General features: G+C 45.0%; 110 protein-coding genes and 19 tRNA genes (1 of these 129 only partly in view). 60 read left to right on the forward strand and 69 right to left on the reverse strand.

What is annotated here, in order from left to right; translation table 11 throughout:
- The 10 genes from Q8N16_03495 to Q8N16_03540 form a co-directional block, all read right to left on the reverse strand.
- The coding region (locus tag Q8N16_03495; GenBank protein ID MDP3093803.1) for an HD domain-containing protein at positions 1–411 on the reverse strand (411 nt) is incomplete at its 3' end.
- A gap of 2 nt (positions 412–413) precedes the next feature.
- Positions 414–980, reverse strand: coding sequence for a hypothetical protein (locus Q8N16_03500; protein MDP3093804.1), 567 nt, complete (start codon positions 978–980; stop codon positions 414–416).
- Between the two features lie 75 nt (positions 981–1,055).
- The gene (locus Q8N16_03505) at positions 1,056–1,529 is read right to left on the reverse strand and encodes a GreA/GreB family elongation factor (GenBank protein MDP3093805.1); all 474 of its coding nucleotides are present in this window, start codon (positions 1,527–1,529) and stop codon (positions 1,056–1,058) included.
- Positions 1,530–1,944: 415 nt separating this feature from the next.
- Complete coding sequence (locus tag Q8N16_03510; GenBank protein ID MDP3093806.1) at positions 1,945–2,136, reverse strand: hypothetical protein; 192 nt, start codon at positions 2,134–2,136, stop codon at positions 1,945–1,947.
- Between the two features lie 438 nt (positions 2,137–2,574).
- On the reverse strand, positions 2,575–3,852 hold the full coding sequence (locus Q8N16_03515; GenBank protein ID MDP3093807.1) for an endonuclease Q family protein: 1,278 nt from the start codon (positions 3,850–3,852) through the stop codon (positions 2,575–2,577).
- 106 nt (positions 3,853–3,958) lie between these two features.
- Positions 3,959–4,294, reverse strand: coding sequence for a hypothetical protein (locus Q8N16_03520; protein MDP3093808.1), 336 nt, complete (start codon positions 4,292–4,294; stop codon positions 3,959–3,961).
- Between the two features lie 18 nt (positions 4,295–4,312).
- The gene (locus tag Q8N16_03525; protein ID MDP3093809.1) at positions 4,313–4,588 is read right to left on the reverse strand and encodes a hypothetical protein; all 276 of its coding nucleotides are present in this window, start codon (positions 4,586–4,588) and stop codon (positions 4,313–4,315) included.
- A gap of 51 nt (positions 4,589–4,639) precedes the next feature.
- Positions 4,640–5,329, reverse strand: a complete 690-nt coding sequence (locus tag Q8N16_03530) for a TIGR00730 family Rossman fold protein (GenBank protein MDP3093810.1) — start codon at positions 5,327–5,329, stop codon at positions 4,640–4,642.
- Between the two features lie 444 nt (positions 5,330–5,773).
- Positions 5,774–5,846, reverse strand: a tRNA-Arg gene (locus Q8N16_03535).
- 16 nt (positions 5,847–5,862) lie between these two features.
- Entirely contained in the window at positions 5,863–6,552 is a 690-nt protein-coding gene (locus Q8N16_03540; GenBank protein ID MDP3093811.1) for a methyltransferase domain-containing protein, read from the reverse strand.
- Here Q8N16_03540 and Q8N16_03545 point away from each other — a divergent pair.
- Positions 6,551–8,242, forward strand: a complete 1,692-nt coding sequence (locus Q8N16_03545) for a tRNA uridine(34) 5-carboxymethylaminomethyl modification radical SAM/GNAT enzyme Elp3 (GenBank protein MDP3093812.1) — start codon at positions 6,551–6,553, stop codon at positions 8,240–8,242. The genes Q8N16_03540 and Q8N16_03545 overlap by 2 nt on opposite strands.
- Here the strand turns inward: Q8N16_03545 and Q8N16_03550 are convergent.
- From Q8N16_03550 to Q8N16_03580, 7 genes are all read right to left on the reverse strand, one after another.
- Positions 8,225–8,860, reverse strand: a complete 636-nt coding sequence (locus tag Q8N16_03550; protein ID MDP3093813.1) for a M50 family metallopeptidase — start codon at positions 8,858–8,860, stop codon at positions 8,225–8,227. The two genes, Q8N16_03545 and Q8N16_03550, sit on opposite strands and share 18 nt — an antisense overlap.
- A gap of 149 nt (positions 8,861–9,009) precedes the next feature.
- A complete protein-coding gene (locus tag Q8N16_03555; protein MDP3093814.1) occupies positions 9,010–10,368 on the reverse strand; it encodes a L,D-transpeptidase family protein in 1,359 nt (452 codons plus the stop codon).
- A 74-nt stretch (positions 10,369–10,442) separates the two neighbouring features.
- Positions 10,443–11,393 carry an NGG1p interacting factor NIF3 gene (locus Q8N16_03560; GenBank protein MDP3093815.1) on the reverse strand — a complete coding sequence of 317 codons (951 nt, stop codon included), beginning with the start codon at positions 11,391–11,393 and terminating at the stop codon, positions 10,443–10,445.
- A complete protein-coding gene (locus tag Q8N16_03565) occupies positions 11,390–11,539 on the reverse strand; it encodes a hypothetical protein (protein MDP3093816.1) in 150 nt (49 codons plus the stop codon). Before Q8N16_03565 ends, Q8N16_03560 begins: the two co-directional genes overlap by 4 nt.
- A gap of 37 nt (positions 11,540–11,576) precedes the next feature.
- Positions 11,577–13,025, reverse strand: a complete 1,449-nt coding sequence (locus Q8N16_03570; GenBank protein MDP3093817.1) for an RtcB family protein — start codon at positions 13,023–13,025, stop codon at positions 11,577–11,579.
- Positions 13,026–13,035: 10 nt separating this feature from the next.
- Complete coding sequence (locus tag Q8N16_03575; GenBank protein MDP3093818.1) at positions 13,036–13,461, reverse strand: hypothetical protein; 426 nt, start codon at positions 13,459–13,461, stop codon at positions 13,036–13,038.
- 21 nt (positions 13,462–13,482) lie between these two features.
- Complete coding sequence (locus Q8N16_03580) at positions 13,483–15,297, reverse strand: archease (protein ID MDP3093819.1); 1,815 nt, start codon at positions 15,295–15,297, stop codon at positions 13,483–13,485.
- 378 nt (positions 15,298–15,675) lie between these two features.
- Here Q8N16_03580 and uvrB point away from each other — a divergent pair, with 378 nt between their 5' ends.
- Together uvrB and rpsT are read left to right on the forward strand one after the other, a co-directional pair.
- Positions 15,676–17,679 (forward strand): excinuclease ABC subunit UvrB, encoded by a 2,004-nt coding sequence (gene uvrB, locus Q8N16_03585; GenBank protein MDP3093820.1) that lies wholly within the window; start codon positions 15,676–15,678, stop codon positions 17,677–17,679.
- 31 nt (positions 17,680–17,710) lie between these two features.
- Positions 17,711–17,983, forward strand: a complete 273-nt coding sequence (gene rpsT / locus Q8N16_03590) for a 30S ribosomal protein S20 (protein MDP3093821.1) — start codon at positions 17,711–17,713, stop codon at positions 17,981–17,983.
- Here the strand turns inward: rpsT and holA are convergent.
- The 7 genes from holA to Q8N16_03625 all read right to left on the reverse strand — a co-directional run bounded on the left by holA (position 17,980) and on the right by Q8N16_03625 (position 24,197).
- Complete coding sequence (gene holA, locus Q8N16_03595; protein ID MDP3093822.1) at positions 17,980–18,909, reverse strand: DNA polymerase III subunit delta; 930 nt, start codon at positions 18,907–18,909, stop codon at positions 17,980–17,982. The two genes, rpsT and holA, sit on opposite strands and share 4 nt — an antisense overlap.
- A gap of 34 nt (positions 18,910–18,943) precedes the next feature.
- Entirely contained in the window at positions 18,944–19,312 is a 369-nt protein-coding gene (locus Q8N16_03600; GenBank protein ID MDP3093823.1) for a response regulator, read from the reverse strand.
- A gap of 68 nt (positions 19,313–19,380) precedes the next feature.
- Positions 19,381–19,749 carry a response regulator gene (locus Q8N16_03605; protein MDP3093824.1) on the reverse strand — a complete coding sequence of 123 codons (369 nt, stop codon included), beginning with the start codon at positions 19,747–19,749 and terminating at the stop codon, positions 19,381–19,383.
- 78 nt (positions 19,750–19,827) lie between these two features.
- Positions 19,828–21,390 (reverse strand): PAS domain-containing sensor histidine kinase, encoded by a 1,563-nt coding sequence (locus Q8N16_03610; GenBank protein MDP3093825.1) that lies wholly within the window; start codon positions 21,388–21,390, stop codon positions 19,828–19,830.
- Positions 21,391–21,529: 139 nt separating this feature from the next.
- Positions 21,530–22,135 carry a hypothetical protein gene (locus tag Q8N16_03615; protein ID MDP3093826.1) on the reverse strand — a complete coding sequence of 202 codons (606 nt, stop codon included), beginning with the start codon at positions 22,133–22,135 and terminating at the stop codon, positions 21,530–21,532.
- Positions 22,136–22,264: 129 nt separating this feature from the next.
- Entirely contained in the window at positions 22,265–23,254 is a 990-nt protein-coding gene (locus Q8N16_03620) for a HAMP domain-containing protein (protein ID MDP3093827.1), read from the reverse strand.
- Between the two features lie 37 nt (positions 23,255–23,291).
- The gene (locus tag Q8N16_03625; protein ID MDP3093828.1) at positions 23,292–24,197 is read right to left on the reverse strand and encodes a 5'-3' exonuclease H3TH domain-containing protein; all 906 of its coding nucleotides are present in this window, start codon (positions 24,195–24,197) and stop codon (positions 23,292–23,294) included.
- A gap of 125 nt (positions 24,198–24,322) precedes the next feature.
- On the opposite strand from Q8N16_03625, the gene Q8N16_03630 reads away from it, so the two are divergent.
- From Q8N16_03630 to Q8N16_03655, 6 genes are all read left to right on the forward strand, one after another.
- Positions 24,323–25,621, forward strand: coding sequence for a GspE/PulE family protein (locus tag Q8N16_03630; GenBank protein ID MDP3093829.1), 1,299 nt, complete (start codon positions 24,323–24,325; stop codon positions 25,619–25,621).
- 203 nt (positions 25,622–25,824) lie between these two features.
- The gene (locus Q8N16_03635; protein MDP3093830.1) at positions 25,825–26,793 is read left to right on the forward strand and encodes a lamin tail domain-containing protein; all 969 of its coding nucleotides are present in this window, start codon (positions 25,825–25,827) and stop codon (positions 26,791–26,793) included.
- Between the two features lie 263 nt (positions 26,794–27,056).
- Positions 27,057–27,794 (forward strand): YebC/PmpR family DNA-binding transcriptional regulator, encoded by a 738-nt coding sequence (locus tag Q8N16_03640; protein ID MDP3093831.1) that lies wholly within the window; start codon positions 27,057–27,059, stop codon positions 27,792–27,794.
- Positions 27,795–27,799: 5 nt separating this feature from the next.
- The gene (gene ruvC / locus Q8N16_03645) at positions 27,800–28,312 is read left to right on the forward strand and encodes a crossover junction endodeoxyribonuclease RuvC (GenBank protein MDP3093832.1); all 513 of its coding nucleotides are present in this window, start codon (positions 27,800–27,802) and stop codon (positions 28,310–28,312) included.
- A gap of 78 nt (positions 28,313–28,390) precedes the next feature.
- On the forward strand, positions 28,391–28,570 hold the full coding sequence (locus tag Q8N16_03650) for a hypothetical protein (GenBank protein ID MDP3093833.1): 180 nt from the start codon (positions 28,391–28,393) through the stop codon (positions 28,568–28,570).
- A gap of 137 nt (positions 28,571–28,707) precedes the next feature.
- Positions 28,708–30,648 carry a PBP1A family penicillin-binding protein gene (locus tag Q8N16_03655; GenBank protein MDP3093834.1) on the forward strand — a complete coding sequence of 647 codons (1,941 nt, stop codon included), beginning with the start codon at positions 28,708–28,710 and terminating at the stop codon, positions 30,646–30,648.
- Here the strand turns inward: Q8N16_03655 and dnaN are convergent.
- Positions 30,637–31,761 carry a DNA polymerase III subunit beta gene (gene dnaN / locus Q8N16_03660; GenBank protein ID MDP3093835.1) on the reverse strand — a complete coding sequence of 375 codons (1,125 nt, stop codon included), beginning with the start codon at positions 31,759–31,761 and terminating at the stop codon, positions 30,637–30,639. The two genes, Q8N16_03655 and dnaN, sit on opposite strands and share 12 nt — an antisense overlap.
- A gap of 241 nt (positions 31,762–32,002) precedes the next feature.
- On the reverse strand, positions 32,003–33,355 hold the full coding sequence (gene dnaA / locus Q8N16_03665; GenBank protein MDP3093836.1) for a chromosomal replication initiator protein DnaA: 1,353 nt from the start codon (positions 33,353–33,355) through the stop codon (positions 32,003–32,005).
- Positions 33,356–33,870: 515 nt separating this feature from the next.
- Here dnaA and rpmH point away from each other — a divergent pair.
- Genes rpmH through Q8N16_03685 form a run of 4 tightly spaced genes read left to right on the forward strand, consistent with a single transcriptional unit; the run spans position 33,871 to position 35,537 of the window.
- Positions 33,871–34,005 carry a 50S ribosomal protein L34 gene (rpmH, locus tag Q8N16_03670; protein MDP3093837.1) on the forward strand — a complete coding sequence of 45 codons (135 nt, stop codon included), beginning with the start codon at positions 33,871–33,873 and terminating at the stop codon, positions 34,003–34,005.
- 2 nt (positions 34,006–34,007) lie between these two features.
- Positions 34,008–34,370 carry a ribonuclease P protein component gene (rnpA, locus tag Q8N16_03675; GenBank protein MDP3093838.1) on the forward strand — a complete coding sequence of 121 codons (363 nt, stop codon included), beginning with the start codon at positions 34,008–34,010 and terminating at the stop codon, positions 34,368–34,370.
- On the forward strand, positions 34,367–35,110 hold the full coding sequence (locus tag Q8N16_03680; GenBank protein MDP3093839.1) for a YidC/Oxa1 family membrane protein insertase: 744 nt from the start codon (positions 34,367–34,369) through the stop codon (positions 35,108–35,110). The genes rnpA and Q8N16_03680 overlap by 4 nt, the downstream gene beginning before the upstream one ends.
- Positions 35,079–35,537, forward strand: coding sequence for a R3H domain-containing nucleic acid-binding protein (locus tag Q8N16_03685; protein MDP3093840.1), 459 nt, complete (start codon positions 35,079–35,081; stop codon positions 35,535–35,537). The genes Q8N16_03680 and Q8N16_03685 overlap by 32 nt, the downstream gene beginning before the upstream one ends.
- On the opposite strand, the gene Q8N16_03690 is transcribed toward Q8N16_03685, so the two are convergent.
- The 12 genes from Q8N16_03690 to rsmA are packed head-to-tail and all read right to left on the reverse strand — an operon-like array spanning position 35,534 to position 49,068.
- The gene (locus Q8N16_03690; GenBank protein MDP3093841.1) at positions 35,534–36,838 is read right to left on the reverse strand and encodes a hypothetical protein; all 1,305 of its coding nucleotides are present in this window, start codon (positions 36,836–36,838) and stop codon (positions 35,534–35,536) included. The two genes, Q8N16_03685 and Q8N16_03690, sit on opposite strands and share 4 nt — an antisense overlap.
- 3 nt (positions 36,839–36,841) lie before the next feature.
- Positions 36,842–37,921: a hypothetical protein gene (locus Q8N16_03695; protein MDP3093842.1), complete on the reverse strand. Its 1,080-nt coding sequence runs from the start codon at positions 37,919–37,921 to the stop codon at positions 36,842–36,844.
- 27 nt (positions 37,922–37,948) lie between these two features.
- Positions 37,949–38,725, reverse strand: a complete 777-nt coding sequence (locus Q8N16_03700) for a M23 family metallopeptidase (protein ID MDP3093843.1) — start codon at positions 38,723–38,725, stop codon at positions 37,949–37,951.
- A 12-nt stretch (positions 38,726–38,737) separates the two neighbouring features.
- Positions 38,738–40,444: a hypothetical protein gene (locus Q8N16_03705; protein MDP3093844.1), complete on the reverse strand. Its 1,707-nt coding sequence runs from the start codon at positions 40,442–40,444 to the stop codon at positions 38,738–38,740.
- A complete protein-coding gene (locus tag Q8N16_03710; GenBank protein MDP3093845.1) occupies positions 40,437–41,234 on the reverse strand; it encodes a hypothetical protein in 798 nt (265 codons plus the stop codon). The genes Q8N16_03705 and Q8N16_03710 overlap by 8 nt, the downstream gene beginning before the upstream one ends.
- A gap of 12 nt (positions 41,235–41,246) precedes the next feature.
- On the reverse strand, positions 41,247–43,034 hold the full coding sequence (locus Q8N16_03715; protein MDP3093846.1) for an ATP-binding protein: 1,788 nt from the start codon (positions 43,032–43,034) through the stop codon (positions 41,247–41,249).
- Positions 43,035–43,080: 46 nt separating this feature from the next.
- The gene (locus Q8N16_03720) at positions 43,081–43,740 is read right to left on the reverse strand and encodes a hypothetical protein (protein MDP3093847.1); all 660 of its coding nucleotides are present in this window, start codon (positions 43,738–43,740) and stop codon (positions 43,081–43,083) included.
- Positions 43,741–43,743: 3 nt separating this feature from the next.
- Entirely contained in the window at positions 43,744–44,169 is a 426-nt protein-coding gene (locus tag Q8N16_03725; protein MDP3093848.1) for a PrgI family protein, read from the reverse strand.
- 25 nt (positions 44,170–44,194) lie between these two features.
- Positions 44,195–44,560 carry a four helix bundle protein gene (locus Q8N16_03730; GenBank protein MDP3093849.1) on the reverse strand — a complete coding sequence of 122 codons (366 nt, stop codon included), beginning with the start codon at positions 44,558–44,560 and terminating at the stop codon, positions 44,195–44,197.
- A gap of 43 nt (positions 44,561–44,603) precedes the next feature.
- Positions 44,604–45,020, reverse strand: coding sequence for a hypothetical protein (locus Q8N16_03735; protein MDP3093850.1), 417 nt, complete (start codon positions 45,018–45,020; stop codon positions 44,604–44,606).
- 43 nt (positions 45,021–45,063) lie between these two features.
- Positions 45,064–47,991 (reverse strand): hypothetical protein, encoded by a 2,928-nt coding sequence (locus Q8N16_03740; GenBank protein ID MDP3093851.1) that lies wholly within the window; start codon positions 47,989–47,991, stop codon positions 45,064–45,066.
- 33 nt (positions 47,992–48,024) lie between these two features.
- A complete protein-coding gene (gene rsmA, locus Q8N16_03745) occupies positions 48,025–49,068 on the reverse strand; it encodes a 16S rRNA (adenine(1518)-N(6)/adenine(1519)-N(6))-dimethyltransferase RsmA (protein MDP3093852.1) in 1,044 nt (347 codons plus the stop codon).
- 116 nt (positions 49,069–49,184) lie between these two features.
- Between rsmA and Q8N16_03750 the strand changes: the two genes are divergently transcribed.
- Positions 49,185–50,210: a LysM peptidoglycan-binding domain-containing protein gene (locus tag Q8N16_03750; protein ID MDP3093853.1), complete on the forward strand. Its 1,026-nt coding sequence runs from the start codon at positions 49,185–49,187 to the stop codon at positions 50,208–50,210.
- 122 nt (positions 50,211–50,332) lie between these two features.
- Here Q8N16_03750 and Q8N16_03755 read toward each other — a convergent pair whose 3' ends face one another.
- Genes Q8N16_03755 through rpsO form a run of 5 tightly spaced genes read right to left on the reverse strand, consistent with a single transcriptional unit; the run spans position 50,333 to position 54,689 of the window.
- Positions 50,333–50,692 carry a TraR/DksA C4-type zinc finger protein gene (locus tag Q8N16_03755; protein ID MDP3093854.1) on the reverse strand — a complete coding sequence of 120 codons (360 nt, stop codon included), beginning with the start codon at positions 50,690–50,692 and terminating at the stop codon, positions 50,333–50,335.
- Positions 50,693–50,704: 12 nt separating this feature from the next.
- Positions 50,705–51,730 carry a hypothetical protein gene (locus tag Q8N16_03760; protein MDP3093855.1) on the reverse strand — a complete coding sequence of 342 codons (1,026 nt, stop codon included), beginning with the start codon at positions 51,728–51,730 and terminating at the stop codon, positions 50,705–50,707.
- Positions 51,690–53,831 carry a polyribonucleotide nucleotidyltransferase gene (locus tag Q8N16_03765; protein MDP3093856.1) on the reverse strand — a complete coding sequence of 714 codons (2,142 nt, stop codon included), beginning with the start codon at positions 53,829–53,831 and terminating at the stop codon, positions 51,690–51,692. The genes Q8N16_03760 and Q8N16_03765 overlap by 41 nt, the downstream gene beginning before the upstream one ends.
- A gap of 38 nt (positions 53,832–53,869) precedes the next feature.
- Positions 53,870–54,472, reverse strand: a complete 603-nt coding sequence (locus Q8N16_03770) for an NYN domain-containing protein (protein MDP3093857.1) — start codon at positions 54,470–54,472, stop codon at positions 53,870–53,872.
- The gene (gene rpsO, locus Q8N16_03775) at positions 54,423–54,689 is read right to left on the reverse strand and encodes a 30S ribosomal protein S15 (protein ID MDP3093858.1); all 267 of its coding nucleotides are present in this window, start codon (positions 54,687–54,689) and stop codon (positions 54,423–54,425) included. Before rpsO ends, Q8N16_03770 begins: the two co-directional genes overlap by 50 nt.
- Positions 54,690–54,886: 197 nt before the next feature.
- Here rpsO and miaB point away from each other — a divergent pair, with 197 nt between their 5' ends.
- Entirely contained in the window at positions 54,887–56,221 is a 1,335-nt protein-coding gene (miaB, locus tag Q8N16_03780) for a tRNA (N6-isopentenyl adenosine(37)-C2)-methylthiotransferase MiaB (GenBank protein ID MDP3093859.1), read from the forward strand.
- A gap of 80 nt (positions 56,222–56,301) precedes the next feature.
- Positions 56,302–56,850: a CRISPR-associated endonuclease Cas2 gene (cas2, locus tag Q8N16_03785; protein MDP3093860.1), complete on the forward strand. Its 549-nt coding sequence runs from the start codon at positions 56,302–56,304 to the stop codon at positions 56,848–56,850.
- Positions 56,851–56,922: 72 nt separating this feature from the next.
- On the opposite strand, the gene Q8N16_03790 is transcribed toward cas2, so the two are convergent.
- The 7 genes from Q8N16_03790 to Q8N16_03820 all read right to left on the reverse strand — a co-directional run bounded on the left by Q8N16_03790 (position 56,923) and on the right by Q8N16_03820 (position 62,309).
- On the reverse strand, positions 56,923–57,627 hold the full coding sequence (locus Q8N16_03790; protein MDP3093861.1) for a hypothetical protein: 705 nt from the start codon (positions 57,625–57,627) through the stop codon (positions 56,923–56,925).
- A gap of 105 nt (positions 57,628–57,732) precedes the next feature.
- Entirely contained in the window at positions 57,733–59,427 is a 1,695-nt protein-coding gene (locus Q8N16_03795; protein MDP3093862.1) for a hypothetical protein, read from the reverse strand.
- Positions 59,428–59,612: 185 nt separating this feature from the next.
- Positions 59,613–60,989, reverse strand: a complete 1,377-nt coding sequence (locus Q8N16_03800) for an aldehyde dehydrogenase family protein (protein ID MDP3093863.1) — start codon at positions 60,987–60,989, stop codon at positions 59,613–59,615.
- Between the two features lie 22 nt (positions 60,990–61,011).
- Positions 61,012–61,086, reverse strand: a tRNA-Lys gene (locus tag Q8N16_03805).
- 73 nt (positions 61,087–61,159) lie between these two features.
- Positions 61,160–61,669, reverse strand: a complete 510-nt coding sequence (locus tag Q8N16_03810; GenBank protein MDP3093864.1) for a YfcE family phosphodiesterase — start codon at positions 61,667–61,669, stop codon at positions 61,160–61,162.
- Between the two features lie 9 nt (positions 61,670–61,678).
- Entirely contained in the window at positions 61,679–62,182 is a 504-nt protein-coding gene (locus Q8N16_03815) for a hypothetical protein (GenBank protein ID MDP3093865.1), read from the reverse strand.
- 55 nt (positions 62,183–62,237) lie between these two features.
- Positions 62,238–62,309: transfer RNA gene (locus tag Q8N16_03820), tRNA-Arg, on the reverse strand.
- A 141-nt stretch (positions 62,310–62,450) separates the two neighbouring features.
- Here Q8N16_03820 and Q8N16_03825 point away from each other — a divergent pair.
- Positions 62,451–63,959: an HDIG domain-containing protein gene (locus tag Q8N16_03825; protein ID MDP3093866.1), complete on the forward strand. Its 1,509-nt coding sequence runs from the start codon at positions 62,451–62,453 to the stop codon at positions 63,957–63,959.
- Between the two features lie 8 nt (positions 63,960–63,967).
- Positions 63,968–64,043: transfer RNA gene (locus Q8N16_03830), tRNA-Pro, on the forward strand.
- Here the strand turns inward: Q8N16_03830 and Q8N16_03835 are convergent.
- Complete coding sequence (locus Q8N16_03835) at positions 64,022–64,948, reverse strand: hypothetical protein (protein MDP3093867.1); 927 nt, start codon at positions 64,946–64,948, stop codon at positions 64,022–64,024. The genes Q8N16_03830 and Q8N16_03835 overlap by 22 nt on opposite strands.
- Before the next feature lie 80 nt (positions 64,949–65,028).
- On the opposite strand from Q8N16_03835, the gene Q8N16_03840 reads away from it, so the two are divergent.
- The 11 genes from Q8N16_03840 to Q8N16_03890 all read left to right on the forward strand — a co-directional run bounded on the left by Q8N16_03840 (position 65,029) and on the right by Q8N16_03890 (position 76,213).
- A complete protein-coding gene (locus Q8N16_03840; protein ID MDP3093868.1) occupies positions 65,029–65,238 on the forward strand; it encodes a helix-turn-helix transcriptional regulator in 210 nt (69 codons plus the stop codon).
- 27 nt (positions 65,239–65,265) lie between these two features.
- Positions 65,266–65,712: a hypothetical protein gene (locus Q8N16_03845; protein ID MDP3093869.1), complete on the forward strand. Its 447-nt coding sequence runs from the start codon at positions 65,266–65,268 to the stop codon at positions 65,710–65,712.
- Between the two features lie 114 nt (positions 65,713–65,826).
- Positions 65,827–65,897, forward strand: a tRNA-Ala gene (locus Q8N16_03850).
- A gap of 252 nt (positions 65,898–66,149) precedes the next feature.
- A complete protein-coding gene (gene uppS, locus Q8N16_03855; protein ID MDP3093870.1) occupies positions 66,150–66,914 on the forward strand; it encodes a polyprenyl diphosphate synthase in 765 nt (254 codons plus the stop codon).
- A gap of 152 nt (positions 66,915–67,066) precedes the next feature.
- Positions 67,067–68,359 (forward strand): transcription termination factor NusA, encoded by a 1,293-nt coding sequence (nusA, locus tag Q8N16_03860; GenBank protein MDP3093871.1) that lies wholly within the window; start codon positions 67,067–67,069, stop codon positions 68,357–68,359.
- Position 68,360: 1 nt separating this feature from the next.
- On the forward strand, positions 68,361–70,394 hold the full coding sequence (locus Q8N16_03865; protein ID MDP3093872.1) for a sodium-translocating pyrophosphatase: 2,034 nt from the start codon (positions 68,361–68,363) through the stop codon (positions 70,392–70,394).
- Between the two features lie 6 nt (positions 70,395–70,400).
- Positions 70,401–72,293, forward strand: a complete 1,893-nt coding sequence (locus tag Q8N16_03870) for a sodium/proton-translocating pyrophosphatase (protein MDP3093873.1) — start codon at positions 70,401–70,403, stop codon at positions 72,291–72,293.
- A gap of 49 nt (positions 72,294–72,342) precedes the next feature.
- On the forward strand, positions 72,343–72,927 hold the full coding sequence (clpP, locus tag Q8N16_03875) for an ATP-dependent Clp endopeptidase proteolytic subunit ClpP (GenBank protein MDP3093874.1): 585 nt from the start codon (positions 72,343–72,345) through the stop codon (positions 72,925–72,927).
- Positions 72,928–72,970: 43 nt separating this feature from the next.
- Positions 72,971–74,500, forward strand: a complete 1,530-nt coding sequence (rny, locus tag Q8N16_03880; GenBank protein ID MDP3093875.1) for a ribonuclease Y — start codon at positions 72,971–72,973, stop codon at positions 74,498–74,500.
- Positions 74,501–75,041: 541 nt separating this feature from the next.
- The gene (locus tag Q8N16_03885; protein ID MDP3093876.1) at positions 75,042–75,923 is read left to right on the forward strand and encodes a hypothetical protein; all 882 of its coding nucleotides are present in this window, start codon (positions 75,042–75,044) and stop codon (positions 75,921–75,923) included.
- A gap of 20 nt (positions 75,924–75,943) precedes the next feature.
- The gene (locus Q8N16_03890; protein ID MDP3093877.1) at positions 75,944–76,213 is read left to right on the forward strand and encodes a hypothetical protein; all 270 of its coding nucleotides are present in this window, start codon (positions 75,944–75,946) and stop codon (positions 76,211–76,213) included.
- 451 nt (positions 76,214–76,664) lie between these two features.
- Here Q8N16_03890 and Q8N16_03895 read toward each other — a convergent pair whose 3' ends face one another.
- The 4 genes from Q8N16_03895 to Q8N16_03910 all read right to left on the reverse strand — a co-directional run bounded on the left by Q8N16_03895 (position 76,665) and on the right by Q8N16_03910 (position 79,443).
- Complete coding sequence (locus Q8N16_03895; GenBank protein ID MDP3093878.1) at positions 76,665–77,444, reverse strand: N-acetylmuramoyl-L-alanine amidase; 780 nt, start codon at positions 77,442–77,444, stop codon at positions 76,665–76,667.
- 275 nt (positions 77,445–77,719) lie between these two features.
- Positions 77,720–78,052 (reverse strand): hypothetical protein, encoded by a 333-nt coding sequence (locus tag Q8N16_03900; GenBank protein ID MDP3093879.1) that lies wholly within the window; start codon positions 78,050–78,052, stop codon positions 77,720–77,722.
- A 4-nt stretch (positions 78,053–78,056) separates the two neighbouring features.
- Positions 78,057–79,259: a phage tail protein gene (locus Q8N16_03905; protein ID MDP3093880.1), complete on the reverse strand. Its 1,203-nt coding sequence runs from the start codon at positions 79,257–79,259 to the stop codon at positions 78,057–78,059.
- A gap of 110 nt (positions 79,260–79,369) precedes the next feature.
- Positions 79,370–79,443: transfer RNA gene (locus Q8N16_03910), tRNA-Gly, on the reverse strand.
- Between the two features lie 162 nt (positions 79,444–79,605).
- Here Q8N16_03910 and Q8N16_03915 point away from each other — a divergent pair.
- The 9 genes from Q8N16_03915 (at position 79,606) to Q8N16_03955 (ending at position 89,451) form a co-directional block, all read left to right on the forward strand.
- Entirely contained in the window at positions 79,606–79,878 is a 273-nt protein-coding gene (locus Q8N16_03915; GenBank protein ID MDP3093881.1) for a metal-sensing transcriptional repressor, read from the forward strand.
- A gap of 18 nt (positions 79,879–79,896) precedes the next feature.
- On the forward strand, positions 79,897–81,624 hold the full coding sequence (locus tag Q8N16_03920; GenBank protein MDP3093882.1) for a sulfite exporter TauE/SafE family protein: 1,728 nt from the start codon (positions 79,897–79,899) through the stop codon (positions 81,622–81,624).
- 42 nt (positions 81,625–81,666) lie between these two features.
- Positions 81,667–82,659, forward strand: coding sequence for a thioredoxin domain-containing protein (locus tag Q8N16_03925; GenBank protein MDP3093883.1), 993 nt, complete (start codon positions 81,667–81,669; stop codon positions 82,657–82,659).
- A gap of 3 nt (positions 82,660–82,662) precedes the next feature.
- Positions 82,663–83,181, forward strand: a complete 519-nt coding sequence (locus Q8N16_03930; protein MDP3093884.1) for a hypothetical protein — start codon at positions 82,663–82,665, stop codon at positions 83,179–83,181.
- A gap of 2 nt (positions 83,182–83,183) precedes the next feature.
- The gene (locus Q8N16_03935) at positions 83,184–83,714 is read left to right on the forward strand and encodes a hypothetical protein (GenBank protein ID MDP3093885.1); all 531 of its coding nucleotides are present in this window, start codon (positions 83,184–83,186) and stop codon (positions 83,712–83,714) included.
- 4 nt (positions 83,715–83,718) lie between these two features.
- Complete coding sequence (locus tag Q8N16_03940; protein MDP3093886.1) at positions 83,719–84,540, forward strand: Fe-S-containing protein; 822 nt, start codon at positions 83,719–83,721, stop codon at positions 84,538–84,540.
- A 25-nt stretch (positions 84,541–84,565) separates the two neighbouring features.
- Positions 84,566–86,803: a heavy metal translocating P-type ATPase gene (locus Q8N16_03945; GenBank protein MDP3093887.1), complete on the forward strand. Its 2,238-nt coding sequence runs from the start codon at positions 84,566–84,568 to the stop codon at positions 86,801–86,803.
- Between the two features lie 84 nt (positions 86,804–86,887).
- Positions 86,888–88,600, forward strand: a complete 1,713-nt coding sequence (locus Q8N16_03950; GenBank protein MDP3093888.1) for a 2-oxoacid:acceptor oxidoreductase subunit alpha — start codon at positions 86,888–86,890, stop codon at positions 88,598–88,600.
- Positions 88,597–89,451 carry a thiamine pyrophosphate-dependent enzyme gene (locus Q8N16_03955; GenBank protein MDP3093889.1) on the forward strand — a complete coding sequence of 285 codons (855 nt, stop codon included), beginning with the start codon at positions 88,597–88,599 and terminating at the stop codon, positions 89,449–89,451. Before Q8N16_03950 ends, Q8N16_03955 begins: the two co-directional genes overlap by 4 nt.
- Before the next feature lie 39 nt (positions 89,452–89,490).
- On the opposite strand, the gene Q8N16_03960 is transcribed toward Q8N16_03955, so the two are convergent.
- The 4 genes from Q8N16_03960 to Q8N16_03975 all read right to left on the reverse strand — a co-directional run bounded on the left by Q8N16_03960 (position 89,491) and on the right by Q8N16_03975 (position 92,652).
- Entirely contained in the window at positions 89,491–90,213 is a 723-nt protein-coding gene (locus Q8N16_03960) for a transposase (protein MDP3093890.1), read from the reverse strand.
- Positions 90,214–90,301: 88 nt separating this feature from the next.
- Positions 90,302–91,363, reverse strand: a complete 1,062-nt coding sequence (locus Q8N16_03965) for a hypothetical protein (protein MDP3093891.1) — start codon at positions 91,361–91,363, stop codon at positions 90,302–90,304.
- Positions 91,364–91,689: 326 nt separating this feature from the next.
- On the reverse strand, positions 91,690–92,334 hold the full coding sequence (locus Q8N16_03970; protein MDP3093892.1) for a hypothetical protein: 645 nt from the start codon (positions 92,332–92,334) through the stop codon (positions 91,690–91,692).
- A gap of 247 nt (positions 92,335–92,581) precedes the next feature.
- Positions 92,582–92,652, reverse strand: a tRNA-Pro gene (locus tag Q8N16_03975).
- Between the two features lie 283 nt (positions 92,653–92,935).
- Here Q8N16_03975 and Q8N16_03980 point away from each other — a divergent pair.
- The 14 genes from Q8N16_03980 to Q8N16_04045 all read left to right on the forward strand — a co-directional run bounded on the left by Q8N16_03980 (position 92,936) and on the right by Q8N16_04045 (position 105,593).
- Positions 92,936–93,883, forward strand: coding sequence for a HAMP domain-containing sensor histidine kinase (locus tag Q8N16_03980; GenBank protein MDP3093893.1), 948 nt, complete (start codon positions 92,936–92,938; stop codon positions 93,881–93,883).
- Positions 93,884–93,923: 40 nt separating this feature from the next.
- Positions 93,924–94,292: a response regulator gene (locus Q8N16_03985; GenBank protein MDP3093894.1), complete on the forward strand. Its 369-nt coding sequence runs from the start codon at positions 93,924–93,926 to the stop codon at positions 94,290–94,292.
- A gap of 3 nt (positions 94,293–94,295) precedes the next feature.
- Positions 94,296–96,041, forward strand: coding sequence for a GspE/PulE family protein (locus tag Q8N16_03990; GenBank protein ID MDP3093895.1), 1,746 nt, complete (start codon positions 94,296–94,298; stop codon positions 96,039–96,041).
- Positions 96,042–96,106: 65 nt separating this feature from the next.
- Positions 96,107–97,318: a type II secretion system F family protein gene (locus tag Q8N16_03995; GenBank protein ID MDP3093896.1), complete on the forward strand. Its 1,212-nt coding sequence runs from the start codon at positions 96,107–96,109 to the stop codon at positions 97,316–97,318.
- A gap of 9 nt (positions 97,319–97,327) precedes the next feature.
- The gene (locus Q8N16_04000) at positions 97,328–98,260 is read left to right on the forward strand and encodes a hypothetical protein (protein ID MDP3093897.1); all 933 of its coding nucleotides are present in this window, start codon (positions 97,328–97,330) and stop codon (positions 98,258–98,260) included.
- A gap of 1 nt (position 98,261) precedes the next feature.
- Entirely contained in the window at positions 98,262–98,765 is a 504-nt protein-coding gene (locus Q8N16_04005; protein MDP3093898.1) for a hypothetical protein, read from the forward strand.
- 215 nt (positions 98,766–98,980) lie between these two features.
- The gene (locus tag Q8N16_04010) at positions 98,981–99,508 is read left to right on the forward strand and encodes a type II secretion system protein (protein MDP3093899.1); all 528 of its coding nucleotides are present in this window, start codon (positions 98,981–98,983) and stop codon (positions 99,506–99,508) included.
- 8 nt (positions 99,509–99,516) lie between these two features.
- Positions 99,517–101,301: a hypothetical protein gene (locus Q8N16_04015; protein MDP3093900.1), complete on the forward strand. Its 1,785-nt coding sequence runs from the start codon at positions 99,517–99,519 to the stop codon at positions 101,299–101,301.
- 10 nt (positions 101,302–101,311) lie between these two features.
- Positions 101,312–102,463 (forward strand): type IV pilus assembly protein PilM, encoded by a 1,152-nt coding sequence (gene pilM / locus Q8N16_04020; protein MDP3093901.1) that lies wholly within the window; start codon positions 101,312–101,314, stop codon positions 102,461–102,463.
- 4 nt (positions 102,464–102,467) lie between these two features.
- Complete coding sequence (locus tag Q8N16_04025; protein ID MDP3093902.1) at positions 102,468–103,004, forward strand: PilN domain-containing protein; 537 nt, start codon at positions 102,468–102,470, stop codon at positions 103,002–103,004.
- Positions 103,001–103,555, forward strand: coding sequence for a hypothetical protein (locus tag Q8N16_04030; GenBank protein ID MDP3093903.1), 555 nt, complete (start codon positions 103,001–103,003; stop codon positions 103,553–103,555). Before Q8N16_04025 ends, Q8N16_04030 begins: the two co-directional genes overlap by 4 nt.
- On the forward strand, positions 103,552–103,872 hold the full coding sequence (locus Q8N16_04035; protein ID MDP3093904.1) for a hypothetical protein: 321 nt from the start codon (positions 103,552–103,554) through the stop codon (positions 103,870–103,872). The genes Q8N16_04030 and Q8N16_04035 overlap by 4 nt, the downstream gene beginning before the upstream one ends.
- Before the next feature lie 186 nt (positions 103,873–104,058).
- Positions 104,059–104,130 (forward strand) — tRNA-Arg (locus Q8N16_04040).
- A 218-nt stretch (positions 104,131–104,348) separates the two neighbouring features.
- The gene (locus tag Q8N16_04045; protein MDP3093905.1) at positions 104,349–105,593 is read left to right on the forward strand and encodes a hypothetical protein; all 1,245 of its coding nucleotides are present in this window, start codon (positions 104,349–104,351) and stop codon (positions 105,591–105,593) included.
- 67 nt (positions 105,594–105,660) lie between these two features.
- Here the strand turns inward: Q8N16_04045 and Q8N16_04050 are convergent, their stop codons facing one another.
- Positions 105,661–106,701 (reverse strand): trypsin-like peptidase domain-containing protein, encoded by a 1,041-nt coding sequence (locus Q8N16_04050; GenBank protein ID MDP3093906.1) that lies wholly within the window; start codon positions 106,699–106,701, stop codon positions 105,661–105,663.
- Positions 106,702–106,775: 74 nt separating this feature from the next.
- On the opposite strand from Q8N16_04050, the gene Q8N16_04055 reads away from it, so the two are divergent.
- From Q8N16_04055 to Q8N16_04090, 8 genes are all read left to right on the forward strand, one after another.
- A tRNA-Arg gene (locus Q8N16_04055) sits at positions 106,776–106,847 on the forward strand.
- An 886-nt stretch (positions 106,848–107,733) separates the two neighbouring features.
- Positions 107,734–107,804, forward strand: a tRNA-Ala gene (locus tag Q8N16_04060).
- A 45-nt stretch (positions 107,805–107,849) separates the two neighbouring features.
- A tRNA-Ser gene (locus Q8N16_04065) sits at positions 107,850–107,931 on the forward strand.
- Positions 107,932–108,014: 83 nt separating this feature from the next.
- On the forward strand, positions 108,015–108,383 hold the full coding sequence (locus Q8N16_04070; protein MDP3093907.1) for a DUF4446 family protein: 369 nt from the start codon (positions 108,015–108,017) through the stop codon (positions 108,381–108,383).
- On the forward strand, positions 108,376–109,881 hold the full coding sequence (gene infB, locus Q8N16_04075) for a translation initiation factor IF-2 (GenBank protein MDP3093908.1): 1,506 nt from the start codon (positions 108,376–108,378) through the stop codon (positions 109,879–109,881). The genes Q8N16_04070 and infB overlap by 8 nt, the downstream gene beginning before the upstream one ends.
- 11 nt (positions 109,882–109,892) lie before the next feature.
- Positions 109,893–110,273 carry a 30S ribosome-binding factor RbfA gene (gene rbfA / locus Q8N16_04080; GenBank protein MDP3093909.1) on the forward strand — a complete coding sequence of 127 codons (381 nt, stop codon included), beginning with the start codon at positions 109,893–109,895 and terminating at the stop codon, positions 110,271–110,273.
- Between the two features lie 66 nt (positions 110,274–110,339).
- Positions 110,340–110,411 (forward strand) — tRNA-Cys (locus Q8N16_04085).
- A gap of 124 nt (positions 110,412–110,535) precedes the next feature.
- Positions 110,536–110,622, forward strand: a tRNA-Leu gene (locus Q8N16_04090).
- Between the two features lie 459 nt (positions 110,623–111,081).
- Here the strand turns inward: Q8N16_04090 and Q8N16_04095 are convergent.
- The 9 genes from Q8N16_04095 to ftsH form a co-directional block, all read right to left on the reverse strand.
- Positions 111,082–111,618: a hypothetical protein gene (locus Q8N16_04095; GenBank protein ID MDP3093910.1), complete on the reverse strand. Its 537-nt coding sequence runs from the start codon at positions 111,616–111,618 to the stop codon at positions 111,082–111,084.
- Between the two features lie 189 nt (positions 111,619–111,807).
- A tRNA-Gly gene (locus tag Q8N16_04100) sits at positions 111,808–111,879 on the reverse strand.
- A 35-nt stretch (positions 111,880–111,914) separates the two neighbouring features.
- Positions 111,915–111,987 (reverse strand) — tRNA-Phe (locus tag Q8N16_04105).
- A 133-nt stretch (positions 111,988–112,120) separates the two neighbouring features.
- Positions 112,121–112,192: transfer RNA gene (locus tag Q8N16_04110), tRNA-Val, on the reverse strand.
- 161 nt (positions 112,193–112,353) lie between these two features.
- A tRNA-Leu gene (locus Q8N16_04115) sits at positions 112,354–112,435 on the reverse strand.
- Between the two features lie 6 nt (positions 112,436–112,441).
- Entirely contained in the window at positions 112,442–112,807 is a 366-nt protein-coding gene (gene rplS, locus Q8N16_04120; protein ID MDP3093911.1) for a 50S ribosomal protein L19, read from the reverse strand.
- A 12-nt stretch (positions 112,808–112,819) separates the two neighbouring features.
- Positions 112,820–112,891 (reverse strand) — tRNA-Val (locus Q8N16_04125).
- Positions 112,892–112,972: 81 nt separating this feature from the next.
- Positions 112,973–113,047: transfer RNA gene (locus tag Q8N16_04130), tRNA-Ile, on the reverse strand.
- A 56-nt stretch (positions 113,048–113,103) separates the two neighbouring features.
- On the reverse strand, positions 113,104–114,072 hold the 3' portion of the coding sequence (gene ftsH / locus Q8N16_04135) for an ATP-dependent zinc metalloprotease FtsH (GenBank protein ID MDP3093912.1). 915 nt of this gene lie beyond the right edge of the window; only the last 969 of its 1,884 coding nucleotides appear in the window; its start codon lies off the right edge, out of view; it ends in the stop codon at positions 113,104–113,106.

A 114,072-nucleotide genomic window follows, 5' to 3' on the forward strand; every position in this document is an offset into this window, starting at 1 on the left:
ACTTACTGCTTCTTTTCTTAGTTCTTGAGGTAAGTTTTGGAATAATTTTCTAAAGACTTCGTATTGTTTCGCATATTTCTTGTTATATCTTCTCTCTTTTCGGGCCTGAAAAAGACGACGCCATCTTTTAACAAATTCTGCTTTTTTCTTCTTATTTTTTGGTAAAAGCCCGGCATAAGGAGTAGCGTCGCCAAGATAAATCTTATAAATGTCATGAATCAGGGTCAGCTTAATTACTTTTTCTACATTAAGATTTTTATTCATTGCCCCAAAGACCCAAGCCATCATTGCCGAACGAAAAGTATGGTCAGTGGCACTGTCAGGATTTTTCACGCCATAGAAAGTTATCCCTTTCCTTTCTACATCCTTTAATTTACTAATTTCTAGAAAAAACTTAAGGATATTTCTCATGGTTAGTTCGAGTTTTTGGAAAAGCTTTCCAAAACTTTTCCCAACTCTTCGGCTTTATTAATATAAGTTACAACTCCTTTAATATCAAACTCAATTTCTGGCGGCAATTTACCGCCCCTCAACAATTCTTTTATTACAACTAACTTTTTCAAATTTCCTCTTTTAAATTGATAATTCCATTTAATGTAGGCTAATTCACTCAAAACCCCTGCGCTCAGTCCCAGGCAAATGCATATATCCGGCAAGGCCACCACATTATAATTTGTCCAAAACCAATTGAGCTCTTTTCTAATTTCATCTGCATATTTTATATATGGGCTGGCATGATCATTTGGCCAAGGTTCGGCCTTTCGGGGCCAAAGAATAACTAATTTTTTACCATTATTCTTTCTATAAGCTCTTGCCACTCCAGCTAACATGCCTTTATCACTATTTACCCATAATTCGCTTCCGCTTTCAGCTAAAATTTTCCCTATATTTTTTGCTTTTCTAACAAAAAAATCTGCTGGCCTCAGAGTAAGTTTGCTTAATTTCTGGAGATTGATTGGTCCGATTATGCCTATTTTCATTTCAATGCCATAAAATTAAAAACCAGGGGCAACCTAGTCTTAATTATACTGGAAATTCTTGAAATTGCGAAAAATTCACAGAGAGGGATATCTAATTTTCACGATTTTATAAGTGACTTTCGCTGGGGAGCCAATTACTACTTCTTCTCCTATCTTATGACCTAAAAGTGCTTTTCCTATTGGAGACTCGTTTGAAACTTTGCCTATATCAGGATTAGTTTCCGAAGTTCCAACAATCGTAAATTCATCGATTTGACCATCGACTTCAACTTGAACTTGAGCTCCCAAATCAATAACGCCTCTCTTTTCTTTTGGCGGCGCTGTTATGGGCTGGACGTTTTTTAAAATGTTTTCAAGCTCGACGATTCTCGTGTCTAACAATTCCAAGTCTTCCTGAAAAGCCAAAAATTCGGGATTAATGTCTTCCGAATGCAAAATCCGCGGCGATTCGCTGCTGATCCTGGAGAGTTTGAGCCTTTTGAGCTCCTGGTACTCATCCTTAATTCTTGCCAGCCCTTCTTTGGTTAGGAAAAACTTCTTGTTCAACATGATTGCCAATGGCATTCTACCCTTATAAAAAAGGTTGTCAACCCCGCACCAACTTTGCTGGATTATTAGATCGCGCAGCGCGGGCAGCGAACCCCGTACAAATCCTTTCAGGATTATACGGGGCAAGTAGCCGCTAAACGAAATTTGGGCGCCTGCCCCGTAGGGTCCCGCTGTAAGCGGGACTCCTTCGGGGAAGCGCTGCGCCCAATTACGGAGGGTTTGCCTATTCGGCAAGCGCACTTCGCAAGATGCTTTTCTGGTAAAGTTGGTGCGGGGTCAATACTTGGCGGTTTTAAAGATTAGGTCATGCTAGAACATAAACAACGGCGAGTCAAGATTCCTGAAATTGGCGGCCGATTATGATAAATATGCCAAAGAGAAAACGGGCCTTTTAAAGCCCGTCTTCTCTTTTAATTTATCTGCCGAATGATTGCCTCTTTTTTGAGTGGCAGTCTCTGCAGAAAATCGGTCGGTCGGGTGATGGCTCAAAGGGAAGCTCGGTGATTTTGCCTCCGCACTCTGAGCAAGTCCAGTCTCCCTGGTACATTTTCCTTTCGAAAGGCTTTCCTTCAAAAGATCTCCCGCCGGGATTGAATTTCTGAAACACGATATTTTTAAACCACGAATATTATCACTAATCTATGCACAGATAAATCCGTGAATAGAATTTGAGACTCTACTTGCGATTTCTTTATGTTGTAAAGCGACCTTTCCGGGTAGTAGAAACTCGGCTAATCTCTGATTTGCCGCAAAGCGGCATGTCGAGTCTTCACTACCTGGTTTGCCTGGAGTCGCTTAACTCGCTTCGTTTTTAGGCTAACGTGATTAAGTTATGATCTCTTTGGCGTTTCTAGCCTATCACAACCGTCTACTTTTGTCAACCCCGCACCAATTTTACTTCTGAATAATTTAGCTCAGTGCGCGCAGCGAATAGCTGCACCCTGAATTGGGGCGAAGCGCTGCGCCCAAGAAACGGGATGTGGCTATTCGCCACTCGCGCTTCGCGTGAAGCGTAAGGCGTAAAATTGGTACGGGGTCAACACCTTCAGAATAAGCTCTTTTGCTTGGAAATTGTTTTTTGCTCCCCCTGGCTGAAGATTCTGACTTTTCCATAGACGCCGTCAAAGCCCGGCTCAAAGATTAGTTTCCCCTGCCTGACCCTGGAAATGCCTTCAACCACTTCGGGTAAAGTGGCTGATGTTAATTCTGACGGATTCGCCTCAACCAAAATTTTAAATTCGCTCCCCAGTTTTTTAATTAAGCTTTGGTACTCTTCTTCTACTTTTTTAGCCCCGGGCAAAACTCCCAAAGCCTCGCCGATGATCTCTTTTAAAGGCACCAGGCTTTTGAAAGGGATGGCCCCTTCCGGAGCAATGCCTTCTGGCCTGTCTGCCAACTGCTCTACTCTGCTCAAAACCCCGATCGTCAAAGGCTTTCCGCACACAGGGCAGGTTCCTCCCGATTTTTTCGTTTCTGCCGGGGAATAAGAAATCCCGCAGGCCCGATGGCCGTCATAATGATATCTTCCCTCTTCGGGAAAGAACTCGATAGTATAGATCAATTTCAAACTTTGGCTTGTCTTTTTGATAGCCTTTATAATCTCCTGATAACTCAAGTCTTCTCCTTCAAAAACGTTGGCTTCCCGGCCGATTCTTCTCAAAGAGTGCGAATCGCTGTTGGAAATCAAAGTGTATTTATCCAGAGAAGAAAGCCTCCAGCACATTTTAGGGTCTGCCGACATCCCGGTTTCCAGGGCAAAAATATATTTTGAATATTCCTCGAAGCATTCCTCAACCGAATCGAATCCAGACTTAGAGCCGAATAAAGCGAACCAGGGAGTAAAAACGTGAGCCGGCACGACAATAGAAGCAGGAGAAGTCTGCAAAACGATTTTTAAAAGCTCCTTGGCATCCAATCCCAGAATCGGCCGGCCGTCAGCTTTGAGGTTTCCAATCCATTCAAGACGGGCATTGATTTTTTCCACGGCCTCAAAAGTAGGAGAAATAATTAGCAGATGGATCCTCCTGACCCGGTTGTTCTTACTGTAAATGCAGCTGATTTCCGCGGTTAAAATAAAACGGGTCTCCTCCCCTGACGCCCCGTTTTTGCCGAGGACCTGTTTTTTGACCTTAAAAAGGCCGGGTTCTGCCGGTTCTAATCCCTCTTTCAATTCCTTGAACCAAATCGGATGAGTAAAGTCTCCCGTTCCCAGAACCTTGATTCCTTTAATCTCCGCGAAGTTAGCAAGATTTCTTAAATTGAGCTCTTTTGAAGTCGCTCGGGAAAACCGGGAATGAATATGAAAGTCGATGATCGTTCTCATTGAAAAGGGTTTGTACTAGTTTTGGACAAAATTCTCGGACAGTTTCGCGAAACACCGGTTTTTAACGCAGAACTGACGCTGAACTAAACGCGGAACTGACGCTGAATTATTTTATCAGTTTAATTCCCAGGCCGGCGATTTGGCTGCCGCCGAGAATTAAAATGCCGGTGAAAATAGACCAGGCAACCAGATTTAGGGTTTTTGGCAGTGAATTGGCAGGAAGAAATTGGCCAAGCTCTGACCCCAAAACCCCGCTCAAATCAATTTCTCCGCCGAAGGCAGAAATCTTTGGGGTTTTGCCGGTTTTGACCGAGTCTAATTTGAAAATCTCCGGCACGGCTGTTTTCCCGGTAAAGATTCCAAATGAGGCGTACAATCCGTAAATAATTATTGCCAAGCCGGCCAAAAGCAAGAGCCAGCCGAAAACCTTCGCTAAGTTCATATGATTAGGCAAACAAATCTATAATTTATATACCTTATAGCCGTCTTTGACTTTCTGATCCACTTTCATGCCAACCGAGTCTCCTTTTTTGGCGACTTCTATTTTCTGGTGTTCGACTTCCATTGACTCGACTTTCTGGGTAAAGTCCACCTCTCCGCCGACAATCCTGATAGTGTCGCCTGTTTTCAGGCTCTCTAGAAGATCGATAACGGCAACGCCGGCCCGATCAAAATAGTGGGTCACTTTGCCGATTAATTCTCCTTCTTGAGGAGTTTCGCATTTGCCGCAGCTCATGTTTAAAAAGTTATGGTTTTTTTAAACGACCTTTCCCCCGTTGAACGGGGATCACACTGATTCGTGGCGCGCAAAACGGGCAGGAATCTTCTTTAAAATCTCGAAAGCCTGTTTTTCGTCGTCAACTACTTTCCAAAAAAAGAATTCTTTTCTGAAAATCGCCCGGTGCCTTTCCATCGGCACTCTTTCCAGCCACTTTTTCAAAGAGTCCCAATAACTCCTGCCGATAAGGACGATTGGGATCTGTTGATAGATTTTCTTGGTGACGACCAGAGTGGCGATCTCAAAAAACTCGTCTAAGGTGCCAAAGCCTCCGGGAAAAAACACATAAGCCTGGGCGGCGTGGGCGAGCATTACCCTTCTGACGAAAAGATAATGAAGGCAAATGCTTTCTTTGACATATCCATTTTTCTGCTCGCTTTTCCCCAACTCTAAATTAATGCCCACGGACCGGCCGCCCGCCTCGGCCGCCCCACGATTGGCCGCTTCCATCGCCCCTGGCCCGCCGCCGGTCAGAACGACGATGTTTTCTTTTGCCAAAAGACGCCCCAGCTTTCTTGCTTGCTCGTACTCCTTTTCTCCTGCCTTATCCAAATGGGAGCCGAAAATGGAAACTACCCGGTCGTCTTCAAACCTGTTAAGAAAGTTAAAGCCCTTCTGGAACTCAGCCATCATTCTTTTGAGGCGTTTTTTGTCTCCGGGATTATAATCGTAAAATGGAAAATCGTTGCGAGGTTTCATATTGATACCCCATTTTACCATAAAAACCATCTGTAAAAAACAAAAATCCCCGTCTAAAAGCCGAGAATCTTTGTTGAGGGGGAAATAGTCTTGATGAATTTGGCACGTCTTTTCTGATCCCGCCGGACATGGCAGGAAAGGTACCTTTAGTCTCCTTCACTAAAACTATTTGTCCTTAGAGAATAGTATCTCGCACCCCCTCAACTTTATCATAAACAAAAGGTAGTTTCTGTCAATAATTACTAACTCTATGCCGCCATAATTGAGCTTGTGTCTCTGGGCTGACTCGTCCGGTCATCCGACCGGACGCCCCGTCGAATGACGGGGCGAACCCACATGTGCCCCTGGGCTGATTCGAACCCCGTATAAATCTTTTCATTCCTGAAGCTTACAGCTTCGCGTCATGATGGCGATTATACGGGGCAGGCAGCCAATTTTGAATGATGCCCTCGAGAGGAATTGAACCTCTATGTCAGGCTCCGGAGGCCTGCACTTTATCCAATTAAGTTACGAGGGCAAAATCTCTCCGTAAATTATTGTTTTTTGGCGATTAAATAAAGATTGGCCATTGATCTGTCTTGCTTCCTAGCAACGCCTGTTTTTATTATCTCAAAACCCGAGCTTTTTACCAGCCGGCTGATTTCTCTTTTGCCGAAAACGTGGTAGTATCTCTGAACTTCGCTCCCCCAGGGAATAAAAATATCTCCCCAGTCAAGGCCCGATCTTTTAATTATCTTCAAAAAACTGTATTTTAAGATTAGGCCGATCCTACCTCTTAAGTCCCAGGCTGTCAGAAAAAGCAGGCCTTCGTCTTTTAAAACTCTTCTCGCTTCTTTTAAAAAAGCTTTCCTGAACTCCAAAGAAGGGATTTCGTGAAGGACGGCGACACTAAAAGTCTTATCAAAAGATTTGTCGGCAAAAGGCAATTTCAGGGCATCGGCAACGAGAAAACTATTATTCGGACAGCGCTTTTTCGCTTCCTCTATCTGGGCAAAAGAGTTATCAATGCCTGTGTAGTCTACTCCTTTACCAGCGTATAGGTCCAGGAGCCGGCCGTTACCGCAGCCAATGTCTAGAATTTTGTTGCCATCTTTGGCAAAGCCCTGAAACACCGTAACCAGTTCGGGCCAAAACCGACTGCGGGTTCGGGAAAAGTCCGGGGCGATCCGGTTAAAATCGTTTTTTGTCTCTTCAAGTATTTGTTTGGCTAATTCTCGTTCCATGGATTTAAAAGAAAGTTTCGTCAAAGACTTGATTAAAAATGAGGTTGTAAAACCAGCGGACTTGGCCTTGCTAAAAAGAAGGTTTGCCAAAAAACACCGCCTCTCCTGCCCGAAAAACTCTGCTCTCCTTAAAACCTATCACGATTTACTCAAACAAAAAAGGGTTAATAAAAACAGCTCTCTGGAACGGCTTTTGTGCACAAGGGAAATGCGTTCGTTATCGGGAATAGTTTCTGTTTCTGTTTTAACCAAGCCCTGGCCTTGCCCTGGACGCTGCCTTTACTGCCCCGACCAAAAAGGCCTGCCAAAAAGCTATCTTCAAGGAGAGCCGGCGGTCATGAGAGCCGTGGCTAACAAATTCGACCCTTATCTTCAGGTTGAAGCAAGGTTAAAATCCCTGGAAGCCACCGGCCATACAACCGCAAAAATAGAATTGATCATTATCGGCGGCACCTGGTCGTTCTTGCCGAAAGAATACCAGGAATGGTTTGTCAAAGAATGCTTTCGCGCCGTAAATAATTACGGCTCAAATCCCAAATCTCCGCCAGAGGCGGACCAGCCGAAGGCTGGCAAAACTTCCACCTTCGCTAAAGTCTTCGACCCTGAGAGCTCAGACCGAAGGGCTTCGGTGGGCAGGCAAAATTTATTCAAAGAACAGCGAAAAAACGAAAACGCCAAGCGCAGGATTATCGGCATCACTGTTGAAACCCGGCCGGATTTCATCGACGGAAAAGAGGTTAAAAGATTGAGGGAATTGGGCGTTACCCGGGTCGAGCTGGGAGTCCAAAGCCTTGACGATAACGTTCTTAAAAAGAATCTCCGGGGCCACAATGTTTCAGAAACCGCTAGGGCGACCAAACTTTTGAAAGACGCCTGTTTTAAAATCTGTTACCATATGATGCCTAATCTTCTGGACTCTGATTTAAAAAAGGATGAAAAGATGTTTGCCGAGTTGTTTAATAACCCTGATTTCCAGCCGGACTTTTTAAAGATTTATCCTTGCGTCGTCGTCAAGCAAGCTCCGCTTTATCGGCTTTGGTTAAAAAAGCGATATAAGCCCTATACCGACCGCCGGTTGGTTGATCTTTTGGTTAAGGTAAAGCAGAAAATTCCCCGCTACTGCCGCATCATCAGAATTTACCGCGACATCCCCTCGCCCCAGATTATCGCCGGCAGCAAAATCTCAAATCTCAGGCAGGTAATCGCTCAAGAATTAAAAAAACAAAGAAAACAATGTTCTTGTATACGCTGCCGCGAAGTCAGGGGAAACTTTTCAATAAAAGACAAGTTAAGGCTTTTCCGCCAGGATTATACGGCTTCCGGCGGCAGAGAAATATTTTTAAGCTACGAGGACAAAAAAAGGCAAAAGCTTTTTGCTCTTTTGCGCCTCCGCCTCAAACTGTGGAAGGTCCGACCTCCCACAATCTTTCCGGCGCTGAAAAACGCGGCCATTATCCGCGAGGTTCACACTTATGGTCGGGCGATCGGCTTTAACGAAAAAACCGCAGCTTCCCCGCAACACCGAAGCTTGGGGAGAAATCTCATTAAAGAGGCGGAAAAAATCAGCCGGGAGCAGGGTTTTAAGAAAATCGCGGTTATTTCGGGAATCGGCGCCAGGAATTATTACCGAAGGCTCGGCTATCGTCTCAAAAACACCTACATGGTAAAAAGCTTAGCGCCTGAGAAGTAATCTTAAAAAGTAAAAAGGGAGGGATATCGTCAAGAAAAAAACTTCAAAACCAACCCCTGCTGACAGAGGCGTCAAAAGATAGCTGCGGAAAAAAATTCCCAGGGCAGGGCCTCCTTTTAGAAACCAGGTTAGGACAAGAGCAAGCAAAAGCGCCAGACTGGCGTTTTTTAAATCCTGAAAAGAAGGAACGAGGCAGATAATAATGGAGATATTAAGATAGGCGAAAAGCCAGAATTTCCAATTTAGCCAGTTTAAAACAAACCATTTTAAAAACCCGGCGCTAGCGACCGGCAAAGGAAATTGAAACAAAGAAGATAAGGCCAGAACGGCAGCTAAGCCGCCGAAAACCGGGGCAAGGGAAACCAAAATTTCCCCCAAAATCGGAAGTTTGGGCTCTTCGTGAGCAACATAACCTCCGCTGGAAGAAAACAAATTAATCTCGCGGATTTTAGCCCCGGCGACCAGGCAAGCCAGGGCGTGAGAAAATTCGTGAACTATCACGCCCGGAACAAGAAAAAATCGGTATTTCCTGCCGGTAAAAATCTTTTGCCAGATTTCGTCCAAAGCGAAGCTCAAGCCGAAAAACAAAACCAATAAAATAAAAAACTTGGTAATCATATTTTAAGGATTCTTCTTTTTTAAATACTCTCTGGAATTTGATTTAAAACGGGATCTCAAGACGGCCTTTTTATAGATAAAGCGATCTGGCGTTCTGAAAGCTGTTTTTCCTTTTTGAGCGCGGTTGGAAGAATAGTTTTTCATTGGAGTTAAGGACGATTAAAATAATTTTCCTTCAGCCAGTCAATAATCGCCAGAGTTTCTTGTTTCAGGTTTTGTTCCCCTTCTTCAAGGCCCGGCGCGCCAAGAATGATAATGACGATTCTCCGTTCAACTTCTCGCTTTGTCAAAAATCGGAAAACGAAAAGGCCGTTATAATCAGACGCCTTAATATAACCTGTTTTTCCGCCGATAAAATCCGGCTCGTCGAAAAACAGATTTTTGTTTTTCAAGCTTAAAAAGCGGTTTTTGCCGAAAATGCGCACTTCTTCTCCCCTGGCGATTCTCCAAAGCAATGGCCAATTATTGGAAACGTAGCGCGCCAGATAAAACAAGTCTTTGGCCGTCGAAACATTACCGGGGTCATAGCCGTGGGGGTCAACGAATCGGCTGTCAGGCATCATGATCCTCGCGGTTTTATCGTTCATCAGCTCCAGCGTCCGGTCAATGCCGAAATACGCCGACAAGACCAGGGCGGCGTCGTTTGAAGATTCAACCAAAAGCGGATAAAAAAGTTCGGCCACTTTAAAGCGGGCGCCCGGCGTCAAGCCAGTGGTCGAGCCGAAAGCGTCGAGCATATGCTTTTTTACCGACAACGACGTGTTGAGAGCGGCGTTTTCCGAAAGAGTCGTCGCGGTTATCAGCTTTGTCAGAGAAGCCACGGGAAGCTTCTCTTCGATATTCTTTTCGGCAAAGACAAAGCCGGAATCAAGGTCAGCGACCAAATAACTTTTAGCCGCAGTTTTGGGCATGGGCGCCGGCTTTTTTCTTGGATAGCGGAAAGTGTCGTTGCTCTTGTCAATCACCAGAACCGGTATTCCTTTGGTGGATTCTTCATAAACCGCTTGGGCATCTGCGTCAGTCATCTGGACACAGCCGCCTGAATTTTCGGAAATAAATTTCTGGCCGTTGGCGTCGTACGGCTCGCCGTGAAGGTAGTATTTACCGTAAAAGTTCACTGCCCATGGCATAAAAACTAAAGCGGTGTTGGAAAAATTACTTTTCGCCTTGAAAATCACCTCGTTTAAGCCGGCGGCCGTGCCGCCCCATTCCATCGGATCTCCCCAACGCAAAATCGGCACAATCTTTTCCGGCATGTCCTTCTTGTAAATAGCAACTTCTTTTTTTTCCAGGTTTACTTCCAACCAATTACTTTTTTCAATCGAAAGTCGGTTTCGGAAAACGCTAAAATCCGGCAAAAATTCAGGCCGCCGGAAAAGCCGGGCGGTGTTGACGAAAGAAGATTCCAGTAAAGAAAATTCCAGATTTAAATCCGCCGCCTGCCATTGCAAAAAACAGGCGCAAACAACTGCCGTGGCAATCAGGATTAAATATGCTTTCTTTCCCATTCATTGATTTTAACAGATATTAAAGAGAAATCGAAAACCCGCTCTCGCGGGCCTAAACTTCTTTTCCAACTGTTCTAAATTCTTGAAACGCGGATCAGCCCCGAACAAGGGATAATCTCGATCCCCCGTTTTTGCAACTGGTCTAAAAAGAGGTTAACTCCTAAAGAGTCTGTGGAAATGTGACCGGCGATGACGACGTTGACGTTGGCGGCTTCGGCTTCTTTCCTGCCCTCTTCGGAAATGTGCATGCCGACAACCGTGCCAATGCCGGCAATAGCCATTTTTTCAAATAGCTTAGGTGAGCCTTCGGTGCCGCCTGCCACTTCGGTCAAGGCGATTTTACCGCATCGGTTTTCGGGGTTGCCGACAAAAATCTTTGGGCCTGCTCCTACTTTGACCGCCTCGCGATATTCTGGAATTTCTTTCAGAAGCTTGAGCAAGTCTTCCAGCCGTTCTAGGCTTTGCGCCTGGGTCTCAATTTTATCTTTAAGAAACTTGGCTGCTAAATTATCACAAACAGTATGCAAGCACATCAGGTTAAAACCCAAGAGCCTGGCTGCGTCCACTACTTGCTGATGATTTATCGGCCCAACTTTTCTGGCTACCTCAGAGATCCTTTCCCGCATCAGTCCCTCGGCCACGTTGATGGGTACGCCGTAAAGGTTTAAAACGTCGCACTGCAGTTCCATGACCTCATGAAGGTCGGCTAAGGCCCTCCCTAAAGGATGATGGCCGATAATAAGATCAATGTTTCCCAGTTCTTTTGCCAGAAGGATCTCAGCCGACTCAATATCAATACCGACCAAAACTCTCTTGACTTCTTTGTCATTGGCAATATGCAAGACCCGGGTGTCCGAATAGGGGTTAGTCAGGGCTTCTTGATCAAACTCTTTTTTCTCCGCTTCAGATAGCTTTTCGAATTTCTCCCTTCCCCGCGAAAGGAGTCTGGCTACGGTTTCTGGGGAGCGAAGATCCGCTCCTTTTCCTATCTCAATCGCCAGATTGTAAATTTCTTTTGTCTTCATGTTTTAATAATAACTTTAGAAACTTTTTGACAGAGCTCGGCGATTAGTTTTTCCTGTTCTTTTAAAATTAAAACCTGCCGGCGGATTCTCGCCTTTTCCCTGCGAATAAACTTCCTGGTTGATTTTGACAGTCTCTTTTTCTCCATTTTTAGTTTTAAGCCCAAAACATAACATCTTAAACTTCTATTCTCCTTTAATTACTGCCAGGGGCACTAGCCTGGCTACCTTTTTTGAGAGGCCGGCCTGATGGACAACCTCGACAATGTCATCTATGTCTTTATAGGCTAAAGGCGCTTCTTCGGCAATACCGCGCAAGCTCTGGCATTTAACAATGATCCCTTTTGAGTTTAATTCCCTGACGACCTGCTCGCCGGTAATAGTTCTCATTGCCTGGTGGCGCGACATGGTTCTGCCCGCCCCGTGATTGGTTGAGAAAAACGATTGCTCTCCTTCAGCTGTGCCAACAAGAATATAAGAGGCAGTGCCCATGGAACCGGGGATCAAGACCGGTTGGCCAACTCCGCGATACCTCTCAGGCACCTCTGGATGGCCCGGTGGAAAAGCACGGGTCGCACCCTTGCGATGAACAATTAACTCCACCTGTTTACCATTCAATTGATGTTCTTCTTTCTTGATAATATTGTGGGCAACGTCATAAAGCTGCTCCAAACTATCTTGGGAATCGTCAAAAACAGTTTTCCAAGCCTTTCTGACAAAGTGAGCGATCATTTGCCTGTTGGCCCAGGCAAAATTGGCGGCTGAAGCCATCGCAGAGAAATACCTCTGCCCGTCTGGAGAACTAAAAGGAACACAAGCGAATTCCCGGTCAGGAACTTTAATTTTGTATTTATTCTCCATCAAAGGAATGAATTCCCGCAAATAGTCAGTGCAAACCTGGTGGCCGAGGCCCCGAGAACCGCAATGAACCATAATGACTATCTGGTCTAAAAACAACCCGAAGGCCTGCGCCGCTTTTTGGTCAAAGATTTCAGCCACTTTTTGAAGTTCCAAAAAATGATTGCCCGACCCGAGGGTGCCAACCTGGTCGCGGCCGCGACTTTTTGCCTGCTGGGAAACGACGTTAGCTTTTGCCCAAGCCAATCTGCCCGAAGCCTCGCAATGCTCTAAGTCCTGGACAACTCCGAAGCCCTTTTCTACCAAATAGTGAGCTCCACCTTCCAAAATGCGGTCTATTTCTGAATTAGAAAGCTTAATTTGCCCGCCTCGACCCAGGCCAGAAGGCACCTGTTTTTGGATTTCTCCAGTCAGTTTGTCTAAATGGGGCTTTATTTCTTTTTCGGCAAGCCGCGATTTTAACAACCTCATTCCGCAATTGATGTCGAAACCGCACGCACCAGGAGAAATAATTCCCTGATCTAAAGACATGGCGCCGACAAACCCGATCGGCACCGAATAGCCTTCATGCATGTCAGGCATTGCCAAGGCGTATCTGACAATCCCTGGCAGAGTCGCCCCATTGACGAGCTGATTCAAAGATTCGTCGCGAAAAACTTCATCGAGGGATTTTTCCGAAATGTAAAAACGGGCTGGTGCCTTCATGTCGTTCCTAAAAGACCGGGGAATTTCCCAGAGAAAATCGGTGATCTTGATTAAATCTCTTCTAGAAAGCATTTCTGATCTTCTAACTAATTATTCCCGTATCAATTTTTTCGACCGTCCCCTTTTTGCATTTGGGACAAATTTGTCCGGCTGATTCTTGAACGGTCTTGATGTTTGCCCTACCACACTGAGGGCACTTTTTTCCTTCTTTAACAATGTCGAGTCGAAATTGATCCAGACAATCAAGGCAAACGCAATTTGAATCAAAGCCGGTGCGAGTGTCAATCAGTTCTTTCTTTTCCGGAGTGATTTTGGCGGACTCGCGCAAAAGCCAGGCAAAAACCTCTCCCGATTCGAGGCCGAGAACTTTAGCGATGGTGAAAGCTTCGGCTGGATGGGGGCAGATTACTTTTTCGCCCTTTTCGTTTTTGACATACATTACCCCTCCCCAGCCTCGCGGAAAGACAAAATCGCACTGGTTGCATTTGAATTCAAAAATCTGTGGCATATTTTTAGCTTAGTTTTTTAATTAAACGTCAAAAAGAACGGTCGCCTCCCAGGAACCTTCTTGATTCTGGTGAATATCTAAACCGTGATAGGTCGCCCCCTTAATTTGTACCCCCATTTGCTTTAGCTTCCTGCCAGATAATTCTCCCTCCAGTCGTTTTTCGGATAACTGAGCCAACTCAACTCCGTCATAAATTTCTTGGTTGGCTTCGCAAAGGCAAATGACTCTGCTCAGGAAATCGACTAGAAGAGTCGCTGAATCAAACGAATCGATTTCTATTTTGCGTTCGACGACTTCACCGTTTTCGTCCGATTGATAATCGGCCGCAGCGAACATTCCCAGCATCGCATTCTGAAAAAGATCTTCTCTGGTTTTCCCGAAAACCCTGATCTTTAAATCCGCTTTATGCTCTAGAATCTCATACTGCTTCTCAACCTCCTCTAATACCACTTTTTGACGGCCGTTCAAAAGTGGTAGCGACGACTCTTGATATTTTTGAAGCTTCCGCATCTCTTCTCTCACTACCTGACGGTCGTCCCAGGTAATTTGTTTGCCATTGGCCAGGCACATTGATGGTTCGCAACCCTTGCCGGTAATTATCACCGTGTCGCCTGGCTGTGCTAAGCCCAAGGCCTTACTTATCGCTTGTCTCCTGTCTAAAATAACCTTTGTATCTTGTATCTGGTATTTAGTATTTTGTATCCCTTTTTTGATATCATCTACAATTTCTTGCGGATTTTCATCGTAGGGGTCTTCGTTGGTCAAAATGATTTGGCCGCAATGTTTGGCGGCGATCTGGCCCAAAACTGGCCTTTTCCATTTATCTCTGCCGCCGCCGCAAGAACCGAGAACGCAGATTAACTTTGTATCTGGTATCTGGTATCTGGTATCTGGTATGCGACGAGAGACAAGAGTTTGGTAAACTTTTTCTAAAGCGACTGGGGTGATGGCATAATCCACAAAAGCCTTAAAGGGCGTGAAAATAACTTCTTCCATTCTTCCCGGAACGCCCTTGAATCCTTCGAGAGCCTTGCGGCAGGCTTCTAAATCTATGCCTTGGGACCTAGCCACGGCGATGGCGGCCAAGGCATTGTAAATATTAAACTCTCCCAGAAGCCCTAAGTTAAATTCTGTATTTCCCGTAAAAAATCTGAGACCATCTATCGTTGCGCAATTTGTCGCTTCAATAAACTTTAAGTTTTCAGTTGTGGTTTTACGCTTTGCGCTTTGCACTTTACGCTCTATACTGTATCCCCACTTCTCCCTCGCTCTGAATCGATTGAAATAATCTATGTTTTCATCATCTAAATTCAAAATGTGGATGCCCCTGCAGGCCTTGAACAGTTTTCCTTTCACTTCCCGGTATTTCTCAAAAGAGCCGTGGCTTTCAATGTGTTCCAAGCTCAGATTGGTGAAAACCACCGCCTCAAAACCGATGAACCTATGCCGGTGCTGTGCAATTCCTTCTGAGGTGATTTCTAAAACCGCGTATTGGCAGCCGGCCTTGACCGCCCTGCTCAAAAACTGCTGGACAAAAAACCGGCCGGGCAAGGTCATGCGTTTGTTATTAACTTCTTCTTTGCCGGCAATGCAAAATCTAATTGAGGACAAAGAGGCGACTTTAAAACCTGCCTCTTCCAGGATTGCCGCCATCATCGCCACTACGGTTGATTTTCCGCTGGTGCCGGTAACGCCGATAGTTTTAATCTTCCTGGAAGAAAACCCGTAAATTAAGGCTGCCAGAAAAGCCAGAAAGAAATGGTAAAAATCCAGCAAAAAGGCCGGTGAAACCTTTTTAAGAAAGCTTTTAAACTGGTAAAATAATGTCGATGTCATTGTTTTATCTATTTTATCTAAAATCCGAACAATTTGCTAATTGATAATTTGAATTAGGCCATGCCCCGTAGGAAATTACCTGCCCGCCGAACAAACCAAAATTTTAGGGCGAGCGGTTTAAGTTAGTTGATAATACGCGGCGCAGATTAAATGTTCTTTAGTCTTATATCGAAATTTTGGATCGGCTTTGGCAGGCGGGAAATATTTTCGTAATCAATAGTTTAACCTTTATTATTCTATTTGCCAAAATTTAAAAGTTTTTAAGGGTTTTCTTGATAAAAACATTTTTTAGAATTATGTTTTATACCCCGTATCCAAAATTAACTAGTAGGGCTAATATGCAACAAATTACTCCTTTTTGGTTAGGCCTTTGAGAATATGAACGTAAAACATAATCATTTCCTACGGGGCGTGAATTTCAAGCTCTCTTCCCCATTCAAGCCCGCCGGCGATCAACCGCAGTCAATAAAGAAATTGGCGGTTAATCTTGAAGCCGGCGCCAAGCACCAGGTGTTTTTGGGAGTTACCGGATCTGGCAAAAGCTATGTGATGGCCAAGGTGATTGAAAACCTTCAGAGGCCGGCTTTGATCATCGAGCCGAATAAAGTTCTGGCAGCCCAGCTCTACCAGGAATTCAAAGAGTTTTTCCCAAAAAGCCCTGTCCACTATTTTGTTTCCTATTACGACTACTACCAGCCCGAATCTTACATTCCCCAGACCGATACCTATATCGAAAAAGACGCCAGCATCAATGAAGAAATTGACCGGCTGCGCCATCAGGCGGTCCAGGACCTGCTTTCTTTTAAGGAAGTTATTGTCGTCGCTTCCGTTTCCTGCATCTACAACTTGGGTTCGCCGGCAACCTACAGCAACATTGTTCTAGAAATAAAACCCGGGCAGGATATTTCCAGAAAAGATTTCTTGAAGCAACTGATTTTTCTGCAGTACCAGCGCAATGACATCGACTTGAAACCGGGCGCTTTCAGAGTCAGGGGAGACATTGTTGAAATTCGTCTGGTAACCGGCAGAGAAACTCTGCGGGCCGAATTCTGGAGAGACGAGATCAACAGCCTCTATGTTTCAAAGGATTCTCTGCTATCGGATTATAAGCCCTTATCCAATAGTTATCTGCTCTACCCCGCTAAGTTCTGGGTAACTCCAGAGTCAAAACTTAAAACCGCTATAGAGAATATTAAACTCGAGCTTGGAGAAAGATTAAAATTCTTGAAGAAGCAAAAGAAACTCCTCGAAGCGGAACGGCTGGATCAGAGAACCAACTTTGACCTCCAGATGATGCTGGAAACCGGCTACTGCCACGGCATTGAAAACTATTCGCGGCACCTTGAGTTCCGGAAACCCGGCCAGGCCCCTTTCAGCCTTTTGGATTATTTCCAGCTGGCCAATCCAAATTTTCTGGTCTTTATCGACGAATCCCACCTGACCTGCTCTCAGATAAAAGCGATGTCGGTCCAGGATCGAGCCAGAAAGAAAATCCTGATCGAGTACGGCTTCAGGCTGCCGTCGGCTGTAGACAACCGCCCCCTGACCTATCAAGAGTTTGAGAACAAAGCCACCCAGATTACTTATGTCTCGGCCACTCCAGGCGACTTGGAAATAGCTAAGTCCGGTAGAAAATATTATGTCGAGCAGCTGATCAGGCCGACCGGGCTTTTAGAGCCGGAAATAGAAATTAGGCCGACGAAAAACCAAATAAAGGATTTAATTGAAGAGATAAGGCGTAGGGTCGATCATAAACAGAGGGCCCTGGTCATCACTCTGACCAAAAGACTGGCCGAAGATCTTAACGATTTTTTCAGAGACCAAGGAATCCGCAGCCACTGGCTTCATTCAGAAACCAAAACTTTGGAAAGGCCAAAAATACTTAAAAATCTGAGGCTGGGAGAAATCGACGTCCTAGTCGGAATCAATCTGTTGAGAGAAGGCTTGGATCTTCCCGAGGTCTCTCTGGTGGCAATCCTAGACGCCGACAAAGAAGGTTTCCTGAGGTCTCAAAACACCCTGATCCAAACCATGGGCAGAGCTTCCCGGAATCTTCAAGGGAAAGTTATCCTCTACGCCGACAAAACCACCAAGTCTATGGGCCTGGCGATCAAAGAGATAAAAAGAAGGAGAAAAATCCAGGCAAAATACAACCTGGAGCACAAGCTGTCGCCGAGAGCAATCTCAAAAGCGGTGCGCGACTGGCCGTTTGCCATCATAGAAGAAAAACAGGTTGAAGCCGAATTTTGGGGCATTTACGACCGGCAGTTACTTGAGAAAGAAATGAAAGAGGCGGCAAACAACCTTGATTTTGAGAGAGCGGCAAAGATCAGAGATATCATCAAGAAACTCCAGAAACCCTTGTCCAAAACCGCCAAATAGATTATTATAGTTCTGAAGCTAAATCCAACTTATGGCTATCACCAAGTCGGCGAAAAAGGCTTTCCGCCAGAGCCAAAGGAGAAGAAGACAAAACCGGATTAACACCGAAAACATCAAGAAACTCGAAAAGAAAATCGAATCGCTTTTGGCTGAGAAAAAAACAACTGAGGCAAAGAGCCTCCTGCCCAAAATTTCAAAAGCTCTGGACAAAGCCGCCAAAAGAGGAGTCATCAAAAAAAATAAGGCCTCGAGGAAAAAATCAAGGATCAGTCAGCTGATAAAGAGATCTGAAGCTAAAACCTAGATCTCGGAAATCAAGAGCTCTAAACCCTGCCGGGGAGAGATTTTCCCGGTTTTTATTTTCAGATCGATTTCTAGAATCTTGGAATAGATTTTCTTTAATCTCGAGAAAGCAAATTTCTGGGCGAGAAAATAGCACTTCCTGGCAACAAAATCATTGAGCCCGGAATTCCTTAAAGGCTTGCCTTTCTCTAAAAGGTCTTTGACTATCAAGAGATTCCGGAATTGGTAATTGATCATCGCCAAAAGATACGCCGGCGAATCCCCTTCGTCAAAATGCTGGCCAGTTAATTCTAGGGCTTTCCGCCGGTCCTGGGTAGCGACGGCGTCGATGGTTTTGAAAATATTGGCCGCGACCTCTGGCGTTGCCAATAGCTCAACGTCTTCTGGCTCAATCTTTTTACCTTTTTTAAAACTGGCTAGTTTTTTCAGCTCGTTCGAAAGCCTCCAAGAATCATTGCTAAAATAAACGACCAGTTTTTCAATGGCTGATGAGCTGATTTCAGCTCCCAGTTTCTCAGCCTCTTTCTTGAGCCATTGTTTTAAAGATTGCCCGTCCAACAGCTTGAACTCCTGGAATTTAGCGGTTTTCGTCAGAAAGCTGAAGAGACTGCCGCGACGGTCTAGATCCCCGGGTTCAAAGAAAACCAAGATGTCGTCGCCTAGATTCCGTTTGTTTTTGATCATGTAGTCCAGAAAATCCTTGCTCAAATCAGAGTTCAAAAAGACGTTCTCTAAGATGAATAGTTTTCTCTCGGCAAACATCGGAACGGTTTCCAGCTTTTCTTTGAAAGCAAGAAATTCGTCTTCCTGGAAATCGCAGTAAAATAAATTGAGTCCGCTGCGGCGGACTTTCCGATACTGGTCAATAATTTCATTGAGCTTTAACCTGGCCCGAAAACTATCTTGGCCGTAAAGAAAAATTATCATCTGTTTTATGAAGTTTTTTGGGGTGCCAAAGGTTCTACTTGAGAATAGCGGTGATCTTTTCAACGATTTCCCCCGGAGCAAAATGAGCCTTGATCAGATAATCGGTCGCTCCGAGCTTTAATCCCCGCTCAATGTCTTCTTTCTGGCCGAGGTTCGAGAGAATTATCACCGGGATCCCGGCCGTCTCTTGATCCTGCCTAATTCTGGTCAGGGCCTCAAAGCCGTCGATGCCGGGAAGGATCAAATCCAATAGAACCAAGTCTGGTTTCTCAGACTTGATGGCCTTGACCCCGCTCTCGCCGTCGGTTGCCTCGGAAATTTGATAACCCTCGTTCGTTAGTTTCCTGATGATTAACTCCCTTAAGAATTTGTCATCCTCGACAATTAGAATCTTTTTAGGCATATTATTTAACTCTTTATTAATTCCACTTTTAAGAATTTTCGACCCCTAACATACGTTCTTATTAAGCTTTACTCCCCGAATAAACTCTTTACTTTTTCAGCCAACTCCTGGGGGTCAAACTCCGTCTTTATCAGCCAGTCTTTAGCTCCCAATTCCTTGATCCGGCTGATCTCCACCGGCTGGCCGGAATTGGAAATGACGATCAGGGGAATCTTTTTTAAATTATCGTCTTTTCGAATCTCTTCCATAACCGAAAACCCGTCCATTTTGGGCATAATTAAATCCAGCAGGACCATGTCCGGCCTTTCTTCTTTCATCTTTTTCAAACCTTCCTCCCCGTCTCTCGCCAGGGAAATCTGGTAGCCACGGGCAACCAGCTTCCTTTGCAGCAGATCCAGCATAATCTCTTCATCCTCTATGATTAAGATCTTTTTCATAAAATTAAAGTGGGGTGATTTCTTATTTAATATGGCTGTTTTAATTATAGCAGAAAACGGGCAAGGATAAAAGCTATTTTATTGTTTAGCCTTGGAATCCGCTTTTGGCAAAGTGAAATAGAAAGTCGTTCCCTTGTTCTGTTTTGAAGTAAAGCCGATTTTCCCGCCGTGGCTCTCGATGATATTCTTTGCCATATAAAGGCCGAGGCCGCTGCCGGCCGGCTCGGTCAGGACGGCTTCGCTGGCGCGGAAGAATTTGGTAAAAACCCTTTTTTGCTCGTTGTCGGCAATGCCAATGCCCGTGTCCTGAACTTCTGTCCTGACTTCGTTGGCCGTTTCTTTCAAGGAAACGGTGACTTTGCCTCCTTTTGGTGTGTATTTAAAAGCGTTGTCTACCAGGTTTTGGACGACCAACTTTAATTTTTCCTCGTCAGCGAAGACCCGAATGGGTTTTTTGGCCGGCTTAAGGAATTCGAGTTTTATCCCTTTATTCCTGAAATCGCTGCCGATGAACTCGATTGTCGACTGGCAAATCTCCACCATATCGGCCAAGACCGGATTGATAACGTACTTGCCCTCTTCAATCCGCGCCAGGTTCAGAAGGTCGTTGATAAGAGTGATCATTCTTTCGTTCGATTGATAGGTTTTCTCGACGATGTCTTTCTGTTCTTTGGAAATCTCCCCGATGTCGCCGTCCAAAAGCATTCTCAAGCTCCACTTTATCGCCGAAAGAGGAGTTCTGAGCTGATGGGCGGCCAGGGAAACGAATTCCGTCTTGAGTCTTTCGATCATCTTTTCCCTGCTGACGTCGTGCAAGACCACCAGATCGCCCAAGTCGCTGGCGCCGCTTTTCATCGGTATCGCTGAAACCTCAAAGATAATCTCTTTTGTGACGGCAAACTCCTTCCTAAAAACTTCCTCGATACTCTCTCCCAGAAAATTGATCAGAGATTTTACTTCCGGAAAACCGGCAATCTCTTTAACCAATTTGCCTATTAATTTTTCTTTACTAATTTTAAAAAAGTCTTCAGCCTTGGGGTTTATCAGTGTCAATCGATGATTCTTATCAAAAAAAAGGAGGCCGTCGCTGAAGTTGGTAATGACCGCCTGGGTCTTATCTTTTTCCTCTTCGGCCCCGCGTCTTGCTTCTTCAGTGTCTTCAAGGATGTTCAAAAGGGCTGCCTGAACTTTTCTTAATTCCTCCTCGGTTTTCTTGATGCCGCTCAAATTAAAAAGCCCTAAAAAGTAGCCTATTGGTCTTGACTGCTCGTCAACACGAACCCTGGTGAAAACTTGAGTGATTATGGCGCTGCCGTCTTTTCTCAATATCGACAGCTCTTTAGCGGCAACCACCCCTTTAGAAAAAGTCTCTTTGGCTAATTTGGCAACCTCTTGTTTATCAAAAATCTTTTCAACCGATTCGCCGATAATCTCTTCGCTGGGAAAACCAGAAACTTTTTCAAAGGCTGGGTTTGTCTCTAAGATTACCCCCAAGGGACTGACAAAACATATGGGCAAGGGGGAAAAATTTAAAAGACCATTGATATAGTCTTCTAAGGACGCTAAGTCCGTCAACAAAAGAGAAATCTTTTTGTCTTTGTCTTCTCCTCTAACCAATCTTCTAAAGTCAAAAGGGTTCATTTTAAATCTTTCTCGCTAAAAGGTTATCTGAGGCCGCCTGATGAATGCTCCGCAACTTGTTGCGGAGATGAAAGGCGACAATAAAAATAATAAATACTTTGCAGAGAAGCTCCCTCGCAGATTGCTGCGATTGGGAGCTTCATTTCCATTTCAAAAAATATTCGTGGTAGTTGTCTCCCTCAAAAGTGCATTTTCTTTCTTCGGCAGTTACTTTTACTTTCATGGTCATCTCTAAAATCTTGGAAAAATAACCTAGAAGATTATAACAGTGGATTTTATGAAGACTAAAATTCTCCAGGCGCAGAATGGCATAGCCCCTATCCATATTAAACTCAATTATTTTCAGGTCGCCGACGCTATAATGCTTCCTCCACATTTTCGGCGCCTCTGCAACTGTCTGCTGCGGGGAAACAAAGTATTTAAGGAAAACTTTCAGGAAAATTGAGAACTTTACCGCCGTCTCGCCAATCTCAATAAAGGTATTTTTATCGTAATTGAAGAGTTCGGCAATCGCTGCCATTGAAAGAGCGTCGAGGCCTATCGGGTAAAAATCCATGGTTTTGATCTCTTCGTACTTCAGGGGGTACCCGAGTTCTGCCATCTTTTCTTCCAATCTTTTTAAACCTTCCCGGCCCTCCCTTTTCAAAATAAACTCCCAGTCAACCTTTAAAGTTACCCCCCTGGCTTCTCCAGGGATATTCATGAACTTTTGAGCTGTTGCTCTAGTTATTTTTTCTCTTTCCATGTTATAACGCAAGGTATATCGGGCATTCTGCCCGCTATTAAAAATTGATGATAATTATCTCCATTAAAAAACACTTTGTCTCCTTAACTTTTTCCAAGGTCAATTCTTGGTTCATTTTCTTCTTGGCAATTAAGCTTTGTCTTGAGAATTATTGTCCCGGCTAGCCTCGAACGGCTGGCCAAGTTCCTCTTCTAATTTCTTAATTTCTTTTTTTAAATCGACCATTTTCAGCTCGCGGTCGACTGCCAAACGGTTAAATCTTTCGAGTTCTTTCATCTTTCCCTGAAGATCTTCTGTCCTGGCTTTTACCTGTTCTTCAAGGCTATTGGCCAAATCCTGAAGCTCCCTGGTCCTAGCCGCTACCCTGACTTCTAAAACCTCTTTCGCCTCTTCCAATTTTTGGCGAGAATCCTTGAGGTCTCCAAGCATTTCGTTAAAAGTTTCCGCCAAATCCCCAATCTCGGTTCTCGGGCTGGTTTTGATCCTGACGTCGAGATTTCCCCGCCTGACGTCCTCGCAACTGGCGGTAATCTCTCTGATCGGATCGACGACGCTTCTCAAAATGACGACCATCGCTCCCGTTCCCAAAAATAAAGCCAGCAGGACCACTAAAAGATACCGCCATAAAAGCCTGCTCATTAAAATCTGAGTCTCTCTGAAAGAAAAGCCGATCCAGATCGCCTGGTTTTCGTAGCTCGGATAGATAAGCGCCTTGATGTCTTCTCCGCGAAGAGTTTCGTCCCTAATCAGACTTTTTTCCGACTTGATGACGTTGGCAATATCTATGTCTTTAAGCTTTTTGCCGATTTCGCCTTCAAGAGTGCTCTGGTGGATTTCTCCTGTGGATTTTACGATTCTGATGAAACGAACGTCTTTGAATTTGGCCAGACCGGCGATCAGTCCTTTTTCCGAATCTTTCAAGAGGGACATGCGGTAAAACCAGGAAGGAGAGCCGACCGTTTCCTTGATCGCCTCGGCCAGCTTTATCTTTTCCTCAATGCCTGCCTTGAAGAGATCTTGCTGATGGCTGGTGATTGAAAAGTAAATCAAAACGCTGGCCACCAGAAAAGAGGTTGCAAAAATGCCGAAGATAATGCTGTACAGAGAGTACTTTCTCATATAGCCCCTAATTATTTATCTTATACCACTCAATTGGCTACGGCAATTTTGACAAAAGGCTGAAAAACTGCAAATCCCGGAAATGCTCTGCAACCTTAAGGCGATCATAATCTTTCCAGCGGCAGGTTCCAAGGTTGAAATCGATTTTAACATTGCAACAGATCTCTGCCAATTTCTTGCTCAAAAAAGCTTGTTCTTTTTGGCTGACGAGTTTTTCGAAAACCGAGGCTTTTATCAACTCCTCGGTTGCTTCCTGCTCTATGAGAGAGTATAGGTTTTCCAAACTCTGAAAACTGGTGAGCAGCTCGGTGGCTGTCTTTTCACCGATCCCAAAAACCCCGGGGATGTTGTCCGAAGGGTCTCCGCGCAGGGCCTTGAAATCAACCAGCTGACCCGGGCTAAGACCCTTATATTTTTCCCGAACTGCTTTTTCGTCATAGAGGGTAGTCTGGCTGATGCCCTTTTTAAGAATCAATGCTCTGACTTTTTCGTCTACGAGCTGAAGGACATCGTTGTCGCTGCTCAAAACAATGGTTTTCAAATCCGGAAACTCTGGGCTGTCTTTGGCAAGGGTGACAATGGTACCGATAATATCGTCGGCCTCAAAACCCTGTTTCTCAAAAATCTGCACCCCAAAAGCTCCGAGAATCTCTTTGATCGTAGGGATTTGCAAGTAAAACTCTTCTGGAGCTCTTTCTCTCTTGGCTTTATAGCCAGGAAAAGCCCGGTGGCGGAAAGTCGGAGCAGCCAAATCAAAGGCAACGGCAACAGAGTCCGGTCTTAACTCCCTCAGAGCCTTAAAGAAGACGGTGAAGAACCCGTAAACGGCGTTGACTAATCTGCCGTCTTTGGTTTTCAGCGGCGGCAAGGCATGATAAGCGCGATGGATTAGCGAGTGGGCGTCGATAACGATTAAAAGCCGGTTTTCGTCTTTTGTCTCCATGAAAAACGTTGACTAATTTGTTAAACCAAGATAGAGTGAGAAAAGTGGTTTCATAAATCGAACTTTACTGCTGTCTCTGAATTAATTCTAGCTTTTATTTAAGATTGAGTCGATATCCGTCAAATATGACTGTTTCCAAAAAAATTACCGACAAAATCGAAATCTCTCGGTCGAATCAATCGGAAAAAATTAAGAACGTTCCTGGATTTTCTAAAATCGTTTCCCAGTATTCGGACAAAAACGTCAGCCAGCTTTTGGAAATAATCTTCATCGGCGCCATTGACCTTGACGCTTCTGATGTTCATTTTGAAGTCGAGGAGAACCAGGTTAAAATCCGCCTGAGAATTGACGGCGTCCTCCAGGATCTCGTTAATATTTCCCTTGATGATTACCGATCTTTAGTCTCCCGCCTGAAGTTGGTTTCCGGAATAAAATTGAATGTCAGCGACCGACCCCAAGATGGCCGGTTTTCTATTGTTGACGCAAATTGCGAGATCGAAGTCAGATCTTCGACTCTGCCGTCTGAATACGGAGAATCAATAGTTTTGAGGGTCTTAAACCCCAAAAGTCTGATTAGTCTTGAACAGCTCGGCCTGAGAAACGACCTCCTGGAAACTTTTCGCCGGGAAATCGCCAGGCCAAACGGAATGATTATTGTCACCGGACCGACGGGATCCGGCAAAACGACGACTCTCTACGCTTTCCTGAAAGAAGTCCAAAATCCGGGCGTCAAGATTATTACCATCGAAGACCCAATCGAGTATCGGCTCGAAGGCATTTCCCAAACCCAAGTCGAGCCGGATAAAGGCTACGACTTTGCCTCGGGGTTAAGAGCTATTGTCAGACAAGATCCTGACATAATCCTGGTCGGCGAGATTAGGGACCTGGAAACTGCCAACATCGCCCTGCAAGCGGCCCTGACCGGACACTTGGTTTTCTCCACTTTGCACGCCAACGACGCCGCCGGAACCGTCGCCAGGCTGATGGATTTAGGGGTCAAGCCGCCTTCGATCGCCTCGGCGATAAACTCGGTGGTCGCCCAGCGATTGGTCAGAAAAGTCTGCCCAAAGTGCAGAGAGCTAAAAGTCATCCCTTCTCAGGTACTTGAGGAAATTGACCTGTCCCTTCAGAATCTTCCGAAAGAAATCAAAATCTCGCCGTTGGCCAAAGAAACAAAAATCCCTTTTGCCAAGGGCTGCGAAGATTGCGGTTTTACCGGTTACCGCGGAAGGTTGGGGGTTTTCGAAACTATGACGATTGACGCGGAAATGGACAGATTTATCCAGACTAAACCGCCGACCAGCAGCGTCAAGAACTTAGCCGTCAAAAAAGGACTGATAACAATGTATCAGGACGGCCTAATCAGGGTTCTCGAAGGATTGACCACGGTTGAAGAAATCAAAAGGGTGGTCGGCGAAGGGTAAAATAAACAAGTTTGATTCTAGCGAAATAAAACCTCCTCGGGCAGGGGCATACCCGGACGCCAGTCACGAGTCTCAAATTTTCCCGAGGAAGATTCCAGGCAGAACCCGGAGTCTCCTTCAAGCAAAATTCTCCCCGGTGAAGGGTGCCCCTACCCGAAAAGGCAATATCCCAGATTATAATAAACTATTAAGGTTTTGTCAAGATGTGGCTCTTCCTGGCAGTCTGTCTTTTTCTGCCCGCCGAAGTTTTAGCTAGTCAGCCTTTGAGCGTTGTTTTTAATGAAATCGCCTGGATGGGCACAACTGCGTCTGCCAATAACGAATGGATAGAGCTTTATAATAATACTAACACAGAAATTAACTTGGCTGGCTGGGGATTATACGAAGAAGGAGAAAAAACCCTAGTTGAACCCCTAATCGGAATAATTGGAGCAAAATCATATTATCTTGTTGAAAGAACAGATGACAATACAGTGCCGGGTATTAAAGCCAGCCAGTCTCCGACCGGCTGGGGCGGATATGGTTTAAATAATAATGGAGAACATCTGCAACTTTTAGACAACAGTTCAAATATAATTGACGAAGTTGATTATAGCGGCGGTTGGTTTACCGGTATCGGGAAACCCGAATATAAAACAATGGAAAGAATTAATTCCTTGGTTGGTGGCAGCGATCCTCAAAACTGGCAGACAAGCCAAAATCCCGGCGGCACACCAAAAGTAAAGAATAGCGAACAGAATCAAGAATTAAAAATTGCAGAAGACGTTTTTCCTCTAACTTCCTTAACTAAATCCGAAAAACCTGCTGTTGACGACAGTCGTCAACGGACCTATCCTTCGGGCATTGTTATCAACGAAATTCTTCCATCCCCCGAAGGCCCGGACGAAACCGAGGAATGGATCGAGATTTTTAATCAAAACTCCTTCCCGGTTGAGCTCTCAGGCTGGCAAATCAATGACTTTTTCGGCAAGACGAAAACGTATTCTTTCCCGCCGGGAACCGTCATCAATCCTCAAAGCTATCTGGTTGTCAAAAGGCCGGATTCCAAGATTATCCTCAACAACCAAGAAGAAAAGATTTTCTTGTCTGCCCCAGACAAACGGATAATCGACACCGTTTACTACAAGAAGGCTGTTCGCGAACAATCTCTGGCGAGATTCTCCAATGACTGATCCTGGACAAAAACGCCGACTCCCGGTAATCTAAATACTCAGGGTAATCAGGAAAACAAACCTCCAGACGTTACTGCGCAAAAAGATTTTGAGAAAACTCTACCGCTGGCGGCGAGCGCCGTTCAGACGAAGACCGAAAACACTGAGAAAAATTATTCTTCGTTTTTGGAAACCGGGGGGCTGGCAATCTTGATCGCCGCCATTTCAGGAATAACGGTTTTAATGTTAAAAAGGTTAATAGAAAAAGATATCTCTTAAATAATATGTCAGGCCACAGCCACGCGAAAACTATAAAGCATGCCAAAAATATTACTGACCAGAAAAGGGGGCAGATTTTCTCAAAAATGGTCCGGCTGATCGCAATCGCCGTCAAGGACGCCGGCCCGAACGCAGAAACCAATTCGAAACTGAAAGCCGCCGTCGAAAGAGCAAAATCCTTAAACGTACCGAATGACAACATTGAACGAGCTATCAAGCAGGCGACCGGAGGCCTGGGAGGGAAAGACTTGAACGAATTCTTGTTCGAGGGCTACGGCCCGGGCGGAATCGCCCTGATAATCGAAGGGATAACCGATAATAAAAACCGCATCTTGGGAGAAATAAAACAAACTTTAACCCAATACGGCGGAAAATTAGCCCAGGAAGGATCAGTTCGCTGGATGTTCGAGAGAAAAGGAGTAATCGCCGTTTCCCTTGAGGACCAACTAGACAACTGGAAGAACAAGGAGTCTCTGGAGCTAAAGGCGATCGAAGCCGGGGCTCAAGACTTTATCTGGCGCCAGGGAGACCTGCTCGAAATCTATGCGTCGGGAGACGGCCTTCAGTCTTTAAAAGAAAATCTTGAAAGGGAGAATATTAAAATAGATTCTGCTTCTGCCGACTGGGTGGCCAAAGACGAGATTCCGACTGACGAACTTTCAGAAAATCAGGCTCTCAAGCTTTTTGACTCTCTTGACGAGAACAGCGACGTCCAGGACGTTTATTCAAATCTTAAAAGCTAATCGAGATGACGATTCTTGGTATTGATCCGGGAACGGCAACTATCGGTTACGGTATTTTAGAAACCAAAGTCTCAAAAGGCCAGAAGTCAAAGATAAGTTGCCTGGGCTTTGGCTTAATCGAAACCTCGCCGACTCAATCTTTTCCGGCGCGCCTCAAGAGAATCAGCCTTGAGCTGGACGCTTTGATCAGAAAACACCGTCCGGGGTTAATCGCTATTGAAAGCGTCTTCTTCTTTAGGAACTTAAAGACCTTTGTTCCCGTCAGCCGAGCCACCGGAGTGATTATTCTTGGAGCGGCAAAGAGAAAAATCCCTTTAGTTGAATTCACTCCCCTGCAGGTGAAAGTCAGAGTGGCCAACGACGGCCGCGCCGAGAAAAAAGAGGTCCAGAACAAAATCAAAAAAATACTTGGCCTGAAAGAGATTCCCAAACCAGACGACATCGCCGACGCCCTGGGAGTCGCCCTTTGCGGCGCCTTTGCCATTTTGAAAAGCGGGGGTATTGACAAGATTTCTTGAAAAACTAAAATTGCTAATAGATATAACAAACATAAAGGTCGGCCGAAAAACCTATCTGTAAGAAACCTATTAAAAATCATGCTTTTGGACAAAGAGATTTCATCCATCCTGAACAATCAGAATGAGTGGGAAGGAGCCATGGATTATGAGGGCGACGAAGAGCCCGCAGAGAAAGAGCCCGCAGAAAAGGAGGAAGAAGAAGAGGAAGAAGAGAAAGAAGAGTCGGATGATTCAGACGTAGAAGAAGAGATCGAGTAGCAATCTTCGTTTAACTAGAATTCCTGCTTAGAAAATGATAAAAGCCCGGCCTGCCGGGTTTTTGTCGTAAAGTTCTCCAATATTGAGTTACGCCGCAAATTAGCTAGAATGGATGCAGACAACTTTTCAAGAGCATTATGGCTGAGAGAAAATTCTACCGCAAAGTCTACGGGAAAACCAGAAAAAGGAAGTGGTTTTTTTCGTTGCTAAAGTTTTTCGCATTGTCTGTGCTGGTTCTTTTTGCCATCGGCCTGATATTTGTCATCAACTATGCCAAGGACCTGCCCCGCCCGGAAAAATTCACCGAAAAAGAAACTTACCAATCGACCAAAATCTATGACAGAAAAGGAGAAATCGTTCTTTACGAAATTTACGGCGAGGAAAAAAGGACAATCGTTCCTTTGGGGCAGATCTCCAGCTATCTTAAAGAGGCAGTCCTGGCTGCCGAAGATGCTGATTTCTACCGTCACCGCGGCATAAGTCCAAAAGGAGTCGCTAGGGCCATCCTGGCCGATTTGAGAATCTTCCAGCCGGTTCAGGGAGCCTCGACCATCTCCCAGCAGCTGATCAGGTCCTCGTATCTTGGATTGGAAAAAACCGGAGCCAGAAAAACCAGAGAGGTAATCCTCACCCTCGAACTCGAAAGACGCTACTCCAAAGACCAGATTCTGGAATTCTATTTGAACCAGATTCCCTTCGGGCAGAACGCTTATGGCGCCCAGGCCGCCGCTCAATCTTATTTTCAGAAAAACGCCAAGGACCTTTCTCTGGCAGAAGCCGCTCTCCTGGCCTCCCTGATCAAAGCTCCCAGCTATCTTTCTCCCTACGGCCCCAATCAAGAAAAGCTTTTCATTAGAAGAGACTATGTCTTACAGCGAATGGCTGATTTGTATTTTATTACTCCCGAGGCGAAAGAGGCCGCTGAAAGCGAGGTTCTAAAATTCGCCAAAATCAGCCAAGCGATCAAAGCTCCCCATTTTGTCATCTGGATCAAAGGCCTTTTGGAAGAAAAGTACGGCGAAAACTTCCTAAAAGAGAAAGGGTTGAAAGTCTATACGACTTTAGACTGGGATCTTCAGGAAGCGGCCGAAAAAATCGTCGAGGAAAGAGTTAAGATAAATCAGGGCAACCGTTCTTTTAACGCCGCTGCCGTTGTCATCGACCCGAGAACCGGACAGATATTGGCCATGGTTGGCTCCAAAGACTTTTTTGCCGATCCTTACCCGGCAGACTGCCTGTCCGGGAAAAACTGCCTTTTTGAACCTCAATTCAACGTTGCTCTGGCCAGCCGTCAGCCGGGCTCATCGTTTAAGCCCTTCGTTTATGCAACTGCTTTTAAAAAGGGCTTTGACGACAAGACCGTCGTCATCGATGAGCAGACTAATTTCGGCAATTGGGGAGGAGAGGATTACATCCCTCGGAATTACGACGGCACTTTTAGAGGCGCGGTCACTCTTAGGCAGGCGCTGGCCCAGTCATTGAATATCCCCTCAATCAAGGTTCTCATGAAAATGGGGGGCTTAGAAGATAGCGTCCAAACTGCCAGAGATCTGGGAATTACCACTCTAAAATCCCCTTTTGGGCCCGCGATAGTTCTCGGCGGCCATGAGGTTAAACTTCTAGAAATAACATCTGCTTACGGCGCCTTTGCCAACAACGGCCTCTGGGCAAAACCGACCCCCATCTTAAGAATCGAGGACACTGATGGGCAAATTGTCGAGGAAAGCAAAACTTCTCCCAGACGGGTTCTTGAGACAAAAGTGACCGCCCTGATTAATGACATCTTGTCGGACAACGCTGCCAGGACCCCGATTTTCGGGCCAAGATCGACTCTGTTTTTTGAGAACTATCAGGTGGCAGTCAAAACCGGCACCACTCAGGATTACCGCGACGGCTGGACGATCGGCTACACCCCGTCGATTTCTATTGGGGTCTGGACCGGAAATAACGATAACTCGCCGATGCAAAAAGAGCCGGGGATAGTTTTCGCCGGCCCAATCTTTCATCAGATAATGGAAAAAGCTTTTTCCCGAGAACTGCCAGAGCCTTTCCCGAAAACAGACAATCTAAACCCTTAAAGGCATTAGCAGATACAGGTAGCTGGAATCTTGCTCCGGCCTTAAAACCGCCGGGTCTTCGTCTTTGCTCAAAGCAAAAATGAAATCTTTTTCTCTGATCTGATTCAGACCGTCGACTAAGAATCTCCAATTGAAAGAAACTTCCATTTCCTCTCCCTTTTCGATTTTGACTGCCAGAGCGCTAGTTGACTGGCCGACTTCCGGATTCTGTCCCTCGATCTCAATTTCCTGCTTTTCCGGTTTAACCCTGATTTTTATCTCGTTGATTTTATTGCTGAAAAGGCTGACTGCCTTGAGGCGCTGAAGGAAAACGTCTTTCTTGACCAAGGCCCTGAAACGGAACTCCGTCGGGATAATCTCTCGATAATCAGGGTACCCTCCTTCGATTAATCTAGAGAAAAACTGGATTTTGGGATGGGAGGTTTCCTCCATCAGCATTTCCAGAAGAATCTGATTCGAAGAAAGGTAGAATTTCAAATCGCCGCCTCTGTCTTCAAAAATATTGATTATCTCCCGACAGGCTTTCTGGGGCAGGATGAAAGAGATTTCCTTGCTCATTTTTTCGCCCAGAGAAAGGGTTTTTTCGGCTAAACGGAAACTGTCGGTTGCCACCATTTTTAGGTTGCTGTCAAGAAACTGGAAATAGACTCCGGATATTTCCGGCTTGATGAGGGAAACTGCTGCCATTTCTACTACCCGAGACAGCCCCTCGACAAACTCCGGAGCTTTTAAGGAAAACGTCTCTTTCGAATCCGGCTCGGGAATAATGGGAAACTCTTCCGCGTCCAGTCCGTTGATCTGGGCTTGGAATTCTTCCGCTTCCAGCAATATTCTTTTCTCCTCTGCTTTTAAGACTATTTTTTCCGCCGAAAGGTTATCGACCAGTCCTTGAAGAATCCTTAAAGGGCAGGCGATTTTCCCTTCTTTCTCAACTTTGGAAAGAATCCACCATTTTATCCCCATTTCCAGGTCCGTGGCTTTTAAGCAGGTAAAGCTTTTTTCGCAGGATATTAAAACCGAGTTTAGAATCGGCAGGGAAAGATTTTTTTGAGCGATTCTGCCGACGGCATTGAGGCCTTCTCTTAAATTTTCTCTGAGGATGGTCGTCTTCATAGTATTTAGTAAATTACTTAATATATACTTGTTGTTGTTGTTGGCAGTCTTTGATCCGTCGGATTTTCCTGTAAAACAGCTTTTAATAAAATGTTATTTCTTTTGGCAAAAAGGCGGGCAAAACTGTGAAAAAGGTGTTCTTTAAAATTTGTTCAGTTTCCAAAGCCTTTTATTTGGGTCTAGATTTCATCAGGTTTCCCCGCCCTTTTCCACAGGATTTTGACAGTTTTTGCCAAGGGGATCACAAGCCGTAGAGTTTTTTTCTAATCAGGCTGATTTCTTCCAAAAAATCCTCATCCCTTTCGATTTCTCCCTTGATTTTCTTAAAAGCGTGGATAGCGGTGGTGTGGTCTTTGCCCTTGAACATTCTGCCGATGGCCGGAAAAGAATATTTCAACTCCTCCCTCAAGAAGAACATTATTATCTGCCGCGGTTTCACTATCTCCTTTTTTCTAGTGACGTCGAAAACTTCCTTTTCTCTCAGATCGTAAAAATCGCTGACCGTTTGGACGATTTTTTTCGGAGAAGAGATTCTCGGAAGGTTGACCGTAAAACTCCCGAGCACCTCTTTTGCCACCTCGATAGTCAGAGGTTTTCCGTAAATCTTTTGATGGGTTGCCAAGCGGTTCAAAGCTCCTTCCAGCTCGCGGATGTTTTTCTGGATATTGCTGGCGATATAATTTAAAATGTCTTCGTTAAACTCGATTTTCTTTTCCGAGGCCTTGGTTTTCAAAATGGCGATTCTCGTTTCCAGGTCCGGCAGGCTAATGTCGGCGATCATTCCCCCTTCGAAACGGGACCTCAGTCTTTCGGCGAGGGAAGAAATGGCTTTTGGCGGGCGGTCGGAGGAAAGAACGATTTGCTTGTCTTTTTCGTAGAGAGCGTTGAAGAGATGGAAAAACTCTTCTTGGGTTTTTTCTTTCCCAGCCAGAAACTGGACGTCGTCGACAATCAACAAATCGATCCTCTGGAATTTTTGCTTTAATGATTCGATCTGGTGGTTTCTGATAGCCCCGACGATTTCCGAGGTGAATCTTTCTGCGGGCAGATATTTGATGTTTTTCTTGCCATGAGTTTTATTGACTTCGTTGCCGATTGCCTGCAAAAGATGAGTTTTGCCCAAACCCACTCCGCCGTAGACGAACAAAGGATTGTAGGCGCGCCCGGGGTCTTTGACGATCGCCGTTGCCGCGGCGTGAGCCAGCTCGTTAAAAGAGCCGACGATAAAGTTTTCAAAAAGATAACGGGGATTGAGATTGGTTTCCCTGTCTACTTTCAACTCCTGAAAATCGAGTTGTTCTGCGGCGACGGCTTGATTGGTTTTCTTTTCCAGAGGCGTCGGCGGCGAGGAATAGCCGACGATGTATTTTATTTCCCTCAAACCGTTGTCCTGATCGTTGATGATTTTGGCAATCAGTTTGTGGTATTTGTTTTTCAGCCATTCCCTAGAGAAAGAGTTGGGAACGGAAATAGTCACCTCTCCGTTTCCGTGGGAAATAATTGAGGTTTGCCTGAACCAGGTGGCGAAATTCGCCGGGGAGATGACTAGTTGAATTTGGGCAAGGACAGTTTGCCAGAGTTCTTCGTTCGTCATACGAATTCTACGAATTACGAATTTATACGAATATACCTTTTCGTAAATTATAGAGATATGTTTTGAGATGATCTATTATATCTTTTGGCAAGCAAAAACGCAAAAAGAGATTAAGTTTTCCACATCCATTGATAAACTGTGGATAAAGGGTGGAACAACAGAGAACAAACTTAGTCATATATTATCGCAATCTGCGCGTCTCGTTGGTATTTTACCAAATTTACACGATCGTGGATTTTTCGTAAGCTTTTGTTCAGGAAATATCGTTTTCAAATGAGACTTTACGAATTTTACACGATCGTAGATTTTTGGCAATCTTCCTGATCCTAAATTTTCTATGTCACAGGCACATTAGTTTTACTACAATTTCCCGTCTCGCAAGTCGTGCACGTCTTTTTTTAAACGATTTAACCACCTCTTCTGTGATCAGATTTTAGATGATTTAATACGGAGAGTTGTTTTGCGGAGTAAAACCTGCTAGACTGATTGATGAAACTTTGTTATTAATTTTCGCCATGTCCATTACCTACAAGCCAAAGAGAAAAAAGAGAAAAAGAACCCACGGTTTTTTGATAAGAAGCAGAACCGTCGGCGGGAGAAGAATTCTTGCCCGCCGGCGCCGGAAGAAAAGAACTAAACTCACCGTCTAAAAATGCTTCCTAGACTCTACCGCCTTAAAAAAGAAAGCGATTTCGATCGCCTCTTTAAAAAAGGGATGGTTAAAAGCGGCGAGTTTTTGACCATCAGGTTTATTGACAACGGCCGGGGAACCAGCCGTTTCGGATTCGTAGTCGGTAGTAAAAGTTTCAAAAAAGCCAGCTTGAGAAACAAGCTCAAGAGAAAGCTGAGAGAGGCGGTCAAGGGAAATCTAGCCCTTATTGAACCCGGAAAAGACGTGGCTTTTGCCGCAAAAACCGGCGCAATCGACAAAAGCGTCAAAGAGACAGGAGAACATATCTTTTCTCTTTTAAATCAGGCAGGTCTCATTAAAAAACAACAGACCCCGCAGCAATGAGTTCTAATATTCTTGGCCAGTTTTTCCAAGTTTTTTTATACCAGCCGCTTTTCAACGCCCTGATCCTTATCTACAACCTGCTGCCCGGGCACGATTTGGGCGTGGCTGTAATTATCCTCACCGCGGTCATCAAGGGCCTGACCTGGCCCTTGAACACCAAGGCATTCAGGGCCCAGCAGGCGATGGCCAAAGTCCAGCCCCGGATCAAAGAAGCCCAGCAAAAATACAAAAACAATCCCGGAGAGCAGGCAAAAGTGGTTTCAGAAATATTCAAAAAGGAAAAAGTCAGCCCTTTCAGCTCGCTGGTTCCGATTCTGATTCAACTGCCGGTTTTGATCGCCTTGTACCAGCTTTTCTTAAAAGGCCTTTGGGCGGAAAACAACTATCTTTACAGTTTTGTCTCTAGGCCCGGGGCTTTGAGCCCGACGTTTTTAGGAATTATCAATCTTTCTCAACCGAGTTTTTTATTGGCCGTCTTGGCGGGTTTGGCCCAATTAGTTCAATCCTTAATGATGCCGAACCCAGCCGGCCAAGCCGGCAATTCCGATCCCGGGCAGAAAATGGCGCAAATGATGCAAAAACAAATGACGTTTTTATTTCCGATACTGACGGTTTTCATCTTGGCCAAGCTGCCGTCGGTCCTCGGGCTTTACTGGCTGGCAACATCAGTTTTCACGATTTTGCAGCAATATATTTTAAACAAAAAACATGATTTCAAGGGAACAACGGGAAACAATTAAAGAGATTATCAGGAATTTCTTTGATAAGGCGACAATCGAGGTTGAAATCAAAGAGGAAACGGTCGATGAAGACACTTTTAGGATCAATCTGGAGACTGAGTCTCCCCAGCTGCTGATCGGAGAAGGCGGGCAGACTTTGAGCGAAATCCAGCATCTCTTAAGGCTGATTTGTCGAAAAAAGATCGGCCCCGGTTTTTACTTGGACATCGATGTCAGTAATTACAAGAAGAAAAAAGCGGTCTATTTGGAGGAATTAGCCAAGACCGCTGCCGACGAAGTCGCTTTGACCAAAAAAGATAGAGAACTTTTGCCGATGTCTTCGCAAGACAGAAGAATCATTCATCTAGTTCTCAGTCAGAGGGCAGATGTTATTGCCGAAAGCAAGGGCGAGGATCCGGACAGAAGAGTGATTATCAGGCCGGCCTAGGGCAATGTCGGGTAAACTATGAAGGAAGAGGCGCAGGGCCTGAGACAGGGAGCGCACCATCCCAAAGCAGGAATGCAAGGGCAGGGCCAGGGCGCGATGGCGCTACACCTGCCTATAGGATTATCGATCAGGTTGCTATCACTTCTGGTGAAGGTTTCGCAGCCGCCCTCAAAATCTTCGTCTCTGAAAAGAATGACAATATAGTTTCCGTTCATCTCGATACTGTTAATCATATTATCAAAATCCAAGCTGTCCACTTCGCTAACCTCTATGTCTCGGTAAATGCTTCCGAGAGAGTTTCCGTCTTTGTCGTAAAACTTGACTCCGTCTGTAGTTGAACTCGCCGGCCGGGTCCTGTCTCCTTTAAATACGGTAATAGACGATGTCTGCCTTAGGCCAATGTATTTGGCGTCTAAATTGCTCACGCTTGAGAGAATCACGCTGCATCTGCCTAGAAGATTCTCGTCTGAGTGGAGAACTGCGGCAAAGCCTTTTCCGGCTTTTCCGAATTTGGCAGCGCTGTTCTTCAATTTTACTGATTCGGCCTCATCATTAAAATCAGGCATGCTTCCTTGGGATGATATATAAAGCCTGTAGCTGTCCTCATAGTCAATGTCTTTAAAAAGGTAGACCCCGGGCAATTTCCATTGAATGCTGATTGACCTGGCCGGACCGCCCAAACTCAAGGCGATGGTGTCGTCGTTATTGCCTTCGACTTCCTCCCAGGCGCCGGTGTCGTCGTAATTAGGCTTTAGATAAGCTCTGATATCAACCTCGTCAGAGTTAGTGCCAATGAACTGAACGCTGATCGCTCCCCCTTCAAAGAGCAGGAGATCGGCAACGCTCGTCTTGAGATTTGTGTTTCCGCCGATGCCATTATAGATTTTTATGGCTCTGTCGATTTTGATCCCAGACGGATTCATAATCGTCAGTTTGGGGTTAATAGTGTTGAGAAGAAGGTAAGAAGAAAGGAGAATAATCGCCCCCAAAAAAGAGGACATCATCCTGTCTAAGCTGTCTTTAAGGGCGGCGGGGTTGCCCATGGATGTCAGATAGCTGAATCCGGCAAAAAGCATTGATCCGAAGACAATTACTCCGGCCGACACCAAAGCAAAAACAAAAACATATCTGAAATAAACGGGCAGAAGGGTAGTTGTCGTCGTTGGGATGTCGGTCGACGGCATGGCCGGATAGGCTGTTTCGAGCTTTCTCCCTGAGGCCTGACCGGCTAGCAGCAGAGCCGTAAGCATTATTAAGAAAGCCGAGACTGTAACGATTTTTCTCATTGTTTTTGTGGTCATGTTTTACTGGCAGCAAAAGTAATTATTTGGATAACATTTTTCAATAGCTTCGCCCATTATTTCCTGGCAGGGCAAAAGTATTTTTCCGGTTTTTCCCTGCAGCAATTCTAATTCTAGTTCAAATTTTGAGGTTCGGCAATCGCGCACATTGTCTATGCTTTTTTCGAGGAGATCGGCCAAGATTTCAGGCTCCGGCTTGCCGCCAATCAGGCAGAGGAGTTTTAAAATAGGGACGTCGCAAATAGTCCAGGAAGCGTCTTTGACCAAAAGCGGCATTTCCGGATAGCCGGTAATCCTTTTTTCGAGAATGTCGACGAGTCTTTGAAAAGCTCCGACAATAATGCCGTGGCTGCTGGAAATCAACTGATTGGCGCTATCTATTGCCGCAAACGGGCAGGCGTCGCCTGTGCAATCTTCCTCGTCGCAGACCTCTCTTGGACATTGATCAGGTTCTTCCGGGTAGCAGGTTGTCCCGTCGGGGCAAGTTCCTGTTGGCGGGCCCCAAAAAGCGCCGTAAGGCGGATTAGATGTATTCCAAATACAATTACCAATGCCGCCAGCTGGAGCATAGTTAACCCAGCAATTCCTTGGCCCGTCAGCATTGTATTGACAGAGGGGTAGGCTGGAAGTCATGCTCGTATTGCACCAAGCCAGACACTGTGCCCAGTTCGAAACATCATAAGAAACAGTCAAAGCAATGCCGCCATGATTGCTGCACCAAGAATCGGTTGGCGGAAATGGCGTACAGGTATCATATTCAGTACGAGGGTCGCAGTCAGAATCGCAGTTTTCCGTCTTGCACTGCGTGCTTAATGTAACCAGTATTTTCCCGGCCCTGTATTCTTGATTTGCCGCCAGAATCATGTTTTTAAGTTCGGTCAGAATTTTATTGGCAGTATAGACCGACTGGTCGCACAACTGGCCGACAGGCACTTCTTTTTCTGCCGGGCAGGCGAGAGGCTTTTCCTGATCCTTATATTGGGGCGGGGTTTCTCCTCGGACGTAATTATCAACAAAAACTAAACCGCAAAATAAAGCGATGAGAGAGATTATAAGGATTTTTTTTCTATGGATCAAAGGCATTGGGAGCCATTTAGTTTAAGGTTTTGTCTAGGGGTTACAGGCCAGTTGGTCGGCGGGAGCTGTGCAATAAACAGGACTGCCCTCGCTGTAATTGTAGGCTGGCGGCGGGAGATAACAGAGAGGATTGACTGTGTGTGATAACAGGATGACGCTGTAGGGAATCTCAGGCGTTAATAAGAGCGCAAAATGAAGATGGGCGTGCGCTCCGCCGCCGGCTCCGGAATTACCCATGCCGCCAATTAGCGTTTGACCAGGAATGTCAGCTCCTGGTGCCGCCGTAGAAATTTCGCTAGAGATGGAATCTAAGTGGGCATAGAAACTGGCGAGCTTTGTGTTATCCGGCAACGTATGTTCAATCTCTACCCAATCGCCATAATTAGTTTCATAGCCGGTGCCTACTAACTTGCCAGGCCCTATGCTATAAATCGGGGCCCCGGTTGGATTTCCGTGAAGTCCGTAATCAACGCCGTCGTGGCAGTATGTAGCCGTTCGTTGGATTGCCCACTTGCTTGTCAGGACAGCATTATTCATCGGCAGACTAAAGAAACCTATCGGCGGAGGAGGCGGTCCCGGCGGTATTGGGCTGGAGCCATCGTCAAGGAGAGACGTGTACAGCTGGCTGGCGCCCATGGCAAAATCGGCTAAGGCATTGACAATGTAGTCTTCTTCTAATTGGACGTAAAAAGTCAGCGGATCCCGACTTTCTTCAGCAACGGTATTCTTTACCCGGACCTGCGTGGCCATGACAAGGACCAAACCGCCCAAGATAAAGATGATTTTTATTGTTTTCAGAAATCTGTTCATGTCTGCGCCGCGCTATTTATAAAAGTTGGTTACAGACCAAATGCAATACGGATGGCTGCTGCACCAGCCGCCTGGCCCGGTGAAGCAATCATGGTAGTGTTCGCACTGGTCGTCAATGGGACATTTCGCCGCCATTCCTCCTCCTCCCGCGCAACCCCCGGTCTTAGAAAGACAGACGTCAACCAGATACCCGCTTTCCCAGACTTTAATGGCGGTTTGGAAGTCTCTTTGATCCCATGAGCAGTCAGTGGTGTGGACGCTGTGGCCGGCATTGAGCGGTATGCCAAAACAGCTCGTGCCGGTAAAGTCATAGCCCGGGTCTTTTGAGCCCAATGCCCCCCGGCTTAGATGTTTGGCAACAGCAAAGGTTGCATCCAAAAGATTACATGGGTTTGGCACTCTGCCGGGCGCGACTTCATTTACAGCGCCTTTAAGGCTATTCCATATATACTCTGCCTGAAAAGGAACGATTCCTTGCGAAGGAAAAACGCTAGGATCGCAGTTAGGCATTCCTCCGCCTTCGCAGCTCCAGTTTTCAATATTTTCGTTGGTCCAAGTGTATCTGCCGGGATTAAAAGCTCCCTCGCCATACATAACTCCAAGCATGAGCGACGGCGGAACGTGAAAAGTTTCGGCGGCCGCTTCCACTATTGCCTGAAAAGTAGGTAAATCGCTTAACCTCGGTACTGACCAGAATGTCACACCAGCATTTGAAAGTTTACAAGATCCGCTTGCAGGAGGGAGGCTGATCGGACTCGGAGAACCAGAACAAATCAAGGAACCGCTCCCTGAACCTGGCCCCCATATCTTTTTGACCACGACGTTCATTTCGTCTTTAATGCTCTGGAAAGTGTAAAAATCGATTCCGTGACCTTGGGAGTTTTCCAGAAAGTTTTTGGCTAACCCGAGCTTCCCCGATTCTTTATACAGAGCCATCAAAGCCATAATGACTGCCAGGCGTTTTGCTTTCAAAACTTCAAGGGCGGCAGAAAGTTCTAACCGTTTCGAGTCGATCTGCGCTTTTTTAGGGCAGAGTTCCTCAAAAGTGCCCTCGCAGTCAGGAGCGGCAACGCAGTCGTCGTCGCATTCTGAATCCAACCGAGAGCACTTACAGGTGTCTAAAAGGTCTTTAAGCTCCTGGCTTTTTTCGGTCACTATTATTGAAGCCTCTTTCAGGGCTTCGGCCGGGGCTTTGGTCTGTTTCATCTTTTCTATAACCGAAATTTCGATCGTGCCGATCGGCAGTTCCCAGAAAACAGCGGGTTTTTCCAGATTGATGCTGGGCAAGGGACCCATAGAAGGGCTCGGATGGCTGACGGCAGACAGTCTCATAAAGAGCAGGCTGGGGTTGATGACTTTCAAAAGCATAAAAGAACAGAGTAGCAGCAAAAGGCCGGTAAGGGCGGAAGTCATCTGATCCCTGGCGGCGACAGTTCTGCCGATATTGGCGCCGGCAGTCAAGTAAAGGACCCCGCCAAAGACAATGGCACAGCCGGCGATGAGCGAGCCTAAGATCAAAGCAAGGCCGTAAAAGTATTTGACGAACAAAGGCACGGCGTATTCGCTGGGATATATCTTGGCTTTGATCTTGGGCATAAACTCCTGGGGAGATTCCATTCCCGGAACGTCCGGATAAACGATTTCCAAAGCAAGGGCTTGGGGAGCGAACCCTAAAAGCAAAATTGATATTAAAAAGATTAAAAACGCTTTGTTATTCATTTGAAGGCGGCGAACTAGTCAGTTCCATGTAAACGGAAATCGTCCAAAAGGGCAAAGCGCCAATAAGAGGAACAATTTCGCCGATAAAGGCGAGAACTACTCTCAAGACTCTGGCGCCGACTTTGACGGCTTTGCCTCCGGCTTTGGCGGCTTTGGCGGCTTTGGCGGCAGCCTGTTTCGTTTTTTTCCCGATCGCCTCAACCGCTTGTTTTCTCTGCGCGTGCTGTTCAACTACCCCCTCTGCATATTCTTCAGAGCTAAACTGCTTTCCCATAATCATAGCCCTTAGCATGATCAGTCCGCCGATGACTATCAGCCCGACGATATCTGAAATCCAGGAAAAAATTTCACCAAGGCCGTAAGCGACGTCGAGCACGGTAAAAAGTATGCCGGCAAAATCAATGATCAAAGCCGTGCCTATCAGAAAAATTCCCCAGGGAGTCAGAAGCTCCAGGTATTTGCTGCCCGTAGAGGTTTCGGTTTCCTCGTCCGATTCCTCCTCCTCCTCATCATCATCATCATCCTCTTCCTCACCTTCTTCTTCCCCTTCCTCCTCTTCGGTTCTCTCTGTCGTTTCTTCTCGCTCGATTTTTTCCGAACCAAAATCTTTTTCGGCTTTCTCTTCTGTAGAAGAAGGACTTTCTGCTCTTGGCCCGCCCGGTTTTTCGATTTCAGGGGAAGGAATGTTGTCCGGCGCCGGCGCGCCGGGTTTTTCCATTCCCGAAGAAGGAGGTTTCCCCGCCGGAGGAGTCTTTATTGGCACTGGTTTTGGCACAGTTCCTCCTGCCATGGTATTTATTATTTACTCTTCTGATTCTTGTTTAGCTCTTCTAATTTTCAAAACTTCTTCTGGAGAAGTGGTAATAATTTGGTCTTCGGCGTAAGAAGCGACAATGCGGATGGCAACGTGTTTTTGGCCGGCGATGAACACTCCCTCGCCGATGCCAGATTGCAAAAGGAGCATTTTTTCCTCCTCGGTCAGGTTGAAAGTTTTTTGGACTTGGTTGACTATGGCCGGGCTTTGCTTCAAGAGAAGCTGGAGCGAGGAGTTGGCGACAATGGCCAAACCGTAGCTTGATCCCAGGAAGTCGCCGACGTCCTGAGTGATAGTTGTTAATCCCAGCCAGTATTTTCTCGCTCTTTTGGCCACGCCAAAAAGAAAAGAGGCGCCATCGTTAGACTGCATCAGCCACCAGGCCTCATCGATCAAGAGCATCCTTTTTTTGAGCTGGGAGCGGATCTTGTTCCAGATATACCTCATAACTACGAACATCGCCATTGGCCGAAGTTCATCCTCCATATCTCTGATGCCGAAAACGACCATGTTTTTGTCCAGAGAAAGATTGCTCGGCTGGTTGAAAAAGTTGGCAAAAGTCCCCTGGGTGAACTTTCTCAATCTTCTTACCAAAGAATCCCCTCCCTCCATGGTTTCGAGAACCGATTCCAAATCGGACATAAGGGGGATGTTTTCCTGCCACTTTAAGGGATCGGATTCCGGGGTAATGTCTTTGGCGGCATAGGTTTCGGCTATGGCCCGGTCGATAATGGCGTCTTCTTCTGCGGTTAAACCGCCGAGCATAAGTCGCAAGAGCCCCACGAGGTTAATGACGTTAGATCTAAGAACGTCTTCGGGATCTTCATCTTCCCGGGGCAGAGGCAGGTCAAAAGGGTTTATATGGTTTTCCGAGCTCAGGGAAATGTTGAAGAACGATCCACCGACGGCATCAACCAGGAACTTATATTCGTTCTCCGGGTCGATGACAATCGTGTCGACCCCGGTCATCAGAGACCTTAGGATTTCAACTTTCGCGAAGTAGCTTTTACCCCCACCCGATTTACTGAAAATTAAGAGGTTCGCATTCTCTAAACTAAAGCGGTCAAAAAGAATCAGGGAATTATTGTGCCGGTTGATGCCGTAAAGAGTCCCTTCGTTTGAACTTAAGTCAAAAGAAATGAAGGGAAAAGTTGAAGAAAGCGGGCTGGTGTTCATCGGCGTGTGGATGTCTAACAAATCCAGACCGTAAGGAGAAGTAGAAATGAATCCTTGTTTTTGTTGGAAAAGGGCGGGCTTGATGAAAATCAGTTTTCCCTCGAGGATTGATCTCAAGGTCAGCTCGACGTCGCGGAGTTGTTTTTCCGTGTCAGCGTAAATAGTAATATAGAGGCCGAACCTGAACATTTTTTCCTGGGCGGTTTGCAATCCGTCCCTCAAAGCTTCCATGTCTTGGAAAGCGGTTTCCAGGACAGGATCTCGGATGAGTCCTTTTTCCTGCCGGTCAATCAGCTCCGCTTGGACCTCGGTCACTTTTTTTCTCAATAATTTCAAGATCAAGCCGGTATCAATCGGGTGGATGAAAAAACTAATGTCCATCGGCGTTTCGAGGTTGATGATGGGCGAAAACCAGCCGGTGGAAAGGTACCGGGGATAAGAAAAGGCGAAAAAGGATTTGGCGAGTTTTTCCCCGATCTTCAAAAAGCTCTGCTGGATTTCAATCGAAGACGGGGCGATAAAATCCCTGACGTTGAGAATCTCGGCTTCGAAGATTTTTTCCGGCAAACCCCGGTTTTTTTTAAAAAAGGGAATGTTCATTGTTCTACGAATATACGAATACGCTAATATGCTAACAGCTAAAATACTAAAAGCTCGTTGGTTTTTCTTGGGTGAGTTCAGGAGGAATTTCGGGGTAATAGCCGACTTCGGCTTCGCTTGGATGGTGGATGGCCCAGAAAAACTCGATCAATTCCGGAGTCGCCAGAGGAACGACCTGCAGCTCCATTCTTTTTAATCCCAAAGCCAAAAATTCCATTCTTTGCCAGAGCTGGGACTTGCATCTCTGGAACTGGTCTTCGGTCAAAGTCGGGAATTTAGGCATTTTAAAAAGGCTGCCTGAAGCGGACACTCCCTGGGCTTCCAAGATAGTGTAGGGGATGACCATAAAAAAAGTTTTGCTCATAATCGTTCCTCCCTCGACCAATCCCTTGATGAAATCATAGTAGCTGGCGGTTTGGGTTTTCATCAGCTCGCCGAGCTGAAGGTCCTCCAAACGTTTTATCTGGTCCAGATAGCCGGTAATGTTCAGTTTTCTCGATTGGACAATGATCTGGACGGAAAAATCCAGGGAGTTTATAAAGCTCTGGAATTGGTAGATGATCGCCTGCTGCTCTTCGTCCGACTTCAAAGCAAAGTTCAGGGAGGAGATCATCATTACTCCCCGGAGGCCCTTATTCTTTAGAATAATCATCCCCTCCCTAATCTGATCAATCTCTAAAAAGTCTTGAGTTGAAGATTTGGCCATAATTTATCTTTGGGTGTCGACTCGGTTCGACATTTCTTTTAAGCGGCTTCTGCCGATCACTTTCAGTTCGGGCGAAATTATCTTCGGTTTGACTACCCTGCTTAAATCTTCCGTTTTTTTCCAGACAATTCTCGGCGGCAGCTCTTTTTTCTTCCAGAGATAGATTCTTGAGGAAACAAAAAAACCGAAGAAATTTCCGAGGATGACAGGAAACGACCTTCCCTCGACTCTTAAAAAGGCCAGGGCGGCGGTGACGAGGGCGATGACGCCGCTGGCCAGGAGAAAGAGAAAGAAATTGGTTTTTGCTACGGAAAGATAGACAAAACCGATAAAAGCCCCTCCGATCGCCAGCAAGATAAACTGCTTGAAAGTGAAGGGACCGGCAATCTTTGTCTCTTGGTCAATGAATTGAGGAACTTGAAACCGCATTTCTTAGTTGGCTAGCGGCTAGCGTCTAGCGGCTAGTTTTTAATTCCAATTTTTTAATAAGAGTATTTAACATTTTTTGGACTTCTTCGAGAAGATTTTCTGCTCTTGCGTAATTATTCTCGCGATATAAGTCTCCGGCGATTATAAGCTGGGTTTCTAATTCGGCCGAAGAGCCATAAGCAATATGCAAGAATTGTAAAAACTCTTTTAAGGTTCTTCTCAAATGTCCCTCGGCGATATTAGAAGGAATCGAAACGGCTGCTCTCCTCATTTGAATAGACAACCCATAAACCTCAGCATTCGGGAACTTGCCGGTAAGAATATAAATTTCTTTTACCAGCTCGATCGCCCTGTTCCATACCGTCAGTTCTTTATAAGACTTTAAATACATACGCAAAAGGATCTAGACGCTAATCCCTAGACGCTAGTCGCTGTTATTCAATAGGTTCTCGGTAAGCGTCTGGTTTTGCTGGCGGCTTGGGAACCGTTTCTGTTTTTTCCGTCGCTTCTTCTCCTGCGCCAGCGTCAGTTTTATGGAGGCTGGCCAGGCTTCTTTTTATCGGAGCAAAGATAAAGCGGTTTATTTCTTGAGAGATTGTTTTGGCGGTTTCTTCTTCCAAGGTTACCTCCTTTTCCAGAGACGGCAGAAATTCTCCCGGTGGCAAGAGCCCGTAAAGAACGTCTCTGACCAATGCGGAAATTTTAGTCGCCCTTTCGTCAAAGATTTTGTTGTTGTCAAAAATCTGCTCAAGGGCGTTGAGATTTTCCTCGGAGTCAATTGCTTGCTTGATGTCTTCCGGCAGCTGAGAATAAAGCTTCATTATCTGCTCTCGAGTGTATTTTTTGATCACGGCAGTTTATTTTAATAAAATAATCGCATTCCGATTAATCCGGCTATGCTAATCTCCTTAACACGCCTTTTTCTATTCTGTATCTTCCTCCCCTAATGCGATCCTTGATATCCAGAGTGTCGGTGTCTTTACGGACAATGCCTGCATCGTATTTTACCCGGATCGGCCTGCCTTGGCGCGTCGTATCCTTTAGGAACATGGGGGGGGCTTTCTCGTCTTTTGCCCTAATTCTTTCCTGTCCGGACATCGGGCTGGGGTATCTTTCATAAGGAGAATTTGTTCCGTCTTCCCATTTCAGGGTAGTTGCCCCCTTGACCGTGCCGGCAACCTCGACCCCTGGTTTAAGCGAATGAGGATCTAACTGTTGCCGTGGATCGTTTGTGGCAGGAGAGAACGATGAAGGGCCTGTCGCTGGCGGTTGGGGGCTAGTCGGCGGTTGTGTCCCGATAGGAGGAATTGGCGGCGTTCCGCTAACAAATTTTCCGCCCGTTGGAGTTTTTATAGGCTTTATTCCAGAGGGAACCGCTGGGACCGCTAATCCGGACGGGGTTGTTACGTAACCAGTAGTCGCTCCAGAAACTGGCGTTGGAGGTGCCACAGGCGGGACAACAGGCGGAGGCGGTGTCGGCGGCGGAGGTACATACGGCGGTCCTCCAGCTCCGCAGCGCGGGCACGGTATTCCTGAAGGAGTTGTCCCCCCACAAAACGGACAAGTGGTTATCGTATGCAACCAGTCTGGCTTGGCGATTTTGCCGTTAGCGAAATTTACATATTCATTAAGTTTGCCACGATCATTTAGCAATACTGGCTGCATGTTTTCATTAACAAACGGCTGGTTATTTTGATCTTTCGCTACCTGGAATCCATACATATCCTGGTTGTGATTGATTGTGTCTCTTAACACTTGGGAATTTCTCTTTGCCATGTTCCAGCTGCCGTTGCCCTCGACCCAGGCGGCGAGCTTGCCTCCTCGCTCCGGGCCGAATTTTTCATAAAAAGCTTTGATGTGACTTGAACCTCTGAAGCGGGCTATTTTTGACAAAATTAGAGGATCGTCCGCCGATTCTCCCGACAACTGGCGTATGGCTTCTTGGTCTAAGCCCTTGACCGTTCTATCAAGAGACCAGGTTTGGGCAATGGCCTGGTAAAGAGGATCAGTTTTTCCGGCGGTGATAACTTGGTCGATAGTTTGGCTTAAGTCGGCCAATCGGGTAGTTCGCCATCCGGAAAACTCTTTATCCAGATACGCAACTGTCGCTTTTTCGTCGTCGGTTTGGTTTGCCACCGCTTTTGTTGATAATTCCCGAAACTCTTTTAAGACGGAATCCATTTCGTCCTTATGTTCTTTCTTTGACGGATCGAGAAAGGTATCCCAGACGACTTTCTCTCTTGACAGCTGGATTACATCAGAAGTCGTTTCCCTAAGATGTCTTCTGGAGTATTTAGCCTGGGCGGTCAACCCCTTTTTCCTTAATTCTTCAAGAGCGGCATCCCCGGGCTTAAACAGGCCAGCCTCTCCTTTTTTCTTGGAAATCAAAGCAGTCGCCCCCGCCGCCCATAGATCTCTTTCTAGAGGTAAGAACCTGCCTTGATTTACGAGTAGTTTGGCTCCGGTATAATCTTCCTGGTCGACTAGCTGGTTGAGAGTTTTATCTTCCATAATTTTATCAATTTGGGTAGGAACGTCAGCTTTCTGTTTTTTCGCCTCAAGGGCGCCCCTTTTAGCCAGCCATGTCAAGCCCTTGCCGGGCAGGCTTTTGCCAAAATCCGCTTTCTCCGCGCCCTCAATAATACTAGTTGCGGTTTTAGTCGAGAGAATTTCTCTTTTAAGGCGTTCGGTTCCCCTGCCAATCACCTCTTTGCCTTTTGCGGTGCCTTTTTTAATGCCTTTCATGGCTAGGCCTTGTACGCCCCTGGCCGCGCTCGGGCCAAAGCGTTTGGCCGTAGACATGATGGCGCTGGCGCCGATAGCGCCGCTTGACAGACTGCCAAAAAAGCCAAAAGCAAGCAGAGCCTGGACAACCACATACCTCATGATCGTGTTAAAGTCAATGACCGGCAGGAGCCCGAGAGTGAGAGCGCTTATCCCGGCGGGAATGGGCGGGATTGTCGGGTCGGTATCCACCAGCACGAGCAGCTGTTCGGCCAGATAAAGGAAAAAAGCGGCGGAAACGCCGACAAACGACCATTGGAGAAACTGGTTCCACCAGGCGGAAAAGTATTTCCTAGTCGTCGGTAAGACATTAGCGAAGAAAGCCAGCGGAGAAAGAATGACCAAAATCCAGATGGCGACATAGCGCATTATGAAAAGGAAAGAGTAAAGAACCAGAAATAGGGCGGTAACGGTATTGAAGAAACCCATGGCCATGCTTCTGAAGATTATATCTATATGACCGGTCAGGTAACCGGGGAGGCTGGTAAAAGAGTTTTTGAGAGCGGCGTATTGAGAGACAGAGATCTCGACCAATGTATCAAAACTGGAAACGCCCTCGATAAAGAAATTCATGACAATATTGGCAGCGTCGACAATCAGGCCGCAGATGGCCGGGGTGAAGTTCACCAAAAGGATCATCGCTATCAGCAATGGCAGGGTTTTTTTGGCGTGATATTCTCCTAATCTCAAGGCAGTCGCCAAGCCAATGACAACCAAGGCGAAAATGAATCCCATATTAGCCAGGTCCCTGGTGATCGCCCAGCCAGGAGCGACAATGCCGCCGGAAGTGTAAGGAAGAGTGATAAAGTACGGGCTGCTGACCAGTTGAAACAACAGGTTGGCGAATAATACAACCACCAAGCTGACGCCGACAAAAAACTGGAGGCTCATGGCGAGAATCGAACCGCCGATGGCTGCGGCTAAGACTCCGAAATAGGCCTGGCCCTGACTAAGAGGAATAGCCAGCCCGAACAGGACTAAGGCTAGCAAAGAGACTTTTGTTGATAGCGAAACTTTTTTAAATAAAGAGTTTTTCATCTTATATTATCTTTTAAATTAAAACTCGATTCTTCATTCTAGCACAAAAGTTTTAGTCAAAGCCAGCCAGTTTTCAAGGCTGAGGGATTCAGCCCTGGCATTTGGTTCCAGCTTGTTTCCTAAAAGCCAATTCTTAATCTGACTTTTTGGCAACCCAAGTCCGGAGGCCAAGTTGTTAACTAGCTGTTTTCTCGGCTGGGAAAACCCAGCCTTCACAATTTTAAAAAATAATCTTTTGTTCTTCTCATTGAGAAAACAGTTATTTGTTCGGGTAATCTGTATGCCTTTTTCACGACCGTGAGATTCTTGCACCGATTGTTTTTGCCATTTTTGCGGAGTGATCTTTATAATAGCCGAGTCTACCTTGGGCTTTGGCCAAAAAGCGTTTTTAGAGACATAGCTGATAATTTTTGCCTCTGCGTAAAATTGAACCGAAATTGCCAGGAGATTCATTTTGGGCTTGGCACCCCGTCCTGAGCCCGTCGAAGGACAAATTCTTTGAGCCACTTCTTTTTGGACCATTAAGACCATCAGCTCGGGCGGGCAAGGCAATTCAAGCAAACAACGGATAATATGAGTAGCGGCATAGTAGGGCAAATTCGCCACGACCTTGTATTTAGTATCTGGTATCTTGTCCCTCGATTTCACTCGGGACAACCCTGAGCTTGTCGAAGGGTTGTATCTAGTATTCGACGGCGATCGTATATTTTTCATACTAGATACTAAATACTCAATACTAGATACTAGTTCGCGGGCGTCGCCTTCAACAATTTCCACGTTTCTATTATCTTTAAACTTTTCTTTGAGCAAAGGTATCAGCCGGGGGTCTTTCTCTATGGTGACCACCCGACCCGCTTTTTGAGCCAGTTTTTCGGTCAAAACCCCCAAGCCCGGGCCGATTTCCAGGACCAGGTCGCCGGTTTTCAAGTCGGCAGCCTCGATTATCTTGTTCAAGACGCTTTTTTGGCGGAGAAAATGCTGACCAAGGTGCTTTTTGGGTTTAAGAACTCGACCAGCCTCGCTGGTATAGAGCTGGAGAACCTGTGGATGGCTGATTTGACTAGGCGGTTTTCTCATGATATTCTAATAGATTAAAAAGAGATTGTATTATTTTACGCTTTTTTAAGAAAATCCCCAACTTTTCGCTGGGGAAGCAAATAGCCAGTCATATTTTGGGATCTCGGCAGGACCCCTTGATTTATTTGGGGAGCGTCGCCTTTGTTTTGTTATTGGCGATCCCCCTTTTGCCAGGACTGCCCGGAGATTCCTTTTCCGCCAGCTTGCCTAGAACTTCTCCCAATGCCGGAATTAATCAGGACTTTACCATCGGCCCTTCAGCCGGGGTTTTCCAATCGCCGGATTTCTATCTGATACAGAAAAACAGCCTTAAAGCCGTTTCGCCGGCAGGAACGATCAATCCCCAGGTTTTGGCCACCCTTTTGGATAGCGTAGAAGGAACCGAGGACGACCGAAGCGGCATTGTTGAATACTTAGTCAAAGAAGGTGATACTCTGTCGTCAATCGCCGAACAATTCCAGATTTCTCTGGAAACGGTTTTATGGGCCAACAACTTGAATAAGAATTCGGCCATCTCTACCGGCAAAAAGCTGGTGATTTTGCCTGTCTCCGGAGTCATGCATCTGGTCAAGCCGGGAGAAACCCTGGGAGAGATAGCCAAAAAGTACAAAGCAGACGTAAAGAAAGCGATCGATTTCAACGAAATGAAGGACGAGAACGAGGTTTTTACCGGCGATATCGTTATTGTTCCCGACGGCATTCTTCCCCCGCCTCCAATAGCCTCGTCTCCTGTTAAACTGGCGCCTTTGGTCGCCGGCTATTTCATCTGTCCGATTTCAGCTCCCTGCCGGATTACCCAGGGGTTGCATTGGTATAACGCCATTGATTTCAGCCACGGCAAGTGCTATGAACCGATTTTTGCGGCGGCCTCTGGCAAAGTCCAAAAAGTTAAGCTGACCGCTTCGGCGTCCCGCTGGGCCTTTAATGGAGCCGGCAATCATCTGACGATTTTGCATCCCAACGGAGTCGTCAGTTTTTATGGGCATATCGCCAGCGCCACGGTTTATCCAGGTCAAGAAGTTTCCCAGGGGCAGATCGTCGGCTATGTCGGCGGAGCCTATGGCATGGCTGGATCGGGCTTGTCAACTGGCTGCCACTTGCATTTCCAGGTAACGGGAGCTAAAAATCCTTTTACCAAATAGGAATACCTGTTTGCTGACGATTCCGCGGAACGAGAGCGATACCTGCTCCCGTTTTTGTTTTCAATAAAAACCCCCTTAGCTCTTTTGAGGGGTTTTGATTGAGAGATTTTGGGTTCGCGGTCTTAGCTTTTGCACTTTCTACAGATCGCAGCTTCCGGTATAGCCTCCAGCCTTTCCCGGCCGATTTCCTTGTTGCAGATCTTGCAAATGCCGTATTGGCCGCCTTTTATCTTTTCTAAGGCAGTATTGATTTGAGTCAGCCTGGTTTCCAAAGCTCTTTCTATCGGCAGGAGGTTTCCGTATTCTTCAACTTCGTCGGCTTCTTCTTCAAGACTTCCCCCCTTGAAATTGGGGAAAAAAGTATCCCAGTCGCCTTTAAGTGATCTGTCTTTCTTGGCAAAGTTCTCCAGCTCTTTTTCAAGATTCTTTTTTTCCTGCTCCAGGCGGCTTCTCATTTGTTCGACAAAAGTTTTCTCAAACATAGTCTCTCTTAATTAGTTAGTTTCCGCCGGATTTGTTTTCAAAAAGTCGATTGTCTTCATTATGCTTTCTCCGGAAGAGGTGATAATCAGATAATCTTTGTAGATCGCCCAGCAGATCCCGAGATTTTTTTCTTGGAAAGAAAGATAACGAAAAAAGGTGCCGCCGTAGCTCGTTTGCTTAAAAATAGAACCCGTGGCGGAAGCTTCTTTGCCGAGGGCGCCAAAGAAATTAGCAAAATCTTTGACCATAGTCTTTTCCCAGGTTCTGACTGCCTGGTCGGCAGACTCCTTGTCTTTGAGTTTTACTATCAATCCCAACCCCTTATTGCTTTTGCCCCTGGCATAGAGGAAAAAGTCGAAATCTTCAGTTTTGTCAGAGGCAGACTTGAACAGGCTTTCAGGAGACTTTAAACCAAGGCCGTCAGAAAAATCTTTTAAATTGAAATAGCGATTGTCTTTTTCCGGCAGTAGTTCAAAAAACTCTGGGCTATTCTCGCTTACGAGAACGGCTTTTATAGTTTCAGAAAGCTGGGTTTTGAGATCGCTTTCGGGGACAATTCTGACAATCTTTATTTCCTTGACCGAGATGATTGGCGAGGGGGGAATCAGGGGATTGGCCGATTCTGAAGGGGTCGGGCTGGGCGACGGGCTAGATAAAGGACTAGGTGATGGCGAAGGCTGGGGCCGACTCCTTTTTATCACCAAGAACCAATAACTAAAAGAAACTAAGAATAGGAATCCCAAAAAAACCAGGACAACGAGGACGCGAATGAGAGCTTTCTTCCAAGGAGGAGATCTTTTGATTTTCGGCGGCAGAGGGATTCCTTCATAATCTTTATTTTCGAGGACGGGCTCTGGGACAATTGTTTGCGAGATTCTTTCTCTTTCAAAAGGCGCTTGCCTAGGCCCTTCCTCGGCTTTGTTAATGCCGGTGATTCGCTGTCTTTCCTTGATCGCTTCTTCTTCTTGAAGGAGGGCGAGGTCCTTGGCCATTGTCCTAATCTCTCCTCTTTTGAGGAAAACGAGTTTCTCCTTCATGGTTTTCTTGTTTTAACATTGCTTTCAGAGATAGATTGGTTCTCCCCTGCTGGTCAATGCCGATCACTTTTACGGGGACGACGTCTCCGATCTTAACGATGTCTTCCACTTTTCCCACCCGGTAGTGAGCCAATTCGGAAATGTGGATCAGCCCTTCCTGGTTTGGCAGAAATTCCACCATGGCTCCGAAATCAAAGATCCGGCTGACTCTGCCCTTGAAAGTTTCGCCAACCTTGGCTTCGTGGGTGATGTTTCCGATCCACTCAAAAGCTTTTTTAGCAGCGTCTTCGGTTTCAGCAGTTATGAAAATAAGGCCGGTTTGCTGAATGTCGATTGCCGCTCCGGTTTGGGCGATGATTTCATTGATGATTTTCCCCCCGGGGCCGACGACGTCGCGGATCTTGTCTGGATTTATCTGCAAAGTTAAGATGCGCGGAGCAAAAGGTGAAAGTTCTTTTCTGGGCTCGGCAATGGTCTTTTCCGTAACGTCTAAAATTTCGTTTCTCGCTTTCTTGGCTTTTTCTAAAGCCTCGGCCATGATTTTCTGGGTGACGCCAGTTGTCTTAACGTCCATTTGCAGGGCGGTAATTCCGAGTCTCGTGCCAGCCACTTTAAAATCCATATCGCCGTGATGGTCTTCTGGCCCCTGGATGTCGGTCAAGAGAACGTATTTCCCGCTATTTTCGTCCATGATCATGCCAATGGAAATGCCGGCGGCTTGCCGCTTAATCGGCACGCCAGCGTCCATTAAAGCCAGAGAAGAGCCGGAAACCGAGGCCATTGAGGTCGAGCCGTTGGAAGACAGAATTTCTGAAACCACCCTGATAGTGTAGGGAAACTCTTCAAAACCGGGAATGAGGGGCAAAAGAGCGCGCTCCGCCAGCATGCCGTGGCCAATTTCTCTTCTTCCGGGGCCCCTCATGGGCTTGACTTCACCCACAGAGTAGGGAGGGAAATTATAATGATGCATATACCTTTTTTTACCCGTGATTTCCATGCCCTCGAGTATCTGCTGGTCGCCGGGCGCTCCCAGAGTCAGGATAGACAAAGCTTTTGTTTGGCCGCGGCAGAAGAGTCCCGATCCATGGGTTCTCGGCAGCAAGCCGACCTCGCAAGAAATTTCCCTGACTTGGTCAAGCCGCCTGTTGTCCGAGCGAATCCCTTTTTCCAATATATTTTCCGTTAGGACGCGGTCTATTTCTTCGTCGAAGATCAGAGAAAGATTGACATTGCTTTCGGGGTATTTTTCTTTGACAAAATCGGCCAGTTCCTGCTTAAGGCTTTCTTCCGCCAGCTGCTTTAAAGCCCTGTTGTTTTGAGCTAGCAAGAGTTTTATTTTTTCATTAAGGAATTCCCTGGCCGCTTGTTTCAAGTCATTGTTTTCCGGCCTTGTCTCCAGCTTTGTTTTGGCGATCTTTGAAGCGATTTGTTTTTGCAAATCAATAATTTGCTTCAGGTAAGGTTTGGCGAATTCAACCGCGTCGAGAACCGAATCCTCATTAGCTTCTGCTCCTTCGCCCTCAAGCATGTTCACGATCAATTCCTCTCCTTTAAAATCGCCGGAAATCACCATCTGAAACTTGATTTTTTCTTCAACGTCGCTGGTTGGGTTTAAGACGTATTCATTTTCAATCTGTCCCACCCTAACCGCGGCTAACGGTCCTTGCCAAGGAATATTAGAAGTCGTTAAAGCCGTAGAGGCGGCAATAATGCCTAAAGTATCTGGGTCATTTTGTCCGTCCCAGGATAGGACAGTGGTCACTACCTGGACTTCGTGGCCGAAATTATTCGGGAAACGCGGCCTAATAGTGCGATCAATGAGCCGGGCGTTGAGAATGGCTTTGTCTGAAGGACGGCTTTCTCTTTTGATATATCTCGGCCCCTTGATCTTTCCGGCGGCGTAATACCTTTCTTCGTATTCCACGGTCAAGGGAAAAAATCCTTGAGAGCCAGATTGGTTCGTGGAAGCGACGGCCGTGGCCAACACCAAAGTATCGCCGTATCTGACAAAAGCGCTGCCCGAAGCTTGTTCGGCAATGTCGCTGATTTCAATTACGAGTTTTCTATTTGCCAAATCTAATTCAAACTTTTGTGATTTCATTGAAAATTAATTTATTTTCTTAATAAGAACCTGCCTCGCTAACGCTCGACAGAACCTTGATTCCTCGCTTTGCTCGGAATTAGGTAAACGCGAGGAGAGGCTTCTAGGTCAATGAATCCGTCGGCCGATTCTTTTAATTTTGCCGAGGCAGATCGGCTAAAAGCCAGCACTTCCACCCTTTTGCCTTGGTTTTTTAAGTATTCTACCAGCGGGATAAAATCGCCGTCGCCGGAGCAAAGGCAAACGACGTCGCAGCTGGGCGCGGTTCTGACCGCGTCAATGACAATACCGACGTCCCAGTCAGCTTTTTTCAGGCCGCCGTAAAACTCCTGAAGGTCTTTGACCCTGGTTTCGATTCCCAGTTTTGCCAAGGCTTCGAAAAACGGCTTTTCCTCTCCGGTTTTGGTCCTAACGACGTAGCCGAAAGCCCGGATCAGCTTTCTGCCGGCGACAGCGGTTTTCAAGATCTCGGCAAAGTTGACCCTGGCTCCGTAAAGGTTCTTGGCAGAATGGTAGAGGTTCTGGATATCAAAAAAAACCAGAACCCGCTGTTCCTTGTGTTTTAACGAGATTTCCGGCAAGGGAGGAGACTCACTTTCCCAGTCCGACCTTCTTTGAGATTTCGTTGTATCTTTTTTCATCTTCGTTCTTTAGATAGTTAAGAAGCGTTTTTCTCTTGGAAACCATTTTCAAAAGGCCCCTTTTTGAGGCGAAATCCTTTGAAAACTTCTTCAGGTGCAAAATCAACCGGTTAATCTCTTCAGAAAGAATGGCGATTTGGGCTTCGGGAGAGCCGGTGTCTTTTTCGTGAAGCTTGGCTTTTTCGATAGCCTTTCGTTTTTCTTCAGGAGTTAGCATATGTTTATTATAGCATAAAATGATATATCGAGCGTCTCGCCCGCTATAACTTATCAGCCCCTTCTTTAGAAAGGGGTCAATCAATATTCCCTTCTTATATTATTATGATCAATTAGTCAAACCCCCGCGCCAATAAATTTATCTTTCCATTAAATCTGTTAGAATGATAAAGAGTCGTTTATCAAAGAATAAGAAAAATGAATAAAACATATTCGATTATCACCTACGGTTGCGCCATGAACCGGTCGGACTCGGAAAGAATCGTCACGGTTTTAGAAAAGGCCGGCTACCGGAAAGTTTGCAGGAGTCGGACTCCTGATATTTTGGTTTTTAACGCTTGTTCGGTCAGGCAATCAGCCATTGACCGGATTTACGGCCAGATGGAAAAGTTTTCTGAGCTGAAAAGAAGAAACCCGCATTTTAAAGTTATTGCCACTGGCTGCATTTTGCCTCGGGATAGACAAAGGTTTTTCAAGGAGCTTGATTTAATTTTTAACATCAAAGATTTGACAAACCTGCCCCGGTTCTTGAAAAAACTCAACAAAGATGAAAGAATTCTGCCTCCCTTGCCGATTTTGGCAGGAAGCAAAGGCTTAAGCCTGAAAGAAATCAGCTACTTTAAGACTAAACCCGGCCGCCAGAGCAAGTTTTCGGCTCTAGTGCCCATTTCTTTCGGCTGCAACAGATTTTGCGCTTATTGCGCTGTTCCCTATACCAGGGGCTTGGAAATTAACCGTCCCGGTGCCGATATTCTTGCCGAAGTTGCTAACCTCGTCTCGCACGGATACAAGGAAATCTGGCTTTTGGGGCAGACGGTTTCCAGCTGGCGCGACCCGCAGAACAAGCAGTATAAATTCGTTGACCTTTTGCGAGATATTGAGCAAATCCCGGGGAAATTCTGGGTCAGATTTGAATCATCTTATATTTTGGACTTCGGCAATGAACTGATTGATTTTTTGGCGAAAGCTAAAAAAGTGAACAACTACTTGAATCTGCCCCTGCAGTCAGGGTCCGATAGAATTCTTAAGAAAATGAACCGCAAATACGCGGTTAAACAGTACTCGGAGATCTTAAAAAAAATGAAAGCGAAAATTCCCGATTTTAGTTTCTCTACCGACATTATCATCGGCTTTTGCGGGGAGATGGAAAAAGATTTTCAGGATACTTACAATGTTTTCAAGAAAATCCAACCAACTATGGCCTATATCGCTCAATACTCTTCTCGACCGGGAACGGTTGCCGAAAGGCTAATGAAAGACAATGTCCTAAAAAAACTGAAAGAGGCCAGATTTGAAAAACTAACCAGGCTTTTGAGAAAAACCGCTAAAGAAAACCTTGGAAAAGAAATCGGCAAAACCCTTGAAGTTTTAGTTGATACTTATTTGCCTAAAAGGAAAGAATGTCTGGGCAGATCCAGGAATTTTAAAACTGTCAGATTTAAATCTCAAAAGAATCTTTGCGGGAAATTCGCCAATGTCAAAATCCTCAAAGCCCGCGAGTTTGAACTCGAAGGAAGGCCAGAAAAGTCTTAACTCTCCCCAACCTATTACCAAAAATCCACGATCGTGGATTTTTGGTTGTCGGTTAGTTTATTCTGAGATATAATGGAAAAATGGTTAAACTTAATACTTTAACGAAAAAAGTTTTACTTTTATTGGCTGGCGGATTAGCGCTTGGTTGTACTTATCATCCTGGCAGACAGTGGAAAATTATAAGGTCGGTTAATCGAGAATGGAAAAAAATTAATGAAAAAGAGCTTTGGCGCGAAATAAGGAAACTTTATCGTTCTAGGCTGGTGGAGAAGAAAGAAAATCCGGATGGCAGCCTTACTTTTGTTTTAAGCACGAAGGGGAAAATTAAAACCTTGAATTTCCGGTTTGAAAAAATTTGCTTGCAAAGGGAAAACTGGGATAAAAAATGGCGCTTGGTGATTTTTGATATCCCCGAGAGATTAAGGCAGGCAAGAGATGCTTTAAGGGAAAAGTTAAAACAACTTGGTTTTTACGAGCTCCAAAAAAGCGTTTTCGTTTTTCCTTATGAATGCGAAGACGAAATTGATTTTGTGATTGAATTTTTTGAGATGCGTCAATATGTCAGAACTATTTTGGCAGAGAAAATCGATAACGAGCTTCATCTGAAAAAAATATTTGACCTGATTTAAAATAACCGATGACGGAATTTCCACGATCGTGGAAATTTCGTAATGGGTGACCGGGAAGAAATGAGTTTTCGGCTAGAAAATTTCGTAATCGCCGTTGCTTTCGATCGAGCAGTAATTTTTTAGGCCGAAAGAACATAGTAGTTCGTCAAAAGAAAAGATTCCTTTAAAAATGATCTTACCTTCAGAGACGGTGACTTCCTGGAGTGCTAGGTCTTTCATTCTTGCGGCGATTCCATTGATTTCCTGCTGGGCAATATTTTCCAGCTGGGCAGTGGTTTCCAGAGAAACTGGCTGGCTATCAAGCAAGACTTTTTCAAATTTAACGTCAACATTTCTTTCATTTCTCAAAGCAAGCGTTCCCTCGACCTCAATGTTCCCTTGGAGCGGTTTTAGCAGCCGAGCCTTTGCTAAGTATTTGCTATCGCTAAATTTGATCTTAAAATCGCGAAAATACTGGCAAGGCAGGACAATTGTTTCTGGTTGAACTGGCGCTGGTTCTTTGCCGCCGGTCAGATTTTTCACGAAATTCACTCCTTGGATTATTGGATTGCCCAAGCCGCATAATAAATCCAAGCCGGCATTAACTTCTTCTTCGGTTAGTTCCAGGGTTGTGGGCACTGGTGGATAAGCTTGGATTCCGCTTTGGCCGGCAGCGATTTTTACTAGCAGACCCTTGACGATGACGGCATTTTTAGCGGTTCTGACTGCGCCCTTAACAATAAAAACTGTCCCGATCAAAACGAGGATTAAGATTGCCAGAAGAATTTTCTTTTTCATATTAATAAAGCTTCGTTAATTTATAATTTTTTGTTTTGCGAAGCCGAATAGCGCTTTTTGAATTTATTTGCCGCCACCGCCAGGAATCATTTTTCTATTATTCGTTTAAGGCGTGATTTTCTTATAATAATCGCTCTTTCCCTTATTGACTTGTTGTCTTATTGCTCCACTGTTAAAATTTAGATTAATTATTCCCTGGTAATTTCTTAATTGGGAAATAGCAAAGGTGCCATTAGTTACGATTGCTCGGTAGCTTCCACTCGGAGTTAAAGCGACCAGGGTACCGTTTTGTAAGGGGGCAAGAATTCCAAACAGGCCATTGGCTGTCTGAAGAGGGGCATAGGTGGTATCGGTTATGCCGCCATATGTGCCTGTTACCACTGCATAATCATTGACGGGAGACGGGTTAAAAAGAAGATAGGCAAACCCGTTTTCATCGGTCGTGAGCACGCGGCCATTACAATTTGGTAGGGGCTGACTATTACTAGCTTTTTTACAAGAAAGACTTATCGGGGCATTGGGAATAGGGACGTCACCTTCAAAGGTTTCTACGTAAGCCAGCGCCGCGATTCCCCTGAAAGTTATCCCTGCATAGGAAAAACTGCCATAGCTAAGGTAAATCGTTGTACCTTGTTGGGGATCGTTCCGGAGAATATATTGGCCGTTTATCCATGCGGGAATGTGTTTTCCCTCAAGAGTAAGAGAGGGGGTTAGGCTTTCTACTCTCTGGCGCAATAGGTTGTAGTCTTTTAGGATTTCCGGTTCGGTTAGGCCGATACCGTAAAAAAGCAGATTCATGTCTTTAAATAATCTAGGATATTCAAAATAGGCCTTGCCCCAAGCATAAGCCCCCATCATATAACGCACGCTGGCCAACGGTCTAAATCCATGGAAAGAACCGTTTCTGGGGGTAATTTGGGATTTATTAAGATTTTCATACCACGTCATTAAACGGAAATTCAAATTTGGTTCTGTTGCCAGATTGATTTGCGAATGGACAATAATTTTTAGGGCCTCGGTCATACTTTCGGAAAATTGGTCGGGATAAGGTATAAGATCATCCTGAAAAGCGTGGCCAATCTCGTGTGTCAGCACGACAAGATAAAGAGAAGGTATGGGAGCCAAGTAGATTGTATTCGTCGAAGAATTGTACATTCCAAAAATACCCTCTTCTATCAACCAGGAGCTTTTAACAATATTAACAGAAATATCAAAAAGCGGCGGACCAGCAATTTGTTTCATTCTCGGATAGACTGAATTTATACGATTGGTTATTGCTTGTTTCTCCGCTGCTGTCCAGGGTTCGTCCGGCGAGTTGAAAGTAAAGTGCAAATCGTTATTTATTGTCGTCGAAATCCCATTTTTCTTGGCCTTCTCTAAATCAGGCCTTAGATCTTTGTTATTGTAGGTTTCTACCACTACCAGATCCCGATTTACTGGCAGAGGCGAAAGATTAAGGACAAAGTCTTTCGGCAATTTTTTGGTTCGAAAGCTCTTTAACCCTTGTTTGACCTCGGCAAAATTTGCCTTCTGGGAAGAAACGGGAATCCTGATGACTGTGCCGGATGTATTCTGGCTAGCCGTTTTAGGCATTGCTCCGCTTGAAGGTTTTTGAATCAAAAAGTTGTTCCCGTTGGAAACAGCCGACTGGAGATATCGGTAAATCGCCACGAGATAATTATTCCCCTTTTCCGCCTGCTGGGAGCCGCCAGTCCGGCTATCCAAGGCGACTTTGACCAGAATGGTTGCTCCGACCGCCAAAACCGCTAATAACGAGAAGATAAGAATTTTCTTTTTCATGTTTTTAATTGTCTAATTTTTTAATTTTTCTTCTTTACTTTTTAATTTGAACGAAGCGATTGTGTCCCCACCAGGATTCGGACATGGATAGTTAGAAGGGTGGTTTTTCTTGCCGTTGGACCGAAAGAGCCTCGCCAATCCTTAACTTATTCGTTCGGAAACAGAAAAATTTCTTAACAACCATCTTATTTTTCCGATGAGACAACTTTGATTTGAGTTAGCTCTTGGAAGCCGTGCTTGCCGTGTTCGCGTCCCATTCCGGATTCCTTATATCCCCCAAAGGGATTACAGGCTAGCCAGTGATTGGCATTGTTGATTTCCACCGTCCCCGATTGTATTTGCGAAGCCACTCGGAGCGCCCTCTTGCTGTCTTTGGTAAATATCAGCGAGCCCAGACCGTACTTACTGTCATTGGCCAATTCCACCGCCTCTTTCTCCGTTTTAAACGGCACGATCGCTAAAACCGGACCAAAAGTTTCTTCCTGCCAAACTCTCATGTTACGTTTGATATTGGTTAAAATGGTCGGCAGATAATAAGCGCCCTTTAGCCCCATTGGCCTTTTGCCGCCGGTGATAACCTTGGCGCCTTTTTTGACAGCGTCGTTAACTTGCGCTTCCAACAAATCCAGCTGTCTTTGGGCCACTAAGCTGCCGATGTCCGTTTTGGAATTTTCTGGATCGCCAACGATTTTCGTTTCTACCACCCTTTTTATCTTTTCCACGACCTCGTCAAACAAAGACCGATGAACAATCAGTCTTTTCAAAGCGTCGCAGGTTTGCCCGCAGTTCCTAAATCTTTTGGTATAGATTTTATCAATGAACTTATCAACATCCGCGTCGTCAAAAATAATTCCCGGGTTTGAACCGCCCATTTCCAAAACCACTTTAATGAATTTATCGGCAGCGATTTTATAGATGGCTTTTCCCGCTTTAGAACTGCCGGTGAACCAAATCAAATCAATGTTTTGGCGGAGCAGCATCTCGCCAATTCTGCCGTCGCCATAGATTTCAGAAAAAACTCCTGGCGGTAAACGGCAATCATTAACCAATTTTTCTATAAGTCTTCCGGTTAGTGGACATTCCTCCGAATGTTTTAAAATGACGGGGTTGCCGGCGATTAAATTCGGAATTACTCCCCAGACAAACATGCCGTAAGGCTGATTCCACGGGATAATGACAGCTGTTACCCCAAGCGGTTCATATATGATTTTATGAACGGATTTACCGTCTTCATAAGTTATTTCGTCTGCCAACGATTTTTCGCCGTTTTCCAGGAACCAGCGGAAGGTTTTCGCATATCGGTCCATTTCCGATTCAACGTCATCCTTTGCCTTACCGGTTTCTTTAATGACAATATCCCGGATCTCTTTTCTTCCTTTCAATAATCTTTCATGAACCGGCCATAGAAGTTTGGTTCTTTTGGCTATGCCCAATTTTTTCCAAGCGGTTTTAACTTTCTGCGCCGCGGTAACCTTCTTTTCTATTTCTTCTGCGGTCGAAATATTGATCGAGCCGACTATTTCGTAATTTTTTGCGGGATTAGTAGAAGTAAGTTTGACCATAATTTCTTGAATGGTTTAATTCTGGTGCCCCCACCAGGACTCGAACCTGGAGTCATCTTCTTAAGAGGAAGTTGCTTTACCATTAAGCTATGGGGGCTCTATACAAAGATTCTTCTAAGAATCTTTGTCGAGCCCGACAGAAACTTTCTAAAAAGTTTCTGTATAGGGCCCTATAATCTTTCCACCAATTTTAATTCCAATTTATCGGTTTCAGTATCATAAACTGCAAAAGTGGCTTTGCTGAACATTCCAGATAAAGTTCCCGGATTGACTAGGCGGCACTCTCCCATCCTTTTCTCCCAGGGTTGGTGAGTGTGGCCAAAGAAAACTAAATCATATTTCTTGCCTCGGGTCAATTTTTCCGCGACTGCCGGCTCATGAACGAAAGCCAATCTTTTGCCGTCGATTTTCAGCTCGCCGGTCTTGCCGTAGAACTTCACGTTTTTTATGCCGAGCTCTTTTATTCTGAAAGGGTCTTTTGCGATTCCCACCGGGCCGATATTGCCCAAAATTAGATGAATCGCGCCCTTAAACGATTTGCTTATTTCTTTGAGCGTTCCGGGAGCGCAAACATCGCCGCAGTGAATCAGCGTTGTGATTTTGTTGCGGTTTATCCAAGCAAGAGCTTTTTTAATAGTCGCTAAGTTGTCGTGGCTGTCAGAAACAATGGCAATTTTCATACTCGCATCTTAGGGTGCGCAGGGAAAAACAAACCAGTCTTGAATCCTTTGTCCGAGAATGCTGGCGGTCTGCAAGCCGATGACAACGAAGAAAAGATTGACAAAAACCCAGGCGCCGTAAACAATCAACAGACCCATGGCAACGGAACCAATGATTGATTTCCCTTTTGTGATATAGGTTGGATTATAGCCGGAACCGATAATGAAGTAAGCTCCGCCGATGACGGTCAGCAAAATGGCTACTGGCGGGATGATCGTGAGCAGAAAGAAGTCAATAATACCCTTGGCCATGACGAAAAAATGGCAGAGCTTGCAACGGTATTCACAATCTGGTGGATTGACCGGCATGCAGTCATATTTAACGGGGTCTGAAACTTCCGATGGGTCGCAGCATCTTCCCAATCTGCCGCCGACGCCTCTGCCGGTGCCGCCGCCGCAGGGAACCAGGCCGTCAGCTGAAACCCAGGAAGCGATGGCTAGCAATATCAGCGAAATAATGACGATTTTTTTCATATATTTATTAATGTAGCTTATTAAATTAATATTTTCAACATGTCCCTGGCTCATGTGCCCCCGGGAAGACTCGAACTTCCATTACTGGTTCCGAAGACCAGGACTTTGTCCATTAAGCTACGGGGGCTCTATGCGCCCGAAGGGCGCCGAGCCCGGTCAAAACATGGTTTTGACATAGGGCCTTTACTTAATCTCACGATAACCCAATTATTTTAGAAAATCAATTGAAAAAAACCTGATTTTAAGATACCATAAAGCCAATAAGCCAATGACAATTCCCAAAGAAGTAAAAAAGGTGATTTTGAGCCTAGAAAAAGCCGGATTTAAGGCTTATGTTGTCGGCGGTTGCACCAGGGATTTTTTGCAGGATATCGAGCCCAATGATTGGGATATTGCCACTTCAGCCCGTCCAGAGGAAATTCAGAAGATCTTCCCTGACAATTTTTACGAAAACGCTTTTTTGACGGTTACGATTCTGACAAAAAACAGGAACCCGCGGCTTAAAGAGATCGAGATCACTACTTTTAGATCTGAAGCCAAGTATACGGATAAAAGGCATCCCGACGAGATTAGATTCGCCAAGACTTTAAAAGAGGATTTGGCGAGAAGGGACTTTACTATCAACGCCATCGCCCTGAAAATACCAGATACTAGATACCCTCCTTCGCCAAAGCTTCGGAGGGCAGGCAAGATACTAGATACTAAATACTCGGTTAATGATCCCTTTAACGGACAAAAGGATTTAAAAGATAGAATTATTAGGGCGGTCGGCGACCCGAACGAAAGGTTTAATGAAGACGCTTTGCGCCTGATGAGAGCGGCCCGGTTGGCAACGGCTTTGAACTTTAAGATCGAACCGAAAACCAAGCAGGCGATTATCAAGAATGCCAGCTTACTGAAACTAATTTCTAAAGAGAGAATCCGCGACGAGTTTATCAAGACGATTATGACCGCAGAAGCGGCCAAAGGAATAGAACTTCTCCACGAACTCGGGCTTTTAGAGTTCGTGGCGCCGGAACTGGAAGAGGGCATCAACGTCAGCCAAAACAAACATCACACCTATAACTGCTGGGACCACAACGTTCTTTCCCTGGATTATGCGGCCAAGAAAGGATTCGGCCTTGAAGTTAGGCTGGCCAGCCTGTTTCACGACATCGGCAAGCCTCGCGCCAAACGCGGCCAAGGGCCCAACGCCACTTTCTACAACCATGAAGTTATCGGCGCGAGAATGGCCCAAGAAATTCTAGAGCGCCTGAAATTTCCCCGAGAACTGGCAGGAAAAATCGTTCTCCTGGTCAGATACCACCTTTTCTACTACAACGTCGGCGAGGTCGGCGAGAGCTCGGTTAGACGCCTGGTCAGAAACGTCGGTCTGGAGAATTTTCAGCAATTGCTTGAGGTGAGAATGTCAGATAGAATCGGATCAGGAGTTCCCAAAGCCGAGCCTTATAAGCTGCGACATTTGAAGTATATGGCAGAAAAGGTGTCCCAAGATCCCCTGTCTGCCAAGATGCTTAAAGTTGACGGCAACGACGTTATGGAGGCCCTAAAGATTAAGCCTGGACCTAAGGTTGGCCAGGTTCTATCCGTGCTCTTGGAATTAGTGATCGAAGATCCCAAGAACAACAAAAAGGATTATTTGAAAAAAGAAATCAGTCGGTTGGGCGCTTTATCCGATAAAGAATTGGGGCGGCTGGCAGAGAAGGCGGAAAGAGAAGTTCAGGATATAGAGCAGAAAAAAGACGAGATGACGAAAGAGAAATATTGGGTCACATAAATTAGTTACGGGGCGTGGTGTAATGGTAACATGCACCCTTCGGGAGGGTGAGATTTCTGGGTTCAAATCCCAGCGCCCCGACCAACACCACCATTTATAAAATTTTTGAATTTCCTTTTTAGATTATCTTCTAGAAGGTTTTTAGGGTAAAGATCTCGAGGGTAGATTGCTATTAGAAAGATTTTGTTTTTCTGACAAAGTTTCCTTTTCTCCTTTATAGTTCGATCGTATCTAGGGCTATCATTCGCTAATCCAAAATACTCGACAAATACCTTTTTGTCTCCAGTTGAGATTACCCAATCTGCTTTGTGATTCGTTTCAGGGTAACAAGCATCTCTTTCGTGCAAAATATTGTTTTTATGAAACCAATTGTCAATCAAAAGTTCCGAAATAGAATCGCATAAGTGACCATCTAAGGATTTAGCGTTAGATCGTTTATACATCCTATTATCATGAGATCTGTTTGGAATAAATCCTGCCGCAGAAACTGCTTTATTCCAAGAGCCAAAAAATCTAACACATGCTTTATCTATCCCTCCTAAAAACTCACGCTTAGTTGGCACCCTCCTCAATTTTTTAGCAGTATTTTTTATAATTTCTAAAAGTTTTTCTTTGTTGTATAATTTTGCTTTTGCGAAACAATCCATCGAGCAATATTTTTTATTGCCCACAATCCATCTTTTAAATTCTTTTCCACAATTCTTGCATTTTATCTTTTTAGCGTTTCTTTCTGGCCGTTTTTTATTATTTACTATTGCTCCGCAAGATTGTGAACAATAATTATGAGGAGAAATCGCATGAGGAGACCTCTGAAGATGCTTGCCACAATTTTCACAGGATAATAATTGCCTCCTGTTTTTATGCTGATATTCGCATTTTCGTGAACAATAAACCTTCCAGCCGAGTTTTTGGTTTTCATTCATTCGCCCGCGGCTTCGGAAAGTTGATTTGCCGCACTGGATGCAGCCGATTTTAATAAGTTTCGCCATTGGTATAGACTTATTGTTCTCTATAGATTTATTTTATACTAAGCGCTATATTGGAACAAGAGCTAATTGTGGATAACTTTATGCGCAGCGAGATTAAAAAATTCGGCAAGAGAATTAGGGAAATTCGCTTGAAGAAGAAGATGTCGCAAGGCGATGTGGCAGAGATTTTAGGAGTTCACCGAACATATATTAGTAGTATGGAAAGAGGCTTGAGAAATCCATCTCTTTTGACGATTAAGAAATTTGCTCAGGCGTTCGGTATAAAAACAAAAGATATGCTTAATTTTTGATTAATTAGGAACTAAGGGCAAAATATTATGGTTGGTCAAAATAATAATTTGAGGAAGGTCGAAACCAGAATTAACCAACACCTTTTCGTCATTTGCTCGATCGTCACCCTGGCGACGATGGCTCTGATGGCGATCGATTTTTTCACCCGGGGCAGTTTTTTGCCAGCGCAGTTTAACCTTTTTTATCTGGCGGTCGTTTTGGTCTATTCTTTGCACAAAGAACTCTTGAGGTGGTTGGGCGATAAACAAGAAAAGCGCCAGGGAGAAATTTTTGTCTACGGCTGGATTTTGTTGACGACCCTGCTATATGTAGCCAATTTTTTCAGCAAGGGATATTATAGTTTTTCAAAAGAAGGGTATCCGGTCGGCACCTTGAGGGACATTTCTCTTTTGACGGTGGAAATCCTGATTGTTTTTATCCTGACGCGGTTTTTGAAACTATTGGAAGTTATTCGGCATAGAAAAAAGCCCTAAACGCTTACGCGTCGGGCTCGGCAGAAATCCGTCAAAGGATTTCTGCATAGAGGGCTCTATACGCAAACCATAGGGGTTTGCGTCGAGCCCGACAGAAATTTCATTTCTGTTTAGGGGCCCATGGTCCAGTGGTAAGACGCCACATTCGCATTGTGGAAACGGCAGTTCGAGTCTGCCTGGGTCCACAACGAAATAAGTTTGCAAAGCAAATTTAAACGTTGTAAGAACGTAAAAATTGTCAAACAATTTCGTACGTTCCACCAAAACTATCGGGACATGGCGGGGGCAAGTTCGACCTACCCCGTAGCTCCGCCAGGGGCGGATGCTTCGGGGTTCTGGCTGGGTCCATAAAATAACGGAGGCGGGTTGTAGAGGCGGGAATTCAATTCTCCCCGGGTCCACAACATATTTTTTGTTTATTGAATGCGGCGCCAATCATGAATTTACCAAATCATATTGTTATTATGCCCGACGGCAACCGGCGTTGGGCAAGAAAGAAGGGGTTGCCTCCTTTTTTTGGTCATCGCCAAGGGGCCAAGACACTTGAGAAAATTTTAAAGGCTGTTTTAGAATTAAAGATTCCTTATTTTACTTTTTGGGGAACCTCGCTTGATAATGTTACCAAAAGGTCATCTTCGGAAGTTAATTTTTTATTCAAGCTTTTTGAGCAGCATTTTAAAAAATTGGCCAGGAGCAAAGAAGTCCATCAAAATAAAATTAAGATCAATGTTATCGGCCGTTGGAGAGAATTATTTCCTGAAAGTGTAAAGCGGGTGATGGAAGAAGCGATTTTAAAAACCAAAGATTATAAAAATTATCAATTAACCTTTTTAATGGCTTACAGCGGGATTGATGAAATGACGAGTGCAATCCAGAGGATTGCTAAAATCAAGAATCAATTCTTCGATAAACTTAGAATTAATCCCGAGCAAAGTCGAGTGGGTCAAAAATCAAAATTCAAAATTGATGAAAAATTGATTAAGAACAATCTCTGGACAAAAGATTTGCCGGCGGTTGATTTAGTCATTCGTACTGGCAGCGAACAGGATAATTGGTCCCATTTATCATCAGGAGTGATGATGTGGGACGTGGCTGACGCTCAGATATATTTTACTAAAACTCTTTATCCTGATTTTTCCGTGGCGGAATTTAAAAAAGCCGTAGAGCAATATAGCCAAACAGAAAGAAGAATGGGAAAGTAGGGCCTATGGTTTAGTGGCATTATCGGAGCGATTCTCCCCGGGCCCGTCCGATCGTTCAAGCATTGGCGCAATATTGATAATTTCTCATCTCTCTGCTATTCTGAATCAATTACTATTTAGACCTTTAATTTAGAAGGTTTTTCTATTCTATTATGGACTTAAAATCGTTTACAATCGCCATCAATCAGATTTCCGAAGAAAGGGGCATACCTAGAGAAAAAGTTATTGAAACCATTGAACAAGCTCTAGCCTCGGCTTATAAAAAGGATTACGGCAAAAAAGGCCAGATGCTTAAGGCAAAGCTGGATTTAGACACCGGCGAAATCAAGGTTTGGCAGGTGAAGTTGGTCGTCGACGACAAGATGATTTATTCCGAGAAAGAGTTGGAGGAGATGAAAAACTTGCCGAGGTTAGAACCCTTTGGTTCGAGAGAGGAAATCGAAGCCGAAAAAAAAGTCAGGTTTAATCCCGAAAGGCATTTGCTGATCGCCGAAGCCAAAAAGATAAAAAAGGGAGTAAAAGCCGGAGAAGAATTAGAGTTCCCTTTGGAGACGAAAGGAGCTTCGTCTTTCGGAAGGATCGCCGCCCAGACGGCAAAACAAGTGGTCTTGCAGAAGATCAAGGAGATTGAGAAGGAAACGGTTTTCTTCGAGTTCCAGGCAAAGGAAGGCGAGGCGATTTCCGGAATCATCCAACGGATCGAAGGCAGAAACATTTTTTTGAATATCGGCAAAGCCTTAGGAATTCTAACCAGGGAAGAGCAGGTGCCCGGAGAGTTTTACCGGCTCGGCCAGAGGCTGAAAGTCTATCTTCTGAAAACCGAGAGCACTCCCCGCGGGCCGGTTATTTTTCTTTCCAGATCCCATCCGAAACTGATTTCCAAGCTCTTTGAATTGGAGGTTCCGGAAATTGCCTCCGGCCAGGTCCAAATAAAATCAATCGCCAGGGAAGCCGGTTCCCGATCGAAGATCGCCGTAGTTTCAAACGACGACAGAATCGATCCGATCGGCGCCACTGTCGGCCAGAGAGGCACTAGAGTGATGACGGTCATCAGCGAGCTCGGCGGAGAGAAAATCGACATTGTCCATTGGTCGGAAGACCCTCAAGAGCTGATTGCCAACGCTCTCAGTCCGGCCAAGGTTTTGGAAGTAAAAATCAAAGAAAAAAATACGGCTCTCGCAATTGTTCCTGAAGACCAGCTGTCTTTGGCTATCGGCAAAGACGGCCAGAACGTCAGGCTGGCAGCCAAGCTGTCCGGCTGGAAAATCGACATTAGGAACGAAGCCGAAGTCGGAGGAGAGCCAGAATCGGACAAAGACGAAGAGGTAAAGCCTGAAGGAAAAGAAGCTAAAGTGAAAGAAAAGAAACCGGAAAAGACAATTTCAAAGAAAGCCAAAACTTCTTCTGAAAAAGAGGAGAAAAAAGTAAAAAACAATAATTCATAATATGCTAGCCATTCCAATCGTTATCTCCTTTTTAGCCCTAGGCTTTGCCTTTTATCTGACTCTCTGGGTTAAAAAATGTTCCCAGGGAACAGACAAAATGAGGGAGATCTTTGAAATTATCAAGCAAGGGGCAAATGCTTTTCTGAAAACACAATATCAGACCATTGCTGCAATCGCCGGCCTGCTAGCCTTGATTTTATTAGCGGCTTACGGCTTTAGCGGAAACTGGATTTACGGTTTTCAGGTTTCGGCAGCTTTCATATTCGGAGCCGCTTGTTCTCTTTTTTCAGGATTTATCGGCATGTGGATTGCCGTCAGGTCTAACGTTCGGGTCGCCAGCGCGGCTCAAACCAGTTTTTCTAAAGCCTTAACCATTGCTCTTAGGGGAGGGGCGGTTTCTGGAATAACAATTGTGGCGATGAGCCTTTTAGGAATCAGCAGCCTTTACCTCATCTATGATTTTTTTGGCTACGAGGTAGTCAGCATCCCCTCTTTGATTGTCGGTTTTGGATTTGGAGCTTCTTTGGTTGCTCTTTTTGCCCAATTGGGAGGAGGAATTTACACCAAGGCCGCCGATGTCGGCGCCGACCTGGTGGGAAAGATCGAAGCCGGCATTCCCGAAGACGATCCCAGAAATCCGGCGGTCATTGCTGACCTGGTCGGAGACAATGTTGGCGACTGCGCCGGCAGAGGGGCTGATCTTTTTGAGTCAACGGCTGCTGAAAATATCGGCGCCATGATTCTAGGAGTAGTTTTATTCCCCCATTTTGGAATCAACGGCATCCTTTTTCCCCTGGTGGTGCGCGCCTTTGGTCTTCTTTGCAGCATTGTCGGCATTCTGGCGGCTAAGGCCAAAGAAACCGACGAGCCGATGAAAGCTTTGAATAAGGGCTATTTTGTGACGAGCTTTTTATCTGCCATAGCTTTTTATTTTGTGACCATGGAGATGCTGGGAAATGTTTTGTTTTTCTATGCAGGATTGGTGGGCATTTTAGCCAGCCTTGCCTTTGTTTTTATCACCCAATATTATACCGAAGCAAAGTACCGGCCGGTAAGAGAAATTGCCCGGGCTTCTGAAACCGGCCACGCCACCAATATTATCACTGGATTTTCAGTCGGGTTAGAGTGCACGGCCGCTACCGTAGTTACTATTTCCTTGGCTCTTATGGGGTCTTTCAAATTAGGAGCCATGACCGGTTTTGAGGGAGGAGGGCTTTATGGCACCGCTGTTGCCACTATGGGAATGTTAGCCACGGCTGCCTATATCTTGGCCATGGATACTTTTGGCCCGATCACCGATAATGCCGGAGGCATTGTCGAAATGTCAGGAGTGCCTCAAGAAGCTCGAAAGATTACCGATAAGTTAGACTCTGCCGGGAATACGACAAAAGCTCTGACAAAAGGCTATGCCATGGGAAGCGCCGCTTTAGCAGCCTTTTTGCTTTTCTCGGCATACTTGGAAGAAGCAAAATTAACGATCGTGGATTTAACCAAGGTAGAAGTTTTTGTAGGCGGATTTATAGGAGCAATGCTGATTTTTCTTTTCAGTTCTCTCGCCATCAGGGCTGTCGGCAGAGCCGCTTTTCTCATAGTCAACGAAGTTCGCCGGCAGTTCAAAGAAGATCCCGGGATTATGGCGGGAAAGAGCAAGCCAGATTATTCTAAATGCATAGACATTACCACCAGAGGGGCTTTAAAAGAAATGATTTTGCCAGGATTATTAGCTGCCGGCATTCCGGTGGCAGTTGGCTTGATTTTAGGAGCAGAAGCCGTGGCCGGCCTGATAATGATAGGAACAATTGTTGGCGTTCTTTTGGCAACGGTAATGAATAATGCCGGCGGGGCCTGGGACAATGCCAAAAAATTCATCGAGGCCGGAAACTTGGGCGGGAAAAAATCCTTTGCCCATCAGGCGGCAGTTACCGGAGACACCGTCGGAGATCCTTTTAAGGATACGGCCGGTCCGTCTCTGCACGTTCTGATCAAGTTGTTGGGAACTTTGACCTTGGCTCTGGCGACTTTGTTTGTCAGGTAACAACTCATGCTTTATTTTCCTATAGTCGTCTCGTTTTTCAGTTTGGTTTTCGTCTTTTTTCTGATCAGGCAAGTTCGGAAGATTTCTGCTAAAGCAGATCCAAAAGTTGGGTTTTTTCAGAACGTCTGGGAGGAAACTTTTCTGAAAAGAGAGTATCGAATGATCGCCGTCGTCGCTCCCCTGTTTTTTTTAATTCTCTGGACGGCATTCGGTTTTAAATCCGGACTCGGTTTTTTAGTCGGAGTTTTGGCTGCGGTCATAGTCGGACTTTTGGGGAAAGCGGCTCTCTATGGCAGTGATTTTAGAGGAATAGAAACAGCGGGAAAATCCCTAAAAACCTCTTTCAAAAGCAGCTTGGCGCTCGGGCTTTCAGTCGTCGGCATCGGTCTTTTGGCTGTTTCGGTCTTTTGTTTTTTTACTCACGACTTAAAAGTTTTAGTTTCATTGTCTCTGGGAGGAAATCTGATTTCGGCTTTCGGCAGGATCATTTCAGGAATCTATTTCGGAACGGTCAGCATCAGAAAAGATCTGGCCGACAATCCCGAAAAAGAAACTCTTGAAGATAATCTTAAGAAGACCGGGGCCGGCAGCGGGATTAACAGATCTATTGCCGCGGCGGTGGATCTCTTTGGGACTTATGTTATTGTTCTGGTTTCGGCGGTGATTCTGGCTGAGACTTTATTTCCGGGAAATGCATCGCTGGCGTTTTTGCCGATTCTTCTGGCGGCGATAACGATTCTTGCCGCCGTCGTCGGCAGCTTTTTTGTCGGCTTTGGCGAAAACCGAGAGATAATCGGAACTTTTCACAAATGGCTGGGCGTGTCTATTCCAATAGCAGCCATCGGTTTTTATCTGGCGATCAGGAAAATTGATTTGCCGGCGTCTCTTCCGATTTCAGGAAGCGGGCTTTATCTTGCTTCGCTGGCCGGGTTGGCGGTTGCCGTCGGCATTTTCATTGCCGCCATTTACTTTGCTTCGACAAAGCGGAAACCGGTGAAAACGGTCGCTTCGGCTTCACAAATCGGTCAGGACGCAAACATTATTGTAGGTTTAGCGGTCGGGATACAGTCAACGATTGCGCCGGCAGCCTTGGTTTTCTTAGGAGTTTTTCTTTCTTTCTTGGCAGCCGGGATTTACGGAGTTGCCCTGGCAGCCGCATCCGTGATTTCTTGGGCCGCAATCGCAGTTTCTATCAGCGTCTTTTGCCGCCTTAGAGATAATTTTGCGGGTTTTTCCGGAACTGCCGAGACTATTGAGGCTATGGCCGGGACTTATGCTGTTGTTTCAGCGAGTCTGGCTGCTCTAATTCTTTTTTTCGCCTTCAACCAGGAATTAATTTCTTCCGGGGCCAGATTTCAAATTTTTCTGGATGAGCCAAAAATTATTGCAGGGTTATTTTTAGGCAGTCTGCTTCCCTGCGCTTTTACTTTTTTACTCGTAAGCTTTATTGGCAGGACGGCCGGCAAAGTTACAGATGAATTTAAGAATTTTTCTTACGAAACCAAAGAGCAGGAAAAGCCGGAATTTAGAAAGTTAGCAGAGGCGATTGCCACGGTTGTATTCAGGCAGGTGCCCGTTTTCGGCTTGTTGCCGGTTTTTCTCCCGGTCGCTGCCGGCCTTATCTTCGGCCCGTTGGTTTTAGCCGGGGTTTTGATCGGCTGTCTTGTTGCCGGCCTGCTTCTGGCAATTTCTATGATTTTAGGAGGAGCCGTCTGGAATAATGCCAGAGGGTATATTGAGCAAGGCAATTACGGCGGCAAAGGAAGCCCAGCTTGCCAAGCGGCAATCACCGGCGCCGCCGCAGGCAATTTCTATAAAGATGCGGTCGGGCCGGCCTTGAGCTCAATGATCAAGATTGTCAACATCGTCGCTCTGCTAATCGTTAACTTTTTGGTTTAGAGCATCCCACGGCCTTTACTAAAAGGCAAATTTTTGCTATATTGTTTTTATGAATCTCATTCCAACCGTAATTGAAAAATCTCAATTTGGCGAAAGAGCCTATGACATCTATTCAAGGCTTTTAAAAGAAAGGATTATATTTTTAGTCGGGCCGATCAGCGACGTTTTGGCAAATTCAATCATTGCCCAAATGTTATTTTTGGATTCCAAAGACTCGGGTAAGGACATTCAGCTTTACATCAATACCCCGGGAGGATCGGTGACAGCTGGCTTGGCGATCTATGACACCATTCAGTATATAAAAGCCGATGTCTCGACTGTCTGTCTCGGGATAGCGGCTTCGATGGGAGCAACCTTGCTGGCGGCGGGAAAGAAAGGCAAAAGATTTGCCCTTCCCAACTGCGAAATCCTGCTGCATCAGGTAGCCGGCGGGGTCAGCGGCCAAGCTGTTGAAATTGAGATAACCGCCAGGCAGATTCTTAAGATAAGGGAAAAGCTGAATGAGATTCTATCAAAACATACCGGTCAGCCGTTGGCGAAGATTGAGAAAGACACCGATCGCGATTTTTATCTTTCCGCCGAAGAGGCGCAAACCTACGGTTTGATCGATAAAGTCATTAAAACCAAGGTTTAAAAAGCAAACCAGTTTGGTGCAGCAGACTTAGGTTGCCCAAAATATGGAACAATTACTCTATATTATTGTCGCGGCTTTGGCTTTAGCCGCAGGCGCGGTCTTGGGGTATTTCGCCCGCCAGTCGATCGCCAAGAGGAAACTCGGCACCATCGAGGAGAAACTCGGCAAGATGATTTCCCAGGCAAAGGCCGAGGCGGAAACGATCCTGGCCGAATCCAGAGTTAAAGCTCAAAAGCTGCTCGAGACGACCCAGAAAGAAACGGAAACCCGCCACCAGCAGATCTTTAGGGCGGAAGGCCTGCTTTTGAAAAGAGAAAATCTTTTGGAAGAAAGAATAGACCAGATCGAGGAGCGCGAACAAGACTTCATCGAAAAGGTGGAAAAGCTGAAGGCGGTGAAAAAGAGCATCGAAGAATTGGAAGCCAAGACAAAAGCCGAACTGGAAAGAGTCGCTGGCCTTTCGGGCGCAGAAGCCAAAGAAGAGCTGTTGAAAAAAGTGGAAGCCGAGTCTCAGCGGGAAATTCTCGAGAGAATGAGAAAGCTCGAGGAGAACGGCCGCGACCAGTTCGAAAAGAAGGCCAAGGAGATTCTGGCTGTGGCTATCCAAAAACAGGCTCTTTCCCAGGTCCAGGAGATTACGACAACCACGGTTGCCCTTCCCAACGACGAACTCAAAGGCAGAATTATCGGCAAGGAAGGAAGGAATATCAGAACCCTGGAAAAGCTGACCGGAGTCGAGGTGATCATTGACGAAACTCCTCAAGTTCTGGTCATTTCCGGGTTTGATCCGGTCCGCCGACAGATCGCCAAGACCGCTCTTGAAAAGCTGATTCAAGACGGAAGAATCCAGCCGGCCAGAATAGAGGATGAAGTCGCCAGAGCAGAATCTGAAATTTCCAAGCAAGTTAGGGACGCCGGAGAAGCCGCCATTTACGAAGTCGGCATCGTCGGCCTAGACCCGAAATTAGTTCAGCTTTTGGGCAGGTTAAAGTTCAGAACCAGTTACGGCCAGAACGTCCTTTTGCACTCGATCGAAGTTTCTCATTTGGCAACCGCTTTGGCTGATGAAGTCGGAGCCAACGCCCAGGTAGCCAAAAAGGCCGGCCTTTTGCACGATATCGGCAAAGCAGTCGACCAGCAGATTGAAGGTTCTCACGTCGATATCGGCGTCAAGATTTTGGAGAAGTTTGGCGCCGAAAAAGAAGTGATTTCAGCCATGAAATCCCACCACGAAGATTATCCCTACGAAAATCTGGAAGCCTTATTGGTCCAGGCGGCAGACCAGATTTCCGGAGCCAGGCCCGGAGCCAGGAAAGATACGGCCGAAAATTACTTAAAGAGATTAGGGGATTTAGAAAAGATCGCCACCAGTTTTCCCGGAGTTGAAAAAGCTTGGGCTTTGCAAGCCGGAAGAGAAATCAGGGTTTTTGTCAAGCCGGAAGAAATTGACGATCTGACCGCCAAAAAAATGGCCAAAGAAATCGCCCAAAGGATCCAGGAAGAATTAAGGTATCCCGGGGAAATAAAAGTCAGCTTAATCAGGGAATTAAGAATAGTTGAACACGCCAGGTAGTATGTTAAAAAATCTTTTAGGCAACAAAAAAACAGCCTATATATTGGCCGCGATTGCTTCGGTCCTGGTTGTCATTGCTGTCTGGTATTTATTCGGCAGATAAGTTTTGTTTTTGAAAAAAACAAAAAGCAGCTTCTTTTGAAAGCTGCTTTTTGCATCAGCGAAGCTGAGTTCAAGAAGCTAACGCAATAATCAAATCTAGTTTAAGATGATAGACATGAACAAAACATACAAGAGTTTAGCTCTAATATTTAACTCCTGGGGTTGCAATGGATACTTAGAAAGATTCAACCAAATTCTCCAAGAAGAATGCCTTTCTCGATTTACAGGACATTTATAGGACATGCGATGTCCAATATTTCCACTTATTTTACCTCAGTCAGACATGCGATGTCCGATTTACCAGATTTGATCGTTGCATTGGAAACTTGAATCCAACGAAGAACTAGTTGACATTTCTTTTGGGTTAAGATATTTGTAAACATAGAAGAACCTTTAACAGTTCTCAGAACAAACAGATACAGAAAGGAAGGAGGAAGAAATGGCTCTGAAGAAAGGGTTGCTCGCCATTCGAGCAGCTTGGCTGTGGGAGTGGCAGGAAAAAGGAATTCTCGAGGTAGCCTCCCTTTTCGGAACAAGAGTGCTTATTGTTGCCGAGAATGCCCGCCTAAGAAGGACCTGTTATCAAAAAGGAGGTAAAGTCTCAACTCGCTACTGGCTTGGAAAGGGAACCATTCTTGTTCCTCGGTGGGATCCATTGAAATTTCATTATGATCTTGTTGCCGACAAGAGAGTAGAAATCATGAGCCCCGAAGAACAAAGGGAAAGAGGTTTTTATCGCCTAGACAATGGAGACCTCTTAGTGCTTATCTATCAGCACCTTGAGGATGCGCTGCACTTTCAGCGTCAGCAATGGCACATATTGCTTGAAAGTTATCCTCAAGAACTCCAAGGGATTTCCAACAATCTCGCCAAAATCGAAGAAAGGGCGTTGGAACACAGTGGCGATAGACTCAGCGGTTTGGGATACGATTATCGGCGTCGAAGAGAAGAAATCCACCGCATCATTACACGCTTAGCAGGGAGAGAAAAAGCAGCGGCAATTCTCTTGAAAGTTCTCAACGAAGAGATTGCCCTTGCTCAGAAAAGTCTCCTTTTTGCCCTTTCCAGCCAGCCGGTAAAAGATTTACTGAAAGGCATTTCAGTAAACGACCAAGGATTGAGGGCTTATCTGGTTAGAGTTTATCTGAATCTTAGCCAGATGAGGGTTCGACCGGTGGTGAAATCGCTTGCCCGGGCACAGTCAAATTTACGAGCAGCTCTGGGGAGTCTCGCTGTCGGGGAAGCAAGCAGGATGGTTCATTGCATAAAACTGGCGATCAAAAATTTAGAGGAGGCGAAAAAAAACCTTCAACAGTCGTAAGGTTCACAATTCCTAAACAGTTGGGTTATCCTAAACAAGATAACCCAATTTGTTTTTATGACAAAATGAAGCTCCCTGCGGCGAGACCGCAGGGTATCTTCTCTCCCAATGTATTTTTATTATTAATTGCCGCTTTTCATCCCCGCGGCAAGACCACGGGGTATTCAAGCGGCTTTGAGATAAAGAAAACACGGATTCATCCGCAGGGACTCTGTTTTAAGCAAATTTTAATGAAGAAAAACAAACGAGAAAAAAGCGTTTTGAGGGTTGACGTCTTAAAACTGCTATAGCAATGATAAGTCGTCAACGAGAACGGGGTGTAACATTAGCCAACATTGACGACTATCGTCAACGAAAGGGAAGTGCAACATTTAGAACAGACGGTCGTCTCTCTTAAATGTTGTAGTAAGTTTTTCTTAGGCGGCTGCCGGCTTTGCGGTTGACGCCGGATTTGTCCTGGTTTGAGATGTAAGACACTTGCCGCTTTGAAAAAGTCAGGTATAAGACAGGCGCTTGACTCGGGTGCTTAACCTGGTTAAGCAACCGGCAAGAAAATGAAAAATAGTCAATAGAAATTAGTGATTATTTTCTATTTTCCAATTTCCATAACTATTTTCCAAGTTCACCGCCCCGTAGAATTACTGCGATAGCAATGATTCTACGGGACAACAATGTAAAATAAGTCCATTGATGACTGTCGTCAATTCTAGTTCATTGATGACTGTCGTCAACGAAGCTGATTTACTTTCCTCCCGGTTTTCCTCCTGGCTTTGTTGGAGAAGCATTGAAATAATTAATCAATCCTATATAGAGAGCATCGGCTTCTTGATTTACTCTATCTCCATTAAGAACGAATTTAGCAGATCCGTCAGAATTAGAACAAACTTGGGTTGATGTTCCGTTTAGATATTGTTGAGCCTCCCAGTCATTGGTGATGTAATAAGCTTCAGTTAAAGCAGAAACCAAATGGCCATAAACCGTCATTCCGTAACCGCCGTTGTCTAAACCTTCGTCTTTATAAACATTTGGTTCGGGCGGTTTAGTAAGTCCCGTCCATAAGGCGTCATGTAAAGCAATGGCCAGAGGTTTATCTTGTCTCTCATTGTAAATCACCAGCAAGCCATCATCCGTAGAGTTAGTTGAACCATTATGATGAACCGAAACCAAAGCATCGCATTTCCTGCCTAAACTCTTGCACTCCTCTATTGCCATATCCACTCTACTTTTTCGACTGGAAATGGTCTCATCACATTTTCGAGTTAAAACGACTATGGCACCGGCCCCTTCTAATTTTGCTTTTAAGGCATAAACCACCGCTAAATTGACATCCTTTTCATAAATCGTGGCACTTGTACCAGAGTTTGCCGGATATTGTGCTCCTACTTCATCTCCGCCATGACCAGCATCCAGGGCAATAATTTTTCCCTGAAGAGAAGTCTGAGCTGAAATCATTCCGGTCGCAACTAAACCAACCAGTGCTATCGAACCCAAAACTATTAACCCAATTTTTATCTTTTTCATATTTTAATTAAAAATTAAATTTTAAACGATTGACCTTTGATTTAGAGTTTTTTCTCTTATTAGGTGACTGTCACCTTCACCGGTACGAACAAATTTGTTCTTAAATCCTGAATTTGGCGCGATTTTGTCAATTTTCTGGAAAAGAGAATTGTAAATAGGGTGTAAACGCAGTATCTCATTTATATAAACTGGTCAAGCCAGACTTGACTATCTCGTCTAACTGTAATTGGTTGGACTTGGGAGTAATTATATGAGTCCGCTCGAACCTATTGTGATTATAACCCGGAGAGATCGTTTTCAATTGCGTTAAGTTCGGCATTAAGTCCAGAAAGATCGGTTTCGTTGAGGTCGGCTTCAATAGCGCCCAGCTCGTCAGAAGAACGCACGCTTTGCAAATTTTTCGCGGCCGCATCTTTTCCAGAGGGAAGTTGAAGTCCTTCGTCTTTGAGCGCCTGTTGTTCTTCTTGAGACAATTCAATCGGCGTCAAATCCTGCTCAATCGTCAGGAATTCTTTTTGATATGAGGGTCCGCGAGTCAAGAAAAGCAATGCTCCCCCGACAATAATGATGAGCGCTATGACTATAATAATAAGTGTGTTTTTGTTCATATGATTATTTGCCTGGAATTCCTTGAATCTTAATAAATCCTCCAACTGCTGTCGCGATCTCGCGTAGTTTGGCGTGAAGCTTTTCTATTTCTGATTTCAACTCTTTTGCTATTTGGCGAGCTTCTTCTGCGACTCTTTGAGGATTTTCACCCGAAAGCAACGATTCGTATTTGACTTGAAGCTCTACTAATTTCGCTTCGTTTTCAACCTGCATATTTTTCGCTTCCTCAATACGAATAGCCATGTCTGGCCCGCCGGCTTGCCCTGCGGCCCACTCGATTCCAGCTTCATTTCCAATTCTGTCCTGGTAGTATACCTTTCTAATTTTTTCTATTCGCGACTCTAATCTACCAAGAATATGGTCAAAGCGGGCTGTGGCGGAACGAAAACGATTGAGCATTCGCAATCCTTTGCCATGAGCCACAGCAATACGCGCTGTCTCAAATTTATCATGGCCTATTGTTGTTTTTTCGTTTTTTCGGAAATTATCGCGAAGTTCTTTTGCGTTCTCGCGAATATTCAAACTCGTTGATACTATCTCTGTCTGAAATGTCTCGCGGCTGACTCGCAATTCGTCTATTAAGTTTTTTCGCTCCTCGGGCGCGGCGGCTTTGATATTCTGTATGGTGTTCTTTGAGGTATCGTGAAATACTGCTCTTTCCAGGGTTATATTTGAGTATTTTGTTCTCCCGGGGCGCTTACGGATAGTCATATCATCGCCATCCTTGATTTCAATTATCTCGGTTTCGCTTTCCAACCCTGAAATATCTTTAAAACCGGCTTGTGGGGTTGTCGCTGGTGCCGACTCTGCTTCTGCCGCTGACGGCACAGCGCCCCCTTTCTCGTCTTTGATATTAATAGTGCCTGTTGCAGGCGCAGATTGTGGAGTGTCTCCAGCGCCAAGCCGATCAAGTTCCGCAAAAACTTCTGCAATCCCGGCGTCGCTTACGCCGAACTTAACCAGCGTTGCCTTGAGATCAACTGCGCTAATGCCGACAGCCAGAGCGTCGGTAACCTTATTAATCTCCGCGCCGCCGACTCCGTAGCGCAGAAGAATATCTCCAACTTGCTGGTTTACTATTGCTGTTGAGCTATTTGATATTGAGCTATTGTAATCGCCAGCAAAAACATAGCCGCCAAAACCCATTATAAGTCCGGCAGTAAACACTATCCCCGCGATCAATATTGTGATTATTTTCTTATACATATACCTATCTTACCTCTTAACTTCAATCAAGACAATTACTTAATCTTTAAACCTCATTTGGAGAATCCTCAATGGGCGCGCACAAAATCAAAAAGATGAAAGTCTAATTATGGAGCGGGCGATGGGAATCGAACCCACATAAATAGCTTGGAAAGCTATCACACTGCCATTGTGTTACACCCGCGTTCCCCCGCCACCTAATTTTTAGCACAGAACTATTAAGATGAGAAGTCCTGGCTTGACAAGGCTAGATGAGCCGTATACTATCAATAATACCTGTACCATAGGTACGGGTAGAGATCGATAATTAAATAACCCTGCCTGCCGGTAAGCAGGCAATAATAAAATGACAAACCAAAAGCAAAAAGCGTTAGTCGGCTTTAAAAAAGCCCAAAGCTTGATTGCTAAAGTCACCGAAATGGTCAAGGCCAATGAATACTGCATCAATATTATGCAGCAAAATTTAGCAGTGATCGGGCTTTTGAAATCTGCCCATCAGCAGTTGATGGAAAACCATCTTAACACCTGTTTTAAGAAAGCAATGAAAACAAGAAATGAGAAAAGAATACAGGAAATGATCGACGAAATTCTAAAAGTCACGAAGTTATTTAATAAATAAATTAGACAATTAACCAGTATGTTCAAAAAAATAAAAATTCAAATTGAAAATATCCGCTCAGAAAATGATAAAGCGTTGATTGAGACCGAGGTTGACATCCTAGAAGGAGTGAAAGACATTATTGTTGATGAAAAGAATGGAGGAACTGTTATAGAGTTTGACGACAATATTATCTCTTTTAATAAGATAGTAGAAGAGATAGAGAAACTTGGTTTTAAAATAGAAAGCAGAGAGAAAATTCTGCCGGTAAGAAAAGAACACATCTATTTCGTCGAAGGAATGCATTGCGCTTCCTGCGAAGTTTTGATCGAGAAAAAACTATTGGCTCTAAAGGAAATAGAATCAGTTGAGGCCTCAACTGATAAGGGAAAGGTTGTGGTGGTTTATCAGGGTCAGAGGCCAGATACGAGTAAATTAAATGAAATTTTTAAAAGAGAAAATTATCTTTTCTTTGACCACCCAATAAAAACCGTAGGGGAAAAAGAAAGAAGTAGCTTTTTCACAATCGCCGGCTCGGCTTTGCTTTTTATTGCCGGCTTCTTCATTCTTAAAAATAGCGGCCTTCTTGGCCTAATAAATGTCAATTCAACTTCGTCTTTGCCAACGTTTTTTCTATTGGGATTGATGGCTGGGATTTCAAGCTGTGCAGCTCTAGTCGGCGGCTTAATTCTTTCTATGTCAAAACAATGGCTGCAACTCTATTCAGAAAAAGATACGGTTTTAAACAAGCTTCAGCCCCATTTAATGTTTAACTTTGGCAGAATTATCTCTTATGCGGTTTTAGGGGCTTTGTTGGGAGCCATTGGCAGTAAATTACAAATATCCCTAGGTTTCACCTCATTTTTAGTAATTGCGGTTTCCCTGATCATGGCTTTTTTGGGCTTGCAAATGCTGGGCGCAAAAGCTTTCCGAAAATTTCAGTTTACAATGCCAAAATTTATAACCAGGCGGATTGCCGATGAAACCAATTTTCAGGGGAAATACATGCCCTTTTTAATGGGAGCTTTTACTTTCTTTTTGCCTTGCGGCTTTACCATCACTGTCCAGGGACTGGCTTTGATTTCCGGAAGCGCGACTCAAGGCGCTTTAATCATGCTTTTCTTTGCCTTGGGAACATTACCGGCCCTTTTGGCAATCGGCTTATCAGCGGTTAAATTTTTCCAGAAGCCTCATTTGTCCCATAAATTTTTAAAAGTTGCCGGTGTTCTGGTTTTGTTTTTCGCTCTTTATAACGTCAATGCCCAGTTAAATGTTTTGGGACTCCCCAGTTTTAGCGATATAAAATTAAAACTTAACCCTGGCCAACGGGTTTCTAATAACAGCGGGGAAGGGCTGGCCCCTATCGTCGGCGGCAAGCAGATTATAAAAATGGACGCCTTTTCCTATGGCTATAAGCCAAATTACTTCAAGGTCAAAGCGGGCGTTCCGGTAAGATGGGAGATTAATGACGTGGGGACAAGCGGCTGCACTAACGCTATTATTTCAAAAGGTTTATTCAGTGAAGAAATCCCTCTTACTCTTGGTCAGACAAGCGTTAAAGAATTTACCCCAGAAAAGCCGGGAAAATACAAGTTTTCCTGCTGGATGGGAATGGTTTCCGGCATTATAGAAGTGGTTGATGGCAAGGTCGCAGCAAAAAACTCCAACGCTTCCGCTCAAGCCGCAAATACAGATGATAGTGATGTTATACCCTCCGGCGCCAAAGGCTGCGGTTGCGGCGGCGGCGGTGGCAGTTGCGCTCGGTAATGATTTTTTTAGAATAATTAATAATTAATAAATTAAAAAGCTATGAAAAAAGCGAAATTCAAAATTAAAGGCATGCATTGTCAATCTTGCGCCACTTTAATTGAGGAAAAATTAAAGGATTTAAGCGGAATGATTAATACAAAAGTTAATTTTGATTCGCAAAAAGGCGTTGTCGTCTATGACGAAGAAAAAATTACCGAAGATGATCTTTACCGGGCAATTAAGGAAGCCGGCGATTACCAAGTTGTCAAGATAGAAGAAGCTGGATTGGAAGAAGAATTAAAAAACCTGCCTGCGGGCGGGGAAAAAACCGAAGAACCAGCTGGTCTGCCCAAAATAATGCTTCTTCTGTACTTATTAGTCGGTTTTAGTCTTATCTCTTTAATCCTCAATGTCGTTTTGTTAAACAAATTTTCCCCGGGTAACTTGACAGCTAGCGTTGGCGCAGGGGCACCTCGAGAACAAGAGGTTCCAGCCAACAATCCTCAACCTTCTCAACCGGATCAAATACCAATTGCTCAATTTGAAATTACCGAAGATAGCCACATTCGCGGCGATTTCAATGCGCCGATTACTTTGGTTGAATTTTCCTGTTTTGAATGTCCTTTTAGCGCCAGGCACAATCCAACTCTGATTAAAATTTTAGACGATTATAAAGAAAAAGTAAGATTAGTTTACAAACATTTTCCTTTAGGGTTTCATCCCAACGCCCAAAAAGCGGCCGAGGCATCCGAGTGTACAGCAGAGCAGGGCAAATTTTGGGAATATCACGATAAATTATTTGAAAACCAACCCGAGGGCTATAGTTTAGACAGGTTTAAACAATGGGCAAAAGATTTGGGATTAAACAGCGGGAAATTTAATGAATGCCTTGATTCGGGGAAATTCGCCCAAAAAGTTCAGGCTGATTTTCAGGAAGGAACAGAAAAAGGAGTTAATGGCACCCCGGCCACTTTTATCAACGGACAATTAGTAAGCGGAGCATTGCCTTACGATTCGTTTAAGCAGATAATTGACGGTTTGCTCAATCAATAATTTATGAGAAACATCAAAAATTATTTTGTTTTATTGACAACGGGATTGAGTTCCATTTTATCCTTTTTGCCAGTTAAGGCTTTGGCCTTTTGCCCCTTATGCGTTGTGGCAACAGGAACGTTTCTGGGAATTTTCCGCTGGCTCGGAGTTGACGACACAATTATCGGCCTTTGGCTCGGCGGTTTTATTCTTTCTGTTTCGATGGTGCTCAATAACTTTTTGATTAGAAAAGGGAAGAGAATAAAGTTTCAGCTCTTTTTGATTCTTTTTACTTTTTACGGCCTTGCAGTACTTTCTTTATATAGATTTGGCGGTTTAAGCCCTTACAATAAAATTTTCGGCATTGATAAAATGTTTTTCGGCATAATTCTTGGCAATTTACTCCTCTCGGCTTCGCCTTATTTAGATAAATTTTTAAGAAAGCAAAATCAAGGCAAGATTTATATTTCGCATCAAAAAGTTTTAGTAGCTCTTGCCTTACTCATTACTTTTAGCTTCATTTTATACTTTATCTTAAAATAAATATGATCAATCAATTGCCGCAAATGGACGAGCTGTTGACCAAAATAGATAAGTTAAAAAAGGAGCATCAGCTTGATTTATCTTCTGACGAAGATTTAAGCATCGCCGTGATGAATTTAGTCAGCCTTGAAGAACATTTTTTCTTTACCGCATCTAAGACGGAAAAAACAGAATATTTTGATTTCCTTAATGAAGTTCGCGAAATGCGCAAAGCTTTGATGAAAAAATTGATTAAAGAGTCGGAAGGCGAAATCTGGTGCATCCAAAAGCACTTGCTTGCGGCCAGTATGAGATTAATTGAAGTCGGCACGAAGTATCTGCATCAAGAGAACAGGAAGGAAGCAGAAGAACTTTTTTCTAAAGCTTACCAGCTTTATTCTTTGTTCTGGGGAATAAATTTGAAACTTGTTAACCCCGGTGATGTTAAAAAAATTGATGATAACCAATTAGATGTACACGATCAGGAGAAGAAGGGTTTTTGGGGAAAATTAGGGACAATTGTAAAACAAATTATTGATTGTTGTAAGGAGTAAAAATATGGGGAAAAGTAGAAATGTTACAAATCATCAAGGGAAAAAATATTGGCCGATTTTTGTCGTTATAGTCGCTGTTTTGATTGTCGGAGGATTTTTCCTTTTGAGAAAACCGGAAAAGAAAGATATTGGGCAAAGCCAGTGTCAAGTCAAGGAAATAATTTTTTATTATCTTGACGGATGCGAATGGTGCCAGAAAGTCAAAAACGAAGGCACGCTTGAAAAGATTGAACAATTGGGGATAAAAGTGACAAAAATTAACGCGGCAATAGGGCCGGTTCGCCATAAATTTCAAGGCGTGCCGACTTTTGTCATTAATGAAAAAGTTTATTCCGGCTATAGAACTTTCGAGGAATTAAAAGAATTGTTTGCCTGTCAGGCGGATAACGAGCAGAATCCTCAAGCCCAACCATCTCCGGTTCAGGCCGAAAAACCCTTTCTTGGCGAAAAAGGCGGCAAGGTGGTCTTAGAAAATGGAGAAGTTGGATTGTCTGCCGTAACTTTTAACGACAACAAAGCCCGTTTTTACAATATTGAGATGCCAAATGGAAAAACAATTTATTTTTTTGTGGTCAAAGATAAAAACAATATTTACCGAGCTGCGGCTAATGCTTGCCAAGTGTGTTTCGGCGAGAGAAAAGGGTTTCGTCAGGAAGGAGATGAAATAGTTTGCAATAATTGCGGCAATCGTTATCCAATAGAGAAAATCGCTACCGAAAAAGGCGGATGCAATCCCGGGCCGATTAACCCGAATTTAGAGGTTAGGAATGAAGATATAATTATTAAACAAGTTGATTTGGAACGAGTTTTAGATTTAATGTTCTAATCAAAATCTTGATGAAATAAGTTATATGGAAAAAACAATCTTAAAAATTTCAGGCATGCATTGCGCTTCGTGTTCAACTATTATTGAAAATGCGCTAAAAAGCGAGGAGGGTATAAAATCAGTTAGCGTCAATTTTGCTACAGAAAAGGCCTATTTGGAGTTTGATCCAATCAAGATTAACATTGCTGGAATTCAGGAAATGATCGAAAAATCGGGTTATAAGGCCAGAGAAGAAGGTCTTGAGGATGAAATTCAAGATCATCACAAGGATGAAAAGGCCTCGGAAATTAAAAAACTGAAAAATCGATTTATAGCCGCTTTGTCTTTCAGTCTGCCGATTATCTATATGATCATGGGAGAAATGCTGGGCTTGCCAATGCCGATGTTCTTTGAGAAATACGGGATTTTTATCCAGCTTATTTTGACGACAGCCGTTATACTTTCTGCTTTTGGCATTTGGCAAACGGGTTTTAAAAAACTGCTGCGTTTTTCGCCCAACATGGATTCCCTGATTTTTATCGGTACCGCCGTCGCTTATTTTTACAGCGTAGTCGTTTCTGTTTTAATATTTACCGGTAAAGAAATAGATGCTCATCTCTATTTTGAAAGCGCCGCCTTAATTTTGGTTTTCATTTCCCTGGGTAAGTATTTAGAGTCCCTAACTAAAGGGAAAACGAGCGAGGCGATTAAAAAATTAATTGGCGTCCAGCCTAAAACAGCCATTGTTATAAGAAATGGGCAAGAGATTCAAGTTCAGATTTCCGAGGTAGAGGTAGGAGACATCTTAATGGTGAAACCGGGAGGGAAAATTCCGGTTGACGGTATTGTCATTGATGGCTATTCAAGCGTTGACCAAAAAGTGATTACCGGAGAAAGCATTCCGCTTGAGAAAAAAGCCGGCGACGAGGTTATCGGCGCCACTCTCAACCAAACCGGAGTTTTAAAATTCCGGGCCACCCGCGTTGGCAAGGACACTCTTTTTGCCCAAATCATTCGTATCGTTGAACAGGCAATGGGATCAAAAGCCCCAATTCAGCTCTTGGCCGACAAAGTTTCTTTTTATTTCGTTCCGGCGGTAATGGCAATCGCGGTTTTGTCCTTGGTTGTCTGGCTTTTGCTGGGCCAGCCTTTTAGTTTTGCTTTGACTGCCTTCGTCGCTGTTTTGATTATTGCCTGCCCTTGCGCTTTGGGATTGGCCACGCCAACAGCAGTGATGATGGGTACGGGTCTGGCAGCCCAAAGAGGCATTTTAATCAAAAGCGGAAAAGCTTTGGAAATTGCCAATAGCGTCAATGTGGTGGTTTTTGATAAGACAGGGACATTAACTCGCGGCGAGCCAGTTGTTACTGATATTATAGAAATTTCAAATTCCCTACCTGCCGGACAGACAGGGAAACTTAATATTCTGCAAATAGCCGCTTCTATAGAAAAAAATTCCGAGCATCCGCTTGCCCAGGCAATTGTTAATAAGGCCAAAGAAGAGAATTTAGAACTATTTGAAGTTCAAAGTTTTCAGGCGATTCCGGGAAAAGGTATTACCGCGGATTTCGAGGGCAAAAAGATATTTTTAGGCACAAGAAAGCTAATGGCAGAAAACGAAATTGATTCTTTTCCTTTTGAGGCGAAAATGATTGAATTGGAAAACCAGGGGAAAACCGCCATGATTTTAGCCCTCGGAAAAGAAATTGTTGGCCTTATTGCCGTGGCCGATACCTTGAAAGAAAATTCCAAAGAGGCGGTGGCGGCGCTCCATAAAATGGGCAAAAAAGTAGCTATTATTACCGGAGACAATAAGCGGGTTGCTCAGGCAATAGCCCAGGAAGTTGGCATTGATTATGTTTTAGCTGAAGTCTTGCCGCAAGAAAAATCAGCCGAAATCAAAAAACTACAATCAAAAGGAAATGTGGTGGCAATGGTGGGCGATGGGATAAATGACGCGCCCGCCCTAGCTCAGGCCAATCTGGGAATCGCCTTGGGTTCGGGTACCGATGTTGCCATGGAAACCGGAGAAATCGTTTTGATTAAAGATGATCTTCGGGACGTGATTAAGGCCATTGGCCTTAGCAGTTACACCTTAAAGAAGATAAAACAAAATCTTTTCTGGGCTTTCTTTTATAATATAGTCGGCATTCCTGTTGCCGCTGGCATTCTTTACCCTTTAACCGGCTGGCTTTTGAGTCCTGCCTTGGCCGCTTTGGCCATGGCTTTCTCGTCAGTCAGCGTTGTTTCCAACTCTCTTTTAATGAAACGCTATAACGGGTAGCCGCCTTTGGTGGTCGTCAATTCTCTGCTGCTCAAGGTCGATTCTAAGTTTTGAGTCAGCCAAGGTAGATGCTATAATTTCATAATGGGAAAAACAGATTTCACTTTTAAGATTGCCGGCGAGGCAGGTCAAGGAATTGCCTCTTCGGGTCTGGTATTCTCCAAGATCGCTTTAAGGTCGGGTTATTTTGTTTTTGATTTCAGCGAGTACCCGTCTTTGATTCGCGGCGGGCACAATGTCTACGGCGCCAGGATTTCCAGTCAAGAAATTCATTTTCAGAACTCGTCGGTAGACTTCTTAGTGGCTCTGAATCAGCAGGCTCTCGATTTTCACAAGACAGAGCTTTCTCGAAATTCGGCCGTCATTTTGAATTCGGACAAGGTTGTCAACGCCGGTCTTGGACCTAGAGTCAGCGTTTTTTCGGTTCCTTTGATAAAGCTGGCCAAAAAGAGCGGCGGCGCCGAAGTGATGATGAATAACGTTGCTTTAGGCCTGACTGCTTTTTTGCTGCGGGTTGACTTTCCGGCTTTGGAACAAGCTATCAGGGAAACTTTTTCCTGGGCAACGCCGGAAGTCATTGATTTGAATATCAAAGTGGCCCTGGCCGGGTTTGATTTTGCCAGAGAAAACTTCAAAGGCAGAGAGCTTGCCTTCAGTTTGACCAGAGAAAAGTTAGGCAAGAACTTGCTTTTGTCCGGCAACGATGCTTTCTGCCTCGGAGCCATAAAAGCCGGCTGCAAATTCTTTGCCGCCTACCCGATGACGCCGATAAACTCGATGATCGCCTATTTTGCCGCTAAAGCCAGGGAATTGAATATAGTCTACTTTCAGCCAGAAGACGAAATCTCGGCCATCAATTCGGCCATCGGCGCCTCAACTTGCGGTTTAAGGTCAATGGTGGCCACTTCCGGGGGCGGCTTTTCTCTTATGGTTGAAGCCCTAGGCATGGCCGGTATGACAGAAACTCCTTTAGTTATTGTTGAAGGGCAGAGAACCGGTCCTTCCAGCGGCCTGCCCACCTGGACCGGCCAGGGAGATTTAAGATTCGTTCTACATTCTTCTCAGGACGACTTTCCGAAAGTGGTTTTGGCTCCCGGAGACGCTGAAGAGTGTTTTTGGCAGATGATAGGCGCTTTTAATTTGGCAGAAAAATATCAGCTGCCGGTAATAGTTTTAGCCGACAAATACTTATGCGAAAGCCGGAAAACCTTTGCCATTGATGACCCTGATGTCAAGATTGACCGCGGCCTTTTGTCTTTTTCGAAAGATTATCAAAGATATCGACTGACAAAAAACGGCATTTCTCCCAGGGCAATCGTCGGCCAATCAGAATCCCCTATTTTCATCAGTTCTTACGAACACGATCAATCAGGGTTTGCCAGCGAGGATCCAGCCAATAAAAAAGCGATGATGGAAAAGAGGATGAAAAAAATGGAAACCCTGAAAAGAGAAATGCCAAGACCGAAAGTTTTCGGGTCTAAAAAGGCTGAAATCGGCTTCATCTCTTGGGGATCCAACAAAGGATCGGTTTTGGAAGCCCAAAAGATTCTTAAAAAAGAAAAGATAGAAACCAAGTTTTTACATCTTAATTTTTTGAATCCGTTTCCGGCAGCGTCGGCAGCAAATTTTCTTAAAAGTTGCAAAAAGATTTTGCTGGTCGAACAGAATTTTACCGGCCAGCTGGGAGGCTTGGTTCAAGAAAAAACGGGCATCAATATTGAGGATCGGCTTCTAAAGTATGACGGCAGGCCAATCTTGCCGGAAGAAATCGTTAAGAAGATAAAAAAGATTTTATGAAAGAATTAGATCGTTTTAAAACTCCGGCCGAGATTGTTTGGTGCAAAGGCTGCGGCAATTTCGGCATTTTAGAGTCTCTGCAAAGAGCTTTCCAGGAGTTGCGGCTAAAATCCAATGAGATTTTTGCCGTTTACGGCATTGGCTGCCACGGCCACATGGCCAATTATCTGAACGTTAACAGTTTTGAAGGGATCCACGGCCGGGCCATTCCGCTCGCCATCGGCGCTAAAATCGCCAACAAGGGTTTAAGAGTGCTGGCAATCGCCGGAGATGGCGACCAGCTGGCCGAAGGCGGAAATCATTTGATCCACGCTTCGAGAAAAAACCCGGACATCACCTGTCTTATTCATAATAACCAGCTTTATTCTTTGACCGTCGGTCAGGCTTCGCCGACATCAGAGAAAGGCATAAAAACGAAAACCACCCCGCAAGGGGTTGTCGAACCGCAGCTGAATCATTTGGCTTTGGCAATCGCTTCGGGGGCCACTTTTGTCGCCCGTAGTTTTTCCGGAGACATTCCCCACCTGACAAAGATTTTAATCGAGGCGATCAATCATAAAGGCTTTTCGGTGGTTGATATCCTGCAGCCGTGCACCAGCCTGAATTATCTGAATACTTTTTCTTGGTATAAACAGCGGATTTATAAGCTTGAAGAAACTGACCACAATGCCAGAGATAAAAGGAAAGCTTTTGCAAAAACTCAGGAGTGGGGAGAAAAAATTCCGGTAGGCGTTTTCTACAAAGAAGAAAGGCCTACTTTAGAAGAACAGTTGTTGCCGTCAAAAGAGATGATTCTGGCTGAACAGCCCGTAGGAGTTTCGATCAAAAAACTCTTGTCCGAATTCCAATAAAGCCGTGGGAGGTCCGACCTCCCACGTCCTCCCACGTTTTCATTCTAGAGAAACTTCATTTATCCCCTTTATGGTTTTTTTATGTTTTATCCAGTCATTGACGATTTCTCTGGCCCTTTCTTGCCCGCCGATTGTCTCTAGAAGAAAATCTCGGTCGGTCACTGACGGAAAATTCTTTTTGCCAAGATAGTCTTGATAACTTGACCATTTATATTTTTTTTCTAAAAACTCAATTGCCTTTCGCGGATTTTTAACTTTTCCTCCTTTCCAGCCAGGTTCTATTAAAGACAATGGGTTGGTGTGGATATAGGCAAAAACAGCTATTAATTGACTGACTGATTTTATATGAACCGAAGTGAATCTTCCTTGAAAAAAGTAACCTTTGTTGAGTTGATTGTGTTTCTTTCTAAAGTAGAGAGGGTAACCCGACCCAATTTTTCTTACAAAATTAGTTATCCCGCCGTCTTTTAACTGTTTTAAAAGAAGGTGAATGTGGTTTGGCATCAGCGCGAAAGTCAAGACTTCAACTAATTTTTCTCTTTCATCAGTGTGGGAGGTCGGACCTCCTACTTTTTTCTTTTCGGCGGTTCGCGCGCGTCTTCGTATATATATTTCCGTCGGCTTAGAAGTATTAAATTCATAGATTGAAAACACCCCGCGGTAATAATCGTCGGTATCTCTAAAAAGGAGTTCGTCGCCGATTCTTCTCATAGCAATGTGATAAATCTCTTTGTTTACGAACCCCCTTTTTCTTTTAGGCATATTATTTTAATTATTTTAGTATATTTTAAGTATACCATAAAAACGTGGGAGGTCGGACCTCCCACAGTTCTCATTAATAAAGGAATTATTATTGAGCCATCCCTTTGAAGTTGGGACAATTGGCTTTATACCAATTAATAGCTTCGCTCGTACATTCGTATTTAACACCCACATTTGGTCCTCCGGGCATGCAATCCACCCAGCCAGTTTCGGGACAAACGTATAAGTCAATTGGTTCACAGGGCTGACACTGGACTCCCAGGCAAGATGCGGGCAGAAGGTTTGTATAATCTTTGCCGTTTTCATAAATAATCCAGCCGTCTTTTCCGATCTGTGATATTGATATTCTCTTAGGACAGGAACAGCAAACAGATGTCTGAATGCCGATCACGGAGTCCTCCTCGCCGAGAAATTTAAATGTGGAGAGGATTTGGTTAAAAATGTCACTATTTTTTAGATAAAGTGAATATACATTTGCATCTTTCTGGAAAAATATAACTTTATATTTTCCGTCTTTTACTGATTCACTTCCGTCCAACATAAAGAGAGATGGTCCAGAAAATAGATATTCATAATTGTCATAACCATCGAATTTTGACCTTGTTAAGCTTGAAATATAAGTCGTTTTGAAGTGGGATTTTTGTTGCTGATATATACTGTCAGCCAATTCTGGAAGCGGTTTGTCGAATTCGTTGAAGATTTTGATGTCAAATACCAGGATTCGTAAAAAATTATCAAGCTCATTAGGGCAGTATTTTTGCGCTATATCTTCTGTGAAGGGAAGGATATCAACCTGAAGCTCACTGCCGCTGCTTTCAATAAATTCACCGGCAAGTTCATCACAAAAACCAACTAAATAGTTAGCAGGGTACTTGATAGTATATTCATATTGCGTGTTTGTGTATGTTTTCCAATTTGCAGTTGGATCGGCAGTGGCTGTTGGAGTAGGGGAAACTTGGGCTCGTTGATAGTTTGTAAGCATACTTTTAAGTTGCTGGTTTTGACAATAAAGAAAACCCGTAGAAATCAAAAGGACAAACGCCAGAAAAGAAATAATAATTATTAGATTGCGATTCGTGGTTACAGAAGAGAGAAGAACCGGATTATCGACTGATTCCGGAACCTCGTTTTTTATATTTTGGTTTTCCATAAAATTAGGCTTTAATAAATGATTAAGATTCTCTAACTTGATCGGGGTGCTGGGAATTGAACCCAGATCCTATGCTTCTTCACCCCGTTAGAAAACTTTTCTGTCGGTATTCTAAACTTAGTGCGAACCTATTTTCAGCGAAACGCCTGACCGCCGTTTCGCCCGCGCCCGTTGGCACGGGCAAAAAAAAAGACACCCCCGAAATTTTTATCGGATACCGTAAAATCGGTAAATTAAGAATAATTTCGCCACCTAAAAATAGATTAGCAAAATTTCGAATAAAAAACAGGTTACCTCGAGACGCATCGGTTTCCGTCAAGACATCCTTACTTTTTTTGAGCTTTTTGAACAGTCAACATCCCTAATATCCCTGTTAGTTTACCTTCATAAGTTGCTTTAGCGCTACAACTTCCCAAACCACCACCTTGATACGAGATACCCATATTTTCTTGATACGAGATATCGGCATTTCCTTTTCCGTCGGCCTGATAAGCCCCTGATGGGCAAGTAATTTTCTCAACTCTCGCTTTACCGATTATTTTGACTTTTGAACAATCAATATCAATATATTGAGTATGTCGGCAAACCCTACAAATATCACTCCAACCCGCCCTAAGTATAACCGGTGTTGCGCAAATCTTCTGCAGGGTTGTTTCTACACTATACTCATCTCCTTTACGGATAGTAGGAATCTGGAGATATCCGAAAGGAATAGTCGTGGCAGCTATCTTGCCTGACCATTTCCCTTCGGGCCAAGGACAAGTAATTTCCCAAAATGTTGGAGCATGCGTCTTTACTTTGGTATCATAATTCCCCGCAGGGATATTTTGGCATTTATCTTTCACAATAATATTCTTAATCATACTTGAAACCGGACCAGCGGAGAATAGGGTTGAATCAAAAGTAGTTATACCGACTGCCACTAAAAGAAAAAATGCTACAATCAGCAAAATAATAGTTCGCTTTGCCATATTTTTAAAATAAATTAATTTAATATTTTAACAAGTGTCGACCTTTCACTCCTAATTTTACCAAAATCGCCTCTCCCGTCAACTATTATACTAATAGTTTCAATAAAAAATACCGATTTTACGGTATCCGATAAAAATTTCGGGGGTGTCTTTTTTTACTCGCACCAAAATTTTCTTAATTTTGGTCGGAGGCCGCGGATTCGAACCGCGAATCGCTCGCTCCCCCGCCTGCCAACGCCTTTGTTTGTCGGGGCGCCCAGATTCGAACTGGGACTAAGTGCTCCCAAAGCACTCGTGCTACCGTTGCACTACACCCCGGCGTCGGCAATTGGCGGGCAGGCAAAGCGAGAATGTTAGCCATTACACCAGCCTCCGAAAATTTGGTACGGGGCAAGAAAGACTCGTGTCCCGATTGCTTCGCAATCGAGGATCCTCGATTCTGTTTAGCAGAATCGGGACTGCCATTATCCCATGCCCCGAAAGCCCTTTCACATATTTCCTACCACCTCTTTTGTCTTTGGTCAATTTCCCTGCTGTGGTATAATTTTATAAGCGAAGCTTGAAAACTACGTTTTAAAGCAAGCTTTCGAACTTGTTTATAATGTCTTCGAAAACCATTCTCGATTCAATCAACTTCGTCAAGCAGTGCAAAAAATACGGCCTTCCTTTATGGCAATGCCCCCAGTTTTTGTTTTTGATTCTGGGGCTGATTGTCATTATCTCGTCTCTGGCTATTTATTTTATCGGCACCCATTACAGCGGAGATCCGGAAATAGTCGCCCTGATCATTCTGACCGTAGCCGTCTTTTTAATAACTGTCAACTATTCGATTACCAGGAGCTTTGAGAGGCTGGCAGAGGTGGCCAAGCTCAAGTCGGAGTTCATCAGTATTGTTTCCCATCAGCTAAGGGGTCCGCTAGCCAATTTAAGATGGACGATTGATTTGCTGATATCCGGTCGGGTCGAGCAAGTTTCGGAAAAGCAGAGTGCCTACTTGAGCTTACTGAGAGAGAACAGCCAAAGGATGGAGGGATTGGTTTCGGATCTTTTGATCGTCTCGCGCCTCGAGAGCGATGACCCACTACTTAAAGAGGAAAAAGCCTCTTTGGCCGAGCTGGTTAAAAAAATCATTTCGGGATCCGAGCCTTTAGCCAAGGCTTCTAACGTGGAGATTAAATTAACTTTAAAAGAGGATTTGCCCGAAACCACTTTTGATACTTCTCAGATAGAGCAGGTCATTAGCAACCTTTTAGATAACGCTATCCGTTACATTAAGGATAAGGGATTAGTCGAGATTAGCCTTTCTAAGAAAGAAAACTTTCTTTATCTTGAAGTTAAGGATAACGGGATTGGCATTTCCATTGAGGACCAAAAATACATATTTCAGAAGTTTTTCCGCAGCGAAAAAGCCCTGAAAGCCCAAGCTCACGGCTCCGGCCTCGGTCTTTACATTGCCAGGGCGATAATCAAGAGATCTGGCGGAAAGATTGGTTTTGTTTCCGACGAAAACACGGGCTCTACTTTCTGGTTTGCCCTACCAATTAAATAAAAAAGAGAACAACGACGGTTTCGGCCGTCGAAGAAAATTCATGAAAAAGATCTTATTAATCGAAGACGAAGCAGCTCTCCAAAAGACTTTTGGAGACACTCTGCGCAGCGAAGGTTGCCAGTTAGTTTCGGCTACCGACGGCGAGGTCGGCCTAAGGCTTGCCAAAAGCGAAACACCGGACTTGATAATTCTCGACTTGATTCTGCCAAAACTCAATGGTTTGGAAGTTTTAAAGAGCCTCAAAGAGGATCAGCAAACTCGAGGGATTCCGGTCATTATTCTCACCAATCTTGGAGACTTGGAAAACATCGAAAAAGCCTTAGAGTTGGGAGCGACGACCTATCTAGTCAAGGCAGATCATACTCTCGAGGAAGTCATTGAAAAAGTGAAGAAAGCCTTAAGCGAATAACCCATGAGAGTCGAACCTCAACAACTGAAAGCTTTTCTCTTAGACGCCAACCTAATCAAGGAAAGGCAATTCGACGAGGTGGAGAGAATAAGCCGGGAAACCAATCAGAGGATCGGCGACGTTTTGATCTCCCATGGGCTGATCACCCAAGAACAGCTGGCCGAACTCGAGGCTTACATTTTAGGTATTCCCTTTGTCAATTTGGAGAAAGAGAAGATCGATCCCGAGATTCTGAGGATTATCCCTGAGCCGATTGCTAGAACACATAACATTATCGCTTTCAGGAAAAAAGGCAGCAACCTGGAAGTGGCCATGCTTGATCCGGACGACCTGGGAACCATTGATTTCATCAAGAGGAAAGCCAATTTAAAAATCCAGCCCCGTTTAACCACGGTTGAAAGCGTCAAAAACGCCATCAGACAATATCATCAGAGCCTTGAAGCTGAATTCGGGTCGATTATCCAGAAAGAGGCCGGGGTCATCAAGTCGGTCAAGGAAGAAAATATTCCGGAAGAAATCGAACTCGAGAAAGCAGCCGAGGAACTGCCGATCATCAAGATCGTTGACACTCTTTTGAAGCACGCGATCCTACAGCGGGCTTCGGACATTCACATCGAGCCGTTTGAAAAAGAGGTTCTGGTTCGCTACCGGATCGACGGCATCTTAAGAGAAGCGATGGTTCTGCCCAAAAAAGTTTTGCCGGGCACTATCGCCAGAATCAAAGTTCTGGCCAACTTGAAGCTGGATGAGCACCGGCTTCCTCAAGACGGCCGGTTTAAGGCGGAAACCGAAGATTATAAGTATTCCATCCGCGTTTCAATCTTGCCGGTTTTCGACGGCGAGAAAGTGGTCATGAGGCTTTTGGCGGAAAACACCAGGGCTTTGACCTTAGACGAGCTGGGCTTGAGAGGAGAAGCTTTAGAGGAAATCCAAACTGGTCTCCGAAGGCCGGTTGGCATGATTCTGGTGACAGGCCCCACCGGCTGCGGTAAAACCACCACTCTTTACTCGATGATGGAGATTCTCAACACTCCCGAGGTGAACATCTCCACGGTTGAAGATCCGGTCGAATACCGCATTCCTCGGGCCAATCAGACCCAGGTAAATTCCAAGATCGGCCTGACTTTTGCTTCGGGATTGAGGTCTTTGGTCAGGCAAGACCCCGACATTATTATGGTCGGAGAAATCAGGGACAACGAAACCGCCGGCCTGGCAATCAATGCCGCTCTGACTGGACATCTGGTTTTGTCAACCATTCACACTAATTCGGCTTCGGGGGCCGTCCCCCGCCTCATCGACATGGGAGTCGAGCCGTTTCTGATTTCGTCCACCGTCAATGTCATCCTGGCCCAGAGGCTAGTCCGCCGGCTGACCGACGACAAAACCGCTTATAACTTCAAATCGGCAGAACTTGAAAGCTTGGAAAAGTATTGCGATTTAAGCAAGATCTTAAAGATTCTCAAAGAGGAGAAAATAGTAAAACCGGGAGCCGGCTGGGAAGACATCAGTTTCTATCGCCCCAAGCCTTCAAAAGACTACCCCGACGGCTACCGAAGCCGACTCGGCATCTATGAAGTTTTGGTCGTCACTCCTCCAATCAAAGAACTTATCGTCAAGCAGGCCACGGCAGACCAGGTCCAGGAGCAGGCCCAGAAAGAAGGGATGATAACGATGATTGAGGACGGTTTTGTCAAAGCGGCTCAGGGAATTACCAGCATCGAAGAAGTTTTAAGGGTAATTATCGAATAGTTAATTAGCGTCTAGGGTCTAGCGCCAAGTTAACCAGACGCTGATTCACTAGACGCCAAACACTAGTGGCTAAGTATTCTTATATTGCCAAATCTCAAAGCGGCGTAACGAAGACCGGATTCCTCGACGCCAAGGACGAAACCGATTTAGCTAACGCCCTTCGCCAAGAAGGTTTGTTTTTGGTTTCTTTCGAAGCGGAAATACCCCAAGGGGCCGGCAAATCCCCGCTATCTTTTAAAAGAGGAGTTGGCATTTCAGACAAGATATTTTTCATCCGCAACTTGAGGATGATGGCCTTGGCCGGGGTTTCTCTGCCGAGAGCCATCAATACTCTGGCCCAGCAGGCCAAGAGCAAACAGTTCAAAAAAGCTCTGTTGGAAATACAAGAAGAAGTGATCCGGGGAAAAAATCTTTCAGAGAGCATGAGGGCATACCCGGAGATCTTTCCGGAGATTTTCCAGAATATGATTAAGATCGGTGAGGAATCGGGAACCCTAGAGCAAGTTTTAAACAATCTAGCCAGGCAGCTGGAAAAGGAACAGGACTTGAGGTCAAAGATCGTCAGTGCCCTGATTTATCCAGCGGTGATCCTTTCGGCGATGATCGGAATCGGCTTTCTAATGCTGATTATCGTCGTTCCCCAGCTGGCCGAAACTTTTGCCGAGCTGGAATTGACCCTGCCTTTTACAACCAGGGTAGTGATCTGGCTGGGGACTTCGGCGCAAAAATATTGGTATATGATACCATTAGGGATTGTTGCCCTGGTTTTCCTTTTGCGCCAGGTTTTAAAACTGAAAGCCGGCAAAAAACTTTTTGATAAAATCTCTTTGAAAATTCCGGTGGTTTCCAAATTGATCAGGGAGACGAGCTCGGCCAATTTTGCCAGGACTCTCGGATCTTTGACAGGATCCGGTGTCCCTCTGGTCAGATCTTTGGAGATCATTTCTGGAACCCTTAATAACGTCTATTTTAAAGAGTCTTTATTAAAGGCAGTGGAGGAAACCAAGAAAGGAGTAAAGCTATCCGAGTCTTTAAAACCGTATAATAATCTTTATCTGCCGATCGTGATCCAGATGATCGAAGTCGGCGAGGAGACCGGCGAAACTTCCCAGATTCTCGACCAGCTAGCCACTTTTCTTGAAGACGAGGTTAGTAATGCCACTAAAAATCTGGCCTCGGTGATCGAACCCCTCTTAATGCTGGTTGTTGGCGCTGCTGTTGGCTTTTTTGCCATTTCTATGATTCAGCCGATGTATTCAATGCTGGAAGCGCTTTAATAGTTTTCAATGAAGAAAATAATTCGGTCGTCTGTCGAGTTTACCCCGTACCACTTTGGAGATTTTGCGCAAAGTGGTGCGGGGTTTACCCTTTTGGAGTTTTTGATAATCTTAGGAACCGTTGTTCTGCTCTTGGGTTTGACCGTTCCTGCTCTTCGTGGTTTTCAAGAAAACTTGAGCCTGAGCAATAACGCAGAAGAGATTATGAGCGTTTTGAGGCTGGCCCAGAGCAAGACCATGGCCTCAGAAGGGAGAGATTCATGGGGAGTCTATTTTAGCGGGCAAACCCATACTTTATTCAAAGGAATCAGTTTTGTCCAGAGAGAGCCTGCGTCTGACAAGGTTTACCAGCTGTCGAAAAGAGTTGAGTTTTTCCAAATTGATCTTGAAGGCGGAGGCTCTGAAGTGGTTTTCGGCAGGATCAGGGGAACGACTGCAAACATAGGCAGCCTTTCTTTGAGGCTCAAAGCAGACCAGGGCAAAACCAAAACTATCTATGTCAGCGGTTCCGGCCAGGTTCAGCTGTCGTCGATAATGTTTCCCTCCCAGGCCGAAAGGGTGAAGGATTCCCGCCATGTTCATCTGGACTACAGCCGGCAGATCAATCTTACTGCCGAAAAACTGGTTTTGACTTTCAACAATGGCCTTTCAGAAATCAAAAAAGAGATTAATATCGCCGAAAATCTCCAGAACGGCCAGATTTATTGGGAAGACGAGGTTGTCGTCGACAGCTCTTCCCAAAAGATCAAAATCCACACACACAGATTAAACGAATCCGGAACCCAGTTTTGCATCCATCGAAGCCTTGAAGAAAATAGTAAAGCCTTGAAAATCGACATCTCTGGCGATGCTTCTCCTTCTCCGAATCTGGTCGGCTATGATATCCAGGGGCTTTTGGCCAAAGGCAGTTCAATTTTCGTTTCAGATCCACTAGTCCAATAATATGGCGTTTAATTCATTCAAAGGAAAAGCCGGAATTTCGGCCGTCGAGATCTTAATAGTCGTTTTTATAATCAGCATCGCCTTGACCGCTTTGATCGGCGTTGTCAGCTTTTCTTTAGCGGGATCCGTTCTCTCGAGAAAAACGGTTCAGGCCGAAGCTCTTGCCAGGGGCGCTATTGAGATAACCAGGAATTTCCGCGACGGCACCAGTTGGAATATTAACGGTTTGGGAGCAGTTTTGGCCGGAACCCCATATCATTTCCGGAAGACGACGGATATCCCTAAACAATGGCAGTTGGCTCAGGGGGAAGAAAGTATTCTCGGCTTTTCAAGAGAAGTCGTTTTCGGCGACGCTTTTCGGGACGCCAGCGACAACATTGTTGATTCGGGCGGGACAAAAGACCCGGAGACAAAAAAAGTGACCGTAATTGTTTCCTGGCAGGAAAAAAGCAGGAGCCACCAGATTTCTTTATTTACCTATCTTACCAACTGGCAATCCCCGTAGGAAATGATTATGTTTTGCGTTTATGTTCCAGAGAGCCAGAAAGATGAAAGGTTTCTACATTAGTTTTAGCAATGACTTCGGAAAAAGATGCTAAAACATAATTTCATAAAATATTTTATCCAGAAAACCCATCAAAATCTTTTAAGCCTTGTTTAAGCAAAATAACTAATGATTAAATTATTAACCACGGAAATATTTTAATTTCCTACGGGGCAATGATTCCAAAACCCAAAAAAGGTTTTACGCTTCTGGAAATGGTCGTCTACATTGCGGTCTTGGCGGTCATCATCGGCGCCGTTTCCAGTTTGTTTTTGTGGGCATTCAGGAGCCAGAGAAAAGCGAGAGCGATCCAGGAAGTCGCCGACAACGGAAGGGTAGCCATGGGAGCCATTTTGCAAGAGATCAGGGAAGCAAAAAAGGCTTATCTGCCTACCAGCGTTTTTGATTCGGACTCAGGCCAGCTTTCTCTGGAAACGGCTAAGTACCTGCCTGCAGGAGAGACAACTGCTTTTGTCGATTTCTATCTCTGCCAGAGCCGACTCTGTCTGAAAAAGGAAGGAGAAGATCCTTTAGCCGTCACCTCGGGTAAAGTCAGGGTCAAAAAGCTGAGGTTTACGAGGCTGGTGACAAACCAGAAAGATTCTTTTGAGATTGATCTGGAGATCGATTTTAATAACCCAAAAATCTCGGACAATCAGGCGACCATAGTTTTAAATTCGGTAGCTTCTCCTAGAAGCTATTAAAAGCAACCATGATTCGAGAATCCAAAAACGGTTTCGCTGCTTTTTACCTGACGATTCTGGTCTTGACGACAATGGCGGTCATGAGCACCAGTCTTTACGCTTTGTTCCGCAGCCGGATTGAGATTTCCAAAAATGTCGTCAAATCTTCACAAGCCTTTTTTATCGCTGAAGCCGGCCTAGAAGACGCCATCTTCAGGATTAAAAAGAACAAGAAGTACGAAGCCACCTATGATTTCAACGCCGGGTTGGGATCTGTTTCTTTGAGTATCACCAGCGACGGCAACCTTAAAACCATTAAGGCTGTCGGCAACGCCCTTCAGAGAGTCAAGGCCGTGGGCGCGGTTTTGAATACAGAAAGCACAACCGTCTCCTTTCACTATGGAGCCCAGGTTGACAAAGGAGGTATAGTTATGGCCAGCAACACCAAAGTTATTGGCAATGTTTATTCCAATGGGAGCATTGAGGGAGCCGGATCTTCTTCTCAGATTACCGGCGATGCCTGGGTGGCAGGAAGTTTGGCCGGCGAGCCGGATCAGGAATGGACGGTCAAGGATTCTGATTTCGATTTTGGGCTGAAAAAAGGAGAGATTTACTATTTAGACACGGCTCAGAAATTTATTCCTTCGGTTTCCAAAACCTTGAATAAAGCCAGTTTTTACCTAAAAAAAGTCGGCTCTCCTCCCGACCAAACAGTCAGAATTTTATCTGATAACAACGGCAAACCCGGTAAAACGGTTTCGGGATCGGGCACTTTGCGGGCCTCAAAAGTCACCGGCACTTATTCTTGGGTTGACGTCAGTTTTGACCCGGCTCCCCTTCTTTCCGCTGGCCAAGTCTATTGGTTGATGATTGATGTTTCCCGAGACGATAGCAATTATTGGGTTTGGGGCAAGGATTCCAGCGATGGTTATACTTTAGGCACGGCTAAATACAGCAGCGATTGGTCGGTTAAGACCCCGGTTTGGGATAATGTCAATGGTGATCTTGATTTCAAAACCATAATGGGCGGCGAGGGGCCGACGTTTTTGAACAATGTCGCTGTTGGCGTTGACGCCAGAGCCAACACCATTGTTCAATCTTCAATCGGTCGGGATGCTTATTACCAAAATATCGATCAGCAGACCCAGGTGGCGGGCATCAAACATCCCGGCAGCTCTGATCCCGCGAGTAAGGGATTGCCGATTTCTTTGGCGCAAATTCAGGAATGGGAAGCAGCGGCCGAAGCCGGAAGTTTGATCTATGGGAATTACCAGCCGCAGTCGGGAACCGCGATCGGGCCGATGAAAATTGAGGGCGATCTGACTTTTCCCAGCGACAGCCAGAGCAATCCGGTGATAATCTCCGGATCCGTTTGGGTGACCGGGAAGATTTTGGCCAGTAATAATGTCAAAATCAAGCTGAAAAGCGATGCCGGAGTCGGCTTTGCCGTCATCGCCGACAATCCTCAAGACCAAGAGAACCAGGGCAAGATTTCTTTGGGCAATAATACTATTACCGAGGACTCTGCCGGGGGTTATCTGCTTTTGATTTCGACGAACAAATCCGTGAATCCGGCCGATCCGGCCATTCTGATTTCGAACAACGTCAATAAAGATGAAGCCCAATCGATCGTTTTTGCCCTGCAAGGATTAATAAAAGTGGAAAATAATGCTAAGTTTAAAGAGATATCCGGTTTTGCTTTGAAATTAGAAAATAATGCAGAGATTGTTTACGAGGAGGGTCTGATTAACAGCAACTTTTCCACCGGTCCCGGCAGCGGCTGGCAAACAAGGGATTGGCAGGAAATCCAATAACGCTTTCAAGATGCCCGGTCTATTAGATTTAAAAACAGAGGCATTCGGGATCGACATTTCTGATTTTTCCGTGAAGATTGCCAAACTTAAAATCAGGGGCAGGGAATTTGACCTAGCCTGTTTTGGCGAAGAACCGATTCCCCCAGGCCTTGTCGATAACGGAGATATAAAAGACGAGGTGGCTTTAGCCAAAATCATTAATCAGTCGCTGGCCAAAGCGAAGGGAGAAAAGATAAGGACAAAAGAAGTGATTTTTTCTCTGCCCGACGAAAGAGCCTTTTTGCGGATAATCCAGCTTCCGAAAATGACTCCCGAAGAATTGAGGAAAGCGGTTCCGTTTGAAGCGGAAAACCACATTCCGATCCCGATCAAAGAATCCTATCTTGATTTCGAGGCGGTCGAGCCCCTGGTTGATCATCTGGACCATTGCGACGTTCTGCTGGGAGCCGTTCCCCAGAAACTCGTCGATTCCTATATCCGGACTCTGAAAATGGCCGGCCTGAATCCTTTTGCCGTTGACATCGAATCGCTGTCGATCAGCCGCGCCCTGGTGAAAAACTGGATAAGTACGAGGTCTATTTTATTGATAGATTTTGGCGCCACCAGGACGGTTCTAATAATCTTTTCCGGAAGGACGATCAGATTTGTCAACTCGGTTTCCTTTTCTTCCGAAGAACTGACAAAAGCGATTGCTTTAGAATTGAAAATAAGCCGAGACGAGGCCAAAAGAATCCAGATGAATTACGGCCTGGAAGCAAAAACCAAGGTTCAATTGCAGGAAAAAACAGGAGATTTTGAGCTGGAAAGGGAAATCCTCGACGACCATAGGGTCTTGAAGGCTCTGGCCCCTTTTTTGGAGCAATTGACGGCGGAGATCAAAAAATTCCTCGATTTCTGCTACTCTCATGCCAGCCATGAACATCTGCCGTTGGCCAGGCAAGAAGTCACCCAGGTCCTTCTCTCCGGGGGAGGAGCTAATCTTAAAGGATTGGACAAGTATCTTGCCAGGGAGCTGGGGGTCTCGGTTACTTTCGGCAATCCCTGGGTGAATATCTTGCCGGAACCCCAGTCCAGAGTTCCTGAAGAATATCTGCGGAGATCTTTGGCTTACGCCAATGTTCTCGGCCTGGCCCTGAGAGGCATGATTACAGATCAAGATTAAAGGAATGATAAACCTTTTGCCACCACAAGAAAAAAAGGAGAATCTTTCCAGAAAGAAACTGAAATTAATTTTAATATTTGAAATCGGAATCTTGCTGTTTTTGCTTTCTAATCTTTTCATCCTTTTTTCCGTTAAAGTCTATCTCGGCGGCGAGATTGATTCAGAAAAGATAAACTTTTCCCAGAGACAAAAAGAAGTGGACGTGGCGGCGATTTCGAATTTCCAGACCAATATAAAAAACCTGAATGAAAATCTCGGAGAAATAAAGTCTTTTTATGAAAAACAGGTTTCTCTGGCAGGGGTTTTTGAGACGATTTCCGAAAATCTGCCTCAGGGGAGCTATCTGACCAGCTTTTCTTTCCATCAGGAACCGGAATTGAGAAAGGTCAGCCTCACCGGCTATGCGCCAAAGAGGGATGATCTTTTGGCTTTCAAGAGTAGTCTCGAAGGCAGCCGGGTTTTCGCCAATATTGATTTCCCGCCGATCAACTGGGTTTCGCCGGAAAATATCGAATTTTATTTGAACCTCGAGATTAAATGAATAAAAGTATTTTTCAGAAAAAGTATTCATTGAACCTTATTTTCGGCCTGATCGATTTTAGCTTGGCGGCTTTTATAGTCTTTTTCCCAGTCAGAACGATAATCAGCGATACCGAGGCGCTTTCTTCTCTCAAAAAAGAGTTTTTCTTGATTGAAAAACAGGAAGAAAGCTTTAAAAGCTTGGATCGGGATTACCGAATCTATCTTCAGAAGATCGAGAGAATCGACGCTGTTTTTGTCGACGCCAAAGTGCCAATAGCCTTTTTGGACGTTTTAGAAAAGGCTTCTCGGGAAGCCGGCTTTGGGATAAAAATCAGCCCGTCTGCGTCTTCTCGTTCGGATAAAAGTAGCTGGCCGTCAATCGCCTTTCGGGTTTCCGGGCGAGGCAAGCCGGAGAATTTCCTTAAGTTTTTGGATAAAATGGAGAATAGCCAGTATCTAATGCAGGTTTTAGAGCTCAATCTGAGCCGGGAGAAGCTTCTCGACGAAAAAAACGAATTGCCGCCGGAAGTCGAAGCCAGCTTTTTAATAAAAGTCTTTACGGAACAATGACGGATTTATCAAAAGTTATCAGCAGAGAAAAGTTCAAGAAGTTTTTAGAGTTTTTAAAGCAGATTCCCTGGACTGTTGGGAACAGGGCGTTTCTTTTTTTCGCAATTATGATTTTCTTTGCCATTGCCGCCGGGGCCGCCTTTTCCCTTAAATATGTCATTCTTTCTCAGCGCCAGATTTCGGATTCGCCGGAGCCGCCAATTTTCGAAAGGCAATTGCTCCAAAGCATTTTAGAAACTTGGCAGGTCCGCCAGGAAAAACTCGATAAGATTGACGATAAAGCCTATCCAAACCCGTTTTTGCCAAAAAGCGAGTAGCCGGGAAGTTTTCTTGAAAATATATCGGGATCGTGATAAGGTAGTTTTGAATTTAAAATTGAGTCAGCCCTATACGAAATTCCCTTTGGGAATTTCGTCGGGCTCGACAAAATTTCGCAAGAAATTTTGTATAGAGCCCCCATAGCTTAATGGATAAAGCACAAGTTTTCCCCGCCTGCCAAAGCCGCCCCTGTAGTTCAACGGATAGAACGCTAGCCTTCTAAGCTGGACATGGAGGTTCGACTCCTCCCAGGGGCAATGTTCGGCGGGCAGGTAAACTTGTGATGAAGGTCCGATTCCTTCTGGGGGCATAAGGAAGCGTAAAGCGAAAAGCGAAAAGCGTAAAATGAAGGCGAAAAATACGACGGCCGTGGTGTAACAGTAGTGCCAGAACGTGTGGTGTTCTCGATATGAATTTGAACTGTTCCACAGGCTTGGTCTTTTGCTTTTTCCCCGCCTCGGTGTATAATTAAATAATGAGAAAAAAGAGCAATGGCGTCGGAGTCAGTTGCCAAATTTGTGGTAAAGAGTTTTTCCCAAAACCCTACTTTTTAAAGCATAATTGGGGAAGGTATTGTTCTGGTAAATGCCGAAACGAAAGTAGAAAAACGGGGAAATATGTAATCTGTGCTTACTGTGGTAAGGGGGTTTACAGAACAGCCAGTGATCTGAAAAGAAAATTAAAGACAAAGACATATTTTTGCAATAAATCCTGCCAATGCGCCTGGAAAAATAAACGAAGAAAGAGTAAAAATGGAGTCAGGATACTAAAATATATATGGGGGTCATGGTGTAATAGTAGCACTAAGGTTTGTGGAACCTTAAGAGAGGATGCAAATTCCTTTGGCCCCCCATTTTACTCTCTGGTTTCTCGGATTTTAAGATTGAATCCTAGAAAAACCCCGTCGCTTAAAAGACCGGCGAAAAAACTATTATATGAGCTATATTGGAAAAAGAATTATACCCAAAGTGAAATCGCCGATATTTTTCGCGTCACCCATACTAGCGTCAAAAGATGGCTTAATTATTATAAGATTTTTGTTAAGCCACGGACTTTGTCTTGTGGTCGGAACCCTAGTTCTCTAAAAAATCTTGAATTAGGCAAAACGCCAGAAATAGAAAAGAAATCTGCCGAGGCTCGCAGAATATACACTAAAGAGAAGCTTCTTCTAATAATCAGGGAGTTTGTTGAGAAACACGGGCGTATTCCCACTAAAAACGAGTTTTCTCACAGCCGTATTTATCCCGACCATATGACTTATCGCGATTATTTTGGCAGTTGGAATAACGCGATAAAGAAGGCGGGATACGAGCCGAATGATAGATGGTTTGCTGCGCAGAATATTCGTGCGAAGGACGGTCACTCGTGTAGATCGATTTCAGAAGTCATTATCGACGATTGGCTTTTTGAAAACGGCGTCTCGCACACAAGAGAAGAAAAATATCCCGAAGGTAATTATAGATGCGATTTCGTTGTCGAGAATATTTTTATTGAGTTTTTCGGACTGATTAACGCTCCCAATATATCTTTACATTACAATGAAATCGTTAGGAAAAAGATAGGTATCTGTAAAAAACACAGGATACGCTTAATTAAGCTTTACGAAAAGGATCTTTATAATTTAGACTCTATCCTTAGGGAGAAATTGAATGAAAACAGAAAGCTCTGGAATTTTCGATCTTGGGCATCGAATATCCTAAACGCTATTAAACTTTTCTAATCTAATATAAGATTCATTGATCAAGACACAAAAGCAGCCCTTTAGGCTGTTTTTTCTCGTGGGAGATCTAATTTTTTTCTTCCAGTCTTGTTTTCAAGAGAATCTCTTTTTCTTGTCGAAGAACCCTTAGACTGATTTCCTTTCCCGATTCTAGAGTTCGGAGAATTTCTTCCAAAGGTTTTTTCTCAGTGATTTTTTTGCCGTCGCATTCAAGAATGATATCGAATTCCTTGAGACCGGCTTTTTCCGCCGGGCTGCCGGGAATAATGGCTTGATCGTCCGGCACGTCTTCGGAAACCACCAGGGCGCCGTAATCAACGGGCAGGCTATTCCTCTGTTGCAAGACCTTGTTGAGCAAAAGGTATCTGACTCCGAGGAATGGCTTGCGGATTCTGCCGTATTTCTGGATCTCTCGAATATCTTCTTTAAGGTGGTTAACGGGGATGGCAAAGCCGATGTTTTCGGCTCCGAAAACCAAAGCGGTGTTGATGCCAATGGCTCTGCCCTCTAGATTAACCAGGGGACCGCCTGAGTTTCCGGGATTAATGGCGGCGTCGGTCTGAATCAAACCTCTTAATTTTGAGACTCGGCCAGAGATCATGCTTTTGGCAGAGATAAACCGACTGAGTCCGGAAACGACGCCGACCGAAACCGAGTTCTGGAACTCTCCGAGAGCCGTGCCCATAGCAATAGCGGTCTGGCCGAGTTCCAGTTTTTCAGAGTCGCCCAGCTCGATTATCGGCAGGTTTTTGGCTTCAACTTTTAAGAAAACGAGGTCGTTGAGAAAGTCGGTTGCCATAATCTTGGCCGTGAATTCATCGCCGGAGTTCAGGATCACCCGGTATTCTTGTACCAGCGGAGATATTAAGTGGCTATTGGTAGCGACAACGCCGTTGCCGGTGACGATGAATCCCGAGCCGGAACTGATTTTCCGCCCGCTTCTCTTCAACTGGGAAGATATGTTAAAAGGCGTCTTTTTATCCTCCAAAAGACCCCAAAATTGGGAACCCTCTCTTTTTTTTCTCGGAAGCTCTTGGTTGCCGACAATGGAAACGACCGCCGGCAAAGCCTTTTTTATCGCTCTGATGACTAAGGAATCTAAGTTCATAAATTTATTCTACCAGTAAATTCTCGTTGCCGCCAGTAAAAAATTATGCTAGATTAATGCCAGAATTAAAATCCGCCCCCATAGTCTAATGGACAGAACGGGAGTTTCCTAAACTCTAAATCCAGGTTCGACTCCTGGTGGGGGCACTAGTATTAATTTAGTCTCGCTTGGCCGGTTTTTAAAGACGATGTTTTTGTTTTTGATTCCCTTTCTTTGGCGGATTTCTTCCCACAAATGCCAGTAAGTAAGAACAATCCTTTCTTGCGGTTTCAGCCCGAGGATTTTCTCTGTCTTTTCGATTGATTTCCGGTTGCCCTCGATTTCGATAAAGTTGCCAAAGGGCAATTTGTCTAAGACAACTTCGGTATTCTTTAAGCGCCACTTTTCGCGGTATTTTTCCATCACCAGTGTTTTAGAAAATCCTAGGCGTTTTAGGATCCATCCCATTCTTTGGACATCGGAAATCTCCAACTCTGTTTCCTCTCTTTGTTTGAATTTCTTGTTGTCACGGCCAATCTTTTCTTTCATGGTTAAAACGTTTTTAAAACCGGTTCTAGTTCTTATCCAAAGGTTGTGCCGGCGGAGATAGTCATCTGGGGTGTCAAATTTAACAGTTCTTTCAAAAGCCCGGCCCAAAAACTTAGCTTTAGCTTTTTCTAACGCTTTTCGGATGATTTCAGGACGGGAAACTTTAAATTTTACCTCAATTTCTTTCATGATTTTAATCTACCACAAGTATTGTAAAATACCAAAAATCTGGCATGATTTGGAATTGAACCCCATGGAGAAATGTGGATTCGAACTTACTGTCGTACATTGAAAACCGTTAAGGTACAATTTAATCTCCTCCGCTTTTTGGCATAATAGTACATGCGGCCGTTAGTGAGATTATGCCCGAACAAAATCAATCGATAAACTCACGATCGTGAGTTTATCGAAACAATGATTTAAGGCCGGGTCTTAAACTTTTTGAGTTTAGTAAAAGTATTGTAAAATACCAGAAATCTGGTATGATTTGAAATTGAATTAGGAGGGCCCGTAGTATAATGGCAACACGTATCCATGGCATGGATAAATTCGGGGTTCGACTCCCCGCGGGTCCACTAAACTAATTTTAGACGTAGGGTGAGGCGAGGTGTCGGAGTATTGGAGGGTTGGCAGAACGGCAATGCGCTGGTTTCGAAAACCAGTGGGAGCAATCCCTTGCAGGTTCGAATCCTGCACCCTCCGTTAGTGTGAGTTCGTGGGGTCATCCGACCCCACGCCCGGTCGGATGACATGGCGAATCTCACCCTCGCCGCCAACTTAAAAATATGTTTAACTTTCTTAAAAAACAAAAAAAAGAACCCCAGGATTTAAAAGAAGTTATCAGCGAGTTAAGAAGACTGGAAGGCGATATAAACGGTTTAAAATCGGGGCTGGAGAAATTAAAAATCGCCAGCCAGTCGCATTTTCAGAAAATCGGTTTTGTCAGGTATAATCCGTTTGAAGGAGTGGGGTCTGATCAGAGTTTTTCTCTGGCGATTCTAGACGCCAACAGCAACGGTTTTATCGTCACTTCCCTATTTTCGCGCGAGGGCAATCGTGTTTACGCCAAAGCGGTTGAGAAAGGTAAATCCAGTTATCAATTGTCTGATGAAGAAAAAGAAGTTCTTAAAAAAGCGGTAGAATTCAATGGCTGAAGAAAAGGACAATAATACGGGATTAGTTTCGCGGCCACCGATCGTGGTCGTTTTGGGCCACGTCGACTCTGGGAAAACTAGCATTTTGGACGCCGTCAGAAAAGCCCACGTGGCCGAAAAGGAATCGGGCGGCATTACCCAACACGTCGGCGCCTACGAAGCGGAAGTCGATGGCAAGAAAATTACCTTTATTGATACTCCCGGACACGAGGCTTTTTCAGCCATGAGGTCAAGGGGGGCAAAAGTCGCCGACATCGCCATATTAGTAGTAGACAGCATTGCCGGCATCCAGCCTCAGACCAAAGAAGCAATCGGTCACGTCAAAAAAGCGGGAATCGGTTTGATGATCGCCCTCAATAAAGTTGATTTGCCGGGAGTCATCCCCGAAAAGATCAAACAGGAATTAATGAAAGAGGGAATCCAGGTTGAATCTCTGGGCGGGAAGACTCCTTTCGTTGAGGTGTCGGCAAAAACCGGCAAAGGCATAGACGCCTTGCTGGAAATGATTCTTTTAATGGCGGAGATGGCGGATCTAAAGACCGACTCAGGCAAGCCCGCCGAAGGAGTCGTCATCGAGGCCTATCTCGACAGCCTGAGGGGGCCGGTAGCGACAATTCTTTTGAGGGAAGGCAAATTAAGAATCGGAGATGTGATTGGGACGCAGACCACCTGCGGAAAGATAAAGGCGATGGAGGATTTTCAGCGGCTTTCTTTGACAGAAGTTTTGCCTTCAATGCCGGTAGTGATTCTGGGCTTAGAAAGCGTTCCCCAGGTCGGCGACAAGGTCAAGATCTTTCCCGGCATTGACGAAGCCAAGCTTTATGTTCAGAAGAAGGAAAGGAAATCTGCAGACTCTCCGATCATCCTTATCGAAGAAGGCAAAAAGGCTTTGAACCTGATTTTGAAGGCAGACGTTTTAGGGTCTTTGGAGGCGATCGAAGAAGTCTTGGCCGGCTTTCCGCACGACAAGATCGTTTTGAGGATTTTAAATAAGGGCGTCGGCGAAGTCAACGAGAGCGACGTCAAGCTGGCTGAAGCCGGCAAGGCGGTTGTTGTCGCTTTTAGGGTGAAGACGAACTCAACCGCTCTGGCCGTAAAAGAAAGGCTAAAGACGAGGATTCTGTCGTTCGAGATCATCTACGCCCTGGCCAAAGCTGTCAGGCAGTTGATGGAGAACGCTTTGGATTTGGAAACCGAGAGAAGAACGGTCGGCAGGCTGAAAGTTCTGGCGATCTTTAAAACAGACAAAAACCGGCAGATTATCGGCGGCAAAGTGATTGAAGGAGAGATAAAGAAAGGGGCAAAGCTCGAGGTTTGGCACGAGGAACAAAGTCTCGGCCGGGGAAAACTGGTTTCTCTTCAGGAGAATAAGAAAGACGTGGTTTCTGCGGCAAAGGGGAGGGAGTGCGGAATTCTTTTTGAAGGCGGGGCAAGAATTGTTGAAGGAGATATTCTTGAAGCCTTTGAGGAAGAAAAGCACAAGGCAGAATTAGAATAAACTAGGCTTTGATGACAAAAAGGATTTTGCGGCTCAACGAGCTGATAAAAAAGGAGCTCGGCCAGATCATTTTGAGAGAAATTGAGTTTCCGAGCAATGTCTTGGCGACGATCACCCGGGTGGAAACGGCCTCCAATTTGAGCGTCGCCAGGGTGTTTTTGAGTGTTTTTCCGGAGAGTTTTTTTGTCCAAGCCGCCAAAATTCTCAATTCCCAGATTTATTTTCTTCAGCAGGAGTTAAATGAGAAGCTGAGAATGAGGCCGGTGCCTCGCTTGATTTTCTCTCAGGAAAAAGAGACGATTAAAGCGGGTAGAATCGAAGAACTGCTCGAACAAGTGAAAGAAAAGCCAATGTTGAAAAAACCTCGGAAAAGCGGTAAAATGAATCAATAATAGGTCAATAACAGGTGGTCCGGTGTCCGAGAAACATAGGAAGCGGTCTGCCCCGTATAAAAATTTGGCCGGGTGCCCGAGAAGCTAGGGAACGGTCTGCAAAACCGTTTTACATGGGTGCGAGTCCCATCCCGGCCTTAAAGAAGCCAAGATTTTATAATGGGGTAAAAAAATTGTAGGTACGAATCCTTGCCCCGTATATTCTGAGCGAAGCGAAGAATTGTTCGGGGCCGCCCAGGTCTCATAATCGATATAACAATACGCCGGGGTGGTGGAACTGCTAGACACGAAGGACTTAAAATCCTTTGGGAGAAATCCCGTGCGGGTTGGATTCCCGCCCCCGGCACCACTTATTCATGTGGGTTCGAGTCCCACCCGCGGCATTATGAGGAAAATCAACATTACCTTTTTATATTTTGACGACAAGGTCTGCAGCCGGTGCGCGATGAGTGAAGATAATTTAAACGAGGCAATCAACCAATTCAAGAGAACACATAGAGATTTTGAGATAGTAGTCAAAAAACAGAAATTACCAAGAAGGAAAATAGAGGAATCTCCCACCATCTTGCTAGATGGCACAGATTTAGAATCTTACATTCCTTCTGCTTCAAAACCGAAATCAGATCATTGCGACGATTGTTCTTGTTTGCTTAATTCTTCAGTTTCATGCAGAACCTATGGAAATGACAAGGCCGTATCTAAATCCCAAATTTTAATGGCGCTAAAAAAACATATCAAACATTGAAAACCAAAACCCGCTCTAACGAGCGGGTTTTGTGATAACAACGAGGCCGGGGCTTGTTGAGAATTACTGCAAAGTTTCAATATAGGTATATTTGACGCCGAAAAGCCTGGCTTGGTAGCTCGAGGGGAACCAAACGTCGATTTGGAAGTCTCCCATCCTCTGGTTCATCCTATCCTCTACCCAAAAAATCTTTTCTCCAAAATATTCAGGTATTCGAATTCTGGTATTAAAAGGCAGTAAATTGCTAGCGACCACGCCGTCACGGGTAAGGGTGCCAGCAGCGGTCAAATAAGGAGTATCGTCAGTTTCCCAAATAGAGCTAGAATAGGCGGTGACAGTGACTGGGATCGTTTCTAAGACAATAACTTCGCTTTCAGGCAGATAATGGCTACCGGCGGTTAAAAATGAGTTTTCCTGGATTACCGGGGTTTCTGTTGCCGAAAGAGCTGGCTGGGCAACTATAAAACCAGCCTCGGCCTCGGCGAGATGGGAAGGGGCGGATACTGGGGAAAAGCTTAGACAAAACAGGATAACCAGGGCCCCTAAGAGAGGAATTTTCCTCCCGCCTAGGGCGGGAAGGCGTTTACTATCAGATTCCATTTTAAAGTCCTCCAAAAGGAGGATTTCCCCATCTTAGCCGGTTTTGGGAAGGGTGTCAAGGGTTTTTAAAGGGGCCCATTTAAGCTAAAAACCGGCTTAAACCGGTTATTAGAGCGGGCCGCCCTTCTCGCCTCGCTTCGCTTGGCGAAGCGGGCGGACGAGCCTCGCTCATCTCGCCAAAGGCGGATGAGCGGGTGAGCGGAGTCGAACCGCCTTCTTGATCTTGGCAAGATCACATAATAACCATTATACGACACCCGCAACGTACAAATTCCTTTGAAATTTTACATTTTTTGTGCCGGGGCGCAGAGTTGAACTGCGACCTGATCTTTTTCAGAGATCCGTGCACACCGCGTACACCACCCCGGCCTACACTTATTGTGCTTAAATTTGTCTTCTTTTCAACCGGGTGGGCGAGACAGGATTTAGACCTACAACTTCTCCCACCAAATTTGTGGACGGTAGAGGATTCGGACCTCTGGCCTCCCCGCCCTTTCTTTTGTGGGTGATACTGGATTTGAACCAGTGGCCTCTTCCGTGTAGAGGAAGCGCTCTGCCTCTGAGCTAATCACCCTCTTGAAAGGGCGGGGCGCTCTAGCCATTGAGCTAGCCGTCCTTCAAAAATGCGCGGGAGAGGACTCGCCCCGTCATCCGACGGGGCGTGGGGTCCCGTCATTCGACGGGATTCAATCCGGTCGTATGACCGGATCGAATGACCCCACGAACCCGCAAAAGTGCCCGAGGCGGGATTTGAACCCGCAAGCCTTGCGGCATGCGCCCCTCGAACGCACGCGTATACCAATTCCGCCACCCGGGCCTAATCCTATTCTGTTGAGGGCTTGGCTCCTTTTTCTTTTAACTTCGCCCGTTTGCCCTTGGCGGTTCTCAAATAATAAAGCTTTGCCCGGCGAACCTTGGGTTTTTTTAAAATCTCGATCTTCTCTATTGACGGTAAATGAAGCGGTAAGATTATTTCCGTGCCGACTCCGGCCGCTATCCGACGAATGGTGATTGTGGCGCCAGCCTCTTTGCCGTGTTTTCTGGCGATGACGGTTCCTTCGAAAACGTGGGTTTTTTCTTTCTCCCCTTCTTTAATCTTTTGGAAGACCTTGACCTGCTGACCGGACCTGATCTCGGACAGGTCGGATCTTAAATATGGCTTAAGAAATACTTGTGTTTTATTCGTCATATTTTTACTTAGTGGGCGGTATAGGATTCGAACCTATGGCCCTCGTCACGTCAAGACGATGCTCTACCGCTGAGCTAACCGCCCGTGATTTTTGTTTTCGGTTGGGCATGCCTGGATTCGAACCAGGAACCTCGGTCTTATCCCGCCAGAGCGGGACTCAAAATCTGGTGGGCCCGGAAAGAATCGAACTTTCTACATTCGTCTTATAAGGACGATGTTCTACCAATGAACTACGGGCCCGCCAGATTCTGAGTTAAGGACCTTGCTCCGCCATTGAGCTACATGCCCTTCTAAAACTATACTGCTTTTATTTTCACTTTTAAATTTACAGGCTTGGCTTTTTGCTTAGGCTTTTCTTCGTTTTGTTTTTGGCCGATTAAGCTTTCGAACTCCCCCCTTTCAATAATTTCCTTTTCGATCAGGACCCTGGCCACTTTTTCCATCAACCCCTTTTTCTTTTTAAGGATTTTCTTGGCAGCTTTTTCCGACTGGTTGATGAATCTTTCCACTTCCTTGTCGATTTTCAAGGCCACTTGTTCGGAATAGGGTTTTTGGAACGACTCTCTGGCCCAAAAGAATTCATCGGGCTGTTCGACAAAACTAATCGGGCCCAAAGAGGACATGCCGTATTCTTTGACCAGTTTTCTGGCTAAAATAGAAGCTTTTTCAAGATCGTTGGCGGCTCCGGTGGTAATCTCGCCGAACTTTAGCTTTTCGGCAACATAACCGCCCAGGGAAACAGCGATTTCTGCCAAAAACTCGGTCTTGCTTCTGATTTTTCTTTCTTCGGAAGGAACTTTTATGGTGTAGCCGGCGGCCATTCCCCTGGCAATGATAGAAATTTTTCTGACCGGTTCGACATTCGGAGAAAAGGCAGCGACCAGAGCGTGGCCGACTTCGTGAAAAGCAGTGATTTCTTTTTCCCTTTTTGAGAGGATGTGGCTTTTTCTTTCCGGTCCCAGCAGGACTTTTTCGATCGATTCCAGGAGATCTTCCTGAGAAACCTGGGTTTTGTTTTTTCTGGCAGCCAGAATAGCGGCTTCATTGGCGACATTTGCCAGTTCAGCCCCGGAAAACCCGGGAGTTCTTTCCGCCACTTCTCTCAGATTAATATTAGAGCTCAAAGGCTTTCCCCGGCAGTGAATTTTTAGGATTTCCTCTCTGTCATTAATGTCGGGCAGGTCGAGCACGATTCTCCGGTCGAACCGACCCGGCCGCAAGAGAGCGGGGTCTAGAATTTCTCCGCGGTTCGTGGCCGCGAGCAC

The sequence above is a fragment of the bacterium genome (assembly GCA_030693425.1).
In the GTDB taxonomy this organism is placed as follows: Bacteria; Patescibacteriota; Minisyncoccia; order Minisyncoccales; family GWA2-46-15; genus GWA2-46-15.

Coding starts and splice junctions, on each gene's coding strand:
- Q8N16_03500 (MDP3093804.1), bottom strand. CDS start 980: ATGAAAATAGGCATAATCGGACCAATCAATCTCCAGAAATTAAGCAAA.
- Q8N16_03505 (MDP3093805.1), bottom strand. CDS start 1,529: ATGTTGAACAAGAAGTTTTTCCTAACCAAAGAAGGGCTGGCAAGAATT.
- Q8N16_03515 (MDP3093807.1), bottom strand. CDS start 3,852: ATGAGAACGATCATCGACTTTCATATTCATTCCCGGTTTTCCCGAGCG.
- Q8N16_03520 (MDP3093808.1), bottom strand. CDS start 4,294: ATGAACTTAGCGAAGGTTTTCGGCTGGCTCTTGCTTTTGGCCGGCTTG.
- Q8N16_03525 (MDP3093809.1), bottom strand. CDS start 4,588: ATGAGCTGCGGCAAATGCGAAACTCCTCAAGAAGGAGAATTAATCGGC.
- Q8N16_03530 (MDP3093810.1), bottom strand. CDS start 5,329: ATGAAACCTCGCAACGATTTTCCATTTTACGATTATAATCCCGGAGAC.
- Q8N16_03545 (MDP3093812.1), top strand. CDS start 6,551: ATGGATTTAAAAGAAAGTTTCGTCAAAGACTTGATTAAAAATGAGGTT.
- Q8N16_03540 (MDP3093811.1), bottom strand. CDS start 6,552: ATGGAACGAGAATTAGCCAAACAAATACTTGAAGAGACAAAAAACGAT.
- Q8N16_03550 (MDP3093813.1), bottom strand. CDS start 8,860: ATGATTACCAAGTTTTTTATTTTATTGGTTTTGTTTTTCGGCTTGAGC.
- Q8N16_03555 (MDP3093814.1), bottom strand. CDS start 10,368: ATGGGAAAGAAAGCATATTTAATCCTGATTGCCACGGCAGTTGTTTGC.
- Q8N16_03560 (MDP3093815.1), bottom strand. CDS start 11,393: ATGAAGACAAAAGAAATTTACAATCTGGCGATTGAGATAGGAAAAGGA.
- Q8N16_03565 (MDP3093816.1), bottom strand. CDS start 11,539: ATGGAGAAAAAGAGACTGTCAAAATCAACCAGGAAGTTTATTCGCAGG.
- Q8N16_03570 (MDP3093817.1), bottom strand. CDS start 13,025: ATGCTTTCTAGAAGAGATTTAATCAAGATCACCGATTTTCTCTGGGAA.
- Q8N16_03575 (MDP3093818.1), bottom strand. CDS start 13,461: ATGCCACAGATTTTTGAATTCAAATGCAACCAGTGCGATTTTGTCTTT.
- Q8N16_03580 (MDP3093819.1), bottom strand. CDS start 15,297: ATGACATCGACATTATTTTACCAGTTTAAAAGCTTTCTTAAAAAGGTT.
- uvrB (MDP3093820.1), top strand. CDS start 15,676: ATGAACGTAAAACATAATCATTTCCTACGGGGCGTGAATTTCAAGCTC.
- rpsT (MDP3093821.1), top strand. CDS start 17,711: ATGGCTATCACCAAGTCGGCGAAAAAGGCTTTCCGCCAGAGCCAAAGG.
- holA (MDP3093822.1), bottom strand. CDS start 18,909: ATGATAATTTTTCTTTACGGCCAAGATAGTTTTCGGGCCAGGTTAAAG.
- Q8N16_03600 (MDP3093823.1), bottom strand. CDS start 19,312: ATGCCTAAAAAGATTCTAATTGTCGAGGATGACAAATTCTTAAGGGAG.
- Q8N16_03605 (MDP3093824.1), bottom strand. CDS start 19,749: ATGAAAAAGATCTTAATCATAGAGGATGAAGAGATTATGCTGGATCTG.
- Q8N16_03610 (MDP3093825.1), bottom strand. CDS start 21,390: ATGAACCCTTTTGACTTTAGAAGATTGGTTAGAGGAGAAGACAAAGAC.
- Q8N16_03615 (MDP3093826.1), bottom strand. CDS start 22,135: ATGGAAAGAGAAAAAATAACTAGAGCAACAGCTCAAAAGTTCATGAAT.
- Q8N16_03620 (MDP3093827.1), bottom strand. CDS start 23,254: ATGAGAAAGTACTCTCTGTACAGCATTATCTTCGGCATTTTTGCAACC.
- Q8N16_03625 (MDP3093828.1), bottom strand. CDS start 24,197: ATGGAGACAAAAGACGAAAACCGGCTTTTAATCGTTATCGACGCCCAC.
- Q8N16_03630 (MDP3093829.1), top strand. CDS start 24,323: ATGACTGTTTCCAAAAAAATTACCGACAAAATCGAAATCTCTCGGTCG.
- Q8N16_03635 (MDP3093830.1), top strand. CDS start 25,825: ATGTGGCTCTTCCTGGCAGTCTGTCTTTTTCTGCCCGCCGAAGTTTTA.
- Q8N16_03640 (MDP3093831.1), top strand. CDS start 27,057: ATGTCAGGCCACAGCCACGCGAAAACTATAAAGCATGCCAAAAATATT.
- ruvC (MDP3093832.1), top strand. CDS start 27,800: ATGACGATTCTTGGTATTGATCCGGGAACGGCAACTATCGGTTACGGT.
- Q8N16_03650 (MDP3093833.1), top strand. CDS start 28,391: ATGCTTTTGGACAAAGAGATTTCATCCATCCTGAACAATCAGAATGAG.
- Q8N16_03655 (MDP3093834.1), top strand. CDS start 28,708: ATGGCTGAGAGAAAATTCTACCGCAAAGTCTACGGGAAAACCAGAAAA.
- dnaN (MDP3093835.1), bottom strand. CDS start 31,761: ATGAAGACGACCATCCTCAGAGAAAATTTAAGAGAAGGCCTCAATGCC.
- dnaA (MDP3093836.1), bottom strand. CDS start 33,355: ATGACGAACGAAGAACTCTGGCAAACTGTCCTTGCCCAAATTCAACTA.
- rpmH (MDP3093837.1), top strand. CDS start 33,871: ATGTCCATTACCTACAAGCCAAAGAGAAAAAAGAGAAAAAGAACCCAC.
- rnpA (MDP3093838.1), top strand. CDS start 34,008: ATGCTTCCTAGACTCTACCGCCTTAAAAAAGAAAGCGATTTCGATCGC.
- Q8N16_03680 (MDP3093839.1), top strand. CDS start 34,367: ATGAGTTCTAATATTCTTGGCCAGTTTTTCCAAGTTTTTTTATACCAG.
- Q8N16_03685 (MDP3093840.1), top strand. CDS start 35,079: ATGATTTCAAGGGAACAACGGGAAACAATTAAAGAGATTATCAGGAAT.
- Q8N16_03690 (MDP3093841.1), bottom strand. CDS start 36,838: ATGACCACAAAAACAATGAGAAAAATCGTTACAGTCTCGGCTTTCTTA.
- Q8N16_03695 (MDP3093842.1), bottom strand. CDS start 37,921: ATGCCTTTGATCCATAGAAAAAAAATCCTTATAATCTCTCTCATCGCT.
- Q8N16_03700 (MDP3093843.1), bottom strand. CDS start 38,725: ATGAACAGATTTCTGAAAACAATAAAAATCATCTTTATCTTGGGCGGT.
- Q8N16_03705 (MDP3093844.1), bottom strand. CDS start 40,444: ATGAATAACAAAGCGTTTTTAATCTTTTTAATATCAATTTTGCTTTTA.
- Q8N16_03710 (MDP3093845.1), bottom strand. CDS start 41,234: ATGGCAGGAGGAACTGTGCCAAAACCAGTGCCAATAAAGACTCCTCCG.
- Q8N16_03715 (MDP3093846.1), bottom strand. CDS start 43,034: ATGAACATTCCCTTTTTTAAAAAAAACCGGGGTTTGCCGGAAAAAATC.
- Q8N16_03720 (MDP3093847.1), bottom strand. CDS start 43,740: ATGGCCAAATCTTCAACTCAAGACTTTTTAGAGATTGATCAGATTAGG.
- Q8N16_03725 (MDP3093848.1), bottom strand. CDS start 44,169: ATGCGGTTTCAAGTTCCTCAATTCATTGACCAAGAGACAAAGATTGCC.
- Q8N16_03730 (MDP3093849.1), bottom strand. CDS start 44,560: ATGTATTTAAAGTCTTATAAAGAACTGACGGTATGGAACAGGGCGATC.
- Q8N16_03740 (MDP3093851.1), bottom strand. CDS start 47,991: ATGAAAAACTCTTTATTTAAAAAAGTTTCGCTATCAACAAAAGTCTCT.
- rsmA (MDP3093852.1), bottom strand. CDS start 49,068: ATGAGAAAACCGCCTAGTCAAATCAGCCATCCACAGGTTCTCCAGCTC.
- Q8N16_03755 (MDP3093854.1), bottom strand. CDS start 50,692: ATGTTTGAGAAAACTTTTGTCGAACAAATGAGAAGCCGCCTGGAGCAG.
- Q8N16_03760 (MDP3093855.1), bottom strand. CDS start 51,730: ATGAAGGAGAAACTCGTTTTCCTCAAAAGAGGAGAGATTAGGACAATG.
- Q8N16_03765 (MDP3093856.1), bottom strand. CDS start 53,831: ATGAAATCACAAAAGTTTGAATTAGATTTGGCAAATAGAAAACTCGTA.
- Q8N16_03770 (MDP3093857.1), bottom strand. CDS start 54,472: ATGAAAAAAGATACAACGAAATCTCAAAGAAGGTCGGACTGGGAAAGT.
- rpsO (MDP3093858.1), bottom strand. CDS start 54,689: ATGCTAACTCCTGAAGAAAAACGAAAGGCTATCGAAAAAGCCAAGCTT.
- miaB (MDP3093859.1), top strand. CDS start 54,887: ATGAATAAAACATATTCGATTATCACCTACGGTTGCGCCATGAACCGG.
- cas2 (MDP3093860.1), top strand. CDS start 56,302: ATGGTTAAACTTAATACTTTAACGAAAAAAGTTTTACTTTTATTGGCT.
- Q8N16_03790 (MDP3093861.1), bottom strand. CDS start 57,627: ATGAAAAAGAAAATTCTTCTGGCAATCTTAATCCTCGTTTTGATCGGG.
- Q8N16_03795 (MDP3093862.1), bottom strand. CDS start 59,427: ATGAAAAAGAAAATTCTTATCTTCTCGTTATTAGCGGTTTTGGCGGTC.
- Q8N16_03800 (MDP3093863.1), bottom strand. CDS start 60,989: ATGGTCAAACTTACTTCTACTAATCCCGCAAAAAATTACGAAATAGTC.
- Q8N16_03810 (MDP3093864.1), bottom strand. CDS start 61,669: ATGAAAATTGCCATTGTTTCTGACAGCCACGACAACTTAGCGACTATT.
- Q8N16_03815 (MDP3093865.1), bottom strand. CDS start 62,182: ATGAAAAAAATCGTCATTATTTCGCTGATATTGCTAGCCATCGCTTCC.
- Q8N16_03825 (MDP3093866.1), top strand. CDS start 62,451: ATGACAATTCCCAAAGAAGTAAAAAAGGTGATTTTGAGCCTAGAAAAA.
- Q8N16_03835 (MDP3093867.1), bottom strand. CDS start 64,948: ATGGCGAAACTTATTAAAATCGGCTGCATCCAGTGCGGCAAATCAACT.
- Q8N16_03840 (MDP3093868.1), top strand. CDS start 65,029: ATGCGCAGCGAGATTAAAAAATTCGGCAAGAGAATTAGGGAAATTCGC.
- Q8N16_03845 (MDP3093869.1), top strand. CDS start 65,266: ATGGTTGGTCAAAATAATAATTTGAGGAAGGTCGAAACCAGAATTAAC.
- uppS (MDP3093870.1), top strand. CDS start 66,150: ATGAATTTACCAAATCATATTGTTATTATGCCCGACGGCAACCGGCGT.
- nusA (MDP3093871.1), top strand. CDS start 67,067: ATGGACTTAAAATCGTTTACAATCGCCATCAATCAGATTTCCGAAGAA.
- Q8N16_03865 (MDP3093872.1), top strand. CDS start 68,361: ATGCTAGCCATTCCAATCGTTATCTCCTTTTTAGCCCTAGGCTTTGCC.
- Q8N16_03870 (MDP3093873.1), top strand. CDS start 70,401: ATGCTTTATTTTCCTATAGTCGTCTCGTTTTTCAGTTTGGTTTTCGTC.
- clpP (MDP3093874.1), top strand. CDS start 72,343: ATGAATCTCATTCCAACCGTAATTGAAAAATCTCAATTTGGCGAAAGA.
- rny (MDP3093875.1), top strand. CDS start 72,971: ATGGAACAATTACTCTATATTATTGTCGCGGCTTTGGCTTTAGCCGCA.
- Q8N16_03885 (MDP3093876.1), top strand. CDS start 75,042: ATGGCTCTGAAGAAAGGGTTGCTCGCCATTCGAGCAGCTTGGCTGTGG.
- Q8N16_03895 (MDP3093878.1), bottom strand. CDS start 77,444: ATGAAAAAGATAAAAATTGGGTTAATAGTTTTGGGTTCGATAGCACTG.
- Q8N16_03900 (MDP3093879.1), bottom strand. CDS start 78,052: ATGAACAAAAACACACTTATTATTATAGTCATAGCGCTCATCATTATT.
- Q8N16_03905 (MDP3093880.1), bottom strand. CDS start 79,259: ATGTATAAGAAAATAATCACAATATTGATCGCGGGGATAGTGTTTACT.
- Q8N16_03915 (MDP3093881.1), top strand. CDS start 79,606: ATGACAAACCAAAAGCAAAAAGCGTTAGTCGGCTTTAAAAAAGCCCAA.
- Q8N16_03920 (MDP3093882.1), top strand. CDS start 79,897: ATGTTCAAAAAAATAAAAATTCAAATTGAAAATATCCGCTCAGAAAAT.
- Q8N16_03925 (MDP3093883.1), top strand. CDS start 81,667: ATGAAAAAAGCGAAATTCAAAATTAAAGGCATGCATTGTCAATCTTGC.
- Q8N16_03930 (MDP3093884.1), top strand. CDS start 82,663: ATGAGAAACATCAAAAATTATTTTGTTTTATTGACAACGGGATTGAGT.
- Q8N16_03935 (MDP3093885.1), top strand. CDS start 83,184: ATGATCAATCAATTGCCGCAAATGGACGAGCTGTTGACCAAAATAGAT.
- Q8N16_03940 (MDP3093886.1), top strand. CDS start 83,719: ATGGGGAAAAGTAGAAATGTTACAAATCATCAAGGGAAAAAATATTGG.
- Q8N16_03945 (MDP3093887.1), top strand. CDS start 84,566: ATGGAAAAAACAATCTTAAAAATTTCAGGCATGCATTGCGCTTCGTGT.
- Q8N16_03950 (MDP3093888.1), top strand. CDS start 86,888: ATGGGAAAAACAGATTTCACTTTTAAGATTGCCGGCGAGGCAGGTCAA.
- Q8N16_03955 (MDP3093889.1), top strand. CDS start 88,597: ATGAAAGAATTAGATCGTTTTAAAACTCCGGCCGAGATTGTTTGGTGC.
- Q8N16_03960 (MDP3093890.1), bottom strand. CDS start 90,213: ATGCCTAAAAGAAAAAGGGGGTTCGTAAACAAAGAGATTTATCACATT.
- Q8N16_03965 (MDP3093891.1), bottom strand. CDS start 91,363: ATGGAAAACCAAAATATAAAAAACGAGGTTCCGGAATCAGTCGATAAT.
- Q8N16_03970 (MDP3093892.1), bottom strand. CDS start 92,334: ATGGCAAAGCGAACTATTATTTTGCTGATTGTAGCATTTTTTCTTTTA.
- Q8N16_03980 (MDP3093893.1), top strand. CDS start 92,936: ATGTCTTCGAAAACCATTCTCGATTCAATCAACTTCGTCAAGCAGTGC.
- Q8N16_03985 (MDP3093894.1), top strand. CDS start 93,924: ATGAAAAAGATCTTATTAATCGAAGACGAAGCAGCTCTCCAAAAGACT.
- Q8N16_03990 (MDP3093895.1), top strand. CDS start 94,296: ATGAGAGTCGAACCTCAACAACTGAAAGCTTTTCTCTTAGACGCCAAC.
- Q8N16_04000 (MDP3093897.1), top strand. CDS start 97,328: ATGAAGAAAATAATTCGGTCGTCTGTCGAGTTTACCCCGTACCACTTT.
- Q8N16_04005 (MDP3093898.1), top strand. CDS start 98,262: ATGGCGTTTAATTCATTCAAAGGAAAAGCCGGAATTTCGGCCGTCGAG.
- Q8N16_04010 (MDP3093899.1), top strand. CDS start 98,981: ATGATTCCAAAACCCAAAAAAGGTTTTACGCTTCTGGAAATGGTCGTC.
- Q8N16_04015 (MDP3093900.1), top strand. CDS start 99,517: ATGATTCGAGAATCCAAAAACGGTTTCGCTGCTTTTTACCTGACGATT.
- pilM (MDP3093901.1), top strand. CDS start 101,312: ATGCCCGGTCTATTAGATTTAAAAACAGAGGCATTCGGGATCGACATT.
- Q8N16_04025 (MDP3093902.1), top strand. CDS start 102,468: ATGATAAACCTTTTGCCACCACAAGAAAAAAAGGAGAATCTTTCCAGA.
- Q8N16_04030 (MDP3093903.1), top strand. CDS start 103,001: ATGAATAAAAGTATTTTTCAGAAAAAGTATTCATTGAACCTTATTTTC.
- Q8N16_04035 (MDP3093904.1), top strand. CDS start 103,552: ATGACGGATTTATCAAAAGTTATCAGCAGAGAAAAGTTCAAGAAGTTT.
- Q8N16_04045 (MDP3093905.1), top strand. CDS start 104,349: ATGAGAAAAAAGAGCAATGGCGTCGGAGTCAGTTGCCAAATTTGTGGT.
- Q8N16_04050 (MDP3093906.1), bottom strand. CDS start 106,701: ATGAACTTAGATTCCTTAGTCATCAGAGCGATAAAAAAGGCTTTGCCG.
- Q8N16_04070 (MDP3093907.1), top strand. CDS start 108,015: ATGTTTAACTTTCTTAAAAAACAAAAAAAAGAACCCCAGGATTTAAAA.
- infB (MDP3093908.1), top strand. CDS start 108,376: ATGGCTGAAGAAAAGGACAATAATACGGGATTAGTTTCGCGGCCACCG.
- rbfA (MDP3093909.1), top strand. CDS start 109,893: ATGACAAAAAGGATTTTGCGGCTCAACGAGCTGATAAAAAAGGAGCTC.
- Q8N16_04095 (MDP3093910.1), bottom strand. CDS start 111,618: ATGGAATCTGATAGTAAACGCCTTCCCGCCCTAGGCGGGAGGAAAATT.
- rplS (MDP3093911.1), bottom strand. CDS start 112,807: ATGACGAATAAAACACAAGTATTTCTTAAGCCATATTTAAGATCCGAC.